Genomic DNA, 115,343 nt, shown 5'->3' with positions numbered 1-115,343 from the left:
GGAACAGCTGCAAGGCAACGACAAGGTTCACCTGCTGGCCGCTTACGTCTACAGCCTCTCTCACGGTGAGAAAGCGCCGGTGGCAGACGCCCAGTAAGGCAAACGCTCGATGCAACAAAAAAGGCCCCGCCAGTGATCTGGCGGGGCCTTTTTCATGGGCGACTGGCGAAAATTGATTTCACCGGCACTTTCGCTACAGGCTTGCGGTTTTGCCACTGGTTGTTTTCGACCAGATCGACCTGCAGTTGCTTGCGATCCGCGGAAAAACTGGCAATCAGATAGGTCTCCTGGGAAGCGCTGCCACTGAGGAAAACGGGCACGTTCCCCCTATAGGACATGGAACCGCCGTTTTCATGAAGATGACCGGCGAATATGGCCGTCACCTCATATTTTGCGATCATGTCCCTGAAACGACTTTCCTGACTCCAGTCACCCTGCCAGTCATAGGGTTTATGCATGTTGATAATGATCGCATAACCTTGGACCCGGGCGGTTCGCAAATCATTTTCAAGCCAATCCAGTGCAGCGGTAATATTAAAAGTCGTAGGATTCAGGGGATGGGAAATTTTGGTTGCATAAGTCGGCTCATTATTAAGCTGGACCAGATGAACCTCCCCTATGTTTTTGGAATAGGCAAGACTACCCGAATACGTCTTATCGAACAAAAAACCCGTAACCTTCAAATCGAAGTTATCTACCTTGTCGGCATGATGCTCTTGATATTCGACAATACTGCCCGCCGCACAACTATTAGTAAAACAATCATCGACATTGTTCTGATAGTCATGATTACCCAAGCCGTACAGATAGTCTTTATTAAAGTATTTCTGCAGCGTCGAACGGATATACGAGCGCTGCCAGCCATGACCAAACGCCGTCATGTCACCGTTGATCATCAACGGCACTTGCGACTGACCGCCCATTTTGCTTCTGAAATCCGCAATACTCGCGAACTGGGTCTCCACCAGCCATTTGGCACGCTGTTCAAACTCTTTGTCGGATTCATATTCCTCACTGTCCGTTTTATCCGTCCACGGATACTGCGGATCAGACGCGAACACCATATGAATAGGTGTACCTTCATTTGAATGTGCGATAGATGCCAGCGACAGGATCCACATGCATGCGAATAACTTCGCACCTTTTACAATGTTCATAGAATTCCATTTCCGTAATATTAGATAGACACGCCGTTATTGAATAACTGCATACCAGAACAACTTATTCCAGAAAATAGAAAACCGCAAACATCAAACAGTGGGCAATTCAGTTAATATATTTCCGACTTACTTATAACAACTGACGGCGTTGCTTTCGCCAGGAGCGTAGGCCCCCCCGTACAGGGAAACGTAATGCGCGCCTGGCTGAAGCGCCACCGCGTCCTACCGCCTTCGATGCCAGGATTTTGCCGGTCGATGCCACCGTAGCGCTCGAATGAGCTCACCGCCCCCTCAAAACCGTCCATAATTCACAAGTCAATTGATTCAAGTCATTACACTGTCAGTTGATTTCCACCAACGTGACCAAAGGTCGCACCCTTGAGTTAGAGCTACAGGCGTATCATTGCGCCACTGCAACACCTCTTTTTGACCGCGGTCGGCACGTACTGACCGAGGCATTTTTCCACTGCCGTGGGATGCAATGATGAGCAATCAGATTCCGGTACACGACGTCACTCCACCTGCCAAGAACGCGAACAACAGCGTCGACCTCTACGCCTCTCGAGAAAAGATCTACACCCGCGCCTTCACCGGCCTGTTCCGCAACCTGCGGATGACGGGTGGTGCCGCACTGTTTCTGCTGTATTTCGGCACGGTGTGGCTGAGTTGGGGCGGTCATCAGGCCGTCTGGTGGAACCTGCCGGAGCGTAAGTTCTTCATTTTTGGCGCGACCTTCTGGCCCCAGGACTTCATCCTGCTCTCGGGCATTCTGATCATCAGCGCCTTCGGCCTGTTCTTCATTACCGTGTATGCCGGTCGGGTCTGGTGCGGCTACACCTGCCCGCAAAGCGTCTGGACCTGGATCTTCATGTGGTGCGAAAAGGTCACCGAAGGCGACCGCAACCAGCGCATCAAGCTCGACAAGGCGCCGATGAGCGCCAACAAATTCCTGCGCAAATTCAGCAAGCACACGATGTGGCTGCTGATCGGCTTCGTGACCGGCATGACCTTCGTCGGCTACTTCTCGCCGATTCGTGAACTGGTGATCGACTTCTTCACCGGTGAAGCCGATGGCTGGTCGTATTTCTGGGTCGGTTTCTTCACCCTCGCCACCTACGGCAACGCCGGCTGGCTACGCGAACAGGTGTGCATTTACATGTGTCCGTACGCCCGCTTCCAGAGCGTGATGTTCGACAAGGACACGCTGATCGTCTCCTACGACCCGCGCCGTGGCGAAAGCCGTGGCCCGCGCAAGAAAGGCATCGACTACAAGGCTCAGGGCCTGGGCGATTGCATCGACTGCACCATGTGCGTCCAGGTCTGCCCCACCGGCATCGACATCCGCGACGGCCTGCAAATCGAATGCATCGGCTGTGCGGCCTGCATCGACGCCTGCGACAGCATCATGGACAAGATGGATTACCCACGCGGCCTGATCAGCTACACCACTGAGCACAACCTGTCGGGGCAAAAAACCCATAAACTGCGCCCTCGCCTGATCGGCTACGCCCTGGTGTTGCTGACCATGATCGCGTTGCTGGTGACCGCGTTCTTCATGCGCTCGCTGGTCGGTTTCGATGTCAGCAAAGACCGCGTGCTGTACCGTGAGAACGCCGAAGGCCGGATCGAAAACGTCTACAGCCTGAAGATCATGAACAAGGACCAGCGCGACCACACCTACGTGCTCGAAGCCACCGGCCTGCCGGACCTCAAGCTGCAAGGCAAGCGCGAGATCAAAGTCGCCGCCGGGGAAATTTTCAGCCAGCCGGTCGAGTTGTCCAGCTCGCCGGAGCAACTGCCGTCGAGCACCAACGAGGTGAAATTCATCCTCAAGGATGCCGATGACGCCAGCGTCCACGTTGAAGCCAAGAGCCGATTCATCGGCCCACAAATTCGTTGAGAGAAGTGATCATGCCCGCAGCAACTGCCGCAAGTCCTTGGTACAAGCACCTTTGGCCGTGGATCATCATCGCCATCCTGGCCTGCTCGGTGACCTTGACCCTGTCGATGGTGACCATCGCGGTGAACAACCCGGACAACCTGGTCAACGACAACTATTACGAGGCCGGCAAAGGCATCAACCGCTCCCTGGACCGTGAACTGCTGGCCCAGACCCTGCAACTGCGAGCCAGCGTGCACCTGGATGAGCTGACCGGCGAAGTCGACCTGCGCCTGAGCGGCAACAGCCAACCGAAAACCCTTGAGCTGAATCTGATTTCGCCGACCCAGCCGGAGAAGGATCGCAAGATCACCCTGGCCCGCAGTGAAACTGAACAGGGCCGCTACATTGGCCAGTTGAGCGACAAGGTTGAAGGCCGGCGTTTCGTTGAGTTGTTGGGTATGCAGGATGACAAGACCTGGCGCATGTTCGAAGAAGAACAGGTCAGCCATGCCAAGGATCTGCTGCTCGGTGATGAGCCGTTGCAAGGTGCCGAAGACCTGAAGAAATAGTCACAACGATCTCCTGTGGCGAGCGGGCTTGCCCGCGTTCGGTTGCGCAGCAGCCGCAAGTTGTCTACTCGATCTATCGAGAAGTTCGCGCTGACTGTCTTTGGGACCGCTGCGCGGTCCAACGGGGCAAGCCCCCTCGCCACAGAGGCCTTTGGGCCTGCCACAATGGTTTTCATGGCAACAAACATGACCAGTCCAACCCCCTGCTACCACTGCGCCCTGCCCGTCCCTGCCGGTAGCCGCTTCACCGCCGCTGTCCTCGGGGATACCCGCGAATTCTGCTGCCCGGGTTGCCAGGCGGTGGCCGAGGCCATCGTGGCCGGTGGGCTGGAAAGTTATTACCAGCATCGCAGCGAAGCCTCGGCCAACCCCGAAGCCTTGCCGGTGCAGTTGGTCGACGAGTTGGCGCTGTATGATCGCGCCGACGTGCAGCAACCCTTTGTCCGTCACGAAGGCGAACTCGCCGAAACCACTCTGTTGATGGAAGGCATCAGCTGCGCCGCCTGCGGCTGGCTGATCGAAAAGCATCTTCGCAGCCTGCCGGCGGTGGCCGAAGCACGCCTGAACCTGTCCAACCATCGCCTGCACGTGCGCTGGGCCGACGCGCAATTGCCGTTAAGCCAGGTGCTCAGCGAATTGCGCCACATCGGTTACGCCGCTCACCCTTATCAGGCCGACCGTGCCAGCGAACAACTGGCCAGCGAAAACCGTCTGGCCCTGCGCCAACTCGGGGTCGCCGGGTTGCTGTGGTTCCAGGCGATGATGGCGACCATGGCCACCTGGCCGGAATTCAACATTGACCTCAGCCCCGAACTGCACACCATCCTGCGTTGGGTCGCGTTGTTTCTCACCACGCCGATCGTGTTCTACAGCTGTGCGCCGTTCTTCAAAGGGGCGATGCGCGATCTGCGCACCCGGCACCTGACGATGGACGTCTCGGTGTCGCTCGCAATTGGCAGTGCCTATATCGCCGGGATCTGGACCTCGATCACCGGGGTCGGCGAGCTGTATTTCGATGCGGTGGGAATGTTTGCGCTGTTCCTGCTGGCTGGGCGCTACCTGGAACGCCGCGCCCGGGAACGAACCGCCGCCGCGACCGCACAACTGGTCAATCTGTTGCCCGCCTCCTGCCTGCGGCTGAGTGCCGACGGCCAGAGCGAGCGGATTCTGCTCAGCGAGCTGCGCGTGGGCGATCAGGTGCTGGTGCACCCCGGCGCGATCCTGCCGGCCGACGGCAAGATCCTCGACGGTCAGTCGAGCATTGACGAATCCCTGCTCACCGGCGAATACCTGCCGCAACCACGAACCCTGGGCGACGCCGTCACCGCTGGCACCTTGAACGTCGAGGGTGCGTTGACCGTGGAGGTCCTGGCGCTGGGTCAGGACACGCGCCTGTCGGCCATCGTCCGCCTGCTGGATCGCGCCCAGGCCGAAAAGCCACGGCTGGCGGAAATCGCCGACCGCGCCGCGCAATGGTTCTTGCTGCTGACGCTTATCGCAGTGGCCGCCATCGGCCTGCTCTGGTGGGAGCTGGATTCATCGCGAGCGTTCTGGATTGTCCTGGCGATGCTGGTTGCGACCTGCCCGTGCGCCTTGTCCCTGGCCACGCCGACCGCTCTCACCGCCGCCACCGGCACGCTGCACAAACTGGGGCTTTTGCTGACGCGCGGCCATGTACTGGAAGGCCTGAACCAGATCGACACGGTGATTTTCGACAAAACCGGCACCCTCACCGAAGGTCGGCTGGCCTTGCGTTCGATCCGGCCGCTTGGGGCACTGGCGAGCGATCAATGCCTGAGCCTCGCCGCCGCCCTGGAAAACCGTTCCGAACACCCGATCGCCCGGGCTTTTGGCCGCGCGCCGCTGGCCGCCGAAGAGGTCCACAGCACGCCGGGCCTGGGCCTTGAAGGCTTGGTCGGCGCGCAACGCCTGCGCATTGGCCAACCGGGTTTTGTCTGCGAGCTCAGCGGTGCTCAAGTGCCGATGATGCCCGATGAACCTGGCCAATGGCTGCTGCTCGGCGACAGCCAGGGACCACTGGCGTGGTTCGTCCTCGACGACCGTTTGCGCGCCGACGCCCCCGCTCTGCTGGCGGCCTGCAAGGCTCGCGGCTGGCGCACCTTGCTGCTGTCCGGCGACAGCTCGCCGATGGTCGCCAGCGTCGCCGCCGAACTGGGCATCGACGAGGCCCGTGGCGGTTTGCGTCCGGACGATAAATTGCAGGTGCTGAAACAACTGCACCAGGAAGGCCGCAAGGTGTTGATGCTCGGTGACGGGGTCAACGACGTGCCGGTGCTGGCCGCCGCCGACATCAGCGTGGCGATGGGCTCGGCCACCGATCTGGCAAAAACCAGTGCCGACGCGGTGTTGCTGTCGAACCGCCTCGACGCGCTGGTGCAAGCCTTCAGCCTGGCCCGTCGCACCCGTCGGGTCATCATCGAGAACTTGCTGTGGGCAGCGCTGTACAATGGCCTCATGTTGCCATTCGCCGCCCTCGGCTGGATCACTCCGGTGTGGGCCGCGGTCGGCATGTCCATCAGTTCGTTGACCGTGGTGTTGAATGCTTTGCGCCTGACTCGCCTGCCGAGCGCGCCAGCCACCAGCGCCACGCCAGAAACCCGCCCGCTGCCGGCCTGAGCCGCGCGGGCATGGAGTCCAGATGCCAGCTCTCTACGTGATGATCCCGGCCGCGCTGCTGATCGTGGCCATCGCTATCTACATCTTCTTCTGGGCGGTCGACAGCGGTCAGTACGACGACCTCGACGGCCCGGCCCACAGCATCCTGTTCGACGACCAGGACCCGAAGCACACGGCAGCGGTCGACGAGGCCAGCGGCCATCCGGCCAAACCCGACGACAAGGCGCCACCCCATGCTTGAGTTGGCGCCACTGCTGGTCTCTGCGCTGATCCTCGGCCTGCTCGGTGGCGGTCATTGCCTGGGCATGTGCGGCGGTTTGATGGGCGCATTGACCCTGGCGATCCCCAAGGAACAGCGCAGCCGACGCTTGCGCTTGTTGCTGGCCTACAACCTGGGGCGGATTCTCAGCTACGCCGCGGCCGGCCTGCTGATCGGCCTGGCTGGCTGGGCCGTGGCCAATAGCCCGGCGGCGATGTTCATGCGCATCCTCGCCGGATTGTTGCTGATCGCCATGGGGCTGTACCTGGCCGGTTGGTGGAGCGGCTTGACCCGCATCGAAAGCCTCGGTCGCGGCCTGTGGCGGCATATCCAGCCGGTGGCCAACACACTGTTGCCAGTGTCGAACCTGCCCCGCGCCTTGCTGCTCGGCGCGCTGTGGGGCTGGCTGCCGTGCGGGCTGGTTTACAGCACATTGCTGTGGTCGGCGAGTCAGGGGAATGCGCTGGACAGTGCGCTGCTGATGCTGGCGTTCGGGTTGGGCACCTGGCCGGTGCTGCTCGCCACAGGCCTGGCCGCCGAGCGGGTCACGGCGTTGTTGCGTAAACGCAGCGTGCGCATGACCGGCGGCTTGTTGGTGATGGTGTTCGGCATCTGGACCTTGCCGGGGCCGCATCAGCATTGGCTCATGGGGCATTAGCCCCCTCGCCACAAAAACTATCGCTATCGCCAATCACCGTTGATGCAAATCAAGATGCCGCAACGCCGCACCCCCTAGACTCGCCGACACTGCCAGCCTATCCGGGGGAATGCCCGCATGCTCGACGCCATTCGTTGGGACACAGATCTGATCCGCCGTTACGACCTGGCGGGGCCGCGCTACACCTCGTATCCGACGGCCGTGCAATTCGACAGCCAGGTCGGCACCTTCGACCTGTTTCATGCCCTGCGCGACAGCCGCAAGGCGCTGCGGCCGTTATCCCTGTATGTGCACGTGCCGTTCTGCGCGAACATCTGCTACTACTGCGCCTGCAACAAAGTCATCACCAAGGACCGAGGCCGCGCCCTGCCCTATTTGCAGCGCCTGGAACAGGAAATCCAGCTGATCGCCTGCCACCTCGACCCCATGCAAAAAGTCGAGCAACTGCATTTCGGCGGCGGCACACCGACCTTTCTCAGCCACGATGAACTGCGTCAGCTGATGGCCCGGCTGCGCAAGCATTTCAATCTGCTGGACGACGATTCCGGCGACTACGGCATCGAGATCGACCCGCGCGAGGCCGACTGGTCGACCATGGGCCTGCTCCGGGAACTGGGCTTCAACCGGGTCAGCATCGGCCTGCAAGACCTTGACCCGGCGGTACAGCGGGCGGTCAATCGCCTGCAAAGCCTGGAAGAAACCCGCGCGGTGATCGACGCCGCCCGGACTCTGCAATATCGCTCGATCAACATCGATCTGATCTACGGCCTGCCCAAGCAGACGCCCGAGAACTTCGCCCGCACCGTCGACGAAGTCATCAACCTGCAACCGGACCGGCTCTCGGTGTTCAACTACGCCCATCTGCCAGAGCGCTTCATGCCGCAACGGCGGATCAACAGCAACGATCTACCGGAACCGGCGCAGAAGCTGGAAATGCTCCAGCGCACCATCGAACAACTGACGGCCGCCGGTTACCGCTACATCGGCATGGACCACTTCGCCCTGCCCGATGATGAACTGGCGATTGCCCAGGAAGAGTCGACCTTGCAACGCAACTTCCAGGGCTACACCACCCACGGTCATTGCGATCTGATCGGTCTGGGGGTATCGGCCATCAGCCAGATCGGCGACCTGTACTGCCAGAACAGCAGCGACCTGACCCAGTACCAGAAAGCTTTGGCGTCCGCACAACTGGCCACCGCCCGTGGCCTGCTGTGCAATGCCGACGATCGCTTGCGCAGGGCGGTGATTCAGCAACTGATTTGCCATTTCAACCTGGAATTCGCGGAAATCGAGCAGGCCTTCAACATCGATTTTCGCGGTTACTTCGGCGAGCTCTGGCCACAGCTGCAGGACATGGCCAAGGACGGGTTGATCGAGCTCGACAATGAACGGATCACCGTACTCCCCGCAGGCCGACTGCTGGTGCGCTCGGTGTGCATGGTGTTCGATGCATACTTGGAACACACCAATCGCCAGCGCTTTTCACGAGTGATCTAATGCCTTGCGGTTAAATTGTCGCAGGCTGGCCCGAATGTCCTCCCGTGGGGTACCCTTACGGCTTATGTGTGTTTTTTCCCACAAGGATTAAAGAAATGTCCGAGCCAGTAAAACTGCGCGCTCATAACCAGGCCCATTGCAAGGATTGCAGCCTGGCCCCTCTCTGCCTGCCACTTTCTCTGAATCTGGAAGACATGGATGCGCTGGACGATATCGTCAAACGTGGTCGCCCGCTGAAAAAAGGCGAATTCCTGTTTCGCCAGGGCGACACGTTCGATTCCGTTTATGCAGTACGCTCCGGCGCCCTGAAGACCTTCAGCCTGAGCGATGGCGGCGAAGAACAACTCACCGGTTTCCATTTGCCGAGTGAATTGGTCGGCCTGTCGGGCATGGACACCGAAAAGCATCCGGTCTCGGCGCAAGCCCTGGAAACCACTTCGGTGTGCGAGATCCCGTTCGAGCGCCTCGACGAACTGGCCCTGCAACTGCCACAACTGCGCCGTCAGTTGATGCGCGTGATGAGCCGCGAGATTCGTGACGATCAGCAAATGATGTTGCTGCTGTCGAAGAAAACCGCCGACGAGCGCATCGCCACCTTCCTGGTCAACCTGTCGGCCCGTTTCCGCGCCCGGGGCTTCTCGGCCAATCAGTTCCGGTTGAGCATGTCGCGCAACGAAATCGGCAATTACCTGGGCCTGGCGGTGGAAACCGTGTCTCGGGTGTTCACCCGCTTCCAGCAAAACGAACTGATCGCCGCCGAAGGCAAGGAAGTGCACATCCTTGACCCGATCCAGCTCTGCGCCCTGGCCGGTGGCTCGATCGAAGGCTGATCCTCGCGACGGCGGCTGAGCGAAACGGTTCAGCCGCCGTTATACTGCGACGTTTGCAGCCCGCCAGGACACTTCGACGATGGTCATCGACTCCTTCGACATCAAATCCCTGATCCGCCCCGTGATCGACTTTCCCAAGCCGGGCGTGATCTTTCGCGACATCACCCCGCTGTTCCAGTCGCCCACGGCCCTGCGCCTGGTGATGGACAGCTTCGCCCATCGCTACGTCGAGGCCGACTTCACCCACATCGGCGCCATGGACGCGCGCGGGTTCCTGATCGGTTCGATATTGGCGTATCAGCTGAACAAGCCATTGGTGTTGTTCCGCAAGCAGGGCAAATTGCCTGCCGACGTGCTGGCCGAAGGTTACGCGACCGAATACGGCGAAGCCTTCCTCGAAGTCCACGCCGACAGCCTGTGCGAGGGGGATTCGGTGGTGCTGTTCGATGACCTGATCGCCACCGGCGGCACGCTGATTGCGGCGGCCAACCTGGTTCGGCGCATGGGCGCGCGGGTGCATGAAGCGGCGGCGATCATTGACTTGCCGGAGCTGGGTGGTTCGCAACGGCTGGAAGACATGGGGATTGCGACTTTCTGTCTGACGCAGTTTGCGTTGAGCGATAAGTAAGCGGCGTCTGGAAGGACGCCTTCGCGAGCCGCCAAGTTTTCAAAAGAAGATTTGCAGATCTTTTGATTTTGATACGGTTACAGCGAAATCGGCTTACGCCCGGCAAACGAATGCGCCAATGTCCCGCCATCCACCAGTTCCAGCTCGCCACCCAACGGCACGCCGTGGGCAATGCGCGAGGCGATCAGGCCCTTGTTGCTGAGCAACTGGGCGATGTAATGCGCCGTGGCCTCGCCTTCCACCGTCGGGTTGGTGGCGAGGATGACTTCGGTAAACGTGCCCGCCTCTTCGATCCGCGCCATCAGTTGTGGAATGCCGATGGCTTCCGGCCCCAACCCGTCCAGAGGCGACAGGTGGCCCTTGAGCACAAAGTAGCGACCGCGGAAACCGGTCTGCTCCACGGCGTAAACGTCCATCGGACCTTCCACCACACACAGCAAGGTGTCGTCGCGGCGTGAATCGGCGCATTGCGGGCACAGATCGTCTTCGGTCAGCGTGCGGCACAAACGGCAGTGGCCCACCCCTTCCATAGCCTGGCTCAGCGCCTGGGCCAGTCGCGAACCGCCGCTGCGATCGCGCTCAAGCAGTTGCAACGCCATGCGCTGGGCAGTTTTCTGACCCACACCCGGCAAAATTCGCAGGGCATCGATCAGTTGGCGAATCAAAGGGCTGAAGCTCATGGGGAAAAAGTCCGACATAACAACGAGACGCGGTTTATACCCGCGCCTCTGTTTAGCGTCAAATAGCAGCGCCAATTACTCAGTCGGCGCCACCCGCACCACCAGTTTGCCAAAGTTGCGTCCTTCCAGCAGGCCAATAAATGCCTCGGGCGCGTTCTCCAGGCCGTCGACCACGTCTTCACGGAATTTCACCTTGCCGTCACGCACCCAAGGCGCCATGGCGCTGATGAACTCTGGCTGACGGTCGCCGTAGTCGTCGAACACAATAAACCCCTGAATCCGCACGCGCTTGGTCAGCAGCGTGCGCTGCAATTGTGGCAAGCGATCCGGCCCGCTCGGGGCTTCATGGGCATTGTAGGAAGCGATCAGACCACAAAGAGGAATCCGCGCCTTGGGGTTGAGCAGCGGCAACACCGCATCGAACACCTTGCCACCGACGTTTTCAAAGTAGATGTCGACGCCTTTGAAGCAGGCCAGCGCCAACTCGTCGGCGAAGTCCGGGCGCTTGTGGTCGATGCAGGCATCGAAGCCCAACTCCTCGACCACGTAGCGACATTTTTCCGCACCACCGGCCACGCCGACCACCCGCAGGCCTTTGAGCTTCGCCACCTGGCCGACCACCGAACCCACCGCGCCGGACGCGGCCGCCACTACCAGGGTTTCGCCCTCTTTGGGTTGGCCGATGTCCATCAGCCCCATGTAGGCGGTCATGCCGGGCATGCCCAGCACCCCCAGCGCCATCGATGGACTTGGCAGCCCGGACGGGACCGGAATGATGTTGCGCCCGTCGCTGATGCTGTGGCTCTGCCATCCCGTGGCGCCGACCACCAGATCGCCCTCCTGGAATTTCGGATTCAGCGAACGCTCGACACGACTGACAGCCCCACCGGTCATTACCTCGCCGATTTCTACCGGTGCCGCGTAGGACGGCGCGTCGCTCATACGACCGCGCATGTAGGGATCCAGCGACAGATACAGCGTCTTGAGCAGCACCTGACCGTCGGCCAGATCCGGCAACGCTACCCGTTCCAGGCGGAAATTCTCCGGTGTCGGCGCGCCCACCGGGCGAGACACCAGGACGATTCGTTGGTTGAGGGTCAATGCTTGTGGCATGTGAGCGTCTCCTTGATCGATGAATTTCGGCGGTATAAGTAGCAGACCGTTGTGGGGATGGCGCGTTCGATGTTTCTACTTTTCACTGTGGCGAAGGAGCTTGCTCCCGCTGGGGCGCGTAGCGGCCCCCCTCTCTACCTGAAAAGAGGGGGACTGCTGCGCAGTCCAACGGGAGCAAGCTCCCTCGCCACAGGGATGGGCAAAAACCAGCCAGAAACAAAAATGCCAGGCGCGATGCCTGGCATTTTTTAACCCATCCGACGCGCGCTGGCGAATCAGAATGGCAATTTCATACCCGGTGGCAGTTGCATGCCAGCGGTCATGCTGCCCATTTTTTCCTGGCTGTTGGCTTCGATCTTGCGCACAGCATCGTTGACGGCGGCGGCGAATACAGCCTCCAGCATCTCTTTGTCGTCTTCGCTCAGGCCTTCGACCAGGCTTGGGTCGATGGTCACGCGCTTGACGTCGTGACGACCGGTCATTACCACGGTGACCATATCGCCACCGGCTTTACCGGTGACTTCGGCATTGGCCAGCTCTTCCTGCATCTTGGCCATTTTTTCCTGCATCTGCTGCGCCTGCTTCATCAGGCCGGCCATGCCACCTTTCATCATGGGAATCACCTCAAAAGTACTTGGATAAAAACAGCGCCCGGCGAGTGCGGCCAAGCGCCTTCAGTTATTAGCCCTGACTGACCAGGGCTTCGACAGGTTCAATAGTATCGTGACGGACCACCGCCCCGAACTGCTGCATCATTTGCTGGATGAACGGATCGCCATGGATCGACTCCTCGGCCTCGCGCTGACGGTCGGCACGACGCCGGGACGCTGCCTGGGCCGGGGTTTCCTGCTCAGGCTTGATCAGCTCGATGCTCAGGGTCAGCGTACGCCCGTGGTGCTGGTTCAGCGCATCGTTGAGGCGACGTTGTTGCGTCGCGTTGAACAGGGCGCTGTGAGCCGGGTCCAGATGCAACAGCCAATTGTCGCCATCGACGGCGATCAGCGTGCAGTTGGCGGCGATGCTGCCGGTCATGCCGGACACCGGCAATTTCGGGAACAACTCCAGCCATTGCAGGGCCAGGCCGGTGGCCGGCATCGCGGCCGGTTCAGGCTCGGGCTGCGCCGCAGGTTCGGCGGTATGCTCACTGGCCAGATCGTCGAGGTAGCTGTAGGCCGAATCCATGTCCGGCTCGATGTAATCCTCGTCCAGCGGCGGCTCGTCATCCAGGTCGATGCCTGGCGTGGCGGCATCGACTTCGGCCACGGACGGTTCCGGAATCGGCGCAGCGGCCCACTCAGGCGCATCCGGCACCACGCTGTCCGGCGTCGGCATGGGCATCGGTGGTAATTCGGGTTGTTCGCCGGCCGTCTCCAGCATTGGCTCGACGGCGGGCTGCTGGACAACCTCGGGCTCTACCGGATCGTTCCAGGGCAGATCGACGACTTCTTCGACCGCTACAGGCTCGACCACAGGCTCGGGCTCAGGCACCGCCACCAGCGCAACAGGTTCAGGCGCAACGGCCGGGACAGGCGCGGGTGCTGGTGCAACCACGGGCGCCACTGGAACCGGTACCACGGCCGCAGCGACTACCGGCGCAACAATCGGCGCGGCAGCCACTGAGTTTGCGGAATCAACTGTGGCCTGGCTGATCCCCACTGGCTTTAGCGGTTGCCTCGGAGCGTCCTCGGTGTCTGCTGGCCTGAATGCGAGCATTCGCAGCAGGACCATTTCGAAGCCGCCGCGCGGATCCGGTGCCAGCGGCAAATCCCGGCGACCAATCAGGCCCATCTGGTAATAGAACTGTACATCTTCGGCCGGCAGCGCCTGGGCCAGTGCCAATACACGATCACGGTCGCCATGGCCATTGTCGACACCTTCAGGCAGGGCCTGGGCGATGGCAACACGGTGCAACACGTTGAGAATTTCCGAGAGCACGCCGTTCCAGTCCGGGCCTTGCTCGGCCAGATGGCGCACGGCTTCGAGCAATGCCTTGGCGTCGCCTTCGATCAGCGCATGCAGGACGTCGTAGACCTGGCCGTGATCGAGGGTGCCGAGCATCGCCCGCACGTCGGCGGCCAGAACCTTGCCTTCACCGAAGGCGATGGCCTGGTCGGTCAGGCTCATGGCATCGCGCATCGAACCGTCGGCGGCGCGGCCCAGCAGCCACAGCGCATCGTCTTCGAACGGCACGTTCTCGACGCTCAGCACATGGCTCAGATGCTCGACCACCCGCTCAGGGGTCATGTTCTTCAGGGAGAACTGCAGGCACCGCGAGAGAATCGTTGCAGGAAGTTTCTGCGGATCGGTGGTAGCCAGGATGAACTTGACGTAGGGCGGCGGCTCTTCGAGGGTTTTCAACAGCGCATTGAAGGAATGGCTGGAAAGCATGTGCACTTCGTCGATCAGGTAGACCTTGAAGCGCCCGCGGCTCGGCGCGTACTGCACGTTGTCGAGCAGTTCGCGGGTGTCTTCGACCTTGGTCCGGCTCGCGGCGTCGATCTCGATCAGGTCGACGAAGCGGCCTTCATCGATTTCGCGGCACACCGAGCACTCGCCACAAGGCGTCGAAGTGATACCTGTTTCACAATTCAGGCATTTGGCGATGATCCGCGCGATGGTGGTCTTGCCGACCCCGCGGGTACCGGTAAACAGGTAGGCGTGGTGCAGCCGCTGGCTGTCCAAGGCATTGATCAGAGCCTTGAGCACATGGGTCTGGCCGACCATTTCGCGGAACGAGCGCGGACGCCATTTACGTGCAAGAACCTGATAACTCATCGAAAACCGTCGCAGCGAAGGAAGCAGAAGCGGCTAATGCTAGCGGAGCAAGGCCAAAATTGCATCCGGTGCGCTCGTCTATTCTGGCTAAGCTGCACTTTGAGGAGCTTTTATCAGCTCAGGCTTGAGCCGTACCGGAGCATTTATGCACTTTGCCTTGGGGGCACTGCTATTCGTCAGCCTGAGCGTCGCGGCCGCCGAAGCGCCGTTGCGCTTTGTCGTGCCGGACAGCTGGGCCATGCCCTTGGTGCAAATCGAGCGCGACCGGCCGACCCAGGGCATTCTGCACGACATCATGCTTAGCCTGGCGACTCAGGTCGGCGCGCCGGCGCAATTTCACGTGTTGCCTCGGCCGCGAGTACAGAACGCCATGGAACACGGCGAAGCCGATGTGCGCTGTTTCGTCTCACAAGACTGGTTGTCGACCCCGTCCGGCGACTATATCTGGAGCGTTCCGCTGCTGGTTCAGCGCGACATGCTGATTGGCCGGCAAGGCCCACCCGACTCTGTCAATCCAGCGGACCTGCCACGACAGTCGATCGGCACCGTGCTCGGCTATAGCTACCCGACCCTGCAACCGCTGTTCGACGCCGACCGGCTGCACCGCGAGGACGCACGCAATCAGGAACAGGTGCTGGAAAAGCTGCTGGCTGGACGCTATCGCTACGCGGTGAGCAACCAATGGACCCTGGACTGGTTCAACCAGCGCCTGCTGCCCGACCAGCAACTGAAAAGTGTCGCGCTGGTGCAGGAACAGCCTATCAGTTGTTACGTGCGCAATGACCCCAAAGTGCCGGTACAACGCATTTTGCGTACGTTGCAGCAAATGAAAACGTCGGGGGAGATCAATGACATCATCCGGCTCTATACCGGCAACCAGACCCCGTAGCAGCTGCCGAAGGCTGCCATATAGAGCGAGTCAGGCTATTTGATCGAGTGCCTGCCATTGCGACGGGGCGACAAACCCCGCCACCCAGGCCGGCACCTCGGAGGGTGGCATCGGACGGGCGATGAAATAGCCTTGAGCGACTTCGCACCCCAGCCGCAACAACAACTCACCGTGCTCAAGGCTTTCCAGCCCCTCGGCAATCACCTGCCGACCGAATGCGCGGGCCAGGCCAATCACCGCCGTGGTCAGGGCCAGGTCATCCCGATCATTCAGAATGTCACGCACAAATGACTTGTCGATCTTGATAGTCTGGGTGCGTAAACGCTTGAGATAACTCAGGGACGAATAACCGGTGCCGAAATCACCCAGGGAAAACTGCACCCCCAACGCCTGACAGGCCTGCAAACAGGCGCTGACATGCTGGATATTCTCGATCGCCACCGACTCGACGATTTCCAGGTCGAGCATCCGCGGGGCAACCTGAGCATGCCGAGCGAGTACCTGTCTGAGCCGGTCGACGAAATCCGCGCGCTGAAAATGTCGCGCCGCGATGTTGATACTGATCGGCCAGCCCTGCCCCGCTTGCTGCCAGCGGTGCAACTGCGCCAGCACCTGGTCCATCACCCATTCGCCAATATCGATGATCAGGTCGGTATCCTCTACCAGCGGCAAAAACTCCCGGGGCGGCACCATGCCGTTTTGCGGGTGCTGCCAACGCAACAAGGCCTCGAAACCGACGACCTCGCCACGACGCATGTTCACCTTGGGCTGAAAGTGCAGGCGAAATTCACCGGCGACCAGCGCCTGACGCACCCGCTCGACGGTCTGGTGCGTAGCCTTGACCTCTTGATCCCGGGACACATCGAACAGATGAAAGCGGTTTCGCCCGCGCTGCTTGGCCACATACATTGCCTGGTCGGCGTGGCGCAGCAGGGTTTCGGCATCTTCGTTGTCGTGGGGAAACAGGGTGACGCCGATACTGGCAAACACATTGATGTCCTTGCCGTGCAATGTGTAAGGCGCCGAGATCGCCCCCAGCACGCGACTCAACGCCGCGCGCAATTCCGGCAGATCACGCACGTAACGCAACACCAGCACGAACTCGTCACCGGCCAATCGTGCCACCACATCTTCGCCACGCACAATGTCACGCAGACGCTTGGCCACTTCCACCAGCAACATATCGCCACTGGCGTGACCGTAGCCGTCGTTGACCGCTTTGAACCCGTCGAGGTCAAGCATGCACACTGCCAGCGGAATGTTTTCCTGCCGGGAAAACTCCAGCGCCTGATCCAGCAGATCCGACAGGAACGCGCGATTGGGCAGCCCGGTCAGCACGTCATGCCCGACCCGCCATTGCAGGGATTGCAGCAATTGGCGTTTTTCGCTGATGTCGAAACGAATCGACAGGTATCGGTCAACGAGCCCGGTGGTGTCGTCGAGCACCGGCACCATTGTGCTGTCGACCCAATACAACCTGCCATCCTTGGCGCGATTACAGATTTCGCCCTTCCAGACATTGCCCAGAGCAATGGTGCGCCACATGGCAGCGAAGAAATCGGCGGAATGCAGGCCGGAGTTCAGCAGGCGATGGTTTTGCCCCAGCAATTCCTCGCGGCTGTAGCCGGACACGACGCAGAATTGATCGTTGACGTAAGTAATCCGGCCGTTGAGATCAGTCTCGGAAAAAATTGCGGCGGCATCCACGGCCCTGCGGTATTTCTCATCCATGAGTGAGGCTCACTGTCGCTAGCGGAGGTACCGCTCGACCAGTGCAGGATGCCCGGAAGAGATGTTTTGAGACGTACAGCGCAGAGACACGTTATCACTCCATGAACAGCATTTGATGGCCCCTGGACCGCCGAAGATCAACTAGTCTCGGGCAAGGTAGCAACACCGACTCTGGTAACATTTCGCGAGGGTTTCAGACCGCCAACGACTTCTCTGCACACCCGGCAAGGGAAGACAATGCTGGCTGTTTCATATCGCCTAAACTTCAGACAGCAGATCACCGAAACCCCCTCCGAAGCGGCGATTCTACGAAATGCATCACATTTTGCAAAGCAAGGTGATGGATCATGCAGTTGCCTAATGCAAAAATCTATCGTTAAGTTCTTGATTCTAAATGGGAATTGAGCGATGCAAATTTCAAGTTTGGGTCCAGCCATCCGACGCTACCGCAAGGTCGCAGGGCTTACTCAGGCTGAACTCGGCGAAAAAACCGGTTTTGACCCCAAAACCATCAGCCGCTTCGAAACTGGCACCTATACCCCCAGCGTGGAAGCATTGTTCCTGCTTGCCGACGTGCTGGGTGTGAAGCTGAAAGCCTTTTTCGCAGATCTAGGCGACGAGGATGAACAGCGAGCGTACCTGTTCAACGTCATACACAAAGCCACCCCGAAGGATCTGGGAAAGCTGATCGCAGCGGTTGACCAGGCCTTGTCCAAGCCTTGATGCTAACAAATAAAAAAGGAGGCCGACCTGTCGAACGCGACAGATCGGCCTCCTTTTATATATCCCGCTGTTTCATTCGGAAACGACGAAAAGCCGCCCTGGATGAACTCCATGGCAGGTAAAGAAAAACAGTATTTTTAGATAGAAAACACGAGAGAGGGTTCGTGTTGCGTTATGGAGGCAACCCCACCAGCCACACCCCGGCACACAATGTTCCCGCTGTGGCTGCTTCCTTCCGGATCTGACCAGGTTCACGGGTAATCGTTGCGGGGGGACCGATGGGGTCACCATAACGACGCTCACCTGACGGCGAGCCGCGCCATTGTACCTATCTGAGACGAAGTTACAACCGTTCGGGCGGATTAAAAAACATGAGCTGCTTCAAGGACATGCGCCGGCCTTCAAAAGATCGCGACCAGGCCGCGGTCTTTTGATCCTATTGCACCAACACTTCATCCGCCCGGCCGCCCTCTTGCTGGATCACCAGGTGAATGAAGTGCAGCCTGGCGATCACCGCCGGCGGCAAGACGAACGGATAGAAGTCCGGCTGGCCCATACTGCGTGACAACTCGTTGAGCATGCCGGCCAGTTCGATCCGCGCGTTGACGAACGACAGGAACGCCGGCCCGCCGGGATGTTGCGGGTCGAACAGCGTACTGGGTGGAAACGGCTGATAGTCGAACTCCATTTCCTGGGCACTCATGCCAAAACCCAGGGCGGTGTCCACCGCATCCATCATGTGCAGGTAGTGAGCCCAGGTTTCCGCCCAGTCTTCCCAAGGGTGCATGGTGGCGTAGGCGCTGACGTAATGTTGCTGCCAGTCGAGCGGCGCACCTTGTTGATAATGCTGCTCAAGAGCCTCGGCGTAGCTGGCACGCTCGTCGCCGAACAGGCCGCGGAACGGTTCCAGCCAGGCACTGTTGGCGATCAGTCGGTCCCAGTAGTAATGCCCTGTCTCGTGCCGAAAGTGACCGAGCAGCGTGCGATAGGGTTCGTGCATCTGCACGCGAACCTGCTCGCGGTGGGCGTCGTCGGCTTCTTTGATATCGAGGGTGATCAGGCCGTTGGCGTGCCCGGTGGTCGGCGGCTTGCCTTCGAGGTCGATACCGATGAAATCGAAGGCCAGACCAGCCCCTTCGTCCACCGTTTTGGGAATGACCTGCAAGCCCAGGCTGAGCAACTGCGCCACCAGACGACGCTTGGCGGTTTCCACTTTGCGCCAGCGTTCGTGATTCTCGGGAATCGACAGGTCGGGGATGGTGCGATTCAGGCTACAGGCGATGCACAACCCATCGTGATGATTGGCCGGCAATAACCAGTTGCACGCAGCCGGGGAATCGAGATTGGCGCAACGGCGGAAAATACCGGCGTCAGGGTCGGCATCGAGCAACCAGGTATCCGCTTGCGGGCCGGGTTGCAGCGATGACAAGCGACTTTGCTGCGGCTGATAGCCCAGTGCCGCCGAACAGGCCAGGCACTGGCTGTTGCGAAAGAACAGCGACTGCCCGCAGCGACAATGCCAGACCTTGCTGTTGCGCGAACGCTCACCCATGAAGGGCGCGGCGATGCGTGAACTGAGCTGTTCGAAGAAGCGGTACATGGCGATCTCTCTTTGGGGACTGCCAAGACTAGATCATTGCTCAGACATGATCGTTCCCACGCTCTGCGTGGGAATGCCGCCCCGGACGCTCCGCGTCCGCTGTGACGCAGAGCGTCACGGGATGCGTTACCACGCAGAGCGTGGGAACGATCAGTTAAACCGAAATATTGTGCTTGCCAAGAAACTCGACAAACGCCTCTTCATCCAACACTTTCAACCCCAGCTCATTGGCCTTGGCCAGCTTCGAACCTGCGCCCGGCCCGGCGACCACGCAATGGGTCTTGGCCGACACCGAACCGGCCACCTTGGCCCCGAGGCTTTCAAGTTTGTCCTTGGCAACGTCGCGACTCATCAGTTCCAGCGAACCGGTCAGCACCCAGGTCTGCCCAGCCAGCGGCAATCCTTCGACGACTTTTTTCTCGCTCTGCCAATGCATGCCGAAATCGCGCAGCTGCTTTTCAGCGGACTCGGCGAGCTGACGGTTTTCTGCGACCGCAAAAAACTCACGCACCGAGGTCGCCTGCTTCTCCGGCAACGCCTGGCGCATGTCCAGCCAGTCAGCATTCATCACCGTTTCAAGCGAGCCGAATTTGTCGGCAAGCTTCTGCGCCCCACCCGGCCCGACCGAAGGAATGTTCAGCTTGTCGAGAAAACCGCCAAGCGTGGTGCTTGCAGCGAATTCAGCCCCCAACGCCCCCTGATCCTGAATCTGTAGGCCGTGCTTCAACAGATTGGCAATCACCTGCTGGTTATGCGCGTCTTCAAAGAAGCTGTGAATCTCGTGAGCCACTTCCAGCCCGACATCCGGCAGGTACGTGAGCACTTGCGGCAACGCCTGCTGAACACGCTCCAGCGAGCCGAGAGACCGTGCAAGCACCTTGGCCGTCTCTTCGCCGACATCAGGGATACCCAAGGCATAGATGAACCGCGCCAGGCTCGGGCGCTTGCTGTCTTCGATGGCGCCGAGCAGGTTCTTGCTCGACAGCTCGGCAAAGCCTTCGAGGTCGACGATTTGTTCGAAGGTCAATGCGTACAAATCGGCTGGCGAATTCACCAGACCTTCGTCCACCAGTTGCTCGACACTCTTCTCGCCCAGCCCTTCGATGTCCATGGCGCGGCGTGAAACGAAGTGAATGATCGCCTGCTTGAGTTGCGCACCGCAGGCCAGACGGCCGACGCAGCGATACACCGCACCTTCGCTGACAGTCTCGCGACCCTTGCTGCGCTTGACCAGTTGCGTACGCTCGACATGCGAACCGCAGACCGGGCAATGCTCGGGAATCTGTACCGGCCGTGCATCCTCAGGACGACGCTCGATGACCACTTGCACCACTTGCGGAATCACGTCACCGGCGCGACGGATGATCACGGTGTCGCCGATCATCAGCCCCAATCGCGCAACTTCATCCATGTTGTGCAGCGTCGCATTGGCCACGGTAACACCGGCGACCTTGACCGGTTTCAAGCGTGCCACCGGCGTCACGGCACCGGTGCGACCGACCTGAAACTCCACATCGAGCAACTCGGTGAGCTCTTCCATCGCCGGGAATTTATGCGCGATGGCCCAACGCGGTTCGCGGGCACGGAAACCCAACTCGCGCTGGGAGGCAATGCTGTTGACCTTGAACACCACGCCGTCGATTTCATAGGGCAGCGCATTGCGGCGTTCGCCGATGTCGCGGTAGTAATCCAGGCACTCATCGATGCCACGAGCCGATTTCAATTCATGACTGATCGGCATACCCCAGGCTTTGAGTTGCTGCAGATTGCCAATGTGCGTGTCGGCGATATCGGCGGAAACCTGGCCGATGCCGTAGCAGCAGAATTCCAGCGGACGGTTGGCGGTGATCTTTGAATCCAGCTGCCGCAAGCTACCTGCCGCCGCGTTCCGCGGGTTGGCGAAGGTCTTGCCGCCCATTTCCAGTTGCGTGGCGTTGAGCCGCTCGAAACCGGCCTTGGACATGAACACTTCGCCGCGCACTTCCAGGGTCGCCGGCCAGCCGCTGCCATGCAGCTTGAGCGGGATATTGCGCACGGTGCGCACGTTGACGCTGATGTCTTCGCCCGTGGTGCCATCGCCGCGAGTGGCGCCGCGCACCAGCATGCCGTCCTGATACAGCAGGCTGACCGCCAGGCCATCGAGCTTGGGTTCGCAGCTGTACTCCACCGCTGCGCCGCCACCGAACAGGTCGCCGACCGGCAAGTCCAGACCTTCCGTCACCCGGCGATCGAATTCGCGCATGTCGGTTTCTTCGAAGGCGTTGCCAAGGCTGAGCATCGGCACTTCATGACGCACCTGAGTGAACGCCGACAGCGCCGCACTGCCGACGCGCTGGGTCGGCGAGTCGCTGGTGATCAGTTCGGGATGGGCCGCTTCGAGCGCCTTGAGTTCATGGAACAAGCGATCGTATTCGGCGTCCGGAATGCTCGGCTCATCCAGCACATGGTAGCGATAGTTGTGCTGATCGAGCTCGGCGCGCAGCTCTAGAATGCGGGTTTCGGCGGCAGTCATGGGTGTTCTCTCATAAAGCAAAAGAGCAGCCGAGGCTGCTCAATCTCATTTCATCAAGATCAAGGGATCGCAGCCTCGTTTCACTCGACAGCTCCTACAGAAAATCGCGAACCCTGTAGGAGCTGTCGAGTGAAACGAGGCTGCGATCCTTTGACCTCAGCGCTTCTGGGTCAATGCGCGGCGTTCGAACTCAACGATGCGCTGACGGTAGTGCTCAATCGTCTGGGCGGTCAGCACGCTGCGCTGGTCGTCCTTCAGTTCGCCGTTCAGCTCCTGGGACAGCTTGCGTGCCGCCGCCACCATCACGTCGAAGGCTTGCTTCGGATGACGCGGGCCTGGCAGACCGAGGAAGAAGCTCACCGCCGGGGTGCTGAAGTGGTCGATATCATCCAGATCGAAAACGCCCGGCTTGACCGCGTTGGCCATCGAGAACAGCACTTCGCCGTTACCGGCCATGCTTTCGTGGCGGTGGAAAATGTCCATCTCGCCGAAACGCAGACCGCTTTCCAGAATGTTCTGCAACAGCGCCGGGCCCTTGAAGCCGGCCGGGTCGCGGCAGATCACACTGATCACCAGCACTTCTTCGGCTTGTGGCTGATCTTTTTCAGGTGAGCTGGCGGACTTGCGGTCATCCGGGAAATCGTTGTCACGGCTGCTGAAGCTCGGGCCACCGTCCAGGTCCAGGCTGAGGTTCATATCGCCTTGCGACGGCTCGCCATGGCCACGCTTGCCGCGCTTGGAACCCGATTCGCGCGGTTCACGGGCAGGCATGCTCACCGACGGCAAGTCGTGCTCGTCCAGTTGCGGTTCTTTCTGGGTGTCCAGCACGCGGGGCGGGCCCAACAGCTCGGCGCTGGTGTCCTCGTCCGGCAGGTTGGACAGACTTCGGTCAAGACGGAATTTCAGTTTTCCCTTGCCGCCGCGCATGCGACGCCAGCCATCGAAAAGAATACCGGCAATGACAATAATGCCGATGACGATCAGCCACTCGCGCAGACCGATTTCCATGTAATCCCGTGCCTCTATAAAAAATGCTGAAAAATAAGGGGTTTACATTGTGTAAACCGCTTTAAAACGTGGCGCCAACTCTATGTTCTGACAGGCGTTTTGCCCACGTATACGAAAAATTGACATTAAACTAGCACGACCAAAGATAACTTTACACCGTCTGTCACAATGGCTTGCGCGAATATGTCGATTGGCCAGCAAGTCAAGCCAGGTAAAAAAGCCCTACAGCTTAAAATTACCTGTCCTACATGCAATGACTCAGGCGTCCACCATGGCCATCGCCTCCTCCACATCCACTGCCACCAGACGCGAGCAACCCGGTTCATGCATCGTCACCCCCATCAATTGATCGGCCATTTCCATGGCGATCTTGTTGTGGGTGATATAGATGAACTGCACCGTCTGCGACATCTCTTTGACCAGCCGTGCGTAGCGTCCAACGTTAGCGTCATCCAATGGCGCGTCAACTTCATCGAGCATGCAGAACGGCGCCGGATTCAACTTGAAGATGGCAAATACCAGGGCCAATGCGGTCAGGGCTTTTTCGCCACCGGAGAGCAAATGGATGGTGCTGTTCTTCTTTCCTGGCGGCCGCGCCATGATCGTTACCCCTGTATCGAGTAGATCTTCGCCCGTCAGTTCCAAATAGGCGCTGCCTCCACCGAAAACTTTTGGGAAAAGGGCCTGTAAACCGCCATTGATCTGATCAAAGGTATCTTTGAAGCGGTTTCGGGTTTCCTTGTCGATCTTGCGAATCACGTTCTCGAGAGTGTCCAGTGCTTCCACCAGATCGTCGTTCTGGGCATCCAGATAACGTTTACGCTCGGATTGTTGCTGGTATTCGTCGATGGCCGCGAGGTTGATCGCGCCGAGGCGCTGAATCCGCGCGGCAATACGCTCGAGTTCTTCTTCGGCGTCTTTCTCGCTGGCCCCGGCCACCAGTGTGGCGAGCACGCCATTGAGATCGTAGCCATCTTCGAGCAATTGATCCTGCAAGGTCTTGCGCCGCACCGTCAACGCTTGCCATTCCATGCGTTGCTGTTCAAGCTGGCTGCGAATCAACTGGGATTGCTGCTCGGCCTGAGTCCGGCGCTTTTCAGCATCGCGCAGTTCACGGTCGGCGTCTTCCATGGCGATTTGCGCGGTCTTGAGCTCTTCGTCGACGGTCATGCGTTTGTCGAGCAACTCTTCGAGCTTCAGCCGCAGCTCTTCCAGCGGTGCCTCGCCCTCTTCCAGATTGAGGCTCAGCTGTTCGCGCTTCTCGGTCAGGCGCTCTGCCTGCATTTCCAGCCGCTCAAGGGCCTGACGGGTGGAATCGTGTTGCGCCTTCAACGACCCCAGGCGCACCGCCAATTGATGCGCATGGTCCTTGTGCTGCCGGGCTTCCTGGCGCACCCGGTCGAGGCGTTCGCGCAGGCTGTCGCGCTGGGCCAGCAGCAACTCGCGCTGCTCGGTATCCACCGCCATGCTGTCGAGGGCTTCCTGCAATTGCAGGCGCGCTTCGCCGATGTTTTCGTGTTCCAGGGCGCGCTGCTCGCCGAGCTCGGTGAGTTCTTCATCGAGACGGCTGCGGCGCAGGGTCAACTGTTCGACCTTGGCTTTACCAGCCGACAACTGGGCTTTCAATTCGCCCTGCTGACGCGCTTCGTCTTGCAGCAGACGGCGCAAATGTTCGCGGCCGTTTTCCTGCTGACGCTGTTGCGCCCTGAGATTCTGAAGTTGGGTTTCCAGAGTTTCAACCGTGGCTTCGCGTTCTTCACGCTCCAGGCCCAGCCGTTGGATTTCCTGGCCACGGGCGAGTACGCCGCTTTCTGCCTCGCTAGCCCGACGTACGCGTAAAAAGTGCCTGCCAACCCAGTAGCCGTCGCGGCTGATCAGGCTTTGGCCGGCAGCCAATTGCCCGCGCAAGGCCAAGGCCTGTTCAAGGCTGTCGACCGGTTTGACCTGCCCCAGCCAAGGCGACAGGTCGATCTGCGCCTCGACCTTGTCGAGCAAACTGCCGGGCATGCGCACGCCATCGCTGGCCGGGCTGAGCAGGCGCAGATCGCCTTGGGCGAACCCGGCCAGATCGAAATCACCGAAGTCGTCCACCAGCACCGCTTGCAGGTCGGCGCCGAGCACGGTTTCCACCGCCAGCTCCCAACCCGCTTCAACTTTCAGGCCTTCGGCCAAACGCGGACGATCCGCCAGATGCTGTTCACGTAGCCATTCGGCGGTGCCGGTGCCCGGATCGAGCGCAGCTTGCTGCAAGGCTTCCAGCGATGCCAGCCGACCGTTGAGCCGCTGCAAATCACCTTGGGCCTGCTGCTGTGCCGACAACGCTTGCTGCAACTCCTGACGCAGTTGCTCAAGACGTTCGACTTGCGCCTCTTCACTGGCCTGCAAGTCTTCCAGCGTCGCCTCGGACGCGGCCAACTGCTCGCTGAGTTCCATGATCGCCGCGTCTTCCGGGTCTGCCGAAAGCAACGCGCGCTCTTCTGCCAGACGCTTCTGACGATCGGCCAATCGCTCCATGCTGGTTTCCAGCTGCTGGATCCGCGACTGCTGAACTTCAGCCTGGCGACGGGGCTCGGCGGCGGTGAGGTTGAAGGTGTCCCACTGCTCCTGCCAGCCATGCATGGTGGTTTCGGATTCTTCCAGTGCGGCGGCGGCCTCTTCGGCGGCGGCGCTGGTGACTTCCTGTTCCGGCGTGAGCATGTCCAGCTCTTCGCCCAAAGTCAGCAGTAAGGTGCGGTCATGGCCCAAGTGCGATTCGGTTTCCAGCCGCGCGCGCTCGGCTTCTTTCAGATCGTCCTGCAATTGACGCAAGCGCTGCTGACCGTGCTGGATGCTCTGCTCGACCCGAGCGATGTCGCCGCCGACCGAATAGAAGCGCCCCTGCACCAGATTGAAGCGCTCGGACAGGTCGTGATGCCCGTCACGCAGGCGTTCGATGGCTGCGTCGGCATTGCGCTGCTCGGCCACCAGGGCTTCGAAGGTGATTTCCTGGGTGCCGATGATCGCTTCGCGCTGGCCAACCTGCTCGTTCAGCGCCTGCCAGCGCAGGGCCGACAACTGGGCCTTGAGCTGACGCTCTTCGCCCTTGTATTCCTGATACTTCTTGGCGGCCTCGGCCTGGCGGTGCAAGCGTTCAAGCTGACGCTCGAGCTCTTCGCGCAGGTCGGTCAGGCGGGCCAGGTTTTCGTGGGTGCGGCGGATGCGGTTTTCGGTTTCGCGTCGACGCTCCTTGTACTTGGAGATGCCCGCCGCTTCTTCGATAAAGTTGCGCAGGTCTTCCGGCTTGGCTTCGATCAGCTTGGAGATCATCCCCTGCTCGATGATCGAATAGCTGCGCGGGCCGAGACCGGTGCCGAGGAAAATGTCAGTGATGTCACGACGACGGCATTTGGCGCCGTTGAGGAAATAACTGTTCTGGCTGTCGCGGGTCACTTTGCGGCGGATGGAAATTTCCGCGTAGGCGGCGTATTCGCCGATCAAGGTGCCATCGGAGTTATCGAACACCAGCTCGATGCTCGCCTGGCTCACCGGTTTACGGCTGGTGGAGCCGTTGAAGATGACGTCGGTCATCGACTCGCCGCGCAAGTTCTTGGCCGAGCTCTCGCCCATCACCCAACGCACGGCGTCGATGATGTTCGACTTGCCACAGCCATTGGGACCGACCACCGCCGCCATGTTACTGGGGAAGTTCACCGTGGTCGGGTCGACGAAGGATTTGAACCCCGCCAGTTTAATGCACTTGAGCCGCACGCTTAAGCGACCGTCAAGGCAGAAACCACCAGATCGCAACTGCGCTGGGCATACGCCGTCAGCACCACGCGGATCTGCGCAAAGTCACGGGCCAGCACGGCGGCCAGCAGGCGTTCGAACAGTTCCAGGAACTCGCTCATCGAGGCCTTGCGCTGCTCCAACGCCAGGAAATACGCACGGCTCATGGCCGGCTGCAGATTCTCGACGGTTTCTTGCAAGTACGGGTTGTTGGCGAACGGATACGCGGCACGCATCACGCTGAAGCTGTCGTCGACGAACGTGCGGATATCCTGCCGTTCGTAGCTGGCGGTCAGGCGCTGCTGGATCTGCAGGAATGGCGCCATGTCGGCCTGGACTTGCCAACCGCTGGCCACGGCATTGCCGAGCAATATGTACAACTCGCTCATCAGCGTGCACAGGCTCTGCACCTTGTGCGCCGTCAGTTCAGTCACGTGGGCGCCACGTCGCGGTAAAATCGCGATCAAGTGGCGGCGCTCGAGGATCAGCAAGGCCTCACGGACTGAACCGCGGCTGACATTGAGGGCCAGCGTGACCTTCTGCTCCTGGATGCGCTCCCCCGGCTTCATTTCGCCGCGAATGATACGTTCGGCGAGGTGGTGAGCGATTTGCTCGGCGAGGCTGTCCGGCGCCTTGAACGTCATGGTTGTCCTTCAAACTCTTCGATCTGCACAAGCGGCGCAGTGTAGCGCAATTGAGGGGTCATGGCGGAGTGCCCACCCAGCGGTTTTTGGCACGATTCAAGCAAAAAGCAGGCTATCCCGTGAGGGTCAATAATGAAGGAACGAGTCGTTGATCGACAAAATGCCATTTCCTGACCTTTAAGTCAGAAAATCATTGACCGGAAAGTCAGACCTGATAAATTCGGCTCATGTCGGTTAACAACAATAATGAGTTTGCGAGGCCATCCGTGATCCAGTTTTTACTCAACCAGGAACTCCGTAGCGAGCACGCCCTGGACCCGAACCTGACTGTGCTCAATTACTTGCGCGAACATGTGGGCAAACCCGGCACCAAAGAAGGCTGCGCCAGCGGTGACTGTGGCGCGTGCACTGTGGTGGTCGGCGAGCTGCAGACGGATGACGATGGCCGCGAACACATTCGCTATCGCAGCCTCAACTCGTGCCTGACCTTTGTTTCGTCGCTGCACGGCAAGCAACTGATCAGCGTCGAAGACCTCAAGCACCAAGGCCAACTGCACAGCGTGCAAAAAGCCATGGTCGAGTGCCACGGCTCGCAGTGCGGCTTCTGCACCCCGGGCTTTGTCATGTCGTTGTTCGCCCTGCAAAAGAACAGCGATCAACCGGACTCCCACAAGGCCCATGAAGCGCTGGCCGGCAACCTCTGCCGCTGCACCGGTTATCGGCCGATCCTGGCCGCCGCCGAGCAATCCTGCTGCAACAAGCAACCGGACCAGTTCGATGCTCGCGAAGCGCAAACCATCGCTCGCCTGAAAGCCATCGCCCCCACCGACATCGGTGAACTCAATAGTGGCGACAAACGCTGCCTGGTGCCGTTGACCGTGGCCGATCTGGCCGACCTCTACGACGCTTATCCACAGGCCCGCCTGCTGGCCGGCGGTACCGACCTGGCGCTGGAAGTCACGCAATTCCACCGCACCTTGCCGGTGATGATCTACGTCGGCAACGTCGCCGAAATGAAGCGCATCGAGCGCTTCGACGATCGCCTGGAAATCGGCGCCGCCACCGCCCTCTCCGACTGTTACGACGCTTTGAAGGCCGAGTACCCGGACTTCGGCGAATTGCTGCAGCGCTTCGCTTCGTTGCAGATTCGCAACCAGGGCACCCTCGGCGGCAATATCGGCAACGCCTCGCCGATCGGTGACTCGCCACCGCTGCTGATCGCCCTTGGCGCGCAGATCGTGCTGTGCAAAGGCGAGACTCGCCGCACCCTGGCCCTGGAAGATTACTTCATCGATTACCGGGTCACCGCGCGCCAGGAAAGCGAGTTCATCGAGAAGATCATCGTGCCCCGCGCCAGCGCTGAACAACTGTTCCGCGCCTACAAGGTGTCAAAGCGTCTGGACGACGACATTTCCGCAGTCTGCGCAGCATTCAACCTGCGCATCGACAATGGCGTAGTCGCCGACGCCCGCATTGCTTTCGGCGGCATGGCGGCCATCCCGAAACGTGCGAAAAACTGCGAAGCCGCGCTGGTTGGCGCACCGTTCAACAACGCCACCATTGAACGCGCCTGCGCCGCACTGGCCGAAGATTTCACACCGCTCTCGGACTTCCGCGCCAGCAAGGAATACCGCCTGCTCAGCGCGCAGAACCTGCTGCGCAAATACTTCATCGAACTGCAAACACCGCACATCGAGACTCGGGTGACCGCTTATGTCTAATCATCACGCCGTAGAGAAGACCCAAGCCGAACTGGCTGAATTGTTCGCCAAGGACCTGACCACCGGCGTCGGCCGCAGCGTCAAGCACGACAGCGCCGCCAAGCATGTGTCCGGTGAAGCGCAGTACATCGACGATCGGCTGGAATTCCCCAATCAGCTGCACGTTTATGCACGGCTGTCGGACCGCGCCCACGCGAAAATCATCAGCATCGACACCCAGCCCTGCTACGCCTTTGAAGGCGTGCGCATCGCCATCACCCACGAAGACGTGCCAGGCCTGAAAGACATCGGCCCGCTGTTGCCGGGCGATCCGCTGCTGGCCATCGATGATGTGCAGTTCGTCGGCCAACCGGTTCTCGCCGTCGCCGCGAAAGACCTGGAAACCGCGCGCAAAGCCGCGATGGCAGCGATCATCGTATACGAAGACCTCGAACCGGTTCTGGACGTGGTCGAAGCCCTGCGCAAACGCCATTTCGTGCTCGACAGCCATACCCACCAGCGCGGCGATTCGGCCAATGCCTTGGCCACTGCCGAGCATCGCATCCAGGGCACGCTGCACATCGGCGGCCAGGAACACTTTTATCTGGAAACCCAGATCTCTTCGGTGATGCCGACTGAAGACGGCGGGATGATCGTTTACTGCTCGACCCAGAACCCCACCGAAGTGCAGAAACTGGTGGCGGAAGTGCTGGACGTGTCGATGAACAAAATCGTCGTCGACATGCGCCGCATGGGCGGTGGTTTCGGCGGCAAGGAAACCCAGGCGGCAAGCCCGGCGTGCCTGTGCGCGGTGATCGCGCACCTGACCGGTCAACCCACCAAAATGCGCCTGCCGCGTGTCGAAGACATGCTGATGACCGGCAAGCGTCACCCGTTCTACGTCGAGTACGACGTGGGCTTCGACAGCACCGGCCGCCTGCACGGTATCGCCCTGGAGCTGGCCGGTAACTGCGGTTGCTCGCCGGATTTGTCGGCCTCGATTGTCGACCGTGCGATGTTCCATGCCGACAACTCGTACTACCTGGGCGATGCGACCATCAATGGTCACCGCTGCAAGACCAACACCGCATCGAACACCGCTTACCGTGGCTTTGGTGGCCCGCAAGGCATGGTTGCGATCGAAGAAGTGATGGACGCCATCGCCCGCCATCTGGGCCTCGATCCGCTGGCGGTGCGCAAGGCCAACTACTACGGCAAGACCGAGCGCAACGTCACCCATTACTACCAGACCGTCGAGCACAACATGCTCGAGGAAATGACCGCCGAACTGGAAGCCAGCAGCCAGTACGCCGAGCGCCGCGAAGCGATTCGTCGTTACAACGCCAACAGCCCGATCCTGAAAAAAGGCCTGGCGCTGACCTCGGTGAAATTCGGTATTTCCTTCACCGCCAGCTTCCTCAACCAGGCCGGTGCGTTGGTGCATGTCTACACCGACGGCAGCATCCACCTGAACCACGGCGGCACCGAGATGGGCCAAGGCCTCAACACCAAGGTTGCACAAGTGGTGGCTGAAGTATTCCAGGTGGAAATGGACCGGGTGCAGATCACCGCGACCAACACCGACAAAGTGCCGAACACCTCGCCGACCGCCGCTTCCAGCGGCGCCGACCTCAACGGTAAAGCCGCACAGAATGCCGCGGAAATCATCAAGAAACGCCTGGTGGAATTTGCCGCGCGACAATACAAGGTCAGCGAAGAAGACGTGGAATTCCACAACGGTCATGTGCGGGTTCGCGATCACATCCTGACGTTCGAAGCGCTGATCCAGCAGGCGTATTTCGCCCAGGTGTCGTTGTCGAGCACTGGCTTCTACAAGACTCCGAAAATCTACTACGACCGCAGTCAGGCTCGCGGTCGGCCATTCTACTACTACGCCTTCGGCGCGGCCTGCGCCGAGGTGATCGTCGACACCCTGACTGGCGAGTACAAGATGCTGCGTACCGACATCCTCCACGACGTCGGCGCCTCGCTGAACCCGGCCATCGACATCGGTCAGGTCGAGGGCGGCTTCATCCAGGGCATGGGCTGGCTGACCATGGAAGAACTGGTGTGGAACGACAAAGGCAAACTGATGACCAACGGCCCGGCCAGCTACAAGATCCCGGCCGTGGCGGACATGCCGTTGGACCTGCGGGTGAAACTGGTGGAAAACCGCAAGAACCCGGAAGACACGGTGTTCCATTCCAAGGCTGTGGGTGAGCCGCCGTTCATGCTTGGCATCGCCGTCTGGTGCGCGATCAAGGACGCCGTGGCGAGTTTGGGCGACTACCGGCATCAACCGAAAATCGACGCGCCGGCGACGCCAGAGCGGGTGTTGTGGGGCTGTGAGCAGATGCGTCAGTTGAAGGCGGTGAAGGCCGTCGAAACTGAGTCGGAAGTAGTGGTTTGATCGTTCCCACGCTCTGCGTGGGAATACAGCCCGCGACGCTCTGCGTCGCATTGTGAACAGCGGACGCGGAGCGTCCAGAGATGCATTCCCACGCCGAGCGTGGGAACGATCTTGAGAGGTGAACATGTATAACTGGATCGACGCCCTCGCCGACCTGCAAAACCGGGGTGAACCCTGTGTGTTGGTGACCATCATCGAAGAGCTCGGCTCGACGCCGCGCAATGCCGGCTCGAAGATGGTCATCAGCGCCACGCAAACATTCGACACCATTGGTGGCGGGCATCTGGAATACAAGGCCATGCAGATCGGCCGCGAGATGCTTGCCAGCGGCCGGCAAGACACCCATCTGGAGCGCTTCAGCCTCGGCGCCAGCCTGGGCCAGTGCTGCGGCGGCGTGACCGTGCTGCTGTTCGAACCGATGGGCCAGGTGCAAGCGCAGATTGCTGTATTCGGCGCCGGACACGTCGGTCGGGCGCTGGTGCCGCTGCTCGCCAGCCTGCCCTGCCGGGTGCGCTGGATCGATTCGCGGGAAGCCGAATTCCCCGAACAGATCCCCCACGGTGTGCGCAAAATCGTCACCGAAGAACCGCTGGATGAAGTCGATGACCTGCCCGCTGGCAGCTACTGCATTGTCATGACTCACAACCACCAGCTCGACCTCGAACTCACCGCCGCGATCCTCAAGCGCAATGACTTCGCCTACTTCGGCCTGATCGGTTCGAAGACCAAACGGGTGAAGTTCGAACACCGCCTGCGTGATCGTGGTTTCGACAGCGCCGTGCTGCAACGCATGCGCTGCCCGATGGGGCTGGGCGAAGTCAAAGGCAAGTTACCTGTGGAAATCGCCATCTCCATCGCCGGCGAAATCATCGCCACCTATAACGCGAATTTCGGCCAGCACACCGCCAGCGCCGGATCATCGATCGCCAAACTGCTGCCTGCTTCACGCCGCAGCCAAGCTTTGAACCAAAATTGAGAACCCCATGCCTCTAACTCGCAAAGCCTACCGCGCCGCCATTCTGCACAGCATCGCCGACCCTGCCGAAGTGGGTATCGAAGCCTCGTATGAGTATTTCGAAGACGGCCTGCTGGTGGTCGAGAACGGCCAGATCAACGCCATCGGCCACGCCAGCGAATTGCTGCCAACGCTGCCGGCCGACATCGAGATCACCCATTATCAGGACGCACTGATCACCCCCGGCTTCATCGATACCCACATTCACCTGCCGCAAACCGGCATGGTCGGCGCCTACGGCGAGCAACTGCTGGACTGGCTGAACACCTACACTTTCCCGTGCGAAAGCCAGTTCGCCGACAAGGCTCACGCTGACGAAGTGGCGGATATTTTCATCAAGGAACTGCTGCGCAACGGCACCACCACCGCCCTGGTCTTCGGCAGCGTGCATCCGCAATCGGTGAACTCGTTTTTCGAGGCTGCCGAGCAACTGGATCTGCGGATGATCGCCGGCAAGGTGATGATGGATCGCAACGCGCCGGACTACCTGACTGACACTGCCGAATCGAGCTACGTCGAAAGCAAGGCGCTGATCGAACGCTGGCACGGCAAGGGCCGCCTGCATTACGCCGTCACCCCGCGCTTCGCCCCGACCAGCACCCCGGAGCAACTGACCCTCGCCGGCCAGTTGCTCAGCGAATACCCGGATCTGTACATGCAGACCCACATCAGCGAAAATCTCAAGGAAGTCGAGTGGGTCAAGGAACTGTTCCCGGAGCGCAAGGGCTACCTGGACGTCTACGATCACTACCAACTGCTCGGCGAGCGCTCGGTGTTCGCCCACGGCGTGCACCTGTGCGACGACGAATGCGCGCGCCTGGCGCAGACCGGATCGGCGATTGCGTTCTGCCCGACCTCGAACTTCTTCCTCGGCAGCGGCTTGTTCAACCTGCCGATGGCCGAGAAGCACAAACTGAATGTCGGACTGGGCACAGACGTCGGCGGCGGCACCAGTTTCTCGCTGCTGCAAACCCTGAACGAAGCGTACAAGGTCATGCAGCTGCAAGGCGCACGGCTGAGCCCGTTCAAGTCGCTTTACCTCGCCACCCTCGGCGGTGCCCGCGCGCTGCGCCTGGAAGACAAGATCGGCACCCTGCAACCGGGCACCGACGCGGACTTCCTGGTGCTGGACTACAACGCGACGCCGCTGCTGAGCTATCGCCTGAAGCAGGCCAATAACATAGCCGAGACGTTGTTTGTGTTGATGACGCTGGGGGATGATCGGACTGTGCTGCAGACGTACGCGGCGGGGAATCTGGTGCATCAGCGTTAAGGTTTTTCGGGCATAAAAAATCCCCCGCATTCATTGATTGCGGGGGATTTTTTTGTCGCCTGTCAGACCGCTATCGCGACTCGGCCCGATTTATAGCTTGGCAGTCGAGCGCCCCGGTTTCTTGGTCTGCAACAGATGCGAGAACACCGCATGCAAATCATCCGACGCACTTTCTTCGTCGAGGTTGAGTTTGCTGTCGATGTGGTCCATGTGATGCATCATCAAATCCACCGCCAGCGTCGCGTCCCGCGCTTCGATGGCGTCGATCAGCTGGGTGTGTTCATCGTAGGAACAGTGGGAACGGTTGCCGCTCTCATACTGGGCGATGATCAGCGATGTCTGGGACACCAGGCTGCGCTGGAAGCTGATCAGCGGCGCGTTCTTCGCCGCCTCGGCCAGTTTCAAGTGAAACTCGCCCGACAGACGAATACCGGCACCGCGATCGCCACGGGAGAAGCTGTCGCGCTCGTCGTTGACCATCTGCCGCAAGTCGGCAATCTGCTCGGCAGTGGCGTGCTGCACCGCCAATTCAGTGATCGCCCGCTCCACCAGACGCCGCGCCATGAACACCTGACGGGCCTCTTCAACACTCGGGCTGGCGACGACAGCGCCGCGATTCGGACGCAGCAACACCACGCCTTCATGGGCCAGACGCGACAGCGCGCGGCGAATGATGGTGCGGCTGACCCCGAAAATTTCCCCCAGCGCTTCTTCGCTCAACTTGGTGCCGGGCGCCAGACGCTGTTCGAGGATGGCCTCGAAGATATGCGCGTAGACAATATCGTCCTGGGTACCGCTGCGGCCGGCTTTGCCTGCTCGCGGTTGTTTCTTGAGGGGTTGCAACTGTTCGTTCATGGGCACTCGAGTCGGGAGAACTGCGGCGAATTGACCGTGACTGTAATACGGCACAGTGGGTCACTGGCAAGTATCGCGTAAAAAACACTGCAATTGTACACAATGGCGGGTGGCAACACGACTGTACGGCTGTTTGTCGCCTTTGCTGTATCGCAACGCCCGGTTACGTTTCAGTTTAGGCTTGAACGCGCAAACCTGTGGGCGGGAACTGAAGTGAAGAGACCATTGTGGCGAGGGAGCTTGCTCCCGCTCGGCGGCGAAGCCGTCGTTGATGCTGCTAACGCGCTTCATCTATCTGAGCGCATTGGATTGTTTGGGGGGCCGCTTCGCAGCCCAGCGGGAGCAAGCTCCCTCGCCACAAAAGCTCCCCGGAGTTGATTATTTCTATAAAACAAGGAACACCGCTGTCATGACCGACGCCACGCACACGCAGCTTCGTCCCCTGACCGACACGTCGCCCTCGGCCATCGTCGCCGGGTTCGTCGCCATGATGACCGGTTACACCAGTTCGCTGGTGCTGATGTTCCAGGCAGGCCAAGCGGCGGGCCTGAGCAGCGGGCAGATTTCGTCGTGGATCTGGGCGATCTCCATCGGCATGGCGGTGTGCTCGATCGGCCTGTCCTTGCGCTATCGCACCCCGATTACCATTGCCTGGTCGACCCCCGGCGCGGCGTTGCTGATCACCAGCCTGGGCGGTGTCAGCTACGGCGAGGCCATCGGCGCCTACATTACTTGCGCAGTGTTGGTGACCGTGTGCGGCCTGACGGGCAGTTTCGAACGGCTGGTGAAAAAGATTCCGGCCTCGTTGGCGGCGGCGTTGCTGGCGGGGATTCTGTTCAAGATCGGCAGCGAGATTTTCGTCGCCGCCCAGCACCGCACCGCGCTGGTCCTGGGGATGTTCTTCACGTATCTGCTGGTCAAGCGCCTGTCGCCACGCTACGCCGTGCTTGCGGCACTGTTGATCGGCACCGCGCTGGCCGGTTTCATGGGGTTGCTGGATTTCAGTGGCTTTCACCTGGAAGTCGCGACGCCGGTCTGGACCACGCCGCATTTCTCCCTGGCCGCGACCATCAGCATCGGCATCCCGCTGTTCGTGGTGGCGATGACCTCGCAGAACATGCCGGGCATCGCCGTTTTGCGCGCCGACGGCTACAACGTCCCGGCCTCGCCGCTGATCACCACCACTGGGATTGCCTCGCTGCTGTTGGCACCGTTCGGCTCCCACGGCATCAACCTGGCCGCCATCAGCGCAGCGATCTGCACCGGGCCGCACGCCCATGAGGATCGCAACAAGCGCTACACGGCAGCGGTCTGGTGCGGGATTTTCTACGGGATTGCCGGAGTGTTCGGCGCGACACTGGCGGCGTTGTTTGCCGCGTTGCCTAAAGAACTGGTGCTGTCGATTGCCGCGCTGGCGCTGTTCGGCTCAATCATCAACGGGCTGAGCATTGCCATGGCGCAAGTGCAGGAACGGGAAGCGGCGCTGATTACCTTTATGGTGACGGCATCGGGGCTGACGCTGTTTTCCATCGGTTCGGCGTTCTGGGGGATTGTCGCGGGGGTGTTGACGCTGGTGATTCTGAATTGGCGCAAGGCCTGAAAAAAACGGCGACCCTTGGGTCGCCGTTTTTTGAACATCAGGCTACCGGATTGATCGGCTTTTCCGGGTACCAGACGTCGATCAGCGGGCTGACTTCAGCGCTGGTCAATTCACTACGGCCCTTGAGCCAGGCTTCAACAGCGGCACGCTGTGCTTCGGTCACCGAGCCACGCTTCTGCAGGCAAACCAGACCGAAGTCATCGCCGCCCACATAACCCAGACCGTTGGCTTCCATGGCTTCTTTCAGGAACGCGTCGAGGAAAGCATCAATGGCTTCATCAGCCAAATCTTCTTTGAAATCCAGGTTCAGTTCGAAACCCAGCTCTTGAAATTCATCGACGCACAGTTTTTTGCGCAGACGCTGGGAACGGTTAGTCGCCATTGGAACAATCCTCATAAGTAATAACGGGCGGCACTTTAGCAGTTTAAGGCGCCGATTACCCGCCTCAGAACGGCGCGACGTCTACCGTCGGTAAAAAAATAGCGGATTAGTCGACCAAGGTGCGGCACAAGCCCTTGCACCTTGGGGCATAATGCCGACACTTTCATGACCGCTGAGGGAATTTATCACCATGCCCTCGTCTTTTTTCCCCTCGGCTGTAGGGTTTTATTTCAGATGATCAAATCTTTGCGTCCATTGCTGCTGGCCAGCCTTCTTCTGCCCCTGGCCCTCCCCGTTTCCGCCGCACCGATCAACACCGCCCTGTCGCCCAACGTTGAAAAGGCCCTCAAGGCCAGCAAATTGCCGGACAGTGCCTTGTCGCTGGTGATGATCCCGCTTAATGGCCCGGGCACCCCAACCGTTTATAACGCTGACGTTTCGGTCAACCCGGCCTCGACCATGAAACTGGTCACCACCTATGCGGCGCTGGAAATGCTTGGCCCGAACCATCAGTGGAAAACCGAGTTCTACACCGACGGCACCCTCAGCGGTGGCATCCTCAACGGTAACCTCTACCTCAAGGGTGGCGGCGATCCGAAGCTGAACATGGAAAAACTCTGGCTGCTGATGCGCGACTTGCGCGCCAATGGCGTGACCCAGGTCACCGGTGACCTGGTGCTGGACCGCGGCTTCTTCGTGCAGCCGCAACTGCCCGAGTTCAACGACGACGGCAATGACGAGAACAAACCGTTCCTGGTCAAGCCCGACGCACTGCTGGTCAACCTCAAGGCCCTGCGTTTCGTGGCCCGCAACGATTCGGGCAAGGTCCTGGTGTCGGTCGAGCCGCCGATTGCCAGCATCCGCATCGACAATCAGGTCAAGGCGCTCAACTCCAAGCAATGCACCGGGGGCGTGCGCTACAACCCGGTGACCCAGGCTGATGGCAGCGTCACCGTGACCGTCGGCGGCCAGCTGGGCGAAGGTTGCAGCTCCCAGACCTACTTGTCGCTACTCGACCACGCGACCTACACCGCCGGCGCCGTGCGCGCGATCTGGAAGGAACTGGGCGGCAGCATCCAGGGCCAGGATCGTCTGGCACCGACGCCGAGCAGCGCCAAGGTGCTGGCCCGGGCCTACTCGCCAGACCTGGCGGAAATCATTCGCGACATCAACAAATACAGTAACAACACTATGGCTCAGCAGTTGTTCCTGAGCCTGGGCCAGAAGTTCCGCACCGACGCCGACAGTGATGACGCCAAAGCGGCCCAGCGCGTGGTGCGTCAGTGGCTGGCGCAGAAAGGCATCACCGCACCGCACCTGGTGATGGAGAACGGCTCCGGCCTGTCCCGCGCCGAACGGGTAAGCGCGCGTGAAATGGCCGCGATGCTGCAAGCCGCCTGGCGCAGCCCGTACGCCGCCGAGTTCATCAGCTCGATGCCGATTGCCGGCACCGACGGCACCATGCGCAAACGCCTGAAGCGCACGGCCATGACCGGTGAAGCCCACGTCAAGACCGGCACCCTGAACACTGTGCGTGCCATCTCCGGCTTCAGCCGCGATGTCAATGGCAATACCTGGGCGGTGGTGGCGATCCTTAACGACAAGGCTCCGTTTGGCGCGTCTTCGGTGCTGGATCAGGTGCTGCTGGACCTGTATCGCCAGCCGAAGCTGCCGACCACGGCATCGGTGTTGTAACCGGATCCATAGAACACCTCAGATCCAATGTTGGAGATTCTATGTTGCAGGGCAACCCTGCAACATAGAATCTCCAACAGGGTCTGTATGCAGACCTAGCTCATCTGCCCCTCAACCCGATCCCTTCCCGCCTGCTTCGCCGCGTAAACCCCCGAATCCGCCCGCAACAGCAACGCATCCGCGCCTTCCCCGGCCCGCCAGCTGGCAATCCCGAAACTTGCGGTAACGATACCCACCTCGTCGATCGGCGAACTGCGCAACCCTTGCCACAGTTCCAAGGCCAGCACATGAGCCTGCTCGCCGTCGATGTCCGGACAGAGCACCATGAACTCTTCGCCCCCCAGGCGACAGAACACATCGGTGCGCCGCAGACGACGGCCAATACGCTCACACACCGCCTGCAATACCCGATCGCCCACGGCATGGCCGTGCTGGTCATTGATGCGTTTGAAGTGGTCGATGTCGAGCATGATCACCGACAACTCGCCACCGCCGCGCTCGACCCGGGCCATTTCGGTGGTCAGGCGCTCCTGGAAGTAGCGGCGGTTATAGATCCCGGTCAATGAGTCGGTCACCGACAGTGCGCGCAACTCCTCTTCCACCCGCTTGAGGTCGGAAATGTCCGAAATGTAGCCATGCCACAGCACACCGCCACCGGGCAGTTCCTCCGGCGTTGCTTCGCCGCGGACCCAGCGCAGGCCACGCTCGGGCAATTGCACGCGATACTCTTCGCGCCAGGGGCTGAGGTTGTCCGCCGACACCTGGATCGACGCGCGGACCCGGCGCGAGTCCTGAGGATGAATCCGCGAGAACACCGCTTCGGCATTGCTCAGCAGTACCTCCAATTCGAGTTCGTAGATCTCGCGCATCCCGTCGCTGGCGTAGATAATGCTGAAGCGCCCATCGAACTCCATCTTGAACTGGTAAATCCCGCCGGGCACATGGGCACTGAGCTTCTTCAACAACAGGTCCCGCGCCGCCAGAGCCTCGTGGACGCGCTTGCGCTCGGTGATGTCGATGCAAATCGCCAAGTACCCGACCCACAAGCCTTGTTCGTCGAGGACCGGAGTCGCCAGCATGTTCACCGTCAAATGGCTGCCGTCGCGGCGCACCAGCGTCCACTCCCGGGCTTCATGACCGCCCTCTTCCCCGCCTTCGACCAACATGGCCTGACAGGTCGGAATCGGCTTGCCATAGCGCGCGCTCAGCTCCGCCGACCGCGCCTCGAGCTCCCGGGGCAGGTGCAGGTTTTCCAGGGTCATGTGGCCCACGGCCTGCGCACTGGAGTAACCGAGCATGTGCTCGGCACCGGCATTGAAAGTGCTGACGATCCCCCGCAGGTCGGTGGCGATGATCGCCACCTGAGTCGCAGCATCCAGCACGCCGCGCAATTGGCCATGCGTGCCGCGCAGCTCTTGCTCACGGGCGTGCAGTTCCTCGGTCCGTTGCTCGACCATTTTCAGCGCCCGTTGCCGCTGGCTGACCAACACATAGAGAAACACACTGAGCAACAAGCTGAGTAAACCACCCAGCACCACCTGGCTGGTCACTGAGGAATGGTTGGCTTGCAGGAACGCTGCACTGGGGCGCATATCCACTTGATAATCGTGGTCGGCCAGGCGCAGCAAGCGCGTAGAGGACAAGTCACTGGCCCCCGCCGGGTTGGTCGACTCGTACAGCACCTCGTGTTGGTCATCGGTGGACAAGTCGAGGATGCGCACCGAGAGAGAATCATGATTCTCTTCCGGCAGCCCGTCCGCCAGCAGCTGGCGCATGCTGATCACCGCCATCACATACCCGGCGGGCGTGGTGCCCGGCAGCTGCTGACGGCTGACCGGTGCCACCAGCAACACACCCCGTGAATAGGCAGGCTCAATGCCTACCAGATGCAATGGTTGCGAGACAACCATGCGGCCAGTTCGATCGGCACGCTCCAGGGTCGAACGGCGCAGGGGCTGGGCCAGCAGGTCGTAACCCAGCGGCGTGGGCAGTCGGCTCTGGGTTTGGGTATAGAGCACCGGCACGTACTCGTCCCGTTCCGCGGCCGGTTGCAACTGGCCGTCGGCGGTGAGTTCGCGAAAGGTGAAATTGCTCAAGCCTTCGTCATGCACGAAGCGTTCAAGCAAGGGGCGTTCGGCGCGGGAAACCCGTGGTGCCCAGGAATAGGCTTGAGTGCGCCGCAAAAGAGGTTTGGCGTAACCGTCGAATTCCTCGCGGGACACCGACTCGGAATTGGCGAAGAACCGGCGCAGGCCATCAAGGCGCTGCTCCTGATCTTCGAAACGTTCTACGATACGGCTGTAGCGTTCACTGGCGAGCAGTTGGAAACGTTGCCGCATTTGCTGATGAAACTGATTGAGCGTGGCCCAGGCCAGCAACCCCGTAAGAATCCCGCCGACGAGCAATACCAGCAGCGCGACCAGCCAGGCCGAGACATCTTCGCTGATAAAACCCAGGATCTTGGGGCGCACGGCGTGTAACGACATAAACGCAACTCATAACGCCAGGTGCCGGAAAGCCCATTGGCCATGAGTTGAGTTATAGCTATTAGCCACTAATTTGACCAGCACTGAAAGAACCAAAGAGCCTTTAAAAATCAAGGCTCTGTGGATCCAATCAGGCTCAAGTGTCAGCGAGCAGTGATCTTCCAGGCACGGTGGATCTTGCCATTACGGGCGAAATCCGGATCGATGGTCTGGGCCGTGATTTCTTCAACGGCATAACGCTCGGTGAGGTTTTCCTCGAGCTGGAACTTGCGGAAGTTGTTGGAGAAGTACAACACCCCACCCGGTGCCAGTCGCGCCATGGCCAGATCGATCAACTGCACCTGGTCACGCTGCACGTCGAAGATCCCTTCCATGCGCTTGGAGTTGGAGAAGGTCGGCGGGTCGATGAAGATCAGGTCGTATTCGTCACGGCAGGCGTCGAGCCAGGCCATCACGTCGCCCTGCTCCAGACGGTTCTTGTCGGAGAAACCGTTCAGCGACAGATTGCGCCGCGCCCAGTCCAGGTAGGTTTTCGACAGATCGACGCTGGTGGTGCTGCGCGCACCGCCCTTGGCCGCATGCACGCTGGCGGTCGCGGTGTAGCAATACAGGTTGAGGAAGCGTTTGCCGGCCGCCTCTTTCTGAATCCGCATGCGCATCGGCCGGTGATCGAGGAACAACCCGGTGTCGAGGTAGTCGGTGAGGTTCACCAGCAGCTTCACGCCGCCTTCGTTGACCTCGTTGAACTTGCCCTGGGCGCTCTGGCGTTCGTACTGCTTGGTGCCGCTCTGACGTTCGCGACGCTTGACCACCACGCGGCTCTTGTCGATGTTCAACGCCTGCGGGATTGCCGCGAGGGCATCGAACATCCGCGCCGAGGCTTTTTCCGGATCGATGGATTTCGGCGCGGCGTATTCCTGAACGTGGACCCAGTCGTGATACAGGTCGATGGCCATGGAATATTCCGGCATGTCGGCATCGTAGACGCGGTAGCAGTCGATGCCTTCACGCTTGACCCACTTGCCCAGCGCCTTGACGTTCTTTTGCAGACGGTTGGCAAACATCTGCCCACCTTCGCTCAGGCGCGGCTGCTCGATCACCGGGGCGGGTGCCGGAGCCGGTTTGATCGGATTGCCGTTCTTGTTGTACTTGCGCTCTTGCGGCTCACTCGGTGCTTCATCGTAGGCCGCCTGTTCACGCTCGGCCTGACGCTGTTCCGGGGTGCGACGCTCGCCGGTGACGAACTGGTCTGGCGTGACCTTGATCAGCAGCAATTTGCACGGCAACGCGCCGTTCCAGAACGAATACTGTTTGTGGCTGCGGATGCCCATGCGCTTGCCCAGGTCCGGAGCGCCGGTGAACACCGCCGCCTCCCAGTTCAAGCACGCCTGACGCAGACGCTCGCCGAGGTTCTGGTAGAGGTAGAGCAGGCTCGCCTCATCGCCCAGACGCTCGCCGTACGGAGGGTTGCAGATCACCAGGCCTTTCTGGTTCTGGTCCGGGCGCGGCTCGAACGTTGCCACTTCGCCCTGGTAAATCTTGATCCACTCGCTCAGGCCGGCACGTTCGACGTTGTTGCGGCCCGGTTGAATCAGGCGTGGGTCGGCTTCGTAACCGCGAATCCACAGCGGTGGCTTGGCCAGGCCGGCCGCAGCGCGTTCAGTGGCTTCTTCGTGGAGTTTTTTCCACAGCGCCGGCACGTGACCGAGCCAGGCGGTGAAGCCCCACTGCTCGCGGCGCAGGTTCGGCGCCATATCGGCGGCGATCATGGCGGCTTCCACCAGGAACGTGCCGACACCGCACATCGGGTCAGCCAGCGCGCCACCATCGGCGGCAATGCGCGGCCAGCCGGAACGGATCAGAATCGCTGCCGCGAGGTTTTCCTTCAGCGGCGCCGCGCCTTGCTGCAAGCGATAACCGCGCTGGTGCAGGCTGTGCCCGGACAGGTCGAGGGACAGGATGGCTTCGCCACGGTCCAGACGCAGGTGAACGCGCAGGTCGGGGTTGAGCTTGTCGATGGACGGGCGATCGCCTTGCGGGGTGCGCAGTTTGTCGACGATGGCATCCTTGACCTTCAAGGCGCCAAAGTGCGTGTTGTCGATGCCAGAGCCGTGACCGCTGAATTCGACGGCCAGGGTGCCGTCGTTGAGCATGTGGTCTTGCCAATCGATATCCAGCACGCCGTGATAGAGATCTTCGGCGTCCTTCATCGGGAAGCGCTTGAGCACCAACAGCACCCGGTTCGCCAGACGCGACCAAAGGCACAGGCGATAAGCGGTTTCCATGGTGGCCATGCCGCGCACAGCCGAGGTGTGCTCGCGTGCTTCCTCAAGGCCAAGCCCGACGGCTTCCTCGATGAGCAGACCTTCAAGGCCTTTGGGGCAAGTGAGGAAGAGTTCGAAACGATCGGACATGGTAATTCCAGAGCCTTTAGCTAAGTGAACCGGCAACGCGTTGCCGATCCGGTTTTCAATCAGGCGTTTTTCTAACAGAACGCCCGCGTGGCACGAAGGTGTGCCGTCCCACCCTGACTGCTCGGGTTAAAAGAGCTTAGATGCCAGGGCAGATAAAAAAGTTGATGAAACAAAATGTCATAAGTCGACCCTTCGTCGAATAATACCCAAGAGCAACGGGTGTCATTCTCGTTAAGGCGCAACCCCCAGCATCCCAGCGAAGGGCCGATCATACCGGGCTTTGGCCAATCAACACGGCACAAATATCGTGTTACTTATGGCCATACCATCTTTATGGTTACGTTCTTATGACAAAACGGTCATTCCCTCGATGTGACGCATTGGTTAGAACTCCACTCAGGTTGACGTCGCAACGGCGTCAACACCTTGGCTCGCGACGCCGGCAGCGAGCCACCAACGGCAGAATTTTTCTGCCTGACCTCGATTGAGGTCGACGCGATACATACAGTCAACAAGTGAGGGAAACACCCTATGAGAAGACTTAAGCGTGATCCGTTGGAAAGAGCATTTTTGCGCGGATATCAATATGGCGTTGGTGGTAAATCCCGTGAGCTTTGCCCTTTTACTCTACCGTCGGTACGCCAAGCCTGGATCAATGGCTGGCGAGAAGGACGCGGCGACAATTGGGACGGTATGACCGGCACTGCGGGAATCCACAGACTCAACGAACTTCACGCCGTCGGCTAATACAGGGCACACACTCCGACACGACAATCTGATTACGCTACGACTTAACCACGCACGTCCTATCCGGACGGCGGGCTTCGGCCCAGGGGCTCCTTCGGGGAGCCCTTTTTTATGCCTGCAAAGAACTACGGTGGTGAAGTCGTTTCTGTGGCGAGGGAGCTTGCTCCCGCTGGGCTGCGATGCGGCCCCAAAACCAATCAACCCGGAGTGTCAGGTAAAACGCGGTTGCAGGATTTACGACTGCTTCGCAGCCGAGCGGGAGCAAGCTCCCTCGCCACAAAAGCCCCCACCATCAGGGCCCAAATCAGGCTTCAGCGCAGCGCGGCGATGGCATCTACCGATTCACGAATCAGTGCCGGGCCTTTATAGATAAAGCCCGAATAGATCTGCACCAGGCTCGCACCCGCGGCGATTTTCTCAGCCGCGTGCTTGCCTTCGGTGATACCGCCCACGGCGATGATCGGCAAGCGACCGGCCAGTTCCGCCGCCAGCACCTTCACGGTGTGGGTGCTCTTGTCGCGAACCGGTGCGCCGGACAACCCGCCCGCCTCGTCACCGTGCTCCAGGCCTTCGACGCCGACGCGGCTCAGGGTGGTGTTGGTGGCGATCACCGCATCCATCCCGGTTTCGATCAACGCCTGGGCGACTTGAGCGGTTTCTTCATCGCTCATGTCCGGTGCGATCTTGATCGCCAAAGGCACATGTTTGCCGTGGCGCAGGGCCAATTCCGCCCGGCGCGTGGCCAGGTCGGCAAGCAATTGCTTGAGCGAATCGCCGAATTGCAGGCTGCGCAGGCCCGGTGTGTTCGGCGAACTGACATTGACCGTCACGTAGCTGGCGTGTGCATAGACCTTGTCCAGGCAGATCAGGTAGTCGTCAACCGCACGTTCAACCGGCGTATCAAAGTTCTTGCCGATATTGATGCCCAGCACGCCCTTGTACTTGGCCGCCGCCACGCGAGCGAGCAAGTGATCGACGCCGAGGTTGTTGAAACCCATGCGGTTGATGATCGCCTCGGCTTGCGGCAAGCGGAAAATCCGTGGTTTCGGATTACCCGGTTGCGGACGCGGGGTAATGGTACCGATTTCGACGAAACCGAAACCCAGTTGGGCAAACCCGTCGATCGCCGCGCCGTTCTTGTCCAGACCGGCCGCCAGACCCACCGGGTTCGGGAATTCCAGGCCCATGACCGTCACCGGCATTTTCGCCGGTGCCTTGCACAGTAAGCCGTTGAGGCCCAAACGCCCGCCCGCGCCGATCAGGTCCAGGGACAGATCGTGGGAGGTTTCCGGGGAAAGTTTGAACAGCAGCTGACGGGCCAGGGTGTACATGGGCAGGCTTGACTCGGGTGGCGATGAGAGGCGGCGATTATAGCCGCGCATCGAGTCCACAGGCGAGGCGCACGACAAAATCAGCCAGCGATGGCATATGCCTTGCACCAACATGATCATCAGCACTCATGCCAACGACGGAATGAGTGGAAGGACAATGGCGTCGTCACCGGCTCTGCTCGCGCAGAGGCCATGGGACGACGTTTTTTTTGGAAGGTGCAAATCGATGAATGAACCATCAGCCGGCCCACTGGCCTGGGTCAACGGCAGCGATGCCCCGGAAAAAACCGAAATAAACCTTGGCTTCATGGCTCTGAGCGACTGCGCCTCAGTGGTGGTCGCCGCCACCCAGGGCTTCGCCCAGCCTTACGGTCTGACCCTGAACCTCAAGCGCCAGTCGTCCTGGGCCAACCTGCGGGACAAACTGGTCAGCGGCGAACTCGACGCCGCCCACAGCCTGTACGGCCTGATTTACGCCGTGCACCTGGGCATCGGCGGCGTAGCCTCCACCGACATGGCCGTGCTCATGGGCCTGAACCAGAACGGCCAGAGCATCAACCTCTCCCACGGCTTGCAGGCCCTGGGCGTGACCAGTCCTGAAGCACTGGACCATCACGTGCACCAAAGTCGCCCAAAACTGACCTTCGCCCAGACATTTCCCACAGGCACCCACGCCATGTGGCTGTATTACTGGCTGGCGAGCCAGGGCATTCATCCGTTGCAGGATGTCGACAGCGTGGTGGTGCCGCCGCCACAAATGGTCGCGCACCTGCAAGCCGGGCGCATCGACGGGTTCTGCGTCGGCGAACCGTGGGCTGCCAGTGCGGTGCGACAGAATCTCGGTTTCACCATGGCCACCACTCAGACCATCTGGCCCGACCACCCGGAAAAAGTCCTCGGCTGCACCCGCGCCTTCGTCGATCAATACCCCAATACCGCCCGGGCCCTGGTGATGGCGATCCTCGAGGCCAGCCGCTTCATTGAAGCCAGCCGCGAAAATCGCCGCAGCACCGCACAACTGTTGAGCGCACCCGAATACCTGGATGCCCCGCTCGATTGCATCGAACCGCGCTTGCTCGGTGACTATACCGACGGCCTGGGCAATCACTGGCAAGACCCACACGCGATGCGTTTCCACAGTGGCGGCGAGGTCAATCTGCCGTATTTGTCCGACGGCATGTGGTTCATGACCCAGTTCCGTCGCTGGGGCTTATTGCGTGACGACCCGGATTACCTCGGCGTAGCCCGTGAGGTTCAGCAACTAGACTTATACCGAGAGGCCGCCACCGCTGTCGGCGTGCCCGCCCAGGTTCAGGAAATGCGCAGCAGTCAACTGATCGACGGCAAAGTCTGGGACGGTTCGGACCCGGCCGGCTATGCCCGCAGCTTCACGCTGCACGCCATGAGCGACAGCGCCCCCCTTCTCGCCAGCCGCTGACAGGAGCCTGCGAATATGTTGCGTATCCTGCTGATCAATGACACCGCGAAAAAAGTCGGGCGTCTGAAAGCGGCCCTGACCGAAGCCGGGTTCGAAGTCATCGACGAGTCCGGCCTGACCATTGACCTGCCCGCGCGCGTCGAAACGGTGCGTCCGGACGTGATTCTGATCGATACCGAGTCACCGAGCCGCGATGTGATGGAACAAGTGGTGCTGGTTACTCGCGACCAACCACGGCCAATCGTGATGTTCACCGACGAGCACGATCCCGGCGTGATGCGCCAGGCGATCAAGTCCGGCGTCAGTGCCTACATCGTCGAAGGCATTCACGCACAACGCTTGCAGCCGATTCTCGACGTGGCCATGGCTCGCTTTGAAAGCGATCAGGCCCTGCGCGCGCAACTGCACGCCCGCGACCAGCAACTGGCCGAGCGCAAGCGCATCGAGCTGGCCAAGGGGCTGCTGATGAAGATGAAGGACTGCAATGAAGAAGAGGCCTACACCCTGATGCGCCGCCAGGCCATGAGCCGCCAGCAGAAGCTGATACAGGTGGCGGAGCAAATCATTGCCATGAGTGAGTTGCTTGGCTGAAGGACGCTATCGCGGGCAAGCCTCGATCTCACGTGTTGGCACAGATCTCGCTAAGTAATCCCTGCAAGGTAACCAACGGCGGTTGCCCCACCTACGACAAAGACGTCGCTCACCTCATTCGCCCCCTTTTGCGAATCAGGTAGCGGCGTTTTTCCGTTTTGGCCCCAGAGACCGGGGCTGGTGGTGCGGCCGTTGCGGCGCCCCACCTGCAAGCTCATGACTCCTTCTTGATACGCCTGACAGCTGAGGTGCGCGATGAATTCAAGCTTCTGGAAATCCGGCCATACCCCGACACTGTTCGCAGCCTTCCTCTATTTCGATCTGAGCTTCATGGTCTGGTACCTGCTCGGCCCCCTGGCGGTGCAGATCGCCGCTGACCTGCACCTGACCACCCAACAGCGCGGGCTGGTGGTGGCCACGCCGATTCTGGCCGGTGCCGTACTGCGCTTTGCGATGGGCCTGCTGGCTGATCGCCTGTCGCCAAAAACCGCCGGGATCATCGGCCAGATAATCGTCATCAGCGCCCTGCTCGTTGCCTGGAAAGTCGGCATCCACAGTTACGAGCAGGCGCTGTTGCTGGGCCTGTTCCTCGGCATGGCCGGTGCGTCCTTCGCCGTCGCCCTGCCGCTGGCCTCGCAATGGTATCCGCCGCAGCACCAAGGCAAAGCCATGGGCATCGCCGGTGCCGGTAACTCGGGCACCGTGCTGGCCGCCCTGATCGCCCCGGTGCTGGCTGCCGCGTATGGCTGGAGCAACGTGTTCGGCTTCGCCCTGATCCCGTTGATCCTGACCCTGATCGTCTTCGCCTGGCTGGCCAAGAACGCCCCTGAGCGGCCGAAAGCCAAGTCCATGGCCGACTACCTCAAGGCCCTGGGTGACCGCGACAGCTGGTGGTTCATGTTTTTCTACAGCGTGACCTTCGGCGGCTTCATCGGCCTGGCCAGCGCCCTGCCCGGCTACTTCAATGACCAATACGGCCTGAGCCCGGTCACTGCCGGTTACTACACCGCTGCTTGCGTGTTCGGTGGCAGCCTGATGCGTCCGCTGGGCGGCGCGCTGGCGGATCGCTTCGGCGGGATTCGCACCCTGTTGGCGATGTACACCGTGGCAGCGATCTGCATTGCGACCGTGGGTTTCAATCTGCCGAGTTCCTACGCAGCGTTGGCCCTTTTCGTCTGCACTATGCTCGGTTTAGGTGCAGGTAACGGTGCCGTATTCCAGTTGGTCCCACAGCGTTTTCGTCGGGAGATCGGTGTGATGACCGGTTTGATCGGCATGGCCGGCGGCATCGGTGGCTTCGCACTGGCGGCCGGCATGGGCGCGATCAAGCAAAGTACCGGCAGCTATCAAATGGCCTTGTGGTTGTTCGCCAGCCTCGGCGTACTCGCCTGGTTCGGTCTGCACGGGGTGAAACGTCGCTGGAGAACCACTTGGGGTTCGGCAGCCGTCACCGCTGCTCGGGTGTGAGGATTGAATGAGCCTGCAACTGAGTTTTGCCGAAGCCAGCGCCATAGGGCCTCGCGAGGAGAACCAGGACGCTCTGCGCCTGGTCACTCCGGCCCCGGCACTGGCGGCGAGCAAGGGTTACCTGTTCGCCATCGCCGACGGCGTCAGCCAATGCGCCGATGGCGGTCTCGCGGCCCGTTCGACCTTGCAGGCGTTGGCGCTGGATTATTACGCCACACCGGAAACCTGGGGTGTCGCCCAGGCACTCGATCGCCTGCTGCTGGCGCAAAACCGCTGGCTGCAGGCCAACGGCGGCGGGCAACCGCTGCTGACCACGGTCAGTGCCCTGGTGATGCGCGGCAGGCGTTTCACCCTGGCGCATGTCGGCGATTGCCGGGTTTACCGCTGGCACGCCGACACCTTGCAACGGGTGAGCGAGGATCACGTCTGGGACCAGCCGGGCATGCAGCATGTGCTCAAGCGGGCCCTGGGGCTGGATCAACATCTGGTGCTGGACTTTCTGGATGGCGAACTGCGCCTGAACGAGAGTTTCGTGCTGCTCAGCGACGGCATCTGGGCCGTGCTGGGCGATACCGCCATCGCGGCGATTCTGCGCGATCAACCTGACCTCAACAGTGCCGCGCAGACCCTGGTCAGCGCCGCGCACCTGGCCGGCAGCCAGGACAATGCCAGCGCCCTGCTGGTGCGGGTCGATGCCCTTGGCGAAACCAGCATTGGCGATGCACTGATTCACCTGCAGCAATGGCCTCTGCCGCCTGCACTGAAACCGGGCCAGACCTTCGAAGGCTGGCAGGTCGAAGGGATCCTCGGCCAGAGCCAGCAATCGCTGCTCTACCGGGTGCGCGATGCACAACAACAGCGCTGGCTGCTGAAAACCTTGCCCGGCGCTCTGCGTGACGATCACCAGGCCGGGCAGGCATTGTTGTCGGAGGAATGGTTTCTCAAGCGTGTAGCCGGTCGGCATTTCCCTGAAGTCCATGCCGCCAGTCAGCGTCAGCATTTGTATTACGTGATGCGTGAGTATTCCGGATCGACCCTGGCTGAGTTGCATGAGCGCGTCACAACGCTGCCACTGGCGCAATGGCAGGACTTGGCCGAACGCTTGCTGCGGGCTGTCGGCATCCTGCATCGACGGCAGATTCTGCATCGCGATATCAAACCGGAGAATCTGCTGCTGGGGGACGACGGCGAGTTGCGCCTGCTGGATTTCGGCCTCGCCTACTGTCCGGGGCTGTCCGAAGATCAAGCCTTCGCCCTGCCTGGAACGCCCAGCTATATCGCGCCAGAAGCGTTCCGCGGCGACCTGCCGACACCACAACAGGATCTGTATGCCGTCGGCGTGACCCTGTACTACCTGCTCACCGGGCATTATCCCTACGGCGAAATCGAAGCGTTCCAGCGCCCACGGTTTGGCGTGCCTGTCAGCGCCAGTCGCTACCGGCCCGACCTGCCGGAATGGATCGCGCAAAGTCTGGAGCGCGCGGTGGCGGTAGCCCCGGATCAGCGCTTTGAAACGGCCGAAGAATGGTTGTTGCTGCTGGAACAGGGAGAACGACGCAGTTTGAGCGTGCGACCCAGACCGTTGCTGGAGCGCGAGCCGTTGAAGGTTTGGCGGACGTTGGCACTGGTGTCGTTGCTGGTGAATCTGGTGCTGCTGTTTTTGTTGTTTCACGGTTAAAAGATCAAAAGATAGCAGCCTGCGGCAGCTCCTTCGGGAGCCCACGATCTCCTGCGGGAGCTGCCGTAGGCTGCGATCTTTTGATTTTTCTGCTTCAAAACCGGGCATCGCGCCTTGAACCGGTGCACGCAAACACCCTCCTCCCATGACCAGAGCCCATAAATCCGGCCCTTGCGAGACTTGGCACAACCACTGCATTACCTTTCCCAACAGACATAAAGCCCGGCCTTCAACGTAGAAGGCTGCGCTGCCCGAGAGAACGGGACAAGGACAAAGGCGTCCTCGCTAGTTAGCTAGCGGGACGCCTTTTTTTGTTTGCGCAAAATTTTGTCGAGCAAGGCCTGAATGCCCTGATGAGGCAGGCCCGAGCTCCCCGGAGAACCTGATGAAAAAACTAAAACTGGTGATGATCGGCAACGGCATGGCCGGGGTTCGTACCCTGGAAGAACTGCTCAAGCTGAGTAATGAGCTGTACGACATCACGGTCTTCGGCGCCGAACCGCATACCAACTACAACCGCATCCTGCTGTCCCCCGTACTGGCTGGCGAACAGACATTCGAAGAGATCGTGCTCAACGATCTGGACTGGTACCTGGAAAACAACATCAAGCTGCTGCTCAACCGCAAAGTGGTTGAGATCGACCGGGTCAAACGCCGGGTCATCGCCGAAGACGGTACCGAGGCTGAATACGACCGCCTGCTGATTGCCACCGGCTCGACCCCGTTCATCCTGCCGATCCCCGGCAATACCTTGCAGGGCGTGATCGGCTACCGCGACATTGCCGACACCCAAGTGATGATCGACACCGCCAAGACCCACAAGCACGCCGTGGTCATCGGTGGCGGCCTGCTGGGCCTTGAAGCCGCCAACGGCCTGATGCTGCGGGGCATGCACGTCACCGTGGTGCACATCGGCGAATGGCTGCTGGAGCGCCAACTGGACAAAACCAGCGGCCAACTCCTGCAAACCGCCCTGGAAGCCCGTGGCCTGCATTTCCGCCTGTGCGAACAGACCCAGGCCCTGCACGACGCCGGCAATGGCCGGGTCGGCTCAGTGCAGTTCAAGAACGGCGACATCATCCCCGCCGACCTGGTGGTGATGGCCGCCGGCATTCGCCCCAACACCGAACTGGCGGAAAAAGCCGGCATCCCTTGCAGCCGCGGGATTCTGGTCAACGACACAATGCAAACCTACGACCCTCGGGTGTACGCCATCGGTGAATGCGCCAGCCACCGCGGCACCGCCTACGGCCTGGTCGCACCGCTGTTCGAACAAGCCAAGGTGTGCGCCAACCACCTCGCCCAACTGGGCTTCGCCACTTACAAGGGCTCGGTGACGTCGACCAAATTGAAAGTCACCGGCATCGACCTGTTCTCCGCCGGCGACTTCATGGGCGGCGAAGGCACCGAGACCATCACCCTCTCCGACCCGATCGGCGGGGTGTACAAAAAACTGGTGATCAAGGATGACGTGCTGGTCGGCGCCTGCCTGTACGGCGATACGGCAGACGGCGGCTGGTATTTCCGGCAGATCCGTGAGAACCATGCCATCGGCGAGATCCGCGATCACCTGATGTTTGGCGAAAATGCTTTAGGCGATGTAGGACACCAAGGCCAGGACAAAGCCATGAGCATGGCCGACACCGCCGAAGTCTGCGGCTGTAACGGCGTGTGCAAAGGCACCATCGTCAAAGCCATTCAGGAACACGGGCTGTTCAGCGTCGACGACGTGAAGAAACACACCAAGGCCGCCAGCTCCTGCGGCTCTTGTGCCGGCCTCGTCGAACAGATCCTGATCAACACCGTGGGCGGTGCGGCAGACGTCAAACCGAAAAGCGAAAAAGCCATCTGCGGGTGCAGCGACCTCAACCACGGGCAAATCCGCCAGGCCATCCGCGACCAGCATCTGCTGACCATCGCCGGCACCATGAGCTACCTGAACTGGCGCACGCCGAACGGCTGCGCCACCTGCCGCCCGGCGCTCAACTACTACCTGATTTCCACCTGGCCCGGCGAAGCCAAGGACGATCCGCAATCGCGCCTGATCAACGAACGCGCCCACGCCAACATTCAGAAAGACGGCACTTACTCTGTCGTCCCGCGGATGTGGGGCGGTGTGACCAATCCTTCAGAACTGCGGCGCATCGCCGACGTGGCCGACAAGTACAACGTGCCGATGGTCAAGGTCACCGGCGGCCAACGCATCGACTTGCTGGGGATCAAAAAGCAAGACTTGCCGGGCGTCTGGAAAGACCTGGACATGCCGTCCGGCCACGCCTATGGCAAATCCATCCGCACCGTGAAAACCTGTGTCGGCAGTGAGTTCTGCCGCTTCGGCACCCAGAATTCCACGCAACTGGGCATCGAGCTCGAACATGACCTGTTCAACATGTGGTCACCACACAAAGTAAAACTGGCTGTCTCCGGTTGCCCACGCAACTGCTCGGAAGCGGGGATCAAGGACGTCGGAATTATCGGCGTGGATTCCGGCTGGGAGATGTACATCGGTGGCAACGGCGGGATCAAGACCGAAGTCGCTGAATTCTTCGTCAAGTTGAAAACCGCTGAAGAGGTGCGCGAATACAACGGCGCTTTCCTGCAGCTGTACCGTGAAGAAGCCTTCTACCTCGAGCGCACCGTGCATTACCTGCAACGGGTCGGCATGGAACACATCAAGAAAGCCGTGCTGGAAGACCCGGTACGGCGCAAGGCACTCAACGAACGCCTGCAATTCTCCCTGTCGTTCGAACAGGACCCGTGGAAGGAACGCCTCGAGCAACCACTGCTGAAAAAAGAATTCGAGGTCATTCCCGTGAAGAACCTGGAGGTGTCGGTATGAACTGGCTGGATATCTGCGCACTGGAAGAGATCAACACCCTGGGCTCGCGGATCGTCGCCGGCCCGAAAGGCGACATCGCGATTTTTCGTACGAGCGACGATGAGGTTTTCGCCCTCGACGACCGCTGCCCGCATAAGGGCGGGCCGCTGTCCCAGGGTTTGATCTACGGCAAACGGGTCGCCTGCCCGCTGCACAACTGGCAGATCGACCTGGAAACCGGCGAAGCCCAGGCTCCCGATATCGGCTGTGCCCACCATCATTCGGCACGGGTCGAAAATGGCCGGGTGCTGCTGGCTCTGCGGGAAGCAAGCTGATGGACCGCCAAATCACCGCCTCCACCTGCTGCTACTGCGGGGTCGGCTGCGGCGTGCTGATCGAGCACGACGGCGAGCGCATTCTCGGCGTCAGCGGCGATCCGGCGCACCCGGCCAACTTCGGCAAATTGTGCAGTAAAGGTTCGACCTTGCATCTGACCGGCGACCTGACGGCGCGGGCCTTGTACCCGCAACTGCGCCTGGGCAAAGGACTGGCTCGCAGCCGCACAGATTGGGACAGCGCCCTCGATCACGCCGCCAGTGTCTTCGCCAAGACCATCGCCGAACACGGCCCGGACAGCGTCGCGTTCTATATCTCCGGGCAATTGCTGACCGAGGATTACTACGCCTTCAACAAACTGGCGCGGGCGCTGGTGGGCACCAACAACATCGACAGCAATTCACGGCTGTGCATGTCTTCAGCGGTGGTCGGCTACAAGCGCAGCCTCGGCGCCGATGCTCCGCCCTGCAACTACGAAGACCTGGAATTGAGCGACTGCGTGATGATCGTCGGCAGCAACATGGCCTACGCCCACCCGATCCTGTTTCGTCGCCTGGAAGAAGCCAAATCCCGCCACCCGCAAATGAAAGTCATCGTCATCGACCCACGGCGCACCGACACCTGCGATCTGGCTGACCTGCACCTGGCGATTCTGCCCGGTACCGATGTCGCGTTGTTCCATGGGATTTTGCACTTGCTGCTGTGGGAAGACTGGATCGACCGCGACTTCATCAAGGCCCACACCGAAGGCTTGGCCGAGCTGAAAAACCTGGTACGCGACTACACCCCGGCAATGGTTTCGCAACTCTGTGGCATCAGCGTCGAGCAACTGTACCAATGCGCGGAATGGGTCGGCACGTCACCGAGCTTTCTGTCGCTGTGGTGCATGGGGCTGAATCAGTCCACCGCCGGCAGCGCGAAGAACAGCGCGCTGATCAACCTGCACTTGGCTACCGGGCAAATCGGCCGGCCCGGTGCAGGACCTTTCTCGCTGACCGGTCAGCCCAATGCCATGGGCGGCCGGGAAACCGGCAGTTTGTCAAACCTGCTGCCGGGTCATCGCGAAGCGGCCAATGCCGAACACCGGGCGCAAGTGGCCGCCTACTGGGGCGTCGATCAACTGCCCGAAAACACCGGGCTCACGGCCATCGAACTGTTCGAGCAGATGCGCAGCGGCAAGATCAAAGCCCTGTGGATCGCCTGCACCAACCCTGCCCAGTCGCTGCCGGACCAGACCACTGTGCGCGAGGCACTGCAAGCCTGCCCGTTCGTGGTGTTGCAGGAAGCCTTCCACACCACCGAAACCGCCGCATTCGCCGACCTGTTGCTGCCCGCCGCCAGTTGGGGTGAAAAGGACGGCACGGTTACCAACTCCGAGCGACGCATTTCCCACGTCCGCCGAGCCATCGGCGCCCCCGGTGAAGCACGGCCCGATTGGGCGATCACTGTGGATTTCGCACAGCGCCTGGAAAAACACCTGCGTCCCGGAGCCTCCAGCCTGTTTGCCTTTGAAACCCCGGCACAGGTCTTCGACGAATACAAACAACTGACTCGCGGCCGCGACCTCGACCTGTCCGGGATCAGTCATGAGTTGATCGACCGGCTCGGACCGCAGCAATGGCCCTTCCCCGCCGGAGCCCGCGAAGGCACCGCGCGATTGTACCTTGACGGGGTATTCCCGACCGCCAGCGGGCGTGCGCAGTTCGTGACCGACCCCTATCGCGCCGCCAAGGAACAACGCGATGCGCGTTTCCCGCTGACCTTGATCACCGGCCGCCTGCGCGATCAATGGCACGGCATGAGCCGCACCGGCACCGCCGCGCAGCTGTTCGGCCATGTCAGCGAAGCCGTGTTGAGCCTGCACCCGGATGAACTGCGTCGGCATCGCCTGCAACCTGGCGACCTGATCAATCTGAAAAGTCGCCGGGGCGCGGTGATCCTGCCGGTCAGCAGCGACGACAGCGTACGTCCGGGCCAGGCTTTCCTGCCGATGCATTGGGGCGACCGCTTTCTCAAGGGCGGTGTGAATACCCTCACCCTTCCCGCCTTCGATCCGTTGTCGAAGCAACCGGAACTCAAACACAGCGGTGTGCGACTCGAGCCTGTGCACTTGCCCTGGCAGCTTTTCGCCCTGATCGAAGGCGATGTTCAACAGCACCTGGAGACGCTGCGACCACTCTGCGAGGCGTTTTCCTACGCCAGCCTCAGCTTGGCCGGCCGTGAGCGTCCCGCGCTGCTGATACGCGCCGCCAGCGCCACCGCGCCAGAGCCGCAGTTGTTGCGCGATATCGATCAATGCCTGGGGCTCAACGACGGCCCGGTATTGGCTTATGACGATCCCCGGCGTTCGATCGGTAAACGGGTGCGTATCGAGAACGGCCGGATCACCGCGATTCGCCTGGCCGGTGAAACACTCGCCCAACATTGGCTGCAAAGCCTGTGGCTCGAAGGTCGCGCCGACGAACAACTGCGCCGTTGGCTGCTGGCACCGTTGAGTGCGCCACCAGGCAACGCTGGCGCCCCTGCATCCGGCAGCAAAACCCTGTGCAACTGCATGAACGTCAGCCAGAACGCAATCTGTGCCGGAATCAGCCGTGGCCTGGACTTGCAAGGTTTGAAACAAGAATTGGGCTGCGGCACGCAATGCGGCTCCTGCGTCCCGGAAATCAAGCGTTTACTGGCCGCCACTGCGCAGCCAGTCGCCGTCACCTCGTGAGGAAAACACTATGAGCGCAAAAGTCTGGCTGGTGGGTGCGGGTCCCGGCGATCCGGAATTGCTGACCCTCAAGGCGGTTCGTGCGTTGCGCGAAGCGGACGTGGTGTTGATCGACGATCTGGTCAATCCTGCGGTACTGGAGCATTGCCCGAATGCGCGAATTATTCCCGTGGGCAAGCGCGGCGGCTGTCGCTCCACGCCTCAAGCCTTCATTCATCGCCTGATGCTGCGTTATACCCGCCACGGCAAATGCGTGGTGCGGCTCAAGGGTGGCGATCCGTGCATCTTCGGACGCGGCGGTGAAGAGGCGCAGTGGTTACGTGAACGAGGGGTCGAGGTTGAATTGGTCAATGGCATCACCGCTGGCCTTGCCGGCGCGACCCAATGTGATATTCCACTGACGCTTCGGGGTGTCGCCCGTGGCGTGACACTGGTCACGGCGCACACTCAGGATGACAGTAGCCTGAACTGGCAGGCCCTGGCTCAAGGCGGCACCACGTTGGTGGTCTATATGGGTGTCGCAAAACTGAGCGAGATTCGTGAGCAACTGCTGGCCGGTGGAATGGCCGCCGATACGCCCGTGGCGATGATCGAAAACGCTTCGCTGCCGCACCAACGGGAATGCCGGAGCGACCTGACAGCAATGGAAGAGGATGCCCTCAGCTTTCAGTTGAAGAGCCCGGCGATCCTGGTGATCGGCGCCGTGGCAGCCTGCGCAACTTCATCGATGTGGGAGCGCGACTTGCCCGCGATGGTGGCCGATCAATCAGCCTGAACCCTACCTATTACTCCCTCTTCACCAAATCGCAGACAAAGAAAAGCCCGGCCTAAGCCGGGCTTTTCTTGAGCTGCGAGCTAATTACTTAGCTTGAGCTTCAACCTTCGCTTCTACGCGACGGTTTACAGCGCGACCAGCTTCAGTGGCGTTGTCAGCAACTGGGCGGGATTCGCCGTAGCCAACAGACTGAACGCGGGACGGCGAAACACCGTACTGGTTGGTCAGAACTTGCTTAACGGCGTTTGCACGACGCTCGGACAGTTTCTGGTTGTAAGCGTCAGGACCGACGGAGTCAGTGTGACCTTCAACAACAGTAGTGGTGGATGGGTACTGCTTCATGAAGTCAGCCAGGTTTTTGATGTCGCCGTAGCTGTTAGGCTTGACTACCGACTTGTTGAAGTCGAATTTCACGTCCAGCTCAACACGAACAACTTCAGCAACTGCTGGGCAGCCATCAGCGTCAACAGTTACGTTGGCTGGGGTGTCTGGGCACTTGTCAACGTTGTCGCAAACGCCATCGTTGTCGCTGTCGGAGCAAACTTCAGCCGGTGCTGGAACTGGAGCAGCAGCAGGCTTGGAGCCGCCACCGAAGTTCACACCGATACCGACGCTAGGAGCCCACTCGGTGTCGCCCTGGTCGATGTTGTACTGAGCTTCAACGCCAGCACGGGCGTAGAAGTTTTCAGTGAAGTACAGCTTGGCACCGCCGCCAACGTTGGCGAAAGTGGAGCGGTTACGACCCGAACCGTTCTGGCCAATGCTCTGGTCCGAGAAACCGGCAGAAACGTATGGACGGATCATGTCGCCTGGGTTGTTGAAGTGGTACAGAGCGTCCAGAGCGGTATCAGCGCCCTTTACGTTGCGACCATCATCTGCACGTACGTTGTGTACTTCGTCGTAGGCCAGACGCAGTTCTACGTCGTCGGTCAGGAAGTAACCAACCGAGCCGCCGAACAGGTTGCCGTTGTTCTTGAAGTTACGATCGCTGTCGTACTGTTCTTTCTTGGCGAAGCCTTCGATTTCAACTGCGCCTTGGCCTTGTGCCAGCGCGCCGAACGAAGTAGCGGCAATAAGAGAACCAATGGCCAAGCCCAAGGTGTTTTTCAGTTTCATCCGTTAAATCCCCATCTGGTGATTGTGAAGCAGTCCCGCAAACCGGGGGACAACTCGGCGGCAAGTCTATCAGAACTTGCCTACACGTAAGAGATATTTGCGCCAAACTAAGTTTCGGCAATGCCTGCAAATTTCTCACGCAATTTGTCTAGAGCGCGTTTGTACCGCATTTTTGTTGCACTCAAGCCCATGTGCATGATGTCTGCGATCTCCTGAAACTCCAGCTCTGCGACAAAACGTAGCACCAGAATTTCACGATCAATCGGGTTCACATACACCAGCCAGCGATCAAGTCCGCCCTTCTCCTCGGGTTTCGGCGCCTTTTCTTCAGACGCTTCCTCGAGGGGGTCCAGACTCAAAGCGTCCATCAAGCGACGCTTACGCCGTTCCTTCCGATACTGCGTGATGCACTCGTTGTACGTGATGCTGTAGAGCCACGTCTTGAACTTCGATTTCCCCTCGAAGTTCTTCAGGCCGTACAGCACCTTCAACATCACTTCCTGACAGACATCGTCTGCATCACGATCGTTCCCCAGGTACCGTGCACAAACGTTAAATAATGTTCGCTGGTAACGCCGCATCAGTTCTTCATAGGCGCGCGTTACGTGAAACAGCTCGGTATGCGAGCGCGCGACCAACTCCTCATCAGAGAGCTCGCGGGGGTCGTAGCGCGTGGAGAGCGATTGAGCTTTATTCAAAACAAGTCGGGCCGACAGTCAGGTCAATGTCCGCCGCAACCCCTCAGGGCATTTTGCGGCGGCATACATTAGCAGGATTTGCCGGGTTAGCGGCTACTCACATGCTGCTCCAGGAGAATCCGATTCGAGAGAGAGACTAGCTCACCCTCGTCGGTCAGCACCGTGGTTTTCACCGTGCCGATCTCTTCGATCTGCCCTTCGACCTCGCCAACACGCACTTGTTGCCCAACCTGATACAACTCTCGCACATAGATTCCCGCAAGAATCTGACCGGCAATTTCCCGGCTTCCCAACCCCATGGCCAGCGCAACCGCCAGACCAACGGTAATCAAGACGATCACAATCACGTGGTTGAGCAGGTCTGTCTTGACCTCCAACTGGCTGATCGCAACCGAAATACTGATGATGATCACCAGGCCCTGGGCAATCCGCCCCAGTCCTGCTGCGTAATCCAGCCCTACGCCTTCTGCCGCGCCACGCACCAGCCCATTGGCCAGTTGCGCCAGCAAGACACCCACCAGCAGCACCAGCGCCGCGCCGAATACTTTCGGAACATACAGCGCCAGCATGTCCAGCGTAGCCGAAACTCGTTCAAGTCCAAGGGATTCTGCGGCAGAAACGAGAAAAATCAACAGGACGAACCAGTAAACAATTTTGCCGATCAGCGTCGAAATAGGCACCTGGAGGCCGGCGCGGGACAGCAATTTGGTCAGTCCGGTGCCACCCATCAGGCGATCAAGGCCCAATTTGGCGAGCAATTTTGAGAGCAGCGTGTCCAGCAGTTTGGCCACGACAAAACCCAGCAGCAGTACAACCAGTGCGCCAAACAGGTTCGGAATGAAGTTCGCAACTTTGGTCCACAACGCAGTCATTGCAGTGACGAGGCTCTGAGTCCAGAGATCAAGTTCCATATTCAATCAGCCTTATCAGCAGTGCGGGCGGTAGGTTTACGCAGACGAGAAACCGGCGCTACATGGGCCGATCCGTTATTCAGGGCGATCATCAGCGCGGGCAGCCAACGGCCCAGAAGGCTGAACAGATCGCCGGCACCGACCTGGCGGTTGGCGGTTTTCAGTACACGCCCCAGACAGGCATCGTCGTCACGGCTGGACGGCGATGCTTTGAGCATGTCACGCAAAGACTGTTCAAACGGATCGTGCATACGCACCTCTCGTGATGTCTGTCAAAGACGCGGTTAGATTTGGTCGGGTCACATGGCTCATCGTCAGACCCAGCGCAAACGTCGGAATAACCACCACTGCCCCAGCGCCACCAAGACCATCAACAGGCAGGCGATCAGGAAGCCGTAGGGGTTGGCAGAGAACGGAATACCGCCGACGTTGATGCCCAAAAGACCGGTCAGAAAACTCATCGGCAAAAAGATTCCGGTGATGATCCCGAATCGATACATCGTGCGGTTCATGCGCACGCTCAAACGCCGGTCTTCAGCCTCCAGGACCAGCCCCACACGCTCCCGGGTCAACTCCAGCTCCTCGAGATACCGGGTCAGGCTGTTGTTCAATTCGTTCCAGTAATCGCCATCGTCTTCGCAGAACCACGGCAGTTTTATCCGCGTCAGCTGACCGAAAATATCCCGCTGCGGCGCCAGAAAACGCTTCAGTCCAGCGGCTCTGCGGCGGATCTGCAAAACAGCCCCATGCTCAGGTGTATACCGTTCGTCGGCATCCAGCTTTTCTTCTTCCTCATCGACAACTTCCGAGAGGTCGCCGACCAGATCCTGCACTTTATGGGTAAGGTATTGCGCCATATACAGGATCAGCTCGGAAGCGCTTCTCGGCCCTTTGCCGTCGGCCAGTTGCACCAACAACTCTTCGGTGGCACGCAACGGCCGCAAACGCAGGGAAATCACCCGTTGGGCCGAACCGAAGATCCGCACCGAGACCATGTCTTCCGGCTCCGCGCCCGGATTCAGGTTGACCCCACGCAAAAACAGCAGCAGTTCAGAGTCCGGCAGCGGCAAAAGACGCGGTCGGGTGTTCTCTTCCAGCAACAAATCGCAACTAAATTCACTCAGCCCGCTGGATTTTCGCAGCCAGGTCTGGGTTTGCGGGTGGCTGCGATCCCAGTGCAGCCACAGGCTTTCGTGGGCCTGCAACTGCAAGTCATCGAGTTCAGTCCGGGCTATCGAACGCGCACCGCCTTTACCGTCCAGCACCAGGGCATGCACCAGCCCCCACTGCGCGTTTTCTTCCTCGAACATCCTCACCCCTATTCTTGAAACAAAAAGCCAGCAGCGCTTATTCAGGCATTTTCAGCGGGCTTGGCGAGACGATCACCCCGTTGTTGTCCGCATAAACGTAGTGGCCCGGGTGAAAGGTCACGCCCGCGAAGGTCACGGCAACGTTGAGATCGCCAACACCGCGCCTGTCGGTTTTCATCGGGTGACTGGCCAGGGCCTGAACCCCCAGATCAGTTTGCGCGATGACGTCGACGTCGCGGATGCAACCGTAGATCACCAGCCCTTCCCAACCGTTGTTCGCGGCTTTCTCGGCCAGCATGTCGCCCAACAGCGCGCGGCGCAGGGAACCGCCACCGTCGACCACCAGCACCTTGCCGTTGCCCTTGAGCTCGACTTGCTCCTTGACCCGCGAGTTGTCTTCGAAACATTTGATGGTCACGATTTCGCCGCCGAAAGAATCACGGCCGCCGAAATTGCTGAACATCGGTTCCAGCACCTGCACCAGCTCCGGATAGGCGTCGCACAGGTCAGGCGTGAGGTAATGGTTCATCGAGAAACTCCTGTAACAAGGAAGACAATCGAGTATGCAGCATACTCGGGCCAAGGCTGGACGGTTGCAAATCGCTCCGTTCGCACGAACACAGCGACCGCATCAATCACTCAAAGTGACCAGAACCACTCAATGCGTCACATATTAGCCGCAAGCCGACCAGAGAGAAATGCCCTTGTTAGAGCATCAGGCTCAAATCGCTGTGGCCAAATCCGGCTTTTCACCCAGTAAAGGCGTCTGTTGATCCGCCAACCAGCGAGCCACCAACGGCCAGACTTCAGCCTGCGCAGCCTTGCTGACCAGCATTTCCACGTGACCGAAATTATCGCCAAAGCCTTGCTCGCGGCCAAGGGTGATGAACTGCTTGTGCTCGGAGCCGACTTGATCGAACAGCTTATGGCAGGCCCAGGTCGGGTCCTGATGATCGCCCGCGGCGCTCACGGCCAACACCGGCAATTGCACCTCGGCCAACCCCGCCCACCAGTCCTTGTCGGCATCGCCGAAACGGCCGAACAGCCCGTACCAACGCATGCTTTCCAGGGCCAGGCCTATCGGCTCGTCCTCCGGGCCGCGCTTGAGCCGAGAGCCCGACAGTTGGGCAAAACGCTTGAGAATGAAGCGCCCGCTCCACTCCACCGGTGGAAACTTCAACGGCCAGTAAGTACGGCTGACTTGCGTGCCGAAAAACGCCGCGGAAGCCACGGCGGGCTCGCCCAGGTACTGGCCGCCCAACGCCGCGGCGAGGGTAATGCCGCCCAGCGAATGGCCGATCCAGTGCGGGATCTGGCCGCTTTGCTCGCGCACGAACGCGCCAATGGCCGGCAAATCGTAACGCGCATAGTCGGCGACGCTGTTCTGGCGATAGTTCTGGTTGCGCTGAGACAGGCCGTGACCGCGCATTTCCGGAATCCACACATCGAATCCCAGACGCGTCAGGTAAGCGCCCAGGCCCAAACCTTTGGGAGAAAACCAGAACCGCCGATTGGAAAAGCTGCCGTGCAGCAGAATCACCGGCACGCCACGCACCGCCGGCTCATCGGCCAGGCCCAGGCGTGTCACAGCCAGCTCAACGGTGCCGTCGGGGCTGTTGCCGGGTTTCAAACGATAGACGTCTTCGCTCAGATCGCCGCGCCGCTCGGCGCTGATCAGGGCGACAGGAAATAGGTTGCTGCTACTTTGCATATGCTCTTGCACAAAAAAGGGCGGCATCCAGAGGAGCCCGCCCTACTTGAATCTCTGAAAGGGCCGATCACAGATCGGCCCTTTCACTCACACCATCAGGCCGAAGCCTGACCTTCAGCCAGGAAGAACCAGGTTTCCAGTACGGAATCGGGGTTCAGCGAAACGCTTTCGATGCCCTGCTCCATCAGCCACTTGGCCAGGTCCGGGTGGTCCGAAGGGCCCTGACCGCAGATGCCGATGTACTTGCCGGCCTTGTTGCACGCGGCAATGGCGTTGCCCAGCAGTTTCTTGACCGCAGGATTTCGCTCGTCAAACAGGTGCGCGATGATCCCGGAGTCACGGTCCAGGCCCAGGGTGAGCTGGGTCAGGTCGTTGGAGCCGATGGAGAAACCGTCGAAGAACTCGAGGAACTCTTCAGCCAGGATCGCGTTGGACGGCAGCTCGCACATCATGATCACGCGCAGACCGTTGTCGCCACGGGCCAGACCGTTTTCAGCCAGCAGATCGACCACCTGGCTCGCTTCGCCCAGGGTACGGACGAACGGCACCATGATTTCAACGTTGGTCAGGCCCATCTCGTTACGCACGCGCTTGAGGGCGCGGCATTCGAGCTCGAAGCAGTCACGGAACGATTCGCTGATGTAACGCGAAGCGCCACGGAAACCCAGCATCGGGTTTTCTTCTTCCGGCTCGTAGAGTTTGCCGCCGATCAGGTTCGCGTATTCGTTGGACTTGAAGTCCGACAGACGCACGATGACCTTTTTCGGCCAGAACGCTGCCGCCAGGGTGCTGATACCTTCGACCAGTTTGTCGACATAGAAGCCAACCGGGTCGTTGTAACCGGCAATGCGCTTGTCGACGCTGTCCTTGATTTCCTGCGGCAGGCCGCCGTAGTTCAACAGCGCCTTGGGGTGCACGCCGATCATGCGGTTGATGATGAATTCCAGACGGGCCAGGCCCACACCGGCGTTCGGCAGTTGCGCGAAGTCGAAGGCGCGGTCCGGGTTGCCGACGTTCATCATGATCTTGAACGGCAGCTCCGGCATGGCATCCACGGAGTTTTTCTTGATGTCGAAGCCCAGTTCGCCTTCGAAGATGTAACCGGTGTCGCCTTCAGCGCAGGAAACGGTCACGCCCTGGCCGTCTTTCAACAGCTGGGTAGCATTGCCGCAACCGACCACGGCCGGGATGCCCAGCTCGCGAGCGATGATCGCCGCGTGGCAGGTACGGCCGCCACGGTTGGTGACGATGGCGCTGGCGCGCTTCATGACCGGTTCCCAGTCCGGGTCGGTCATATCGGAAACCAGAACGTCGCCCGGCTGGACTTTGTCCATCTCGGACACGTCCTTGATGATCCGCACCTTGCCGGCGCCGATGCGCTGGCCGATGGCACGACCTTCCACCAGCACGGTGCCGGTTTCTTTCAACAGGTAACGTTCCATGACGTTGGCCTGGGTGCGGCTCTTCACGGTTTCCGGACGGGCCTGCACGATGTAGAGCTTGCCGTCGTCGCCGTCTTTGGCCCATTCGATGTCCATCGGGCACTTGTAGTGCTTCTCGATGATCATCGCCTGCTTGGCCAGTTCGCTGACTTCGGCGTCGGTCAGGCAGAAACGAGCGCGATCAGCCTTGTCCACGTCGACGGTCTTGACCGATTTACCAGCCTTGGCTTCGTCACCGTAGATCATCTTGATGGCTTTGCTGCCCAGGTTGCGACGCAGGATGGCCGGGCGACCGGCTTCCAGCGTGCCTTTGTGGACGTAGAACTCATCCGGGTTCACCGCGCCTTGTACGACGGTTTCACCCAAGCCGTAGGCGCCGGTGATGAACACCACATCACGGAAGCCCGATTCGGTATCGAGGGTGAACATCACCCCGGCGGTGCCGGTTTCGGAGCGGACCATGCGCTGCACGCCAGCCGACAAGGCCACCAGCTTGTGGTCGAAGCCCTGGTGGACGCGGTAGGAAATGGCGCGGTCGTTGAACAGGGAGGCGAACACCTCTTTGGCGGCGCGAATGACGTTTTCGACACCACGGATGTTCAGGAAGGTTTCCTGCTGACCGGCGAAGGAAGCGTCCGGCAGGTCTTCGGCGGTAGCGGAAGAGCGCACGGCCACGGCCATGTCAGGGTTGCCGGCCGACAGCGTGGCGAACGCGGTGCGGATCTCGGCGTTGAGCTTCTCGGGGAACTCGGCTTCCATGATCCATTGACGGATCTGGGCGCCGGTCTTGGCCAAGGCGTTTACATCATCGACGTCCAGGGCGTCGAGGGCGGCATGGATCTGATCGTTCAGGCCGCTCAGTTCCAGAAAATCACGATAAGCCTGAGCTGTCGTGGCAAAGCCACCTGGCACCGATACACCGGCGCCTGCAAGGTTACTGATCATCTCGCCCAGGGATGCGTTCTTGCCCCCCACATGCTCTACATCATGGACGCCGAGCTTATCGAGGGAAACTACGTACTCTACCAAGGTGATCTCTCCACTAACTGTGTTGGAAAAGCTCAGAAGCCGGCGACTCGGGGGAGCCTTTGCCGGCTGTATGGCCTGGACCTGGAAAATAAGTGAGAATGCGGGCCATCGGTGGCCGACAAATCGCGCCTACTATATCCAAGAATCGTCACTAGCTTAAGGCCCAAGGTGCAAATGAAACGATCTGCTTTCTTTATCTCCGATGGCACCGGCATTACCGCCGAAACCCTCGGCCAAAGCCTGCTGGCGCAGTTCGAAAACATTACCTTCAGCAAAATCATACGACCGTACATCGACGACGCTGATAAAGCGCGGGCCATGGTACAACAAATCAACAAAGCCGCCGAAAACGATGGTTTTCGTCCGATTATTTTCGACACCATTGTCAATCAGGACATTCGTGAGATTCTCGCAACGTCGAATGGTTTCATGATCGACATTTTCTCGACCTTCCTGGCGCCCCTTGAACAGGAGCTGACCGAGCATTCTTCCTACACCGTCGGCAAATCCCACTCCATCGGCCATAACTCCAATTACATGGAGCGTATCGAGGCGGTGAACTTCGCCCTCGACAATGACGATGGCGCCCGCACGCACTATTACGACAAAGCTGACCTGATACTAGTAGGCGTGTCGCGATGCGGCAAAACGCCGACGTGTTTGTACATGGCCATGCAATTCGGCATCCGCGCAGCCAACTATCCGCTGACCGAAGACGACATGGAGCGCCTGCAACTGCCGACCGCCCTGCGCGCCCATCATCACAAGCTGTTCGGCCTGACCATCGACCCGGACCGCCTCACCGCGATCCGCAACGAACGCAAGCCCAACAGCCGCTATTCGAGCTACGCGCAGTGCGAATTCGAAGTGCGCGAGGTGGAGAATCTGTTCCGACGCGAGAACATTCCCCACATCAATTCCACGCATTTCTCCGTGGAAGAGATCTCGGCGAAGATTCTGGTGGAGAAAGGTGTGGAACGGCGGTTCAAGTAGATAGTCGGCGGCAGTTATGCCGCCTTCGCGGCCAGCTAGATCACAAACAAATCCACAAACCGGTTCACCGGCGTCGCTTCAAGCGCTGCCGGGTCCTTGCACAGCGCAAGGATCTCGGCGCTTCGCTGAGCCGTGAAGCGCGTCGTCAGGTTGACCTTGAACTTGTCTTCCAGCAACAGAATGCCATCAGCACGGCGCCGGCGATGACCGATCGGGTACTCCACCATCACGTTATCGGTGCTGGAACCGTCCTTGAAGAACACCTGTACCGCGTTGGCGATGGAGCGTTTGTCCGCCTCCAGGTATTCGCGGGTGAAACGCGGGTCTTCGACAATGACCATTTTGTCGCGCAGCACATCGATAATCGGGTGCGCGGCGTGGAAGTCGTCTTCGTACTGCTCGGCCACCAGATTGCCGAATACCAGAGGTACGGCGGTCATGTACTGGAGGCAGTGATCGCGGTCCGCAGCGTTGGCCAGCGGGCCGACCTTGGAGATGATGCGGATCGCTGATTCGTGGGTGGTGATAACGATCCTGTCGATTTCATGCAGGCGATTCCTGACCAATGGATGCAGGGTGACGGCAGCCTCGCAGGCCGTTTGCGCGTGGAACTCGGCGGGGAAGCTGATCTTGAACAGCACGTTTTCCATCACATAGCTGCCGAACGGCCGGGAAAAACTGAAAGCGCGCTTGCCTTCAGGCTTGAGCCCCAGGTCGTTGTTGGTGTGGCTGAACAGTACATCGTAGAAACCCCATTGCTTGGCGGTCAGTACGCCGGGGATGCCCATCTCACCACGCATCGCAATGTCCGCCAGACGCACGCCCCGACTGGTCGCGTCTCCGGCCGCCCAGGATTTACGCGATCCGGCGTTCGGCGCATGCCGGTAAGTGCGCAGCGCCTGGCCGTCGGCAAAGGCATGGGACAACGCCGACAGCAGCTGCTCGCGATTGGCGCCCATGAGTTTGGCAGTGACGGCGGTCGAGGCGACTTTCACCAGAATCACGTGATCAAGACCGACGCGGTTGAACGAATTCTCCAGGGCGATCACGCCCTGAATCTCGTGCGCCATGATCATGGCTTCCAGCACAGCGCGAATGGTCAACGGGGCGTCGCCATTGGCCAGGCGCTTTTGCGACAGGTGGTCGGCCACCGCGAGAATACCGCCGAGGTTATCGGACGGATGGCCCCATTCGGCGGCGAGCCAGGTGTCGTTGTAATCGAGCCAGCGGACGATGCAACCGATGTCCCAAGCGGCCTTGACCGGGTCGAGACGATAGCTGGTGCCGGGCACGCGGGCGCCGCAGGGGACGACAGTGCCTTCGACGATAGGACCCAGGTGTTTGGTGCATTCGGGAAAACGCAGCGCCAGCAAGCCGCAGCCGAGGGTGTCCATCAGGCAATTGCGGGCAGTATCAAGCGCCTCGGGCGACTGGATGTTGAAATTGAGGACGTAGTCGGCGATGTCCTGCAGAACCGTGTCGTAGTCGGGGCGGGTGTTCAGGTCGACGTTGGCGCTCATGTTCGATTCACTCTTGAAGTGGTTCGTTGATGGGACCTCGGTTCAGGGTAGTCTCAGTCGGTACAACACTCTTGTTTTGGAAATGCATCACCTATGGGAGCGGCGCTCCCACAGGGATTTGTGTATGCCTGGATTGAGGTTAGAAACAATCCCCCGGCACCCGGACATAACCTTCCATCAACACCCGCGCACTGCGGCTCATGATGGCTTTTTTCACCGTCCACTCACCGTTGACCTTTGCGGCCTCGGCGCCCACGCGCAAGGTGCCGGACGGATGGCCGAAGCGCACGGCGTTGCGTTCGATACCGCCCGCTGCCAGGTTGACCAAGGTGCCGGAAATCGCCGCCGCCGTGCCGATCGCCACCGCTGCCGTGCCCATCATGGCGTGGTGCAGCTTGCCCATGGACAACGCGCGCACCAGCAGGTCGATGTCGGCGGCTGCGATTTTCTTGCCGCTGGACGCAATGTAATCCGCAGGTGGGGCGACGAACGCGACCTTCGGCGTGTGCTGGCGCTTGGCGGCTTCATCCAGGTGCTCAATCAGCCCCATGCGCAGCGCACCGTAAGCGCGGATGGTTTCGAACATTGCCAAAGCCTCCAGGTCACTGTTGATCGCGCCCTGCAACTCGGTGCCGGTGTAGCCGATGTCTTCGGCGTTGATGAATATGGTCGGGATGCCAGCGTTGATCAGGGTAGCCTTGAGCGTGCCGACACCCGGCACTTCAAGGTCGTCCACCAGATTGCCGGTGGGGAACATCGAGCCACCGCCCCCCTCTTCTTCCGCCGCCGGATCCATGAATTCGAGCTGCACTTCGGCGGCCGGAAAGGTCACGCCGTCGAGTTCGAAATCACCGGTTTCCTGCACCTCGCCATTGGTGATCGGCACATGGGCGATGATGGTCTTGCCGATGTTGGCCTGCCACACGCGCACCACCGCCACACCGTTGTGCGGAATGCGGCTGGCATCCACCAGGCCATTGCTGATGGCGAACGAACCCACCGCCGCCGACAGGTTGCCGCAGTTGCCGCTCCAGTCGACGAAAGGTTTGTCGATGGCGACCTGACCGAACAGGTAATCGACGTCGTGATCGGCCTTGATGCTTTTCGACAGGATCACGGTTTTGCTGGTGCTGGACGTCGCGCCGCCCATGCCGTCGATTTGCTTCTCGTACGGATCGGGGCTGCCGATCACGCGCAGCAACAAGGCATCGCGGGCGGTGCCTGGCATCTGCGCCGCTTCGGGCAAATCCTTGAGGCTGAAGAACACGCCTTTGCTGGTGCCGCCGCGCATGTAGGTGGCAGGGATTTTTATCTGAGATGCGTGAGCCATATTGATCCTGTATGGCCAGCGCGGGACTTGAAATCCCGCGCGGCTCGTCGTGTTAAACGGCAACCGCCGACTCTTCGAGGAAGTCCTGAGCGAAACGCTGCAACACGCCGCCGGCCTCGTAGATCGACACTTCTTCGGCGGTGTCGAGGCGGCAGGTCACCGGCACTTCGACGCGTTCACCGTTCTTGCGGTTGATCACCAGCGTCAGCGTCGCGCGCGGGGTGCGATCGCCGATCACGTCATAGGTTTCGCTGCCATCTATCCCTAAGGTTTTACGATTGGTGCCCGGCAGGAACTCCAGCGGCAACACGCCCATGCCCACCAGGTTGGTGCGGTGAATGCGCTCGAAACCTTCGGCGGCAATCGCTTCCACCCCCGCCAGACGCACGCCTTTGGCCGCCCAGTCCCGGGACGAACCCTGGCCATAGTCGGCGCCGGCAATGATGATCAGCGGCTGCTTGCGCTCCATGTAGGTTTCGATGGCTTCCCACATGCGCATCACTTTGCCTTCCGGCTCCACGCGGGCAAGAGAACCCTGCTTGACCTTGCCGTTTTCCTGCACCATTTCATTGAACAGTTTCGGGTTGGCGAAGGTTGCGCGCTGCGCGGTCAAGTGGTCGCCGCGGTGCGTGGCGTAGGAGTTGAAGTCCTCTTCCGGCAGGCCCATTTTCGCCAGGTACTCACCCGCTGCGCTGTCGAGCATGATCGCGTTCGAAGGCGACAGGTGATCGGTGGTGATGTTGTCCGGCAGCACCGCCAGCGGGCGCATGCCCTTGAGCGGACGCGCGCCGGCCAGCGCGCCTTCCCAGTACGGCGGACGACGGATGTAGGTGCTCATCTCGCGCCAGTCGTACAGCGGCGTGACTTTCGGGCCAGTGTCTTCGTGGATGGCGAACATCGGAATGTACACTTGGCGGAACTGCTCCGGCTTGACCGAGGCCTTGACCACCGCGTCGATTTCTTCGTCGCTCGGCCAGATGTCTTTCAGCCGAATTTCCTTGCCATCGACCACGCCCAGTACATCTTTTTCGATGTCGAAACGGATGGTGCCGGCGATGGCATAAGCCACCACCAATGGCGGCGATGCGAGGAACGCCTGCTTGGCGTACGGGTGAATCCGCCCGTCGAAGTTGCGGTTGCCAGAGAGTACGGCGGTGGCATACAGGTCGCGGTCGATGATCTCTTGCTGGATCACCGGATCCAGCGCGCCGGACATGCCATTGCAGGTGGTGCAGGCGAAGGCCACGACGCCGAAACCGAGTTGCTCCAGCTCTTTGGTCAGGCCGGCTTCATCCAGATACAGCGCCACGGTTTTCGAACCGGGTGCCAGGGACGACTTGACCCATGGCTTGCGGGTCAGCCCAAGCTGGTTGGCATTGCGCGCCAGCAGGCCGGCGGCAATGACGTTGCGCGGGTTACTGGTGTTGGTGCAACTGGTGATGGCGGCGATGATCACCGCGCCGTCCGGCATCTGGCCGGGCACGTCTTCCCACTGGCCGGAGATGCCTTTGGCGGCCAGATCCGAGGTCGCGACACGCGCATGCGGATTGCTCGGGCCGGCCATGTTGCGCACCACCGAGGACAGGTCGAAGCTCAACCCGCGCTCGTATTGCGCGCCTTTGAGGCTATCGGCCCACAGGCCGGTCTGTTTGGCGTAGCTCTCGACCAGTTGCACTTGCTCGTCTTCACGGCCGGTGAGTTTCAGGTAGTCGATGGTCTGCTGGTCGATGTAGAACATTGCAGCAGTGGCGCCGTATTCCGGGGCCATGTTGGAGATGGTCGCGCGGTCGCCGAGGGTGAGGTTTGACGCGCCTTCACCAAAGAACTCCAGCCATGCGCCAACGACTTTTTGTTTGCGCAGGTATTCGGTCAGCGCCAGCACCATGTCGGTGGCGGTGATGCCCGGTTGCAGCTTGCCGGTAAGCTCGACGCCAACGCTTTCCGGCAAACGCATCCACGACGCGCGGCCGAGCATCACGCTTTCCGCTTCCAGACCGCCGACGCCGATGGCGATCACACCCAGTGCATCGACATGTGGGGTATGACTGTCGGTGCCGACGCAGGTATCAGGGAAAGCCACGCCGTCGCGCACCTGGATCACCGGCGACATTTTCTCCAGGTTGATCTGGTGCATGATCCCGTTGCCCGGCGGGATCACGTCGACGTTCTTGAAGGCTTTCTTGGTCCAGTTGATGAAGTGGAAACGATCTTCGTTGCGACGGTCTTCGATGGCGCGGTTCTTTTCGAAGGCCTCGGGATCGAAGCCGCCACGCTCGACGGCCAGGGAATGGTCGACGATCAATTGCGTCGGCACCACCGGGTTCACTTGCGCCGGGTCGCCGCCTTGCAGGGCAATGGCATCGCGCAAGCCGGCAAGGTCCACCAGGGCGGTCTGGCCGAGAATGTCGTGGCACACCACGCGGGCCGGAAACCATGGGAAGTCGAGGTCGCGTTTGCGCTCGATCAGTTGTTTCAGGGAATCGGTGAGCGTGGCCGGGTCACAGCGACGCACGAGGTTTTCCGCCAGCACGCGGGAGGTGTACGGCAGGGTGTCGTAGGCGCCTGGCGCAATGGCATCGACCGCCGCACGGACGTCGAAATAATCCAGAGAGCTGCCGGGCAGCGGTTTGCGGAATTCAGTATTCATCGTCAGGACTCGGTCACGGTAATTTCAATAGGTGGGCGCCTGGCACCGGGCCGAACCCCGACCTGCAGGGTTCCCGGTTTCGTCAGTAACCAGTACCGGCGCCCTCCCCGGTCAGCGTTGTTCGATTGGCACGAACTTGCGCTGTTCGACGCCGACGTACTCGGCGCTCGGGCGGATGATGCGGTTGTTGGCACGTTGCTCGAACACGTGGGCCGCCCAGCCGGTCAGGCGCGAGCAGACGAAGATCGGTGTGAATAACTTGGTCGGGATGCCCATGAAGTGGTACGTCGAGGCGTGGTAGAAGTCAGCGTTCGGGAACAGTTTCTTCTGTTCCCACATGGTTGCGTCGATGGCTTCTGAAACCGGGAACAACACCGTGTCGCCCACTTCGTCGGCGAGTTTTTTCGACCAGCCCTTGATCACCTCATTGCGCGGATCGTTGTCCTTATAGATCGCGTGGCCGAAGCCCATGATCTTGTCCTTGCGTGCCAGCATGCCGAGGGTGCCCTCGACCGCCTCTTCCGGCGAGCTGAAGCGCTCGATCATTTCCATCGCCGCTTCGTTGGCCCCGCCGTGCAGCGGGCCGCGCAGGGAACCGATGGCAGCTGTGATGCAGGAATACAGATCCGACAGCGTCGAGGCACACACCCGGGCGGTGAAGGTCGAGGCGTTGAATTCGTGTTCCGCGTAGAGGATCAGCGAAACGTTCATCACCTTGACGTGCAATTCGCTCGGTTTCTTGTCATGCAACAGGTGCAGGAAATGGCCGCCGATGCAGGCTTCGTCGGTCACGCAGTTGATGCGCTTGCCGTCGTGGCTGAAGCGATACCAGTAGCACATGATCGCCGGGAACGCGGCCAGCAGGCGGTCGGTTTTGTCGTGCTGCTCGGAGAAGTCTTTCTCCGGCTCGATGTTGCCCAGGAACGAGCAACCGGTGCGCATCACATCCATTGGATGGGCGTCGGCGGGGATGCGCTCCAGCACTTCTTTCAGCGCTTGCGGCAGGTCGCGCAGCTTGCTTAGTTTCTCGGTATAGCCGGCCAGTTGTAACTGGGTCGGCAGTTCGCCGTACAGCAGCAGGTAAGCCACTTCTTCGAACTGTGCGTCAGCCGCCAATTCGCGCACGTCGTAACCGCGATAGGTCAGGCCGGCACCCGACTGGCCCACGGTGGACAGTGCGGTTTGCCCGGCAACCTGGCCACGGAGCCCGGCGCCACTGAGTACTTTTGCTTCGGCCATTGCTGTCTCCAATCTTGAATTTGTTAGGGAATCGGCAAGTTGTGGGGGATTGCGCCTTACTTCTTCGCCGCAAACAACGCATCGAGCTTCTGCTCGAACGTGTGGTAATCGATGCGATCGTAAAGCTCCATGCGCGTCTGCATGGTGTCGATGACGTTCTGTTGCGTGCCGTCGCGGCGGATCGCGGTGTAGACGTTTTCGGCAGCCTTGTTCATCGCGCGGAACGCCGACAGCGGGTACAACACCAGCGACACATCGGCACCGGCGAGCTGCTCGGTGGTGTACAGCGGTGTCGCGCCGAACTCGGTGATGTTGGCCAGGATCGGCGCTTTCACGCGGCTGGCGAACAGTTTGTACATCTCAAGTTCAGTGATGGCCTCCGGAAAGATCATGTCGGCGCCTGCCTCGATGCACGCGGCGGCGCGATCCAGTGCAGACTCCAGACCTTCCACCGCCAGGGCATCGGTGCGGGCCATGATCACGAAGCTGTCGTCGGTGCGCGCATCAACAGCGGCTTTGATGCGGTCGACCATTTCCTGCTGCGAGACGATCTCTTTATTAGGACGATGACCGCAACGCTTGGCGCCGACCTGGTCTTCGATGTGAATTGCCGCCGCGCCGAACTTGATCATCGACTTGACGGTACGGGCGACATTGAACGCCGAGGAACCGAAACCGGTGTCCACGTCCACCAGCAGCGGCAGGTCGCAAACGTCGGTGATGCGGCGCACGTCGGTCAGCACGTCATCCAGGCCGGTAATGCCCAGGTCAGGCACGCCGAGGGAGCCGGCAGCCACCCCGCCCCCCGACAGGTAGATAGCCTTGAAACCGGCGCGCTTGGCCAACAGCGCGTGGTTGGCGTTGATCGTGCCGACCACTTGCAGCGGATGCTCGCTGGCGACCGCATCGCGGAAACGCTGGCCTGGAGTGCTCTTGTTGGAACTCATGACTCACCTCGTTCAGTGGCTGTCGGGTTAGCGCCGTCCTGGTAGTGACGGGCGATATTGCGTTTGGAGGCGCCGATGTGACGGCGCATCAACAACTCGGCCAGTTCACCGTCACGGTCGGCGATGGCATCGAGAATTCGGTGGTGCTCGGCAAACGCCTGGCGTGGCCGATTGGGCGTGGTGGAAAACTGGATGCGGTACATGCGCACCAGTTGATAGAGCTCGCCGCAGAGCATCTGGGTCAGGGTGCGGTTGCCGCTGCCCTGGATGATCCGGTAATGAAAGTCGAAATCGCCTTCCTGCTGGTAATAGCCGACGCCCGCCTGAAACGCCGCATCACGCTCGTGGGTTTCCAACACCCGGCGCAGTTCGTCGATTTCTTCAACGGTCATGCGTTCAGCCGCCAGACGGCACGCCATGCCTTCCAGGGATTCGCGGATTTCGTAGAGTTCCAGCAATTCGGCGTGACTCAACGACACCACCCGCGCCCCGACGTGCGGCACGCGAACCAGCAGGCGCTGGCCTTCCAGTCGGTGGATCGCCTCACGCAACGGCCCGCGGCTGATGCCGTAGGTGCGCGCCAGCTCCGGCTCGGAGATCTTGCTGCCCGGGGCGATCTCACCCTTGACGATGGCCGCCTGAATGCGTCGGAAGACGTTTTCGGAAAGTGTTTCCGAGTCGTCCTGAACCGTGACCGGGGGATCGAGTTGATCCAGCATATTGTCGACACCTTTAAAAGCAATGCCGCAAAAACTAGCGAATAAGGCCAGTTACGTCAAAGGATAAATAGACATTGTCGACAATCGTCTAATAACCGCTTGCACCATAAAGAAGCAGCACCCCCGGTTACAGCCGTCCGCCAGCGCTGGCGCCATAAAACCACCGTGCTAGAATGCCGCCCGCATTTGCTTGTCATCTGCATTGCCTGTCATAAAAAAAGGATAGGCATACGAGGGAGCTTGTGCAGCAATGCCAGGGCCTTGAATTGAAGAACGGACCGCTGCGCATCAGGATTTATGAGACTCAAGCTCTTCACCACATTTCTTTGTCTTCTTGGCCTGTCAGGTTTTGCCGCGGCAGGGGAAAAGACTGTGTACGGCCTCAATGAGTACGCGTCGCTGGATGGCATCAACCTGGAAGTTGCCGCCAAACTCGACACCGGGGCGAAAACCGCCTCGCTGAGCGCCCGCGACATCAAACGTTTCAAACGCAATGGCGAATCCTGGGTGCGCTTCTATCTGGCCATCGACGCCGCACATTCGCACCCGATTGAACGACCGCTGGCCCGTGTCAGCAAGATCAAGCGCCGGGCCGGTGACTACGACCCGGAAGAAGGCAAGAAGTACACCGCCCGTCCGGTCATCGAGCTGGATATCTGCATGGGGTCGGCTTTACGCAGTATTGAAGTGAACCTGACCGACCGCAGCGCCTTCCAATACCCGCTCTTGATCGGCTCCGAGGCACTCAAGCGTTTCGATGCGCTGGTCGATCCAAGTCTTAAATACGCTGCTGGCAAACCTGCCTGCGCCACCGACGCACATACCGCAGAGTAATTCCAATGCGCTCTCTTACCCTCCATCTGAAATTGCTGATCGCCATCCTGGTGGTGCTGGGCATTTCAGTTACGGCCTATCAGATTTTCGTGCTCGGTATTCCGGTGACTGAAGATGCCACCGATGACTTGTGGAACATCGACGCCAAGGTCGAGTTCGTCGCCAACGCCAAAGACCCGATCAAGATCCAGATGTTCGTGCCGCCGCTGAGCCGCGACTACGTGAGCCTTAACGAGAGTTTCATTTCCAATAACTACGGTGTGGCAGTGAACCGTGTCGACGGCAACCGCAAGGTCACCTGGTCGGCACGTCGGGCCAAGGGCAACCAGACCCTTTATTACCGCCTGGTGCTGACCAAGCGCTACACCGGCGAAAAATCCAAGGTCAAAGGGGCGACCTTCCGCGACAGCATCGCCGTCGAAGGCCCGGAAAAAATCGCCGCCGAAGCCTTGCTCGCGCCGATCCGCCAGCATTCGGCCGACGTCGAAACTTTCATTGGCGAAGCCATCAAACGTGTCAACAACCTCAACGACGACAACGTGAAACTGCTGCTGGCCGGCGATACGTCCACCGCGAACAAAGCCAAAATCGTCGAGCTGGTTCTGTCCATCGCCCACGTGCCGGTGGAAAAGGTCCACACCATCCGCCTGGTGGCCGATCAGCCGCAAACGCCTGAACTCTGGTTGCGCAGTTTCAACGGCACCGACTGGCTGTACTTCAACCCGGAAACCGGCGAACAGGGCCTGCCCACCGACCGCTTGCTGTGGTGGACCGGCGATGAAAACCTGATCACCGTCGATGGCGGCAAGAAAGCCAACGTCACCTTCAGTCTGAACAACAGCGAAATGAACGCCATTCGCCTGGCCAAGCTGACCGACGAGAACTCCGACGCCAATTTCCTCGACTACTCGCTGTACGGCCTGCCGCTGCAAACCCAGCAGACCTTCATGATCATGGTGATGATCCCGATCGGCGTGCTGGTGATCCTGATCCTGCGCAACCTGATCGGCATCCAGACACTCGGCACCTTTACCCCGGTGCTGATCGCCCTGGCCTTCCGGGAAACCCAGCTCGGCTTCGGCATCGTGCTGTTTACCATCATCACGGCGCTGGGGCTGTCGCTGCGTTCCTACCTTGAGCACTTGAAACTGCAAATGCTGCCGAGATTGTCGGTGGTGCTGACCTTCGTGGTGGTGCTGATCGCGGCGATCAGCCTGTTCAGCCACAAACTCGGCCTGGAGCGCGGGTTGTCGGTGGCGCTGTTCCCGATGGTGATTCTGACCATGACCATCGAACGCCTGTCGATCACCTGGGAAGAGCGCGGTGGCGGCCATGCCATGAAAGTGGCGATCGGCACGCTGTTCGCCGCCTCCCTGGCGCACCTGATCATGAGCGTGCCGGAGCTGGTGTACTTCGTGTTCACCTTCCCGGCGGTCCTGCTGATTCTGGTGGCTTTCATGCTGGCCATGGGTCGCTATCGCGGTTACCGCCTGACCGAACTGGTGCGTTTCAAGGCTTTCCTGAAGGAGGCTGACGCCTGATGTTCGGTCTCTGGAAGACCTGGAAAGCCCTGGAGGCCCGGGGCATCATGGGGATCAATCGGCGCAACGCCGACTACGTGCTCAAGTACAACAAGCGCAGCCTGTACCCGATCGTCGATGACAAGATCATCACCAAGGAACGCGCCATCGCCGCCGGCATCCACGTGCCGGAGCTGTACGGCGTGATCTCCACCGAGAAGGAAATCGATAACCTCAAGGAGATCATCGGCGGGCGCACCGACTTCGTGATCAAACCGGCCCAGGGCGCCGGCGGCGACGGCATCATTGTGGTTGCCGACCGGTTCGAGGGGCGCTATCGCACAGTGTCCGGCAAGATCATTGACCATGAGGAACTCGAGCACCATATCTCGAGCATCCTCACCGGTCTGTATTCCCTGGGCGGGCACCGCGACCGTGCGCTGATCGAATACCGCGTGACTCCGGACCAGATCTTCAAAAGCATCAGCTATGAAGGTGTGCCGGATATCCGCATCATCGTGCTGATGGGTTATCCGGTGATGGCCATGCTGCGCCTGCCGACCCGCCAGTCCGGCGGCAAGGCCAACCTGCACCAGGGCGCCATCGGCGTCGGTGTCGACCTGGCCACTGGCCTGACATTGCGCGGCACCTGGCTGAACAACATCATCAACAAACACCCGGACACCACCAACGCGGTAGACGGCGTGCAACTGCCCTACTGGGACGGTTTCATGAAACTGGCCGCCGGCTGTTACGAGTTGTGCGGGCTGGGCTACATCGGCGTCGACATGGTGCTTGACCAGGAGAAAGGGCCGCTGATTCTTGAGCTCAATGCCCGGCCTGGGTTGAACATTCAGATCGCCAACGATTGCGGCCTGACGTCCCGTACCCACGCGGTCGAGGCGCGACTCGAAGAGCTGAAGGCGCGCGGGATCACCGAAACGGCGCAGGAACGTGTGGCGTTCGTTCAGGAACTGTTTGGGCATATTCCGACGATTGAGGGCTGACCCCTCTGGCTCTTTGTGGCGAGGGAGCTTGCTCCCGCTTGACTGCGCAGCAGTCATAAAACGGCATCCTCGGTTTCTCTGAAAACCGAGGGGCTGATTTCTTTGGGCCTGCTTCGCAGTCCGCCGGGAGCAAGCTCCCTCGCCACAGGCAAACTTCCCTCGCCGCAGATGTATCTCTTGCCGACATCCCCTCTAGGAGCAAATCCTGCAGAGGACTACAATCGCTCCCCCGCCTCGTTGGCTGATCTGCCCCGCCCATGTTGACCTGTTCTGTACACCCGCTGCCCTATCGCGCCAACCCTGCCGAGTACTTCGCGGCGATTCGTCATGCCCCCGGTGCCGTGCTGCTCGACAGCGGCCGGCCGAGTGCCGAACGTGGGCGTTTTGACCTGCTCAGCGCCTGGCCGCTGGAGCAACTGGCCGTGTTGCCGGATGAAAGCGGCAGCCATTTCCTGCAACGCCTTCGCAAGAACCTTACACGGCTCGGTGAAGCAACCGTCCTTGACGACTTGCCCTTCGCCGGCGGCCTGATCGGCTACCTGAGCTACGACTTCGGCCGGCATCTGGAAAACCTGCCGAGCCAGGCGCGGGACGATCTGCAATTGCCCGACGCACGCTTCGGGCTGTATGACTGGGCACTGATCAGCGATCACCATCTGGCTACCAGTCAACTGGTGTTCCACCCGACGCTGATCGACAGCGAACGACAACGGCTGATCGAACTGTTCACTCAGCCCACCACCGAGAATATCCAGCCATTCAAACTGGACGGCCCGATGAGTGCTGACCTGAGCGCCGACGACTATCGGCAAGCCTTCGAACGCATTCAGCAGTACATCCAGGCTGGCGACTGCTATCAGGTCAACTTCGCCCAGCGCTTTCGCGCCCAATGCCAAGGCGATCCGTGGGCGGCCTATTGCGCGCTGCGGGCGGCTTGCCCGACACCGTTTTCCGGCTTCCAGAGCCTGCCCGACGGCGACGCGGTGCTAAGCCTGTCGCCGGAGCGCTTTGTCAAAGTCAGCGAGCGCCACGTCGAAACCCGCCCGATCAAAGGCACCCGCCCCCGCGGGCTGACCGCTGCCGAAGATGCGGCGAACGCCGCCGAACTGCTGGCCAGCCCCAAGGACCGCGCGGAAAACCTGATGATCGTCGACTTGCTGCGCAACGATCTGGGTCGTACCTGCCGCATCGGTTCGGTACGGGTGCCGGAGCTGTTCAGCCTGGAAAGCTATCCGAACGTGCATCACCTGGTGAGCAGCGTTACCGGCGAACTGGCGGATGACAAGGACGCGCTGGATTTGATCGCCGGCAGCTTCCCCGGCGGCTCGATTACCGGCGCGCCAAAAATTCGCGCCATGCAGATCATCGATGAACTGGAACCGACCCGTCGCGGGTTGTATTGCGGTTCATTGCTGTATCTGGACGTGCGCGGGGAGATGGACAGCTCCATCGCCATTCGCAGTTTGTTGGTCAAGGATGGGCAGGTGTGCTGCTGGGGCGGCGGGGGGATCGTCGCGGATTCGGATTGGCAGGCGGAGTATCAGGAATCGATTACCAAGGTGAAGGTGCTGCTCGAAACGTTGCAGAACCTCTGATATCGCACTTTTATGTGGCGAGGGAGCTTGCTCCCGCTGGGCCGGGCTGGCGCTCCAGTGCGAAGCGCCCCCCAAACCAGACACCGCATATCGACAGATATAACGCATGCGACTGCTGCGCAGCCGAGCAGGAGCAAGCTCCCTCGCCACAGATCGGGTTTACAGGCTCAGATTACGGTTCGAAGCCTTGATAAATTCCTGCTTCAACTCGGCAAAGCTGTGCACCGCCGGGAACTGCGGGAACTCGCGAATCACATTGTCCGGCGCATGGAACAGAATCCCGGCATCCGCCTCGCCCAGCATCGTCGTGTCGTTGTAGGAATCCCCCGCCGCGATCACTCGGTAATAGAGGCTCTTGAACGCCAAAACCGACTGACGCTTGGGATCTTTCTGACGCAGCTGATAGCCCGTGACCCGACCGGCATCGTCAGTAATCAGACGATGGCAAAGTAACGTAGGGAAGCCCAATTGACGCATCAGCGGTTGGGAAAATTCGTAAAAGGTGTCCGACAGAATCACCACCTGAAAGCGCTCACGCAGCCAGTCGACAAATTCACTGGCGCCTTCCAGAGGCTTGAGCGTAGCGATCACTTCCTGAATGTCGGAGAGCTTCAGGCCATGCTCGTCGAGAATCCGCAGGCGCTGCTTCATCAACACGTCGTAGTCGGGAATGTCCCGAGTGGTGGCCCGGAGGGACTCGATCCCGGTTTTTTCGGCAAAGGCGATCCAGATTTCCGGGACCAGCACACCTTCAAGATCCAGACAGGCAATTTCCACAAGACACTCCCATTAGTATTATTTATGAGTCGAGCGAGCAAAAGGACTGCCGAACTCTAGCGACTCGCCCCCCTCCGTGCAACGCAGAGGACGCGCCAGCCACCGCAGGATTTTGTTACCATCGACGCATATAGAGCGCCCAGCGCCACCGACCTGTAGGAAGCCGCCCTGATGAGCCCATCGTTCGATGTCGTGGAACTCGCCACGACCTATGCCAACAAATCCGCCCAGGACATCCTGAAACTCGCGTTCGCCGAGTTCGGCGATGACCTGTGGATATCTTTCAGCGGCGCCGAGGATGTGGTGCTGGTGGACATGGCCTGGAAGCTGAACAAGAACGTCAAAGTGTTCAGCCTCGACACCGGCCGCTTGCATCCCGAGACCTACCGCTTCATCGAGCAGGTGCGCGAGCACTACAAGATCGATATCGAAGTGGTGTCGCCGGACTACAGCAAGCTCGAACCTTTCGTGAAGGAAAAAGGCCTGTTCAGTTTCTACAAGGATGGCCATGGCGAGTGCTGCGGCATTCGCAAGATCGAGCCGCTGCGTCGCAAACTGTCTGGCGTGACCGCCTGGGCCACCGGCCAGCGTCGGGACCAGAGCCCGGGCACCCGCAGCGCCGTCGCGGTACTGGAAATCGACACCGCGTTTTCCACCCCGGAACGTACCCTGTACAAGTTCAACCCGTTGGCACAGATGACCAGCGAAGAGATCTGGGGTTACATCCGCATGCTGGAGCTGCCGTACAACAGCCTGCATGAACGCGGATTCATCAGCATTGGTTGCGAGCCTTGCACCCGTCCGGTGCTGCCGAACCAGCATGAGCGCGAAGGTCGTTGGTGGTGGGAAGAAGCCACGCAGAAAGAATGCGGGCTGCATGCCGGGAACATCATCAGCAAGTCCAAAGCTTAAAAGATCGCAGCCCGTAGCAGCTCCTGCAGGAGCTGGCGAAGCCTGTGATGGTTTTACTTTAAAAAAGTGTACACAGAAATGTCACCATAAGTGCCATATCTGTGTGCACTTTTAGTTTCAGTGCCCCAGAAAGTTACATTCCCCTGTCCTGACTTCCTCAGTCGAACACTCCGACAAAACCCTGCCCAAAATAAATACCTGTTCAATCGGTCAATTTATATCGTCTTTTTTTCAACTACTTATCTTCAATCAATAACAAAACGAAATTAGCCTTAAATTTTATAGATCACCGACTGGCACACATTTGGCTTAAGTGAACACATGTTTTGTATACAATAAATACAAAAACATACACACACTTTAGATCCGCAAGCCTGAAGCGCCCTATCCCGTACAGGCTGCAGATGCCCCGTAACCAATGATGCTCTCCCACCCGCGACGAAGATTTGTCGAGCCCACGCTCATGCACAGTCATCGCGGCAACGAGCTTCAGGAGCCTGCCGGAATGCGTACTAGCCTCCCCAATAACAATATTGCGCTGGATCTGCCCTCTCCTCTTTCTACCTCCGTGATTCACGACCAAACGTTTCAACCACCCGTCGTGCTCAGCCCCCGCCTGCATAACAAGGACCTCGCGCCGACCAAGGCCGAAGGTCGGCGCTGGGGCCGTTACAGCATCTTTGCCCTGTGGACAAACGATGTGCACAACATTGCCAACTACTCCTTTGCCATTGGCTTGTATGCACTGGGCCTGAGCGGCTGGCAGATTCTACTGTCCTTGGGAATCGGTGCTGCGCTGGTGTATTGCTTCATGAACCTTTCCGGTTACATGGGCCAGAAAACCGGGGTGCCGTTTCCGGTGATCAGCCGGATCAGTTTCGGCATCCATGGGGCGCAGATTCCTGCATTGATTCGCGCCGTTATCGCCATTGCCTGGTTCGGAATTCAGACGTACCTGGCGTCAGTGGTCTTTCGCGTATTGCTGACGGCGGTGCATCCCGGACTCGCCGATTACGACCACAATTCGATACTCGGACTGTCGAGCCTGGGCTGGGTGTGTTTCGTGGCGATCTGGTTCGTGCAGTTGGCGATTCTGGCCTATGGCATGGAAATGGTGCGACGCTACGAGGCGTTTGCCGGCCCGGTGATTTTGTTGACCGTCGCCGCCCTCGCCGGCTGGATGTACTTCCAGGCCAACGCCACCATCGCCTGGTCGATTCGTGAACCGCTGAGTGGCGGTGAGATGTGGCGCAATATCTTTGCCGGCGGCGCCTTGTGGCTGTCGATCTACGGCACGCTAATCCTCAATTTCTGCGACTTCGCCCGCTCTTCTCCCTGCCGCAAGACCATCCGGGTCGGAAATTTCTGGGGCCTGCCCGTCAACATTCTGGTATTCGCCGGGATCACCGTCCTGCTGTGCGGTGCGCAATTTCAGATCAACGGCCGGATCATCGAAAGCCCGACCGAGATTATCGCGTCGATTCCCAATACCTTCTTTCTGGTACTCGGTTGCCTGGCGTTCCTGATTGTCACCGTGGCAGTGAACATCATGGCCAACTTCGTCGCCCCGGCCTTTGTCCTGAGCAATCTGGCGCCCAAATACCTGACCTTCCGCCGCGCCGGGCTGATCAGCGCGACCATCGCGGTGCTGATCCTGCCGTGGAACCTCTACAACAGCCCGCTGGTGATCGTGTACTTCCTGTCTGGCCTCGGCGCCCTGCTCGGCCCGTTGTACGGGGTGATCATGGTCGACTACTGGCAGGTACGAAAAGGCCGGATCAACGTGCCGCAGTTGTACAGCGAAGATCCCGATGGCGATTATTACTACAGCCGTGGGGTTAATTTGCGCGCCGTAGCGGCGTTCATTCCGGCAGCCTTGATCGCCATTGTCCTGGCCCTGGTGCCAGGTTTCGACAGTGTCTCGCCATTCTCCTGGCTGATTGGCGCCGGGATTGCAGGGATGCTCTACCTGATCATCGCCAAACGGCAGCCTTACTACGCCGATGTCAGCGGTGAAGCCATCGCGGTCGATAATGTCAGCCATTAATCCTCTTGGCGGCCCGGTGACATCGGGCCGCAAACCACTCGCTATAAGGACCTCCCATGCGAATTCTCGTGGTCAACGTCAACACCACCGAATCCATTACCCAGGCCATCGCCCGTCAAGCACAGTCCGTGGCCGCGCCCGGCACGGAAATCATTGGCCTGACCCCGCATTTCGGCGCCGACTCCATTGAAGGCAATTTCGAAAGCTACCTGGCCGCCATCGCCGTGATGGACCGGGTCATGTCCTACGATCAGCCCTTCGATGCGGTAATCCAGGCCGGCTACGGCGAGCACGGCCGCGAAGGTTTGCAGGAGTTGCTCAACGTGCCGGTGGTGGACATCACCGATGCCGGCGCCAGCACCGCGATGTTCCTCGGCCATGCCTATTCGGTGGTCACCACCCTCGACCGCACCGTGCCGCTGATCGAGGATCGCCTCAAACTCTCCGGGCTCTGGGATCGTTGTGCGTCGGTGCGGGCCAGTGGGTTGGCGGTGCTGGAGCTGGAGTCCGATCCAGAGCGCGCGCTGGAGGCGATCGTCCGCCAGGCGGAACTGGCGGTGAGCGAGGACAAGGCCGAGGTGATTTGCCTGGGCTGTGGCGGCATGGCCGGGCTGGATGAACAGATTCGTCAGCGCACCGGCGTACCGGTGGTGGATGGCGTGACGGCGGCGGTGACCATTGCCGAATCACTGGTGCGGTTGGGGTTGTCGACGTCGAAAGTACGGACGTATGCGACGCCGCGGCCGAAGAACATTATGGGTTGGCCGGGACGGTTTGGGCGGTAGACCGCGAAGGCCTCACCTCGGTCCCAAGCCGGGCTCAAACTGCACTGAACCGCTGCCCCAACCCCTGCTCGGCAAACTGTTCAATGATGAAGTCGACAAACGCCCGGGTCTTGCCCGGCAGCAGTTTGTGCTCGGCGTAATAGATGGAGATATTGCCATCGTCGACGTACCAGTCGGGCAACACCCGCTGCAAGGTCCCGGTGTCCAGATAGCCCACGGCGAACGGCAGGCTCACCAATGCAATGCCCAAATCCTGGGTCGCCGCCGCGCAGGCCGCTTCCGAATCGCTCATGGTCATTCGCGCCTTGAGCGTCAGCGGGCTGTATTGCCGGTTGCGACAGGTCAACTGCCAGGAACGCACGCGCCCCGTCTGCGGCGACCGTATCAGGATGCCATCGTGGTGCTGGAGGTCGTCGGGCTCGATGATCGCTTCGTGCCCCGCCAAGTACCCGGCTGAAGCCACCAACACTCGATGGGCGGGCGTCAGCTTGCGCGCCACCACGCCCTGGGGCAGTTCGAATCCACCGCCAATCGCCGCATCGAACCCCTGGCCGATCAGGTCGACCTGACGGTTGTCGAAATGCCAGTCAGGGTTGATCGCCGGAAAGCGCCGCAAAAACTCTCCGAGCAACGGCACGATGTACAAGCGCCCGAACACCGTGCCCATGCTGACCTTCAGCGTTCCCGCCGGACGTCCTTCGGCGCTGGCCAGGTTGGCCACGGCATTCTGGATCGTGTGCAAGCTGGCGCTGACTTCGCCGAGAAACAGCTGACCGGCCTCGGTCAGCGTCAGGCTACGCGTGCTGCGCTGGAACAGCCGCACACCAAGTCGCGCCTCCAGCTTGGCGACGCTCTTGCCCACCGCAGCAGGCGTCAGGCTCAAGCGTCGCGCAGCCTCGGCGAAGCTGCCGACCTCAGCGCTGCGCACGAAGCATTCGATACTGCTGAAGGTTTCCATAAGCGCCACTATAAACTTCTGGTTTACACAGACTATAGCAATCACGGTCTACCCGCCGGGTAATGCGAAGCCGATACTCGACTCCGACAACAAGGCAGCCTGCCTTGAACTTCTGGAGATCGACATGACCACTCAACACCTCAGCGGTAAAGTAGCTCTGATTCAAGGCGGTTCACGCGGTATCGGTGCTGCCATCGTCAAACGCCTGGCCGCAGAAGGCGCAGCCGTCGCCTTCACCTATGTCAGCTCTACCGCCAAAGCCGAAGACCTGCAAAACAGCATCATCTCCGCCGGCGGCAAAGCCCTGGCCATCAAGGCCGACAGCGCCGATGCCGTTGCTATTCGCAATGCCGTCAACGCCACCGTCGAGACCTTCGGCCGCCTGGACATCCTGGTCAACAACGCAGGCGTTCTGGCCGTCGCACCGCTGGAGGACTTCAAACTCGAAGACTTCGACCAGACCCTGGCCATCAACGTACGAAGTGTGTTCATCGCCACCCAGGAAGCCGCCCGCCACATGACCGAAGGCGGTCGCATCATCAACATCGGCAGCACCAATGCCGAGCGCATGCCTTTCGCCGGCGGTGGCCCGTACGCCATGAGCAAATCGGCGCTGGTCGGCCTGACCAAAGGCCTGGCTCGCGACCTCGGCCCACGGGGCATCACCATCAACAACGTGCAACCAGGCCCGGTCGACACTGACATGAACCCCGCCAGCGGCGACTTCGCTGATAGCCTGATCCCGCTGATGGCTGTGGGTCGTTACGGCAACGTGGAAGAAATCGCTAGCTTCGTCGCTTATCTCGCAGGCCCCGAAGCTGGCTACATCACCGGTGCCAGCCTGACCATCGATGGTGGTTTCGGCGCCTGATACACCGCTCGACTGAAACAAAAACGCCGGCAATCAATTGCCGGCGTTCTTTTGTGTCAGGGATTATCGAATGGTCAGTTCCATTCAAGCGCCGGCAAGCCACATGTACCGGGTTTGAACGCCTTCAACGTACGAAGAATGCCATCGGCGTGTGCGTACTTTTCGTCGGCCATCGCCGCATCCGGGACCGCAATCGCCGTCATTCCTGCCGCTTTGGCTGCAGTGACGCCGAACGGCGAATCCTCGAATACCAGGCAATCCCGGGGCGCAACCCCAAGACGTCGCGCCGCCGTCAGGAAAATATCCGGCGCCGGTTTCGCCGCCCCAACTTCCGGGTCGTCAGCGGTGACAATGAAGTCAAACAGCGCGAACCAGTCGCGGTGCAAAGTGGTTTTCTGACCAAACGACTGACGCGAAGAGCTGGTGCCCACCGCGATAGGAATGTTGTTGGCTTTCAAGTGCCGAACCAGTTCCTCTGCTCCGGGCATCGCCAGCGCCGTCGGAAAACGCTCGCGCATCAAGGGCTCGCGGATCACCAGAAACTCTTCGGCGGTGATCGGCAAGTCCAGCGCCTCGACCACATAGCGCGCCAGATCACCCGCGCCACGGCCGATGATGTTCTGTTTGACGCTCCAGTCGAAGGTCCGCCCATAGCGCTCGGCAATGATGGACGTGACCTCGGTGTAAATGCCCTCGGTGTCCAGCAGCAAACCGTCCATATCGAAAATCACGGCCTTGATCGGACCGAACTCATCCAAGGGTGCACTCATCGCATCTGATCCGTTTTCTCATGACATCCCAGGACGGCTCAGGTACGGCCGGATCCGTGATGGATTAAAGGGTTCAGCAGCATAGCGAGCGCAATTGGTCGAGGGCAACGGGCAATGCCTGGCGGATACAAAATCCTCTGCCGAGGGCGCCGTGATGATTTAGCGATTTCCCCTACACCAAACACCTCCTTTCCCGACTTCTTTCCTTTTTGATCCCCCGCAAAGTCTCTCGCTCCACATTGATCAGCGCGAGGGATTGCGAATGTTCGAACCTGACAAGGTCCTGGCCTTGAACAACGCCATCGGTCTGCTGGTGGTCGCCGCCATGAACCCCAAACAGCCGGACATCAAAGCGCTGCTCGGTGATTTCCGACTCTGCCTCAACGACTACGAAGCCTGGGCGGAAAACTTCTGGACCGGTGGCGCGCTGAACGTCGAGCAAGTGTTCAAGGTCGGCAACGAAGTCCGGCTCAGCGCACCGAAGGACTCCACCGCGCCTGTCAGTTCAACACTCGCCATGTGCCCGGCCAGCGGTCCGTTGACCCTGGTGCATATGTTTGAAGCCGCGCGTTTCGTGCCGATCGGCGATACGCCGGTGATGCTCGAACCGGTTATCTCCCAGCACAACGGTGAGCTGACGTTCGGTGAGCCCGTCCACGCAACCATCGGCCCCAGCGGCATTCTCGAAATCCCCGAATGCTGGCGCGGCAATCGCTATCGCATCACCTTCTTTCCCAATGTCACCACTGAACACGTCAAAGCGCTCTACGCCTCCTATCAGGGCGTGATCGGCGAGCTGGAAAGCTGGTTGCGCAACGAATGGAGGAGCGAATTCGAGCCTTTATGGGCAGCTTTTTCCAAAGCTGGTTTCACTCAACGCTACGGCCTGCTGCAACAGGCTGACTGGCACAGTTTCGAGCGTTCGCTGCACGGCTTGTGGGATGACGTGAAGCAGGTCTACGCACTGGTGGCGGACCTGCAAGGTAGCAGCGAAAAACTCCTTGAGTACCTGACACAAGGCGAGCTTGAGACGCTGCTGAACGCTTCGGCTGAAACCATTGCCAATGTGTTGCTGATGTTGAGCGATGAGCCGTTGATGTTCATCCATCTCGCCGCCTTCACCAGTTGGCTGAGGATGTTGCCGCCGCAGTACATCGCCGAAGTCGTGGCACAAGTTCGTACGGAAATATTAATCAGCTTCCTGCTGGTGCGTCTCACAGGTCCTACGGGCCTGAAGCTCGGCATGAGCGCCAAAGTGCTGGACAAGATCAAGTCCCATCGGGCTCGACAATGGTTGGCGACTGCCAGTTTGCGACTGGCCGAACTGACGGCCAAATCCGACCTGACAGCCCACGCTGGCGTCCTCAAACCGCTTGTGGTCAGTGCGCGCAATGCACCGCTGAAACCTGCACCGACGATTCCACTGCAGATCAGCGCCGGCAACTCACCGGTTGTGCAGGTGAACAATCCACTCGCCATTGCCCGCGACAAGTCAGCTGCCAAGACCCGGCTAGGCCGCCACGAACCCCACGACGATGCACCGAATCAAGCGAAAAATCCCAATGGCGACAGCACCGATTGCGCGGCACTGACCTGCACCAACGGCTGTCCTGTGTCGATGGTCAGCGGCGAAGAACTGCTGACCCTCACCGACGGTGCGCTGGACGGGCTGCTGCCGTTTGCCTTCACCCGGTTGTACCGCACCAGCGCGGTGGAGATCGATTGCGGGCTGGGCTGGGGCTGGAGCCATTCGCTGGCGCAGCGGTTGGAGCTGGGCGTTGAACAGGTCGTCTGGATCGACCATGAAAACCGTCGCACCACGTTCCCGCTGCCGAGCAACGAACGCCCGGCGATCCACAACAGCCTGTCGCGCGCGGCGATTTACCTCGGTGATAACCCCGAGGAACTGATCCTCGCGCTGGCCGGCGAGACGAGTCGGTTCTACCACTTTCACAACGGTCGACTAACGGCGATCAGTGACGCCTACAACAACCGCCTGCGCATCACCCGCGACCGACAGGAGCGTATTCAACGCCTCGACAACGGTGCCGGTCGTTCGCTGCTGTTGTGCTACGAGCGCAGGCACCTCATCGCCGTCGAATACCAGTCGTTTCACCCCAGCGATGACTTGGGTGAAGCCTGGCGTACTGAGCAAACACTGGCTTTCTACCGCTATGACGCCCGCCAGCGCTTGATCGAAGCGATCAATGCTGCTGGGGAAAGCGAGCGTTACGACTACGACGACCAGCACGTAATTTTGCAGCGACAACTGGCCGGTGGCGCGAGTTTCTTCTGGGAGTGGGAACGGTCTGGCAAGTCGGCGCGCTGCGTGCGGCATTGGGCGTCGTTTGCGCAGATGGACACGCGCTATGTCTGGGATGACCAGGGCAGTGTCACCGTCCGGAACATCGACGGCAGCGAAGAGGTTTACGTCCACGACGACCGGGCGCGGCTGGTGCGCCGGGTCGGGCTGGATGGCGGTGAGCAGCTCAAAAGCTACGACGACAGCGGGCGGTTGATTGCCGAGCAGGATCCGTTGGGGGCCGTCACCGAATACCGTTACGACGACGTCAGACGGCTGGTGACACTGATTCCACCGCAGGACGAACCGACGGCCTACGAGTATCGCAACGGTTTCCTGCATGCGCGCTATCGCGGTCAGGCGGTGTGGAAATACCAGCGCAATGCCCAGGGCGATGTCACCGAGGCGACCGATCCCGACGGTCAGGTCACCCATTACCACTACGACCCTCAGGGCCGGTTGCTGTCGGTCCGCTACCCGGACACCAGTCGCCATGTCTTTGTCTGGAATGCCTTGGGCCAGTTGCTCGAAGAGACCTTGCCGGACGGTGGGCAGCGGCGCTTTTCCTACGATGCGCTGGGACGGCAGACGACTCATCAGGACGAACACGGTGCGCTCACCCAGTACCAATGGGACGCCATTGGCCGACTGGTCCAGACAACATTCCCTACCGGTGCCACCCGCGGGTTCAGCTACAACGCCTACGGCAAGATCACCGCCGAACGCGATGAACTGGGCCGCATCACCCGCTATGAATACGTCGACGACCTGCACCTGGTCAGCCGCCGGATCAATCCCGACGGCACCCAGCTCAAGTACCGCTATGACAATGCGCAGCTGCTGCTCACGGAAATCGAGAACGAATCCGGCGAACACTATCGGCTGGACTACACGCCCAGCGGCCTGATCCGACAGGAAACCGGCTTCGACGGCCGTCGTACCGCGTACGCCTACGATCTCAATGGTCATCTACAGGAGAAAACCGAGTTCGGTGATGACGGCTCGCAGCTGATCACGGGCTATCAACGGGACTGGGCCGGGCGCTTGCTGGTCAAGACCTTGCCCGACGGCATCCAGGTCGAATATCGCTACGACTTGTTGGGCCGGCTGACCCGCGTCGACGACGGCCACGATCATCCGCTGGAATTCGAATACGACCGGCAGGACCGCCTGATCACCGAGCACCAAGGCTGGGGCACGCTGCGTTATGCCTACGATGCCTGCGGCCAGCTCAACCGCCTGCGCCTGCCGGACGGCAGCAAACTCGATTACCACCATGCCAAGGGCGGTGCGCTGACGGCCATCGACCTCAACGGCGCACGACTGACCTCGCATACGTTCCTCGCCGGTCGCGAACAAAACCGTCAACAAGGCCTGCTGCTCAGTGAATATGCCTACGACGAACAGGGCCGTCTGAAGGCCCACGCTGTCGGCCAGCACCAACATCCGCTCTACCGCCGCGACTATGCCTACAGCCTCAATGGCAACCTCGACAGCATCGCCGACACCCGCCATGGCCAGCGCAGCTATCAGTACGACCCGCTCAATCGACTGATCCGCGTGCGCCACTCCCGCGACCAACAGCCGGAAAGCTACGCCCACGACCCGGCCGGCAACCTGCTGATGCAGGACCGCCCCGGCCCGACGTCCGTCAAAGGCAATCGCCTGTTGATGCAGGGCGATCGCCACTTCGACTACGACACCTTCGGCAACCTGATCCGCGAGCGCCGTGGCACCGGGCAGAAACTGGTCACCGAATACCGGTACGACTGCCAGCATCGGCTGGTCGGCGTCACTACGCCGGACGGTCGTTGTTCAAGTTATCGCTACGACGCCTTCGGCCGCCGCATCGCCAAAACCGTCGACGGCAAAACCATCGAGTTTTTCTGGCAAGGCGACCACCTCGTCGCCGAACACAGCCAGGACCACCATCGCAGCTACGTCTACGAACCCGGCACCTTCCGCCCGCTGGCCATGCTCGACGGCAAAGGCCCGCGTAAGGCTTGTCCCTTCTACTACCAGCTCGACCACCTCGGCACCCCGCAAGAACTCACGGACTACAGTGGCGACATCATCTGGGCCGCCCGATACACCGCCTATGGCCGCCTCACCCGCCTCAACCGCGACACCCACCAGGTCTTCGATCAACCGCTGCGCTTTCAAGGGCAGTATTACGACGCGGAAACCGGCCTGCATTACAACCGGCATCGCTACTACAATCCGGATATCGGCCGGTACCTGACGCCGGACCCGAGCAAGTTGGCGGGCGGATTAAACGGCTATCAGTACACGCGCAATCCAGCGGGTTGGGTTGATCCGTTGGGGTTGAGTGAGTGCCCTGGGGGGGATGGGTGTAAGAAGCCGTCGTATGGGGATGAGGATCCGGCGGGTAAGACGGGGGTTGATGAGGGGGATGCTCAACTTCCCTTATATACGGAGGAAAAATATTTATATCGTGGAGATAGCCGCCATCCAGATGAAATTTTTTACCAGGGTTTTAAAACCAAGGGTGACAGCAATGATTTGCTACTTCACTCACTTGACAGTAATAAACCACCGAGCAATTTTGTTAGCACTTCTCCAAAAAGAGATGTAGGAATTGATTTCGCAACAAAGTTCAATATGAGAAATGGTTTTTTGTACACTATACGAATGATTCCAGGTAGAGATCTAGTCAAGGAACTTGGAAAAAAATACAAATTTAGTAATGAAAGGGAGGTAGCAATCCAAGGTGGAGTCAAAAGAGAAGATATTCTCGGCGTTACGCCTATTGGTGCTGATGGTCGCCCCACTAGTTACACCACCTTAAATCCGAACAGGAAATAGAAAGTGGACAGCGTAGAAATTGTGATAATCAAACACGGTATACGCCAGATCGCGAAGCTTTTCTGCGACTCGGAAGCACTGACTATTAATTTTGTGACGGAGGATGGATATAGCAAAACTTATGCAGGGGGAGATTTTTACGAGTGCCTTGGCAATATCAGAAAAGAGCACTGCGATGTAGTTTTCCTGTGCAAAGGAGCAAAAATAAACGTACACCCTTCCAGCATGTCCTCACAGATGTCGCTTGGAGTAAAAGCATATGAACTTACACTAGGCAAATATGCAACAAGGAATGACCTGGTAAATATTTTTGACTACGAAGAAAATAATCTTACCAACGATCCAGAGGTTCAGCGAGACTTCTTTATGCGCTGGTTTGAATCAGATATTGAAGAGGAGTAGCGGTTGAAAAAAGAGGCCAAGAGACTTTTAACTCCTGTACAAACACCAAACCCAGTTCGATGCTGGGCTCAGTGCAATGGTAAAGAATCTGACTTCAGCCACCCGAATTACCGGTTTTATCTGCACCGCCCTCAGAACCACCTGATCCTCCAGACCCACTTCCAGAACCACTCCCCATCGAACTTCCACCACTCACCGACCCGCTGCCCTTCCCCGGGTCGATGCTCCTCCCGTTGGCATCACCACCACTCCCACCACCAAGGGTGTCCGGTGGCAGCGCCTTCCCATCCGAGGTACCCGCATTCATTTCCGAGTAGGGCGGCATCCCCCCCTTATCGACCGGCGCATCGCGACCGGTAGATTCAGCAAACGCCGTCAATGAACTGATCGACAAAAAGCCGACCATCGTAAGCGCCATCCATTTTGATCTGATCATGGTGCATCTCCTTTTAAGAGTGCTTTACCTGATCTCTGGCGGTGATCGCTTTTAAAAGGTGTCGCTCAATCGACAATCTGCGATGCACCACCTCACAGGTTTCAGCTCGGTTCGCCCGAGGCGTCATCGCCGGCGATGTCCGGGTCTTCCGGGTCGGCTTCCACATTACCGCGCCTCACATCATCGGCGGGCACCTGTTCCACAGCGGTGTCGTCATCGTCGGGCGGGCGCTGGTCGCGGCGCAGCGAATTGGTGGGCGAAGGCAGCGGATATTCGGGGGTATCGTCGATATCGGAGTCTTTCGGATCAGCGTTCATAACGCACCTCTCAATGGACCTGAAAAGCAGATCCTTGCCTTTCGAGGCCAACACGACAGACACGGTTCGATCAGAGGGATTAATCGGTCGGGCCGACCGCTAAATCACTCGTCGTCTTCCTCGTCATACTCATCATTCTCCAGGTTGCCCACATCGCCTGCGTCATCGGCATCGTTGAGCGGTACCGTGGCGTCGTCCATCAGAGACCCCGGATCTTCGTTGCCAGGATCGTTGATCGGGCCTTCTTCTTCCTTGTCTTCGGTTTCCGGACTCATGGGCATGCCTCACAACGTTCAGAGTTATATAAAGTTCGAGAGGTCCTACGGCAAATCGTTCCAGCGTCCTATCGATAGAAACGAAAAACCCGGCACTCGGCCGGGTTTTACTTTAACTCGATATCGAGTTAGTGATTCTTGTACTTATTTTTATGCTTGTGTTTGTAGTAGCCGCCACCGGAATGCGAACTGCCGCGGTCATCACCCATGTTGCTGCCCACCGCGCCACCGGCTGCGCCGCCCAGGCCTGCGCCAATGGCCGAACCCGTGGAGCCACCCAGGCTGTTGCCGATCACCGAACCACCCGCCGCGCCGAGACCACCGCCGACGGCCGCTTCTGTGCGACTGCCCTTGCGCGCACCGACCGCACTGCCTGCCGCACCGCCGACGCCAGCGCCCACCGCGGCCCCGGTGCTGCCGCCCAACTGCCCGCCGACTACGTTGCCCAACACACCGCCAAGACCACCGCCGACTGCGGCGTCACCGTTGCCGGCGGCCATTGCGCCTTGAGCGATTAAAAGTCCTAAAACCACCGTGGACAAAGTCATACGCATGATATGAACCTCTAATTTCCGCATTGGGGGAAGAACATGCCGCGGATAGGCATCAGCCTGCATCTGAGTCTGTTGTACAGCAAACCAATACCGACTGTATGAGATTTGAGCCACAGGTCGGAGAAATGTTCCCAAACGAAAAAGCCCGGCATGTAAGCCGGGCTTTTTCAGCGGATCATTCAGGATCAGTGACCCTTTTTGGACAGGTTGCTGCCTACGCCGCCGCCCAATGCGCCACCCAGGCCTGCGCCAATGGTGGAGCCGTTCTTGCCGCCCAGGCTGTTACCGATTATCGAACCGCCCGCCGCGCCAACACCGCCGCCGATGGCCGCTTTGGTGCGGCTGCCTTTACGTGCGGCAACAGCGCTGCCGGCTGCACCCGCTACGCCAGCACCAATCGCTGCGCCAGTGCTGCCGCCCATTTTTTGGCCAACCACGTTACCCAACGCACCACCCAGACCACCACCGAGCGCGGCCGTGCCGTCGCCGGCAGCCATCGCACCTTGAGCAACCAAAAGGCCCAGAACCAGAGCAGGCAGTGTCAAACGCATAACAAGAACCTCAAAAAAAGGGGAACCGAAAGGCCGGAGATTGAATGCTTTAGCGGAGGGAAAGTCCAGACACAAAACCAGAACAACCTCGCCAATGGCGACGGTTGGACAGCGTTTATGCAAAAGGTTTTATGACAGGCAAAAAAAAGCCCGCTGGGGAGACGGGCCAGGGTACTGCTTTCTAACGGATGAGCTGAGCCTACGGAGGCCGGTGTGAAAAGTTTGTGAAAAAAATACCAGTGCTCGCAAAGTTGTAGGACATTTCTCGGCATTGCCACCGAGCCACGTTTCCCGCCCTTCAGAAACAAGAAACCCCGCTCAATGGCGGGGTTCGTGCTGTTATCGGTTTACTTCCTGGAGGGCGCCCCCAGCTTGGGCATAAATTTCGATTTCGGCCCTCGGGTCCGAGGCACTGCAGATTTGATTTTGTTGATTTTGATACGGTCTTCGCCGAAGCTCGGCACATAGTCCGTCTGACCACACTGCACGCAATCATTGATTGGAAACTCTGCACCGTCGTCTTCGATATACGGCTCAGCCATATCTTCGCTCCTCTCAAAACGGGTCGATACCGGCAAGCCCTTTTTGCCTGAAAAATATCGACCACCCTGGTTTTTGAGACTAGCCGGTCATTCCCAGACTTGTGATTCAGATCGTTACATGCCCGACGAATGGCCAGTACCGAGCAACCTACCTCAGCTTGACCGCCGTCCCGGTCACAAACACCACCACCATCCCACCTTTGCCGGCAGGCATGCTGATCTCATAATCGAGCCCCACCACCGCATCCGCCTGAAGCACCCGCGCCCGCTCCTTGATCTCCTCGGTCGCCTGAACCCGCGCCTCCTTCAATGCCCGCTCCAACGTCTGAGAACGCCCACCGAAAAAATCCCGCATCCCGGCGAACATGTCGCGAATCACGTTAACGCCCTGCACCGACTCGGCGCTGACGATGTCCAGGTAAGCGGTGATTTGCCGACCTTCGATGGTGTGGGTTGTGGTGGTGATCATGGGATGTCCTTGTTCAGAGCTGTCATCAATGAAGTGAAACGACGGTAACTGACACGATGGCTGAATTCCGCTCGAGGAGTTTGCAGTCTAATGCATGAAATCCAGACGCCAGAAACCACAAAACCCCTGACTTCTCTCGAAATCAGGGGTTTTGTGTATATCGAATTTGGCGGTGAAGGAGAGATTCGAACTCTCGATACAGTTTCCTGTATACACACTTTCCAGGCGTGCTCCTTAAGCCACTCGGACACTTCACCGTATCTCGTCAAACTTATTCAGTCTGTCGAGGCGCGCTAATGTAGTCGAAAGCTTTTCTGATGGCAAACATTTTTTTCAGAATTTTCATGCGCTTAACGCGATTAGCGCTTTGGGGACGTTCAAGGGCATGGCAAACCTGCCAATCTCCGGCTTCGCCTCCCCTTCTATATAGAAGGGGAGGCGCGATGGGCGGGGCGGACAATGCCTGGAGGGCTGGAAAAGGGTGACTGGCGGGTCAGTCACGGCGCTTTACCTGGCCTACAGCGGTGGGTAACGTCTGCCCTACTTTATTAGAAGGATTGGCGTCATGAGTGAGTTGATTTCCTACCATCTCGAAGACGGTATCGCGACCCTGACCTTGAGCAATGGCAAGGTCAATGCTATCTCTCCGGACGTGATTGTCGCGTTTAACGCTGCGCTGGATCGGGCGGTAGCGGATCGGGCGGTGGTGATCATTACCGGTCAGCCGGGGATTTTGTCGGGTGGTTATGATTTGAAGGTGATGACGGCCGGCCCTAACGAGGCCATGGCGCTGGTGGCTGCGGGTTCGACCCTGGCTCGTCGCCTGCTGTCGCATCCGTTCCCGGTGGTCGTGGCGTGTCCTGGGCATGCGGTGGCCAAGGGTGCGTTTCTTCTGTTGTCGGCTGACTACCGCATCGGTGTCGATGGCCCGTTCAGCATTGGCCTGAACGAAGTGCAGATCGGCATGACCATGCACCATGCCGGTATCGAACTGGCCCGTGATCGTCTGCGCAAGTCGGCGTTTCATCGCGCGGTGATCAACGCCGAGATGTTCAACCCGCAGAGTGCCGTGGATGCCGGTTTCCTCGATAAGGTGGTGTCGGCCGAAGAGCTGCAAGGCGCGGCGCTGGCGGCGGCTCGTCAGTTGAAGAAGCTCAACATGATCGCCCACAAGAACACCAAGTTGAAAACGCGCAAGGCGCTGCTGGAGACGCTGGACAACGCGATCATCCTGGATCAGGAGCACATGGGCTAAGCCCGAACGCGTTGCACCGAAAAGCCCGACCGTCGTGTCGGGCTTTTTCTTGGGTGTCTGGTTTAAAACCTTACAACCGCTCTAGGCCGCATCTGACCCACAAGTCGGAAACATGCACTAAAAAATCGGCTATCTCCCACTTTTATAGCGGCAATTGCCGAAAACAGTGCACATCCGTACACTGCGCCACCTTTTGTCCCGGTGGGCCTTTAAATGCTGTTTGTGTTTCGTATGTTATTGATGGGCCTGCACTTTATTCTGGCCGGTGCGCTTGGAGTGATTCTCGGGCTGTGCCGTCCGTTCAATCCGGACAACAGCCGTTTGTGCGCCCGTCTGTATGCGTGGCCGGCAATGTGTATTTTGCGTTTACGGATCAAGGCCGATGTCGGGCCGCTGATGGATAAACCCGACAGCTGTGTGATCATCGCCAACCACCAGTCCAACTACGATCTGTTTGTGTTCGGCAACGTGGTGCCCCGCCGCACCGTGTGCATCGGCAAGAAGAGCCTGAAGTGGGTGCCGCTGTTCGGGCAGTTGTTCTGGCTGGCGGGCAATGTGTTGATCGATCGCGGCAATGCGCACAAGGCACGCCAGTCGATGCTGACCACCACGCACACCTTGCAAAATGAAGACACCTCGATCTGGGTCTTCCCCGAGGGAACCCGCAACTTGGGCGAAGAGCTGCTGCCGTTCAAGAAAGGCGCGTTCCAGATGGCGATTGCCGCCGGCGTGCCAATCGTGCCGGTGTGTGTCAGCAGTTACGTCAAACACATGCGATTGAACCGCTGGCGCAGTGGGAAGATTCTGATCCGTTCGTTACCGGCAATTCCTACGGCTGGATTGAGTCTGGATGACATGCCGATGTTGATCGCCCAGTGCCGCGAACAGATGCGTGAGTGCATCGACTCGATGGATCGGCAACTGCAAGCCGCCTGAATGAAACCCGCCCTGTGCGGGTTTTCTTTTGCCTGCGAACTCTACCGATTTTGCTGACTCTCAAGCAGTAGACAAGGTTAAGCTGAAACCTGCCTGGCACCGCCAGTCTTTACCAATAGAAAGCGACCGATAAGAAGTGTGAATCATCATGGGTAGAGTCGTTGCTGCTGCGGTTTACAGCGCTGGTAAGAAAGTCACCAATATCACGCTTGACGAAGGTGCGGCCTGGGCTGCCAAGCCTGGCCACTTTGTGTGGATCGGCCTCGAAGAGCCCAATGCGCAGGAGCTGTTCAACCTGCAACGCCAGTTCAACCTGCACGAATTGGCCATCGAAGACGCCCTGGAAAAACACAGTCGACCGAAGCTGGAAACGTTCGGCGATGCGCTGTTCATCGTCACGTATTCACCGATCCGCCATGAAGGCAAATTGCAGTTCATCGAGACGCATATCTTCGCCGGCAAGGGTTACATCATTACCGCGCGCAATGGTCACTCGGCGTCCTACGCCCATGTCCGACAACGCTGTGAGGCACGTCCGCTGTTGCTGGAGCATGGGGAAGATTTCGTACTCTATGCCATCCTCGATTTCGTGATCGAAAACTACCAGCCGATGGGCGAAGCGATTCATGCCGAGATCGATGAGCTGGAAAGCAATGTCCTCTGCGGTTCGCTGAACGAGCGCGATATCCAGAAACTCCACGGCCTGCGTCGTGATGTATTGCGCTTGCGCCGGTTTGCGGCGCCGATGGTGGAGATCGGTGAGGAACTGCAAAAGCTGAGTTTTCCATTTATCGACAAAAACATGCGCCCGTATTTCCGCGATGTGCAGATTCATGTCACGCGGCAGATGGAAGACCTGACGACCCTGGCGGACATTGCCAGCCAGACCATCGAGGTCGGGGTGTTGCTGGAGGCGTCGCGCCAGAGCGTGGTGCAGCGCAAATTTGCGGCGTGGGCGGCGATTCTGGCGTTTCCGACGGCGATAGCGGGGATTTACGGGATGAACTTCCAGGACATGCCAGAGTTGACTTGGCATTACGGGTATTTCGCGGTGCTGGGGTTTATCACCGTTGGATGCGTCGGTTTGTGGGCGAGCTTCAAAAAGTCTGGGTGGTTGTAGTCGGAACCGAGGCGTCTGCAAAATTCGCGGACAGCCTCGCTCCTACAGGGTTATCCGGAGCGAGGCTTGTCCACGAAGCTTTTAAGGCTTAACCGAGTCAGTCTCCGGCTTGTGCGCCACAAACCGCATCATCCACTCTGCAACGGTAGTGCCGTGATGCTCGTGTTCAAGACTCGCCATACCTTGCGAATAAATCTGCTCGCCCAACGCCTCCTGGCGGATATCCAGCAGCGCCCGTGAGTAATCGTGAATGAACTCCGGATGCCCCTGGAAGCACAGCACCTGATCGTTGATGTGGTACGCGGCGAACGGACAGAAGTCGCTCGAGGCAATCACTGTAGCGTTTTCCGGCAGCGCGGTGACCTGATCCTGGTGACTGATCAGCAACGTCAGCTCTTCCCTCACCGGGCTCATCCACGGCGCCTTGGCCGCGAGTTTGTATTTGTGGGTGCCGACGCCCCAGCCCTGGGTCGCCCGCTCGCTCTTGCCGCCCAACAGCAGCGCCAACAGTTGATGACCGAAGCACACGCCCAACAGTTTGTCGCCACGTTCGTAGCGCTTGAGCAGATACGTCTTGAGGGTTTGAATCCACGGGTCGGTGCCGAAGGAATCGGCCTTGCTGCCGGTGACCAGATACGCATCGAAGGTCTGATCATCGCTGGGATATTCGCCCTGCATCACGTTGTACACGCTGAATTCGGCCGCGATGGGTTGCTGCGAAAACAGACGCTGGAACATCTGCCCGTAACCCTGATATTGATCGACCAGTTCCGGACGCAGGATGTCGGTTTCCAGAATGCAGATGCGTAACGACATAAAAAATACCTGACACATGGTGGGAATAATGCACACCCCAGAGCCTGCCTTGAAACACGGTGGCAAGGCAAGCCCCGGAAGGCGTCATCGGTCCCTTGGAACGTCCCCTTAGAACAGCGCGTCCTTGGCGGCTTTCTCCAGCAACAGCGCAGGCGGCGTGAAGCGTTCGCCATATTGCTCGGCCAGGTACTGGGCGCGGGCGACGAAGTCTTTCACGCCGTACTGGTTGATGAATTGCAGCGCACCGCCGGTCCAGGCCGCGAAGCCGATGCCGAAGATCGAGCCGACGTTGGCATCCGCCGTCGAGGTCAGCACGCCCTCCTCCACACACCGCACGGTTTCGATGGCTTGGATGAACAGCAGTCGATCACGCACATCCTTCGGCGAAATCTGCCCGTCAGCTTTCTCGAAACGGGTTTTCAGCTCCGGCCACAAATGTTTCTGCCCGGCGGCCGGGTAATCGTAGAAACCACCTCCAGCGGCCTTGCCCGGACGCTTGAATTCCTTGAGCAACAAGTCAATCACGGCAAACGCCGGGTGCTCAATCAGCGGTTTCCCTTCCGCTTGCAGGTCTTTGGCGGTTTGCTGGCGGATATGGCTCATGAGGCTGAGGGAAACTTCGTCGGAAATCGCCAGCGGCCCGACGGGCATGCCGGCCTTGCGCGCTTCGGTCTCGATCATCGGCGCGCTCACCCCTTCGCCGAGCATGGCGATGCCTTCGTTGGTGAAAGTGCCGAACACACGCGACGTGAAAAAGCCACGACTGTCGTTCACCACAATCGGAGTTTTCTTGATTTGCAGGACGAAATCGAAACCGCGAGCCAGGGTTTCGTCGCTGGTATGGACGCCTTTGATGATTTCCACCAACGGCATTTTCTCCACGGGACTGAAGAAATGCAGGCCGATGAATTTGCTCTGGTCTGGCACGGCGGTGGCCAGGCCACTGATCGGCAACGTCGAGGTATTGGAGGCGATCACTGCGTCCGGGCCGACGACGGTTTGCGCTGCCGATGAGACCCTGGCTTTAAGCTCGCGATCTTCAAACACCGCTTCGATAATCAAATCACAACCGGCCAGATCCGCATCGTCTTGAGTGGTATCGATTCGCGTCAGAATCGCCTCGCGCTGCTCCCGGCTCAACTGACCCCGAGCAACCTTCTTGTCCAGCAGCGCCGCCGAGTGGGCCTTGCCCTTCTCTGCCGCGGCGAGGTTGATGTCTTTGAGCACCACATCGATACCGGCCGAGGCGCTGACAAACGCGATGCCCGCGCCCATCATCCCGGCGCCGAGCACGCCGACTTTCTTCGTCACGTAAGGCGCTATGCCCTGAGGTCGCGAACCGCCGGCATTGATCTCATTGAGCTGGAACCAAAAGGTGCCGATGAGGTTTTTCGACACCTGGCCCGTAGTCAGTTCGGTGAAATAGCGGGTTTCGATCAGGTGCGCGGTGTCGAAATCCACCTGAGCGCCCTCCACCGCGGCGCAGAGGATTTTCTCCGGCGCGGGCAGGCACCCCTGGGTTTTACTACGCAGGATCGACGGCGTGATGGCCAGCATCTGCATGACTTTCGGATCCGACGGCGTACCGCCAGGGATCTGATAACCCTTCACATCCCAACGCTGCACAGCAACCGGACGAGCAGCAATCCACGCCCGCGCCTTGGCCATCAGCTCATCGTGATCGACAGCCAACTCATCGATCAACCTCGCTTGCAGCGCCTGTTGCGGGCGGATTTTCTTGCCTTCCAGCAGATACGGCAGAGCTTTTTCGATGCCCAGCATGCGCACCATGCGCACCACCCCGCCGCCGCCCGGCAACAGGCCGAGGGTGACTTCCGGCAGGCCAAGCAGCACCGACGGGTTGTCGAGCGCTACACGGTGATGGCACGCCAGGCAGATTTCCCAACCGCCGCCGAGCGCCGCGCCGTTAATGGCGGCGACCACCGGTTTACCGAGGGTTTCCAGGGTGCGCAACTGGCCCTTGAGGGTCAGCACCATGTCGTAAAAGGCTTGGGCTTCGGGCTTGCCGACCGTGATCAGTTCATTGAGGTCGCCACCGGCGAAGAAGGTTTTCTTGGCCGAGGTGATGATCACGCCGGCAATCGCATCCTTGTCGGCGACCAGGCGCTCGACACAGGTGGCCATGGCCTCGCGGTAGACCGCGTTCATGGTGTTGGCGCTCTGGCCCGGCATGTCGATGGTCAGGACGACGATCCGGTCCTGGCCCTTTTCGTAACGAATGGCTTGGGTCATGGCAATTTTCCTTGAGTCGGATTTTCTTAAACGCAGGCTCAGAGGCGTTCGATGATGGTGGCAATGCCCATGCCGCCGCCGACACACAATGTCGCCAGGCCATAGCGCAGGCGCCGGGTTTCCAGTTCATCGAGCAGCGTGCCGAGAATCGCGCAACCGGTGGCGCCGAGCGGGTGGCCCATGGCGATGGAGCCGCCGTTGACGTTGACCTTGTCCGGGTCGATGGCCATGTCCTTGATGAACTTCAACACGACCGAGGCGAACGCTTCATTGACCTCGAAAAGGTCGATGTCTTCGACCCGCAGCCCGGCCTTGGCCAGTGCCTTGCGGGTGGCCGGCGCCGGGCCGGTGAGCATGATAGTCGGGTCGGTGCTGGTGACCGCCGTGGCGACGACCCGCGCCCGTGGCTGCAAGCCCAGCGCCCGGCCCTTCGCTTCGGAGCCGATCAGCATCAGCGCCGCGCCATCGACGATCCCGGAGCTGTTGCCCGGCGTGTGAACGTGGTTGATCCGCTCGACCTGGCTGTACACCCGCAATGCCGTGGCGTCGAAGCCCATTTGCCCGATCATTTCGAAACTCGGCTTGAGCTTGCCCAGGCCTTCCATCGTCGAATCGGCGCGAATGAACTCATCGTGATCAAGCAGGATGATGCCGTTCTGGTCCTGCACCGACACCAACGACTTGTTGAAGGAACCATTCGCCCGCGCCCGCGCCGCTTTCTGCTGGGAGTGCAACGCGAAGGCATCGACGTCCTGACGACTGAAACCTTCGATTGTCGCGATCAGGTCAGCACCCACGCCCTGGGGTGTGAAATGGCTGTGCAAGTTGGTTTCCGGGTCCAGCGCCCAGGCCCCGCCGTCGCTGCCCATGGCCACGCGGGACATCGACTCGACGCCACCGACCACCACCAGATCTTCGAAGCCGGAACGCACTTTCATCGCGCCCAGGTTCACTGCTTCCAGCCCCGACGCGCAGAAGCGATTGAGTTGCACACCCGCCACGCTGACGTCCCAATCGGCCACTTGTGTGGCGGTCTTGGCAATGTCGGCGCCCTGATCACCGATAGGCGTCACGCAGCCAAGCACCACGTCGTCGACCTGACTGGTGTCCAGGGAGGTGCGCTGCTGCAACGCCGTCAGCAGCCCGGCCACCAGGTTCACTGGCTTGACGCTGTGCAAGGCGCCATTGGCCTTGCCTTTGCCACGGGGCGTGCGTAACGCGTCAAATATCAAAGCTTGGGTCATGGCGTTCTCGAACCTGAGGGTGATCTCTATACCCTCACCTTATGCCGAGCAGCCGTGGATTCAATGACCCCAGCGCTCATTGGCGTTGACGGTCACGCTCAGACGAACGGTAGTCAGCTATCGGATTAATCGATTCGTGTCACCAAGCTGTCTAGCCAACGGGCGCCCAAGAAGATGGCCATAGGCCTCATGTCTTTTTGGCAGTGGTCAGCGCTAAGTCCATACGAAATGGATCTAAGCCAAGCGTGACGCGGGCCCTAATGTAAACCTGTACGAAGTTGTCGTCGGGTTTTGCCGAGGCTCTCGTCCTACAGGAAGTGCAGCGCTCTGCCGTCATGGAGATATGCAGGCAGGCAACCAGGAAATAACAAAAAAGGCGGTCAAGCCATGTTCAAACATTCGAAAGTACGTCAAGCCGGGCTCATTCTATTTGCTACTACGCTGTTGTTGATTTTGCCGAACCTGACCAAGGTGCTTGGCTGATCGAGCAGCGGGGGTTTTCATTTCGCCTGATAAAAATGTGACTGGCTCGCTATCCGGGCCGGCGTGGCTGTGCCAACCTTTGCGGCACTTCCACGACATGGACGACGATCACTTGAAAGCGCTCATTTTGTTTGGGGCCTTGCTGCTCAGCACGCCTCTGTCTGCCGCGCAGCTGAATCTTGAGTTGGGCGCGAGCCCTCGCACCTGGCAGACCGAGGAATTGCTCAAGCATCCTCAGGCTCAGACCATCACGATCACTAACGACGTTTCCTACAAACGGGACATGAGCTATCGCGCCGTGCCGTTGGCAGCGTTGTTGACGGGCATCAAGCCTGACGACCACTTGCAAGCCGTGGCCCTGGACGGTTTTGCCGCCGAACTGGCCGCCGCGCCGTTGCTCAATACCCAGGGCGCGCAGGCCTGGCTGGCGATTGAAGACCCGGCCAAGCCGTGGCCGCCGCTGTCCGAGGGCAAGCCCAGTGCCGGGCCGTTCTATCTGGTCTGGACCGATCCACAGGCGGGCAATATCAGTCCCGAGCAATGGCCGTTCGAAGTGGCGAGCATCAAGCGCATGGCCCCGGTGGCTGAGCGCTTCCCTGCCCTGTTACCCGATCCTGCGCTGAAGGCGGACCATCCGGTGAACAAGGGCTTTGCGCTGTTTCAGAAGAACTGCCTGGCCTGTCATCGACTCAATGGCGCGGGGGACGCGCAGTTCGGGCCGGACCTGAATATTCCGTTCAACCCGACCGAGTATTTCGGCGCGGACTTCCTCAAGCGTTACATCCGTGACCCGCAGAGCTTGCGCCAGTGGCCGCAGGCGAAGATGCCCGGGTTCTCGCCGACGGTGTTGCCGGAGGGAGACCTAGAGTTGTTGGTGGGGTATTTGAAACACATGGCGGGACGCAAGGTGTCTACGGCCAAGTAAACATCCACCTGTGGCGAGGGAGCTCGCTCCCGCTGGGGCGCGAAGCGGCCCTCAAATCAGGCGACGCGATCCGTCAGGCAAACCGCATTCGCCGGGTTTGCGACTGCTGCGCAGCCGAGCGGGAGCAAGCTCCCTCGCCACAATGAATGACTGCTACTGCTGTTGGACGGAGATCACCGGCGCAGGCGTCGGCGCGACCAACACCTTGGCATGCATCTGCTCATACCCACCGCCACGGCGCATACCGCGCACCGGGCAGGCGTCGAGGTAGTCCAAGCCCACGGCCAGTTTCAAGTGACGTTCAGGCCGGGCCAGTTCGTTGGTTACATCGAAGCTATACCAGGCGTCATCCAGCCAGGCTTCCGCCCAGGCGTGACTGGCCAGGTGTTCACTGTTCTCGCTGTACAAATACCCCGACACATAACGCGAGGGGATGCCCAGGCTGCGGGCGCAGGCGAGAAACGCATGGGTATGGTCCTGGCAGACCCCGGAACGCCCGGCGAAAGCTTGCGCGGCGCTGGTCTCCACTTCAGTGGCACCTGGCGTGTAGGTCATGTGCTGGTTCAGGCCATGCATCAAATCGATCAGCGCCGTGCGATCCCGCCGTTGCTTGCACGCCTTCTCGGCAAACGCGCGCAGGGCTTCGTCGGCTTCGGTCAGCCGGGTGAAACGCAGGAACGGCAGCGCCGACTGACTCTCGTGCTCGGCTTCGCGCAGCTCGTCGATGTCGACCTGGCCACGGGCGCCGATGATGATCGCTTCATGCGGCTCATCCAGGGTCAACACATGCAGGATGTTGCCGAACGGATCGAGTTGCGCGCGCACCGGGCGCGGCAGGTCGAGTTGCCAGCTCAGCACGTGCTGGCGCTCGCTGTCGTGGGGTGTCAGTCGCAGGTACTGGATGCTCGCCCGCACCTGATCTTCGTAGTGATAGGCGGTCTCGTGGCTAATGGAAAGTCTCATGCAGCCTCCAGATAGGAACTGTGTATGGCATTGCCCAACTGGCGCACCAGCGGGATGAACTCGGTCAGCCAGGTGTGCAGGCCTTCGTCGAGGATTTCGTTGATACCGGTGTAGCGCAGGCGCGCGTCCATTTCCGCCGCCAGGCGTTGTGCGGGACGGCCGTTGGCCCCCGGTAGTTGAGCGAGAATCTGATCGACCTCTTCGGTGCAGGCTCGCAGGGATCGCGGCACATCGGCGCGCAGCAATAACAGCTCGGCCACATGCCGGGCGCCGGGGGCGTCGCGGTAGATTTCGGTGTAGGCCTCGAACGATGACAAGGCCCGCAACAAGGCGCTCCATTGGTAGTAGGCGTGGGCCGTACCGTCACTGACTGCTTCGGCTTGATCGCCGGCCATTTCGTAACGGGCATCAAGCAGGCGCAAGGTGTTGTCGGCCCTTTCGATAAAGGTGCCCAGACGAATGAAGCGGAACGCGTCGTTACGCATGATCGTGCCGTAGCAAGCGCCGCGGAACAGGTGGGAACGTTCCTTGATCCACTCACAGAAACGGCTCATGCCGTAGCGACTCAAGCCCTGCTCGGCGATCCCGCGAATTTCCAGCCAGGTGGCGTTGATGTTTTCCCACATGTCGGCGGTGATTCGCCCACGCACCGCATGGGCGCTGGCTCGCGCGGCACCGAGGCAGCTGTAGATGCTCGCCGGGTTGGCCGCGTCCAAGGCGAAAAAATGCAGCAGCCGTTCGGCATGCAGATCGCCGTGGCGCGCCAGGTAATCGTCCAGGGTGCCGGTGATCAGCAACGGCATGGCCAGTTCGTGCAAGCCGTCGCCACGACCGTCCTGGGGCATCAGCGACAGCGAATAACTGATGTCGAGCATCCGTGCGAGGTTTTCCGCCCGCTCCAGGTAACGCGACATCCAGTACAGATCCGAGGCAGTTCTACTTAACATGGCAGGCTTCCTTCAATCCTCGACCACCCAGGTGTCCTTGGTTCCGCCGCCCTGGGACGAGTTCACCACCAGGGAACCTTCACGCAAGGCGACTCGGGTCAAACCGCCGGGCACAACCCGGGTTTCGCGGCCAGACAATACAAACGGACGCAGGTCGATGTGGCGCGGTGCGATGCCGTTTTCGACAAAGGTCGGACAGGTCGACAACGACAACGTCGGTTGCGCGATGTACGCGTGGGGCTTGGCTTTGATCCGTTCACGGAAAGACTCGATCTCCGCTGCCGTCGCCGCCGGCCCCACCAGCATTCCGTAACCGCCGGAGCCTTGGGTTTCCTTGACCACCAGCTCCGGAAGGTTGGCCAGCACGTGGGACAGTTCAGAAGGATTACGACACTGCCACGTCGGCACGTTCTTCAGGATCGGCTCTTCATCGAGGTAGAAACGAATCATGTCCGTGACGAAGGGATACACCGACTTGTCGTCCGCGACCCCGGTGCCGATGGCATTCGCCAGCACCACATTGCCGGAGCGGTAGGACGACAGCAGCCCTGGAACGCCAAGCATCGAATCGGGGTTGAACGCCAGCGGATCGAGGAAAGCATCGTCGAGGCGACGGTAGATCACGTCGACCGCTTTCGGCCCGTCCGTGGTGCGCATGAACACCTTGTCGTCGCGCACGAACAGGTCGGCGCCTTCCACCAGTTCAACGCCCATTTCCCGAGCGAGGAACGCATGCTCGAAAAACGCACTGTTGAAACGCCCCGGCGTCAGCACCACCACGCTCGGGTTGTCGATCGGGCTGGAGCTTTTCAGAGTGTCGAGCAGCAGGTTCGGGTAGTGGTCGATCGGTGCGATGCGCTGGGCCGCGAACAACTCGGGGAACAGGCGCATCATCATCTTGCGGTCTTCGAGCATGTAGCTCACGCCGCTGGGGGTACGCAGGTTGTCTTCGAGCACGTAGTAGGTGCCGTCGCCATCGCGCACCAGGTCGACACCGGAAATGTGCGAATAGATATCGCGGTGCAGATCCAGCCCTTGCATCGCCAACTGGTATTGCTCGTTGGCCAGCACTTGTTCGGCCGGGATGATGCCGGCCTTGATGATGCGCTGCTCGTGATAGAGGTCGGCAAGGAACATGTTCAATGCCTTGACCCGCTGAATGCAGCCGCGTTCGACGACCCGCCATTCACTGGCGGGGATGCTGCGGGGAATGGTGTCGAAGGGAATCAGGCGCTCTGTCCCCTGCTCATCACCATAGAGCGTGAAGGTAATCCCGGCACGATGAAATAACAGATCGGCCTCGCGTCGCCGTTGTGCCAAAAGCTCGTCAGGCGTTTCGGCCAGCCAACGGGCAAACTCCCGATAATGCGGACGGACCTGGCCGCCGGCATCGTACATCTCATCAAAAAAGGTGCGGATCATGCCGTACTCCTTGTCACACGGACATCCAGGCCTTCGCAAGGCCCGTGCCATAGGCAGAAACGCTTTGATATCAATCAGTTGGATAATGTCGCTGCGCGCCCCGCACCAATCCTGTGCGGTAATTGCCCCACCCTGATCGCCCCCGCTTCATGGCGAAGCAATGCTGTCGCCTATCAGCAGCATAGTCAGAGTTGATTTCACTGCTCGGGAGGGAGATGCGGATAATCCGTACATTCGCTGGAAAACTGATCGCTCTTCCCTTTAGCCGCCTGTTCAGGTGGCTTTTTTTTGTCCGTTTGAAATGTGGCGAAATAAAAAGATTGAAACAAAAACGGCCAACCCAAAGGTCAGCCGTTACTAAGTGTCACTGTTCATAAGCTTATGCGAGTAGCCCTCGTATCTCCTGTTTGACGCCCCATCCCTCGATGATGCCACCCAGAGGCTCGACCACCGCCTCGAAGTCCTGCTCGAAGTCGCCGATCCCGTCGTAGGTGGCGTACATCACTTTGCTCAGTTCCAGCGACCACGCGCCGTCGTCACGCGCGCTGATCTGGGCATTCAAGGATTCACCACAAAAATGACCTGCCGCCCTGCGTGCCCGCTCCTCGTCCGGGAAAATGGCGTAGAACTCGATGGGATGGAATCGTGAAAAATCGAAACCGCCTTCTTTCATGCGGCGCAGCACGCTGCTGCTGATGTCTTCTTGATAGGCTGTGCTCATGAAACGTCCCCCTCAGACTGATGGATAGACTTTCCGTATTCCCTGCACTTTCGATGCGGCAACAGAGGTTGCCGCCGGGAAACAAGCATGTAGCTGACAAGACCAGACCTTAGCGAGTCACTCGCTGATCTCGGTTGCAGAGTAGCCTCAAGACAGAGCCGCTGCCAAGGCCTGGTGGTGAATGTGACAGGAGGTGTATCAAATCGGAGTAATACTGAGGATTTCAATGCTGTGCTGGGATTTCAGACTTTTGACGGTCGGATCATCGGTACGACCCTCCAGATCATTGAGGTCCAGTTTCGCAGCCACCGGCAGTCGCCGGTCGCGAATGAGTTGGGCGGCTTGCTCGTTGCTCGGGCACTCCTCGCACTCGAAGAGTTCGTCGACTGATTCACCGTGTTCATCCACGAAAGTGATTTTCCACTTTTGCATCGGTGCCTCCTCGGTAAAACCCATGGATGGGCTTACATCTATCTCGACTCGTGCATTGGCCGATCGTTCCAAGGGATCCCAAAAGCGAGACATGAAAAAAGGCCGTCACCCGCGTGTTCACACACCGGCGACGGCCTTTCTTATCGACGAAGCATCAGTCGTTGCTAGGTTTGTTCACCGCTTGCAGCACGTACTGCGGCAACGCGAAGGCACCAATATGGATTTCCGGGTTGTAGTAGCGGGTGATGATGCCGCTGCCGGCGAAGCGCTGTTGCAGGATTTCGCGGGACAATTTGCGATAAGCGGTATCGGTCGCGCCCCAGGCGAAGGTCATTGCGCCGCCGATGTAGGTCGGCACGGCCGCCTGATAGAAGTGCCAGTCCGGGAACAGGCTGCGCAGGCGACCGGCGGTGGTTTTGACTTCTTCGATTTGCATGAACGGGGTGCCGTTCTGGGTCACCAGAATGCCGCCTTCGTTCAGGCAGCGGTGGCAAGCCTGGTAGAAGTTTTCGGAGAACAGCACTTCGCCCGGACCGATCGGGTCGGTGGAGTCGGAAATGATCACGTCGAACTTTTCGGTGGTGGTGGCGACGAAACGCATGCCGTCGTCGATCACCAGGTTCAGGCGTGGATCATCGAACGCACCCTTGGAGTGGTTCGGCAGGAATTCCTTGCACATGTCGACCACGGTGCCGTCGATTTCGACCATGGTGATGTGTTCGACGCTGCGGTGCTTGGCCACTTCACGCAGCATGCCGCCGTCGCCACCACCGATGATCAGCACGCGCTTGGCGGTGCCATGGGCGAGGATCGGCACGTGGGTGAGCATTTCGTGGTAGATGAATTCGTCGGCTTCGGTGGTCTGGATTACGCCATCCAGCGCCATAACCCGGCCCATGCGCGGGTTTTCGAAGATCACCAGGTGCTGGTGTTCGGTGCGCACTTCGTGCAGCAGTTTTTCCATGCGAAAACGCTGGCCATAGCCTTCGTAGAGGGTTTCCAGGTACTCGCTGGTTGGGGTATTGCTCATGGGAAGTGCTCCGATGAATGCGGGTGGCAACGGACGGTTACCCGCCCATGATGGCCAATCGATCGCCTCGATTGACCGGGAAAGGCGCGCATTCTACGTCGCGGAACATGACAGGTCGAACCTCACGTGATGACTCGACCCAATCCCTGTGAGAGCAGGCTGCCCGCGACAGGATCACCGCGGTGTAGGTGACAGACCTTAGCGCCTGTGTCGTGGGCAAGCCACGCTCCCACAAGTCCGGTGTTGCTTGTGCAAAACCGGTCAGATCCGCACATCGCCTCTTGGCCCGGCGATGGCCCAGATGATCAGGCCCAGCACCGGCAGCAGCAGGATCAACAGCACCCAAAGGACTTTCATCCCGGTTTCGGCGCCACTTTTAAGCACGTTGATGATGGCCCAGATATCCAGGGCAAAAATAATCAGGCCGATCAGGGTGTTGAACGTGGAACCCATGGTGTCGCTCCAAAAAAATGGTAGGCACTCTTAGGATAGTCGGGCCTGGCGAGGGTTCCGTTTTATTACCGTTGTAGACGGCCTCAGACGTGGATGGCCACTTTCAGGGCTTCCAGGGAGGGCGCGGCGGCGATGCCGACTTCGGCGCACAACTCCAGCACCCGTGGCACGTCGTTGCCAAAGACCAGCACCACTTGCAGTTCGTCGTCGAGCAACTGGCTGAAATTCATCAAGGTGTAGCCACCGTTTTCCTTGTTCAGGCTGCTCATCTGCACCTGAATGCGATTGAGTGCCGTCAGGGCTTCGGCTTTGGCCAGTTGCTTGGGCTTGATGTTGAACTCAACGCCGGGGCCGAACGAGGCGACGATCTGCGCGAACAGGTCCATGTAGGTGTCGGCCTGGAACAACACGGTTTCCGGCAGACTGCCGACGACAACCCACTCGCCCAACGGGATCGGAAAGGTGTCGTCGTAGTTGATATCTGGATTGGCCGCCAGAAAAGCCTCGGGATCGGCGTAGGCCTGAGCCGCTTCGTCAGCGATTTTCAGGATTTCGTCCTCGCCCATGCACCCGGAGCTGATTTTGCTGATGAGTTCGACGAGTGCGGCTTTCATGAGGTGGATCCTGTAGCAAGGGAATTTTGAGGGCGCGAAGGATAACGCATTCGGAAACGGTTGCGGGACCTGGCAGGAACCTGTGGCGAGGGGGCTTGCCCCCGTTCGGCTGCGAAGCAGTCGTAAATCCGGTGAATGTGGTCTATCTGAATGACCGCGATCGCTGATTTTGGGGCTGCTTCGCAGCCCAGCGGGAGCAAGCTCCCTCGCCACAAAAGCCCGAATCAGGCCAGGAGTTTTTGCAGCTGAGCCGTGGTATCCGCCGCGCCCATGGTCTTGGCCGCGTCCAGCGCAGACACGCCATTGGCGTCCTTGGCTTTCGGATCGGCGCCTTTGCTGATCAGGTAGTCGATGATTTCGACGCGGTTGAACATCGCCGCCATCATCAACGCAGTGCGTCCGTCGAAGGACGAACCTTCCACTTCAGCGCCACCCTCGACCAACGCCTTGACCACTGCCAGATCACCCTTGAATGCCGCGCCGGCAATCGGGCTCTGGCCGTTGTCGTTGCGAATCTCGGGATCGGCCTTGTGTTCGAGCAAAACTTTTACGGTGTCGACATGGCCGTGGTACGCGGCGAGCATCAGTAAAGTGTCGCCCTTGTGGTTGCGCAGGTTCGGCGGCAGGCCCTTGGTCAGCAGCGCAGCCATCATGGCCGCATCGCCCTCGCGCGCTTTGTTGAACACCTGTTCGGCAAATTCAGCAGCCTCTTCGGGGGTCATCTGGCGGCTTTTGTCTGACATTGGGGACTCCACATTCGGTCAATCGGAAAGCCGATAGTTTCCCGAGCAGCCCGGAACCTGTCACTTGTTTTTTCTCATGGACGGTCATAGCGATATTCAATAGCGACCCTTTCAATAGCGATGCCTGCCTCCGTAAATATCCGCCAGCACCTGCTCGGTGACTCGCACGTAGGTTTCGGTGCCCGGCAGCCAGGCATAAATCGGGTCATCGCCGGTTTTGCTCGGGTCGAAGGCTTCGTCCTTGAGCCGGGTCTTCTGGTACTTGAAGGTCCCGGTGGTTTCCATTTTCACTTTCACCCGCAGGAACAGTGGCACCGCATAGGCCGGCATTTGTTGCCTGGCGAATGCCAGCAACTCACTGAAATCCAGGGTCGCCAGGGATTCGGCCGGGGTGATGGCCGCCATCCCCGCCCGCCCGTTGGTGTTGTGGATTTCCACGCCATAGGCCACGGCTTCGGCGATGTGCGGGTGTTGCAACAGGATGTTCTCGACCTCGGTAGTGGAGACGTTTTCGCCCTTCCAGCGGTAGGTGTCGCCCAGGCGATCGACAAATTGCGCATGACCGAAACCGATGTTGCGCAGCAGGTCACCGGTATTGAAGTAGCGGTCGCCCTTCACGAACACATCGTGGAGCACCACTTTTGCGGTCTTCTGTGGATCGGTGTAGCCGTCCAGAGGCGCCTTGTCGTCGATCCTCGCCAACAACAGCCCCTGCTCGCCCTTGGCCACTTTGCGCATGAACCCCTTGGCATCCCGCGTGGGGGCACCGCTGTCGTGGTCGTACGCCACCAGCTCCCAGGACATCAGGGAAAAGCCAATGGTGTTGTCGAAGTTGAGGATGTTGGTGAAACCAATATTGCCGTCGCTGGCGGCGTACAGCTCGCAGATGTGGTCGACGGCAAATCGCGTCTTGAACTCGTTCCACGCGCCGGGGCGCAGACCATTGCCGATCATCTTCCTCACGCTGTGCCGACTGTCGTCGACGCTGCGCGGTTGATCCACCAGGTAGCGACACAATTCGCCAACGTACCCGAGGGTGGTCGCCCGGTATTTGCGCACGTCGCTCCAGAACTGGCTGGCGCTGAACTTGCGGCGGATGGCAAACCCCGACGCCCCGCTGATCGCCGAGCCCCAGCACACGCAAAGCCCGGTGGCGTGGTACAGCGGCAAGGTGCAATAGACGACGTCCTGCGGCTGCATGTCCAGGGCGATCAGCCCGAAGCTGGCGGAGCTGCGCATCCAGCGGCCGTGTTTGAACACCCCGGCCTTGGGCAACCCGGTAGTGCCCGAGGTGTAGATATAGAAACAAGGGTCATCGAAAAAAACCTGCCGGCTGCTGACGGGATTGTCACTGGGCGCGTCGCAGCTGGCCGCCATCAGGTTAATGAAGCCATCGGGCGTTTTGCCCGGATCACGGTCAGTATCTTGATCGGCGACAAACCAGGTGCGCGCCACATCGATGGCCACCCGCTCGCGGACCGCATTGAAGGCCGGAACCAGCTCTTCTCCGACCACAATCCCTACAGGCGCCACCAGATTCAGGCTATGAACCAGGGTATCGCGGGTCTGGGAGGTATTCAGCAAGGCGCTGATCGCACCGACCTTGGCCACCGCCAATATCGTCACCAGCAGTTCCACACGGTTCTCGATAAACACCGCGACCACATCGCCCTTGCCGATGCCTTGGGCAATCAGGTGATGGGCGATGCGGTTGGCCCACTGATTGGCCTGTGCATAAGTGAGCATCACGTCGCCCTGCAGCAATGCCGGGCCATCGGGATTGCGCAACGTCGCCTGCTCGAAGCTCCAGCCGAGACCACACGGTTGGGTCGGGTCCTTGACGTTGGCGACTTTCATGCCCTTCACCACGCGGGGGATGGCTTTGGCAATGGAAGGCAGCTTGCGGAGCATCATGCCCCAGGTAATCGTGTCGTGCAGCGTGCGGCTCATGGTTGCTCCCGTTCGATCTTTTTATTGTCGGGTGGCGTTGATTGAGGCCGAAAATACGTCAGGGCTTCTTGAGCTGTACACGCGGTTTTTGCAATGTTTTGTATCCGCGACCGATGCCTTCGCAAAGCGGAACTCCGCCGTTGCGATTGGTTCCATCCAGTTGTCGACGATCTCGCAAAATGCAGGATGCACGATGGCCATTCATGCAAATTGCACGAAAGCCAAAAAATCGTAAAAATATAACTTACTGATTTATATGAAATTTTAAAAATATGGGTGCTGGCACAATCACTGCAACTACCCCTCCATGTTGCCCTTCAAGCACAAAATGGAGCTGATAGACATGAGCCTGATCCAGGAAAAATTTTCGTCGCTGTTCTCCAACTTCGAAGTGACCACCCAGCCCCGGCCGGATGGCGGCATTCTGCTGACCCTGCGCAGCCACGACGGTAAAGTCTTCAAACGTTCGATTTCCTACCAGCAATTGCATGCCGGCGATCAGCTGTCATGGGTCATCAGCGCGATTCGCCGTGACGTCGCCGAACAGGCCAGCGAACTGCCGCAGATTTCCATGCTGCAAAGCCAGCAACGGTTCGCGCTGCCGACCTATCACTCGGCATAAACCGTCACAGCGCTATAAACGATCAGGCCGTGAGAGCTTTCGCTTCACGGCCTGAGTTGTTTCTACGGCTGATGTTTAAAAGGCAGACGGACTGATCCGCGCAAAACTGTCCACCGTCACATGCCCTGCCAATTCCCCGCCTTCACGGGCCAGGCCACAGGTGGCCATACCGGCCGTGCGCGCCGCGTCGAGTTCCTGAACGATGTCGGACAAAAACAGAATCTGCGAAGCCTCGACACCAATCGCCTGGGTGATGCGCTCATAGGACTGCGCTTCGCGCTTGGGCCCTGAAGTGGTGTCGAAATAGCCACTGAACAGTGGCGACAGATCCCCCGCCTCCGAACAACCGAAAATCAGTTTTTGCGCCTGAATCGATCCCGAGGAATACACAAACAGTTGATAGCCTTCCTGATGCCAGCGTTTCAGCGCTTCAACGGCGTCCGGGTAAACGTGGCCTTTCAACTGCCCGGCCAGATACCCCTGCTCCCAGACCATGCCTTGCAACGCCTTGAGCGGCGTGGCCTTGCGGTCTTCGGCGATCCAGCCCAAGAGGATTTCGATAACCCGCTCGACGTCGGCTTGCGGTTCACCGCTGTCACGCCGAACAGCGGCGAGCTGTTCGGCGACGTCAACACGTTCGGCATTTTCGCGAACGAAGTCCGGCAGGTGTTTGGCCGCGTACGGGAACAACACGTCGAACACAAAACTCACCGCGCTGGTGGTGCCTTCGATATCGGTGAGAATCGCTTTGATCGGCATCGG

General features: G+C 59.9%; 96 protein-coding genes, 1 tRNA gene, 1 other RNA gene and 1 pseudogene (1 of these 99 running past the window's edge). 42 read left to right on the top strand and 57 right to left on the bottom strand.

What is annotated here, in order from left to right; translation table 11 throughout:
• Positions 1–97: the 3' end of a cytochrome-c oxidase, cbb3-type subunit III gene (ccoP, locus tag F475_RS21520; protein WP_018925300.1), read on the top strand. The gene continues 887 nt to the left of window position 1, outside the view; only the last 97 of its 984 coding nucleotides appear in the window; its start codon lies beyond the left edge, outside the window; its stop codon occupies positions 95–97.
• 55 nt (positions 98–152) lie between these two features.
• Here the strand turns inward: ccoP and F475_RS21515 are convergent, their stop codons facing one another.
• Positions 153–1,157, bottom strand: a complete 1,005-nt coding sequence (locus F475_RS21515; protein WP_111454684.1) for a metallophosphoesterase — start codon at positions 1,155–1,157, stop codon at positions 153–155.
• 487 nt (positions 1,158–1,644) lie between these two features.
• Here F475_RS21515 and ccoG point away from each other — a divergent pair, with 487 nt between their 5' ends.
• The 8 genes from ccoG to F475_RS21475 all read left to right on the top strand — a co-directional run bounded on the left by ccoG (position 1,645) and on the right by F475_RS21475 (position 10,123).
• Positions 1,645–3,060 (top strand): cytochrome c oxidase accessory protein CcoG, encoded by a 1,416-nt coding sequence (gene ccoG / locus F475_RS21510; protein ID WP_007933370.1) that lies wholly within the window; start codon positions 1,645–1,647, stop codon positions 3,058–3,060.
• A gap of 11 nt (positions 3,061–3,071) precedes the next feature.
• Positions 3,072–3,611 carry a FixH family protein gene (locus F475_RS21505; RefSeq protein WP_111454683.1) on the top strand — a complete coding sequence of 180 codons (540 nt, stop codon included), beginning with the start codon at positions 3,072–3,074 and terminating at the stop codon, positions 3,609–3,611.
• A 186-nt stretch (positions 3,612–3,797) separates the two neighbouring features.
• On the top strand, positions 3,798–6,248 hold the full coding sequence (locus F475_RS21500; protein WP_018925297.1) for a heavy metal translocating P-type ATPase: 2,451 nt from the start codon (positions 3,798–3,800) through the stop codon (positions 6,246–6,248).
• 22 nt (positions 6,249–6,270) lie between these two features.
• Entirely contained in the window at positions 6,271–6,489 is a 219-nt protein-coding gene (gene ccoS / locus F475_RS21495) for a cbb3-type cytochrome oxidase assembly protein CcoS (RefSeq protein ID WP_007933363.1), read from the top strand.
• Complete coding sequence (locus tag F475_RS21490; RefSeq protein WP_018925296.1) at positions 6,482–7,165, top strand: sulfite exporter TauE/SafE family protein; 684 nt, start codon at positions 6,482–6,484, stop codon at positions 7,163–7,165. The genes ccoS and F475_RS21490 overlap by 8 nt, the downstream gene beginning before the upstream one ends.
• A gap of 117 nt (positions 7,166–7,282) precedes the next feature.
• Entirely contained in the window at positions 7,283–8,665 is a 1,383-nt protein-coding gene (hemN, locus tag F475_RS21485) for an oxygen-independent coproporphyrinogen III oxidase (RefSeq protein ID WP_111454682.1), read from the top strand.
• A gap of 95 nt (positions 8,666–8,760) precedes the next feature.
• The gene (gene fnr / locus F475_RS21480; protein ID WP_018925294.1) at positions 8,761–9,495 is read left to right on the top strand and encodes a fumarate/nitrate reduction transcriptional regulator Fnr; all 735 of its coding nucleotides are present in this window, start codon (positions 8,761–8,763) and stop codon (positions 9,493–9,495) included.
• A 79-nt stretch (positions 9,496–9,574) separates the two neighbouring features.
• On the top strand, positions 9,575–10,123 hold the full coding sequence (locus F475_RS21475; RefSeq protein ID WP_086945126.1) for an adenine phosphoribosyltransferase: 549 nt from the start codon (positions 9,575–9,577) through the stop codon (positions 10,121–10,123).
• A 77-nt stretch (positions 10,124–10,200) separates the two neighbouring features.
• Here the strand turns inward: F475_RS21475 and recR are convergent, their stop codons facing one another.
• The 5 genes and pseudogenes from recR to dnaX all read right to left on the bottom strand — a co-directional run bounded on the left by recR (position 10,201) and on the right by dnaX (position 14,691).
• Positions 10,201–10,803 (bottom strand): recombination mediator RecR, encoded by a 603-nt coding sequence (gene recR, locus F475_RS21470; protein ID WP_064619124.1) that lies wholly within the window; start codon positions 10,801–10,803, stop codon positions 10,201–10,203.
• Positions 10,804–10,878: 75 nt separating this feature from the next.
• Positions 10,879–11,877, bottom strand: coding sequence for an NADP-dependent oxidoreductase (locus F475_RS21465; protein ID WP_363319508.1), 999 nt, complete (start codon positions 11,875–11,877; stop codon positions 10,879–10,881).
• Positions 11,852–11,905, bottom strand: a pseudogene (locus tag F475_RS31170) (hypothetical protein); the annotation flags it as partial. The pseudogene F475_RS31170 and the gene F475_RS21465, both read right to left, overlap by 26 nt.
• 286 nt (positions 11,906–12,191) lie before the next feature.
• Positions 12,192–12,530 carry a YbaB/EbfC family nucleoid-associated protein gene (locus F475_RS21455; RefSeq protein WP_018925290.1) on the bottom strand — a complete coding sequence of 113 codons (339 nt, stop codon included), beginning with the start codon at positions 12,528–12,530 and terminating at the stop codon, positions 12,192–12,194.
• Positions 12,531–12,597: 67 nt separating this feature from the next.
• Positions 12,598–14,691: a DNA polymerase III subunit gamma/tau gene (gene dnaX, locus F475_RS21450; RefSeq protein WP_086945128.1), complete on the bottom strand. Its 2,094-nt coding sequence runs from the start codon at positions 14,689–14,691 to the stop codon at positions 12,598–12,600.
• Positions 14,692–14,836: 145 nt separating this feature from the next.
• Between dnaX and F475_RS21445 the strand changes: the two genes are divergently transcribed.
• A complete protein-coding gene (locus tag F475_RS21445; RefSeq protein WP_111454680.1) occupies positions 14,837–15,580 on the top strand; it encodes an ABC transporter substrate-binding protein in 744 nt (247 codons plus the stop codon).
• Between the two features lie 30 nt (positions 15,581–15,610).
• Here F475_RS21445 and F475_RS21440 read toward each other — a convergent pair whose 3' ends face one another.
• Complete coding sequence (locus tag F475_RS21440; protein WP_111454679.1) at positions 15,611–17,311, bottom strand: bifunctional diguanylate cyclase/phosphodiesterase; 1,701 nt, start codon at positions 17,309–17,311, stop codon at positions 15,611–15,613.
• 408 nt (positions 17,312–17,719) lie between these two features.
• On the opposite strand from F475_RS21440, the gene F475_RS21435 reads away from it, so the two are divergent.
• A complete protein-coding gene (locus F475_RS21435) occupies positions 17,720–18,034 on the top strand; it encodes a helix-turn-helix domain-containing protein (protein ID WP_018925286.1) in 315 nt (104 codons plus the stop codon).
• Positions 18,035–18,218: 184 nt separating this feature from the next.
• Here F475_RS21435 and ffs read toward each other — a convergent pair.
• The 6 genes from ffs to F475_RS21405 all read right to left on the bottom strand — a co-directional run bounded on the left by ffs (position 18,219) and on the right by F475_RS21405 (position 27,563).
• An RNA gene (ffs, locus tag F475_RS21430) (signal recognition particle sRNA small type) lies at positions 18,219–18,315 on the bottom strand.
• Between the two features lie 155 nt (positions 18,316–18,470).
• On the bottom strand, positions 18,471–19,634 hold the full coding sequence (locus F475_RS21425; protein WP_111454678.1) for a putative zinc-binding metallopeptidase: 1,164 nt from the start codon (positions 19,632–19,634) through the stop codon (positions 18,471–18,473).
• Positions 19,635–19,788: 154 nt separating this feature from the next.
• Positions 19,789–22,146 carry an NAD-dependent DNA ligase LigA gene (ligA, locus tag F475_RS21420; RefSeq protein ID WP_111454677.1) on the bottom strand — a complete coding sequence of 786 codons (2,358 nt, stop codon included), beginning with the start codon at positions 22,144–22,146 and terminating at the stop codon, positions 19,789–19,791.
• 156 nt (positions 22,147–22,302) lie between these two features.
• Entirely contained in the window at positions 22,303–23,154 is an 852-nt protein-coding gene (gene zipA, locus F475_RS21415) for a cell division protein ZipA (protein WP_018925283.1), read from the bottom strand.
• Positions 23,155–23,412: 258 nt separating this feature from the next.
• On the bottom strand, positions 23,413–26,901 hold the full coding sequence (smc, locus tag F475_RS21410; protein WP_064619151.1) for a chromosome segregation protein SMC: 3,489 nt from the start codon (positions 26,899–26,901) through the stop codon (positions 23,413–23,415).
• A gap of 2 nt (positions 26,902–26,903) precedes the next feature.
• Entirely contained in the window at positions 26,904–27,563 is a 660-nt protein-coding gene (locus F475_RS21405; RefSeq protein WP_064619154.1) for a GntR family transcriptional regulator, read from the bottom strand.
• A 266-nt stretch (positions 27,564–27,829) separates the two neighbouring features.
• On the opposite strand from F475_RS21405, the gene xdhA reads away from it, so the two are divergent.
• From xdhA to guaD, 4 genes are all read left to right on the top strand, one after another.
• Complete coding sequence (xdhA, locus tag F475_RS21400) at positions 27,830–29,284, top strand: xanthine dehydrogenase small subunit (RefSeq protein WP_111454676.1); 1,455 nt, start codon at positions 27,830–27,832, stop codon at positions 29,282–29,284.
• Positions 29,277–31,673, top strand: coding sequence for a xanthine dehydrogenase molybdopterin binding subunit (gene xdhB, locus F475_RS21395; protein ID WP_111454675.1), 2,397 nt, complete (start codon positions 29,277–29,279; stop codon positions 31,671–31,673). Before xdhA ends, xdhB begins: the two co-directional genes overlap by 8 nt.
• Positions 31,674–31,797: 124 nt before the next feature.
• Complete coding sequence (gene xdhC, locus F475_RS21390; protein ID WP_111454674.1) at positions 31,798–32,649, top strand: xanthine dehydrogenase accessory protein XdhC; 852 nt, start codon at positions 31,798–31,800, stop codon at positions 32,647–32,649.
• Positions 32,650–32,656: 7 nt separating this feature from the next.
• A complete protein-coding gene (gene guaD, locus F475_RS21385; RefSeq protein ID WP_111454673.1) occupies positions 32,657–33,961 on the top strand; it encodes a guanine deaminase in 1,305 nt (434 codons plus the stop codon).
• Between the two features lie 90 nt (positions 33,962–34,051).
• On the opposite strand, the gene F475_RS21380 is transcribed toward guaD, so the two are convergent.
• Positions 34,052–34,816 (bottom strand): GntR family transcriptional regulator, encoded by a 765-nt coding sequence (locus tag F475_RS21380; RefSeq protein WP_007941070.1) that lies wholly within the window; start codon positions 34,814–34,816, stop codon positions 34,052–34,054.
• Positions 34,817–35,225: 409 nt separating this feature from the next.
• On the opposite strand from F475_RS21380, the gene F475_RS21375 reads away from it, so the two are divergent.
• Positions 35,226–36,416, top strand: coding sequence for a benzoate/H(+) symporter BenE family transporter (locus F475_RS21375; RefSeq protein WP_111454672.1), 1,191 nt, complete (start codon positions 35,226–35,228; stop codon positions 36,414–36,416).
• A gap of 37 nt (positions 36,417–36,453) precedes the next feature.
• On the opposite strand, the gene F475_RS21370 is transcribed toward F475_RS21375, so the two are convergent.
• Positions 36,454–36,798, bottom strand: a complete 345-nt coding sequence (locus tag F475_RS21370) for a YggL family protein (RefSeq protein ID WP_018925275.1) — start codon at positions 36,796–36,798, stop codon at positions 36,454–36,456.
• A gap of 234 nt (positions 36,799–37,032) precedes the next feature.
• On the opposite strand from F475_RS21370, the gene dacB reads away from it, so the two are divergent.
• Positions 37,033–38,493 (top strand): D-alanyl-D-alanine carboxypeptidase/D-alanyl-D-alanine-endopeptidase, encoded by a 1,461-nt coding sequence (gene dacB, locus F475_RS21365; RefSeq protein ID WP_018925274.1) that lies wholly within the window; start codon positions 37,033–37,035, stop codon positions 38,491–38,493.
• A 95-nt stretch (positions 38,494–38,588) separates the two neighbouring features.
• Here the strand turns inward: dacB and F475_RS21360 are convergent, their stop codons facing one another.
• Together F475_RS21360 and rlmKL are read right to left on the bottom strand one after the other, a co-directional pair.
• The gene (locus tag F475_RS21360; protein ID WP_111454671.1) at positions 38,589–40,979 is read right to left on the bottom strand and encodes a diguanylate cyclase; all 2,391 of its coding nucleotides are present in this window, start codon (positions 40,977–40,979) and stop codon (positions 38,589–38,591) included.
• A gap of 143 nt (positions 40,980–41,122) precedes the next feature.
• Entirely contained in the window at positions 41,123–43,393 is a 2,271-nt protein-coding gene (gene rlmKL, locus F475_RS21355; protein ID WP_018925272.1) for a bifunctional 23S rRNA (guanine(2069)-N(7))-methyltransferase RlmK/23S rRNA (guanine(2445)-N(2))-methyltransferase RlmL, read from the bottom strand.
• A gap of 531 nt (positions 43,394–43,924) precedes the next feature.
• Here rlmKL and rmf point away from each other — a divergent pair.
• Complete coding sequence (rmf, locus tag F475_RS21350) at positions 43,925–44,140, top strand: ribosome modulation factor (protein ID WP_003223300.1); 216 nt, start codon at positions 43,925–43,927, stop codon at positions 44,138–44,140.
• A 311-nt stretch (positions 44,141–44,451) separates the two neighbouring features.
• Here rmf and F475_RS21345 read toward each other — a convergent pair whose 3' ends face one another.
• Positions 44,452–45,471 (bottom strand): quinone-dependent dihydroorotate dehydrogenase, encoded by a 1,020-nt coding sequence (locus F475_RS21345; RefSeq protein ID WP_026286344.1) that lies wholly within the window; start codon positions 45,469–45,471, stop codon positions 44,452–44,454.
• 226 nt (positions 45,472–45,697) lie between these two features.
• Between F475_RS21345 and F475_RS21340 the strand changes: the two genes are divergently transcribed.
• The 8 genes from F475_RS21340 (at position 45,698) to cobA (ending at position 57,290) form a co-directional block, all read left to right on the top strand.
• Entirely contained in the window at positions 45,698–46,909 is a 1,212-nt protein-coding gene (locus F475_RS21340) for a CmpA/NrtA family ABC transporter substrate-binding protein (protein ID WP_111454670.1), read from the top strand.
• A gap of 15 nt (positions 46,910–46,924) precedes the next feature.
• Positions 46,925–47,500, top strand: coding sequence for an ANTAR domain-containing response regulator (locus F475_RS21335; RefSeq protein ID WP_018925269.1), 576 nt, complete (start codon positions 46,925–46,927; stop codon positions 47,498–47,500).
• 255 nt (positions 47,501–47,755) lie between these two features.
• Positions 47,756–48,967, top strand: a complete 1,212-nt coding sequence (locus F475_RS21330; RefSeq protein WP_018925267.1) for a NarK/NasA family nitrate transporter — start codon at positions 47,756–47,758, stop codon at positions 48,965–48,967.
• 7 nt (positions 48,968–48,974) lie between these two features.
• Positions 48,975–50,645, top strand: coding sequence for a bifunctional protein-serine/threonine kinase/phosphatase (locus F475_RS21325; RefSeq protein ID WP_064619175.1), 1,671 nt, complete (start codon positions 48,975–48,977; stop codon positions 50,643–50,645).
• Between the two features lie 385 nt (positions 50,646–51,030).
• On the top strand, positions 51,031–53,484 hold the full coding sequence (nirB, locus tag F475_RS21320) for a nitrite reductase large subunit NirB (RefSeq protein WP_007940642.1): 2,454 nt from the start codon (positions 51,031–51,033) through the stop codon (positions 53,482–53,484).
• Positions 53,481–53,798 carry a nitrite reductase small subunit NirD gene (nirD, locus tag F475_RS21315; RefSeq protein WP_018925265.1) on the top strand — a complete coding sequence of 106 codons (318 nt, stop codon included), beginning with the start codon at positions 53,481–53,483 and terminating at the stop codon, positions 53,796–53,798. Before nirB ends, nirD begins: the two co-directional genes overlap by 4 nt.
• Positions 53,798–56,515: a nitrate reductase gene (locus F475_RS21310; protein WP_111454669.1), complete on the top strand. Its 2,718-nt coding sequence runs from the start codon at positions 53,798–53,800 to the stop codon at positions 56,513–56,515. The genes nirD and F475_RS21310 overlap by 1 nt, the downstream gene beginning before the upstream one ends.
• Positions 56,516–56,525: 10 nt before the next feature.
• Positions 56,526–57,290, top strand: a complete 765-nt coding sequence (gene cobA / locus F475_RS21305) for a uroporphyrinogen-III C-methyltransferase (protein WP_018925263.1) — start codon at positions 56,526–56,528, stop codon at positions 57,288–57,290.
• 84 nt (positions 57,291–57,374) lie between these two features.
• Here the strand turns inward: cobA and F475_RS21300 are convergent, their stop codons facing one another.
• The 8 genes from F475_RS21300 to ppsA all read right to left on the bottom strand — a co-directional run bounded on the left by F475_RS21300 (position 57,375) and on the right by ppsA (position 65,507).
• The gene (locus F475_RS21300) at positions 57,375–58,406 is read right to left on the bottom strand and encodes an OmpA family protein (protein ID WP_018925262.1); all 1,032 of its coding nucleotides are present in this window, start codon (positions 58,404–58,406) and stop codon (positions 57,375–57,377) included.
• A gap of 107 nt (positions 58,407–58,513) precedes the next feature.
• The gene (sigX, locus tag F475_RS21295) at positions 58,514–59,104 is read right to left on the bottom strand and encodes an RNA polymerase sigma factor SigX (RefSeq protein WP_017337463.1); all 591 of its coding nucleotides are present in this window, start codon (positions 59,102–59,104) and stop codon (positions 58,514–58,516) included.
• An 86-nt stretch (positions 59,105–59,190) separates the two neighbouring features.
• Entirely contained in the window at positions 59,191–60,015 is an 825-nt protein-coding gene (locus F475_RS21290) for a mechanosensitive ion channel domain-containing protein (RefSeq protein WP_007940637.1), read from the bottom strand.
• Positions 60,016–60,017: 2 nt separating this feature from the next.
• On the bottom strand, positions 60,018–60,266 hold the full coding sequence (locus F475_RS21285; RefSeq protein ID WP_007940635.1) for a hypothetical protein: 249 nt from the start codon (positions 60,264–60,266) through the stop codon (positions 60,018–60,020).
• Between the two features lie 63 nt (positions 60,267–60,329).
• Positions 60,330–61,325 carry a zinc transporter ZntB gene (locus F475_RS21280; protein WP_018925260.1) on the bottom strand — a complete coding sequence of 332 codons (996 nt, stop codon included), beginning with the start codon at positions 61,323–61,325 and terminating at the stop codon, positions 60,330–60,332.
• Positions 61,326–61,362: 37 nt separating this feature from the next.
• The gene (gene rraA / locus F475_RS21275; RefSeq protein WP_019579751.1) at positions 61,363–61,854 is read right to left on the bottom strand and encodes a ribonuclease E activity regulator RraA; all 492 of its coding nucleotides are present in this window, start codon (positions 61,852–61,854) and stop codon (positions 61,363–61,365) included.
• Positions 61,855–62,046: 192 nt separating this feature from the next.
• A complete protein-coding gene (locus tag F475_RS21270; protein WP_018925258.1) occupies positions 62,047–63,036 on the bottom strand; it encodes an alpha/beta fold hydrolase in 990 nt (329 codons plus the stop codon).
• A 95-nt stretch (positions 63,037–63,131) separates the two neighbouring features.
• Positions 63,132–65,507, bottom strand: a complete 2,376-nt coding sequence (ppsA, locus tag F475_RS21265) for a phosphoenolpyruvate synthase (RefSeq protein WP_111454668.1) — start codon at positions 65,505–65,507, stop codon at positions 63,132–63,134.
• A gap of 174 nt (positions 65,508–65,681) precedes the next feature.
• Here ppsA and F475_RS21260 point away from each other — a divergent pair, with 174 nt between their 5' ends.
• Positions 65,682–66,500 carry a pyruvate, water dikinase regulatory protein gene (locus F475_RS21260; RefSeq protein ID WP_018925255.1) on the top strand — a complete coding sequence of 273 codons (819 nt, stop codon included), beginning with the start codon at positions 65,682–65,684 and terminating at the stop codon, positions 66,498–66,500.
• Between the two features lie 35 nt (positions 66,501–66,535).
• Here F475_RS21260 and prpD read toward each other — a convergent pair whose 3' ends face one another.
• The 6 genes from prpD to F475_RS21230 form a co-directional block, all read right to left on the bottom strand.
• Positions 66,536–68,020, bottom strand: a complete 1,485-nt coding sequence (prpD, locus tag F475_RS21255; protein ID WP_111454667.1) for a 2-methylcitrate dehydratase — start codon at positions 68,018–68,020, stop codon at positions 66,536–66,538.
• Between the two features lie 139 nt (positions 68,021–68,159).
• Positions 68,160–69,350: a 2-methylaconitate cis-trans isomerase PrpF gene (gene prpF / locus F475_RS21250; RefSeq protein ID WP_086945773.1), complete on the bottom strand. Its 1,191-nt coding sequence runs from the start codon at positions 69,348–69,350 to the stop codon at positions 68,160–68,162.
• 52 nt (positions 69,351–69,402) lie between these two features.
• Positions 69,403–71,997 carry a Fe/S-dependent 2-methylisocitrate dehydratase AcnD gene (gene acnD / locus F475_RS21245; protein WP_111454666.1) on the bottom strand — a complete coding sequence of 865 codons (2,595 nt, stop codon included), beginning with the start codon at positions 71,995–71,997 and terminating at the stop codon, positions 69,403–69,405.
• A gap of 111 nt (positions 71,998–72,108) precedes the next feature.
• On the bottom strand, positions 72,109–73,236 hold the full coding sequence (gene prpC / locus F475_RS21240) for a 2-methylcitrate synthase (RefSeq protein WP_018925251.1): 1,128 nt from the start codon (positions 73,234–73,236) through the stop codon (positions 72,109–72,111).
• 56 nt (positions 73,237–73,292) lie between these two features.
• Positions 73,293–74,183 carry a methylisocitrate lyase gene (gene prpB, locus F475_RS21235; protein ID WP_018925250.1) on the bottom strand — a complete coding sequence of 297 codons (891 nt, stop codon included), beginning with the start codon at positions 74,181–74,183 and terminating at the stop codon, positions 73,293–73,295.
• Entirely contained in the window at positions 74,180–74,902 is a 723-nt protein-coding gene (locus tag F475_RS21230; protein ID WP_007902102.1) for a GntR family transcriptional regulator, read from the bottom strand. The genes prpB and F475_RS21230 overlap by 4 nt, the downstream gene beginning before the upstream one ends.
• A 297-nt stretch (positions 74,903–75,199) precedes the next feature.
• On the opposite strand from F475_RS21230, the gene F475_RS21225 reads away from it, so the two are divergent.
• The 4 genes from F475_RS21225 (at position 75,200) to pabB (ending at position 79,858) form a co-directional block, all read left to right on the top strand.
• Positions 75,200–75,736: an ATP-dependent zinc protease gene (locus F475_RS21225; protein WP_019579744.1), complete on the top strand. Its 537-nt coding sequence runs from the start codon at positions 75,200–75,202 to the stop codon at positions 75,734–75,736.
• Between the two features lie 5 nt (positions 75,737–75,741).
• On the top strand, positions 75,742–77,277 hold the full coding sequence (locus tag F475_RS21220) for an inactive transglutaminase family protein (protein ID WP_018925249.1): 1,536 nt from the start codon (positions 75,742–75,744) through the stop codon (positions 77,275–77,277).
• A complete protein-coding gene (locus tag F475_RS21215; RefSeq protein WP_018925248.1) occupies positions 77,277–78,263 on the top strand; it encodes an alpha-L-glutamate ligase-like protein in 987 nt (328 codons plus the stop codon). Before F475_RS21220 ends, F475_RS21215 begins: the two co-directional genes overlap by 1 nt.
• 257 nt (positions 78,264–78,520) lie before the next feature.
• Positions 78,521–79,858 carry an aminodeoxychorismate synthase component I gene (gene pabB, locus F475_RS21210; protein WP_111454665.1) on the top strand — a complete coding sequence of 446 codons (1,338 nt, stop codon included), beginning with the start codon at positions 78,521–78,523 and terminating at the stop codon, positions 79,856–79,858.
• 159 nt (positions 79,859–80,017) lie between these two features.
• On the opposite strand, the gene thrH is transcribed toward pabB, so the two are convergent.
• Complete coding sequence (gene thrH / locus F475_RS21205; RefSeq protein WP_007942165.1) at positions 80,018–80,635, bottom strand: bifunctional phosphoserine phosphatase/homoserine phosphotransferase ThrH; 618 nt, start codon at positions 80,633–80,635, stop codon at positions 80,018–80,020.
• A gap of 171 nt (positions 80,636–80,806) precedes the next feature.
• Here thrH and F475_RS21200 point away from each other — a divergent pair, with 171 nt between their 5' ends.
• The 3 genes from F475_RS21200 to F475_RS21190 all read left to right on the top strand — a co-directional run bounded on the left by F475_RS21200 (position 80,807) and on the right by F475_RS21190 (position 84,379).
• Complete coding sequence (locus F475_RS21200; RefSeq protein WP_007942164.1) at positions 80,807–81,547, top strand: phosphoadenylyl-sulfate reductase; 741 nt, start codon at positions 80,807–80,809, stop codon at positions 81,545–81,547.
• A 505-nt stretch (positions 81,548–82,052) separates the two neighbouring features.
• Positions 82,053–83,594 carry an NCS1 family nucleobase:cation symporter-1 gene (locus tag F475_RS21195; protein WP_019648251.1) on the top strand — a complete coding sequence of 514 codons (1,542 nt, stop codon included), beginning with the start codon at positions 82,053–82,055 and terminating at the stop codon, positions 83,592–83,594.
• 56 nt (positions 83,595–83,650) lie between these two features.
• Complete coding sequence (locus F475_RS21190; protein WP_111454664.1) at positions 83,651–84,379, top strand: aspartate/glutamate racemase family protein; 729 nt, start codon at positions 83,651–83,653, stop codon at positions 84,377–84,379.
• Between the two features lie 34 nt (positions 84,380–84,413).
• On the opposite strand, the gene F475_RS21185 is transcribed toward F475_RS21190, so the two are convergent.
• A complete protein-coding gene (locus tag F475_RS21185) occupies positions 84,414–85,337 on the bottom strand; it encodes a LysR family transcriptional regulator (protein WP_111454663.1) in 924 nt (307 codons plus the stop codon).
• A gap of 124 nt (positions 85,338–85,461) precedes the next feature.
• On the opposite strand from F475_RS21185, the gene F475_RS21180 reads away from it, so the two are divergent.
• Complete coding sequence (locus tag F475_RS21180; RefSeq protein WP_111454662.1) at positions 85,462–86,208, top strand: 3-oxoacyl-ACP reductase family protein; 747 nt, start codon at positions 85,462–85,464, stop codon at positions 86,206–86,208.
• Between the two features lie 74 nt (positions 86,209–86,282).
• On the opposite strand, the gene F475_RS21175 is transcribed toward F475_RS21180, so the two are convergent.
• The gene (locus F475_RS21175; RefSeq protein ID WP_111454661.1) at positions 86,283–86,978 is read right to left on the bottom strand and encodes an HAD-IA family hydrolase; all 696 of its coding nucleotides are present in this window, start codon (positions 86,976–86,978) and stop codon (positions 86,283–86,285) included.
• Between the two features lie 262 nt (positions 86,979–87,240).
• On the opposite strand from F475_RS21175, the gene F475_RS31165 reads away from it, so the two are divergent.
• Together F475_RS31165 and F475_RS21165 are read left to right on the top strand one after the other, a co-directional pair.
• On the top strand, positions 87,241–92,106 hold the full coding sequence (locus F475_RS31165; RefSeq protein WP_111454660.1) for an RHS repeat-associated core domain-containing protein: 4,866 nt from the start codon (positions 87,241–87,243) through the stop codon (positions 92,104–92,106).
• A 3-nt stretch (positions 92,107–92,109) separates the two neighbouring features.
• Complete coding sequence (locus F475_RS21165) at positions 92,110–92,508, top strand: hypothetical protein (RefSeq protein WP_111454659.1); 399 nt, start codon at positions 92,110–92,112, stop codon at positions 92,506–92,508.
• Between the two features lie 94 nt (positions 92,509–92,602).
• On the opposite strand, the gene F475_RS30260 is transcribed toward F475_RS21165, so the two are convergent.
• From F475_RS30260 to F475_RS21135, 8 genes are all read right to left on the bottom strand, one after another.
• Positions 92,603–92,944 carry a hypothetical protein gene (locus F475_RS30260; protein WP_146602948.1) on the bottom strand — a complete coding sequence of 114 codons (342 nt, stop codon included), beginning with the start codon at positions 92,942–92,944 and terminating at the stop codon, positions 92,603–92,605.
• Between the two features lie 101 nt (positions 92,945–93,045).
• Positions 93,046–93,261 (bottom strand): hypothetical protein, encoded by a 216-nt coding sequence (locus F475_RS21160; RefSeq protein ID WP_018925239.1) that lies wholly within the window; start codon positions 93,259–93,261, stop codon positions 93,046–93,048.
• A gap of 104 nt (positions 93,262–93,365) precedes the next feature.
• A complete protein-coding gene (locus tag F475_RS30515; protein WP_018925238.1) occupies positions 93,366–93,536 on the bottom strand; it encodes a hypothetical protein in 171 nt (56 codons plus the stop codon).
• A gap of 128 nt (positions 93,537–93,664) precedes the next feature.
• Entirely contained in the window at positions 93,665–94,090 is a 426-nt protein-coding gene (locus F475_RS21155; protein ID WP_111454658.1) for a glycine zipper domain-containing protein, read from the bottom strand.
• Positions 94,091–94,275: 185 nt separating this feature from the next.
• Positions 94,276–94,641: a glycine zipper domain-containing protein gene (locus F475_RS21150; protein ID WP_105339641.1), complete on the bottom strand. Its 366-nt coding sequence runs from the start codon at positions 94,639–94,641 to the stop codon at positions 94,276–94,278.
• Positions 94,642–94,988: 347 nt separating this feature from the next.
• Positions 94,989–95,183, bottom strand: coding sequence for a hypothetical protein (locus tag F475_RS30800; protein ID WP_007940781.1), 195 nt, complete (start codon positions 95,181–95,183; stop codon positions 94,989–94,991).
• 148 nt (positions 95,184–95,331) lie between these two features.
• Positions 95,332–95,652, bottom strand: a complete 321-nt coding sequence (locus F475_RS21140) for a YbjQ family protein (RefSeq protein WP_018925235.1) — start codon at positions 95,650–95,652, stop codon at positions 95,332–95,334.
• Positions 95,653–95,819: 167 nt separating this feature from the next.
• Positions 95,820–95,909: transfer RNA gene (locus F475_RS21135), tRNA-Ser, on the bottom strand.
• Between the two features lie 308 nt (positions 95,910–96,217).
• Between F475_RS21135 and F475_RS21130 the strand changes: the two genes are divergently transcribed.
• From F475_RS21130 to F475_RS21120, 3 genes are all read left to right on the top strand, one after another.
• Positions 96,218–96,907: a crotonase/enoyl-CoA hydratase family protein gene (locus F475_RS21130; RefSeq protein ID WP_018925220.1), complete on the top strand. Its 690-nt coding sequence runs from the start codon at positions 96,218–96,220 to the stop codon at positions 96,905–96,907.
• A 213-nt stretch (positions 96,908–97,120) separates the two neighbouring features.
• Positions 97,121–97,843: a 1-acyl-sn-glycerol-3-phosphate acyltransferase gene (locus F475_RS21125; protein WP_111454657.1), complete on the top strand. Its 723-nt coding sequence runs from the start codon at positions 97,121–97,123 to the stop codon at positions 97,841–97,843.
• Between the two features lie 148 nt (positions 97,844–97,991).
• Positions 97,992–98,963 (top strand): magnesium and cobalt transport protein CorA, encoded by a 972-nt coding sequence (locus F475_RS21120; protein WP_019579723.1) that lies wholly within the window; start codon positions 97,992–97,994, stop codon positions 98,961–98,963.
• An 81-nt stretch (positions 98,964–99,044) separates the two neighbouring features.
• On the opposite strand, the gene F475_RS21115 is transcribed toward F475_RS21120, so the two are convergent.
• The 3 genes from F475_RS21115 to F475_RS21105 all read right to left on the bottom strand — a co-directional run bounded on the left by F475_RS21115 (position 99,045) and on the right by F475_RS21105 (position 103,276).
• Positions 99,045–99,779 carry an amidotransferase gene (locus F475_RS21115; protein ID WP_111454656.1) on the bottom strand — a complete coding sequence of 245 codons (735 nt, stop codon included), beginning with the start codon at positions 99,777–99,779 and terminating at the stop codon, positions 99,045–99,047.
• Positions 99,780–99,887: 108 nt separating this feature from the next.
• The gene (locus F475_RS21110) at positions 99,888–102,032 is read right to left on the bottom strand and encodes a 3-hydroxyacyl-CoA dehydrogenase NAD-binding domain-containing protein (RefSeq protein WP_111454655.1); all 2,145 of its coding nucleotides are present in this window, start codon (positions 102,030–102,032) and stop codon (positions 99,888–99,890) included.
• A gap of 38 nt (positions 102,033–102,070) precedes the next feature.
• Entirely contained in the window at positions 102,071–103,276 is a 1,206-nt protein-coding gene (locus tag F475_RS21105) for an acetyl-CoA C-acetyltransferase (protein ID WP_111454654.1), read from the bottom strand.
• 580 nt (positions 103,277–103,856) lie between these two features.
• On the opposite strand from F475_RS21105, the gene F475_RS21100 reads away from it, so the two are divergent.
• A complete protein-coding gene (locus tag F475_RS21100) occupies positions 103,857–104,684 on the top strand; it encodes a cytochrome c (protein ID WP_111454653.1) in 828 nt (275 codons plus the stop codon).
• 153 nt (positions 104,685–104,837) lie between these two features.
• Here F475_RS21100 and F475_RS21095 read toward each other — a convergent pair whose 3' ends face one another.
• The 10 genes from F475_RS21095 to F475_RS21045 all read right to left on the bottom strand — a co-directional run bounded on the left by F475_RS21095 (position 104,838) and on the right by F475_RS21045 (position 113,959).
• The gene (locus F475_RS21095) at positions 104,838–105,647 is read right to left on the bottom strand and encodes a transglutaminase family protein (RefSeq protein WP_018925213.1); all 810 of its coding nucleotides are present in this window, start codon (positions 105,645–105,647) and stop codon (positions 104,838–104,840) included.
• Complete coding sequence (locus tag F475_RS21090) at positions 105,644–106,594, bottom strand: alpha-E domain-containing protein (RefSeq protein ID WP_026286340.1); 951 nt, start codon at positions 106,592–106,594, stop codon at positions 105,644–105,646. The genes F475_RS21095 and F475_RS21090 overlap by 4 nt, the downstream gene beginning before the upstream one ends.
• 12 nt (positions 106,595–106,606) lie before the next feature.
• A complete protein-coding gene (locus F475_RS21085) occupies positions 106,607–108,016 on the bottom strand; it encodes a circularly permuted type 2 ATP-grasp protein (RefSeq protein ID WP_018925211.1) in 1,410 nt (469 codons plus the stop codon).
• A gap of 379 nt (positions 108,017–108,395) precedes the next feature.
• Positions 108,396–108,737, bottom strand: a complete 342-nt coding sequence (locus tag F475_RS21080) for a ribonuclease E inhibitor RraB (RefSeq protein WP_018925210.1) — start codon at positions 108,735–108,737, stop codon at positions 108,396–108,398.
• A 198-nt stretch (positions 108,738–108,935) separates the two neighbouring features.
• The gene (locus F475_RS21075; RefSeq protein WP_018925209.1) at positions 108,936–109,169 is read right to left on the bottom strand and encodes a hypothetical protein; all 234 of its coding nucleotides are present in this window, start codon (positions 109,167–109,169) and stop codon (positions 108,936–108,938) included.
• 154 nt (positions 109,170–109,323) lie between these two features.
• Positions 109,324–110,199: a polyamine aminopropyltransferase gene (gene speE / locus F475_RS21070; RefSeq protein ID WP_019579716.1), complete on the bottom strand. Its 876-nt coding sequence runs from the start codon at positions 110,197–110,199 to the stop codon at positions 109,324–109,326.
• Between the two features lie 261 nt (positions 110,200–110,460).
• Positions 110,461–110,652 (bottom strand): PLDc N-terminal domain-containing protein, encoded by a 192-nt coding sequence (locus F475_RS21065; protein WP_007940802.1) that lies wholly within the window; start codon positions 110,650–110,652, stop codon positions 110,461–110,463.
• A gap of 83 nt (positions 110,653–110,735) precedes the next feature.
• Positions 110,736–111,266, bottom strand: coding sequence for a hypothetical protein (locus tag F475_RS21060; protein WP_111454652.1), 531 nt, complete (start codon positions 111,264–111,266; stop codon positions 110,736–110,738).
• Between the two features lie 224 nt (positions 111,267–111,490).
• Positions 111,491–112,009: an ankyrin repeat domain-containing protein gene (locus tag F475_RS21050; protein ID WP_019648228.1), complete on the bottom strand. Its 519-nt coding sequence runs from the start codon at positions 112,007–112,009 to the stop codon at positions 111,491–111,493.
• A 111-nt stretch (positions 112,010–112,120) separates the two neighbouring features.
• On the bottom strand, positions 112,121–113,959 hold the full coding sequence (locus F475_RS21045) for a long-chain-acyl-CoA synthetase (RefSeq protein ID WP_111454651.1): 1,839 nt from the start codon (positions 113,957–113,959) through the stop codon (positions 112,121–112,123).
• A gap of 343 nt (positions 113,960–114,302) precedes the next feature.
• On the opposite strand from F475_RS21045, the gene F475_RS21040 reads away from it, so the two are divergent.
• Complete coding sequence (locus F475_RS21040) at positions 114,303–114,581, top strand: DUF3509 domain-containing protein (protein ID WP_018925205.1); 279 nt, start codon at positions 114,303–114,305, stop codon at positions 114,579–114,581.
• A gap of 75 nt (positions 114,582–114,656) precedes the next feature.
• Here F475_RS21040 and mtnC read toward each other — a convergent pair whose 3' ends face one another.
• The gene (gene mtnC / locus F475_RS21035; RefSeq protein WP_111454650.1) at positions 114,657–115,340 is read right to left on the bottom strand and encodes an acireductone synthase; all 684 of its coding nucleotides are present in this window, start codon (positions 115,338–115,340) and stop codon (positions 114,657–114,659) included.
• Positions 115,341–115,343: the final 3 nt, after the last annotated feature.

The sequence above is a fragment of the Pseudomonas sp. URMO17WK12:I6 genome (genome assembly GCF_003253625.1).
Lineage (GTDB): Bacteria > Pseudomonadota > Gammaproteobacteria > Pseudomonadales > Pseudomonadaceae > Aquipseudomonas.
The sequence above is the reverse complement of the archived record's forward strand: the minus strand, read 5'-3'. Positions and strand labels throughout refer to the sequence as shown.

What these genes read in the sequence shown, in the direction of transcription:
- F475_RS21300 (WP_018925262.1), bottom strand. Translation starts at nt 58,406, where the DNA reads ATGAAACTGAAAAACACCTTGGGCTTGGCCATTGGTTCTCTTATTGCC.
- rlmKL (WP_018925272.1), bottom strand. Translation starts at nt 43,393, where the DNA reads ATGTCCGATCGTTTCGAACTCTTCCTCACTTGCCCCAAAGGCCTTGAA.
- F475_RS21285 (WP_007940635.1), bottom strand. Translation starts at nt 60,266, where the DNA reads ATGCACGATCCGTTTGAACAGTCTTTGCGTGACATGCTCAAAGCATCG.
- F475_RS21060 (WP_111454652.1), bottom strand. Translation starts at nt 111,266, where the DNA reads ATGAAAGCCGCACTCGTCGAACTCATCAGCAAAATCAGCTCCGGGTGC.
- F475_RS21155 (WP_111454658.1), bottom strand. Translation starts at nt 94,090, where the DNA reads ATGCGTATGACTTTGTCCACGGTGGTTTTAGGACTTTTAATCGCTCAA.
- F475_RS21425 (WP_111454678.1), bottom strand. Translation starts at nt 19,634, where the DNA reads ATGTACCGCTTCTTCGAACAGCTCAGTTCACGCATCGCCGCGCCCTTC.
- F475_RS21175 (WP_111454661.1), bottom strand. Translation starts at nt 86,978, where the DNA reads ATGAGTGCACCCTTGGATGAGTTCGGTCCGATCAAGGCCGTGATTTTC.
- F475_RS21080 (WP_018925210.1), bottom strand. Translation starts at nt 108,737, where the DNA reads ATGAGCACAGCCTATCAAGAAGACATCAGCAGCAGCGTGCTGCGCCGC.
- nirD (WP_018925265.1), top strand. Translation starts at nt 53,481, where the DNA reads ATGAACTGGCTGGATATCTGCGCACTGGAAGAGATCAACACCCTGGGC.
- F475_RS21500 (WP_018925297.1), top strand. Translation starts at nt 3,798, where the DNA reads ATGACCAGTCCAACCCCCTGCTACCACTGCGCCCTGCCCGTCCCTGCC.
- F475_RS21360 (WP_111454671.1), bottom strand. Translation starts at nt 40,979, where the DNA reads ATGTCGTTACACGCCGTGCGCCCCAAGATCCTGGGTTTTATCAGCGAA.
- F475_RS21095 (WP_018925213.1), bottom strand. Translation starts at nt 105,647, where the DNA reads ATGAGACTTTCCATTAGCCACGAGACCGCCTATCACTACGAAGATCAG.
- rmf (WP_003223300.1), top strand. Translation starts at nt 43,925, where the DNA reads ATGAGAAGACTTAAGCGTGATCCGTTGGAAAGAGCATTTTTGCGCGGA.
- F475_RS21160 (WP_018925239.1), bottom strand. Translation starts at nt 93,261, where the DNA reads ATGAACGCTGATCCGAAAGACTCCGATATCGACGATACCCCCGAATAT.
- dnaX (WP_086945128.1), bottom strand. Translation starts at nt 14,691, where the DNA reads ATGAGTTATCAGGTTCTTGCACGTAAATGGCGTCCGCGCTCGTTCCGC.
- xdhB (WP_111454675.1), top strand. Translation starts at nt 29,277, where the DNA reads ATGTCTAATCATCACGCCGTAGAGAAGACCCAAGCCGAACTGGCTGAA.
- F475_RS21325 (WP_064619175.1), top strand. Translation starts at nt 48,975, where the DNA reads ATGAGCCTGCAACTGAGTTTTGCCGAAGCCAGCGCCATAGGGCCTCGC.
- dacB (WP_018925274.1), top strand. Translation starts at nt 37,033, where the DNA reads ATGATCAAATCTTTGCGTCCATTGCTGCTGGCCAGCCTTCTTCTGCCC.
- recR (WP_064619124.1), bottom strand. Translation starts at nt 10,803, where the DNA reads ATGAGCTTCAGCCCTTTGATTCGCCAACTGATCGATGCCCTGCGAATT.
- nirB (WP_007940642.1), top strand. Translation starts at nt 51,031, where the DNA reads ATGAAAAAACTAAAACTGGTGATGATCGGCAACGGCATGGCCGGGGTT.
- F475_RS21115 (WP_111454656.1), bottom strand. Translation starts at nt 99,779, where the DNA reads ATGTCGTTACGCATCTGCATTCTGGAAACCGACATCCTGCGTCCGGAA.
- prpF (WP_086945773.1), bottom strand. Translation starts at nt 69,350, where the DNA reads ATGGCTCACGCATCTCAGATAAAAATCCCTGCCACCTACATGCGCGGC.
- F475_RS21220 (WP_018925249.1), top strand. Translation starts at nt 75,742, where the DNA reads ATGCGCTCTCTTACCCTCCATCTGAAATTGCTGATCGCCATCCTGGTG.
- F475_RS21045 (WP_111454651.1), bottom strand. Translation starts at nt 113,959, where the DNA reads ATGAGCCGCACGCTGCACGACACGATTACCTGGGGCATGATGCTCCGC.
- F475_RS21405 (WP_064619154.1), bottom strand. Translation starts at nt 27,563, where the DNA reads ATGACGTTCAAGGCGCCGGACAGCCTCGCCGAGCAAATCGCTCACCAC.
- F475_RS21100 (WP_111454653.1), top strand. Translation starts at nt 103,857, where the DNA reads ATGGACGACGATCACTTGAAAGCGCTCATTTTGTTTGGGGCCTTGCTG.
- F475_RS21330 (WP_018925267.1), top strand. Translation starts at nt 47,756, where the DNA reads ATGAATTCAAGCTTCTGGAAATCCGGCCATACCCCGACACTGTTCGCA.
- F475_RS21515 (WP_111454684.1), bottom strand. Translation starts at nt 1,157, where the DNA reads ATGAACATTGTAAAAGGTGCGAAGTTATTCGCATGCATGTGGATCCTG.
- F475_RS21490 (WP_018925296.1), top strand. Translation starts at nt 6,482, where the DNA reads ATGCTTGAGTTGGCGCCACTGCTGGTCTCTGCGCTGATCCTCGGCCTG.
- F475_RS21290 (WP_007940637.1), bottom strand. Translation starts at nt 60,015, where the DNA reads ATGGAACTTGATCTCTGGACTCAGAGCCTCGTCACTGCAATGACTGCG.
- ccoS (WP_007933363.1), top strand. Translation starts at nt 6,271, where the DNA reads ATGCCAGCTCTCTACGTGATGATCCCGGCCGCGCTGCTGATCGTGGCC.
- speE (WP_019579716.1), bottom strand. Translation starts at nt 110,199, where the DNA reads ATGAGCAATACCCCAACCAGCGAGTACCTGGAAACCCTCTACGAAGGC.
- F475_RS21440 (WP_111454679.1), bottom strand. Translation starts at nt 17,311, where the DNA reads ATGGATGAGAAATACCGCAGGGCCGTGGATGCCGCCGCAATTTTTTCC.
- F475_RS21125 (WP_111454657.1), top strand. Translation starts at nt 97,121, where the DNA reads ATGCTGTTTGTGTTTCGTATGTTATTGATGGGCCTGCACTTTATTCTG.
- F475_RS21180 (WP_111454662.1), top strand. Translation starts at nt 85,462, where the DNA reads ATGACCACTCAACACCTCAGCGGTAAAGTAGCTCTGATTCAAGGCGGT.
- F475_RS21435 (WP_018925286.1), top strand. Translation starts at nt 17,720, where the DNA reads ATGCAAATTTCAAGTTTGGGTCCAGCCATCCGACGCTACCGCAAGGTC.
- F475_RS21050 (WP_019648228.1), bottom strand. Translation starts at nt 112,009, where the DNA reads ATGTCAGACAAAAGCCGCCAGATGACCCCCGAAGAGGCTGCTGAATTT.
- prpD (WP_111454667.1), bottom strand. Translation starts at nt 68,020, where the DNA reads ATGAGCGCCAACGTCGACCTGAACACCCGCCCCGACTACGACACGGTT.
- F475_RS21260 (WP_018925255.1), top strand. Translation starts at nt 65,682, where the DNA reads ATGAAACGATCTGCTTTCTTTATCTCCGATGGCACCGGCATTACCGCC.
- guaD (WP_111454673.1), top strand. Translation starts at nt 32,657, where the DNA reads ATGCCTCTAACTCGCAAAGCCTACCGCGCCGCCATTCTGCACAGCATC.
- hemN (WP_111454682.1), top strand. Translation starts at nt 7,283, where the DNA reads ATGCTCGACGCCATTCGTTGGGACACAGATCTGATCCGCCGTTACGAC.
- F475_RS21505 (WP_111454683.1), top strand. Translation starts at nt 3,072, where the DNA reads ATGCCCGCAGCAACTGCCGCAAGTCCTTGGTACAAGCACCTTTGGCCG.
- F475_RS21195 (WP_019648251.1), top strand. Translation starts at nt 82,053, where the DNA reads ATGCGTACTAGCCTCCCCAATAACAATATTGCGCTGGATCTGCCCTCT.
- F475_RS21345 (WP_026286344.1), bottom strand. Translation starts at nt 45,471, where the DNA reads ATGTACACCCTGGCCCGTCAGCTGCTGTTCAAACTTTCCCCGGAAACC.
- F475_RS30260 (WP_146602948.1), bottom strand. Translation starts at nt 92,944, where the DNA reads ATGATCAGATCAAAATGGATGGCGCTTACGATGGTCGGCTTTTTGTCG.
- F475_RS30800 (WP_007940781.1), bottom strand. Translation starts at nt 95,183, where the DNA reads ATGGCTGAGCCGTATATCGAAGACGACGGTGCAGAGTTTCCAATCAAT.
- F475_RS21340 (WP_111454670.1), top strand. Translation starts at nt 45,698, where the DNA reads ATGAATGAACCATCAGCCGGCCCACTGGCCTGGGTCAACGGCAGCGAT.
- F475_RS21200 (WP_007942164.1), top strand. Translation starts at nt 80,807, where the DNA reads ATGAGCCCATCGTTCGATGTCGTGGAACTCGCCACGACCTATGCCAAC.
- ligA (WP_111454677.1), bottom strand. Translation starts at nt 22,146, where the DNA reads ATGACTGCCGCCGAAACCCGCATTCTAGAGCTGCGCGCCGAGCTCGAT.
- F475_RS21105 (WP_111454654.1), bottom strand. Translation starts at nt 103,276, where the DNA reads ATGACCCAAGCTTTGATATTTGACGCGTTACGCACGCCCCGTGGCAAA.
- F475_RS21475 (WP_086945126.1), top strand. Translation starts at nt 9,575, where the DNA reads ATGGTCATCGACTCCTTCGACATCAAATCCCTGATCCGCCCCGTGATC.
- F475_RS21280 (WP_018925260.1), bottom strand. Translation starts at nt 61,325, where the DNA reads ATGTTCGAGGAAGAAAACGCGCAGTGGGGGCTGGTGCATGCCCTGGTG.
- F475_RS21215 (WP_018925248.1), top strand. Translation starts at nt 77,277, where the DNA reads ATGTTCGGTCTCTGGAAGACCTGGAAAGCCCTGGAGGCCCGGGGCATC.
- F475_RS21130 (WP_018925220.1), top strand. Translation starts at nt 96,218, where the DNA reads ATGAGTGAGTTGATTTCCTACCATCTCGAAGACGGTATCGCGACCCTG.
- pabB (WP_111454665.1), top strand. Translation starts at nt 78,521, where the DNA reads ATGTTGACCTGTTCTGTACACCCGCTGCCCTATCGCGCCAACCCTGCC.
- F475_RS21040 (WP_018925205.1), top strand. Translation starts at nt 114,303, where the DNA reads ATGAGCCTGATCCAGGAAAAATTTTCGTCGCTGTTCTCCAACTTCGAA.
- F475_RS21090 (WP_026286340.1), bottom strand. Translation starts at nt 106,594, where the DNA reads ATGTTAAGTAGAACTGCCTCGGATCTGTACTGGATGTCGCGTTACCTG.
- mtnC (WP_111454650.1), bottom strand. Translation starts at nt 115,340, where the DNA reads ATGCCGATCAAAGCGATTCTCACCGATATCGAAGGCACCACCAGCGCG.
- F475_RS21455 (WP_018925290.1), bottom strand. Translation starts at nt 12,530, where the DNA reads ATGATGAAAGGTGGCATGGCCGGCCTGATGAAGCAGGCGCAGCAGATG.
- F475_RS21065 (WP_007940802.1), bottom strand. Translation starts at nt 110,652, where the DNA reads ATGGGTTCCACGTTCAACACCCTGATCGGCCTGATTATTTTTGCCCTG.
- cobA (WP_018925263.1), top strand. Translation starts at nt 56,526, where the DNA reads ATGAGCGCAAAAGTCTGGCTGGTGGGTGCGGGTCCCGGCGATCCGGAA.
- F475_RS21075 (WP_018925209.1), bottom strand. Translation starts at nt 109,169, where the DNA reads ATGCAAAAGTGGAAAATCACTTTCGTGGATGAACACGGTGAATCAGTC.
- prpB (WP_018925250.1), bottom strand. Translation starts at nt 74,183, where the DNA reads ATGAGTTCCAACAAGAGCACTCCAGGCCAGCGTTTCCGCGATGCGGTC.
- F475_RS21230 (WP_007902102.1), bottom strand. Translation starts at nt 74,902, where the DNA reads ATGCTGGATCAACTCGATCCCCCGGTCACGGTTCAGGACGACTCGGAA.
- F475_RS21120 (WP_019579723.1), top strand. Translation starts at nt 97,992, where the DNA reads ATGGGTAGAGTCGTTGCTGCTGCGGTTTACAGCGCTGGTAAGAAAGTC.
- F475_RS31165 (WP_111454660.1), top strand. Translation starts at nt 87,241, where the DNA reads ATGTTCGAACCTGACAAGGTCCTGGCCTTGAACAACGCCATCGGTCTG.
- F475_RS21445 (WP_111454680.1), top strand. Translation starts at nt 14,837, where the DNA reads ATGCACTTTGCCTTGGGGGCACTGCTATTCGTCAGCCTGAGCGTCGCG.
- fnr (WP_018925294.1), top strand. Translation starts at nt 8,761, where the DNA reads ATGTCCGAGCCAGTAAAACTGCGCGCTCATAACCAGGCCCATTGCAAG.
- F475_RS21190 (WP_111454664.1), top strand. Translation starts at nt 83,651, where the DNA reads ATGCGAATTCTCGTGGTCAACGTCAACACCACCGAATCCATTACCCAG.
- acnD (WP_111454666.1), bottom strand. Translation starts at nt 71,997, where the DNA reads ATGAATACTGAATTCCGCAAACCGCTGCCCGGCAGCTCTCTGGATTAT.
- zipA (WP_018925283.1), bottom strand. Translation starts at nt 23,154, where the DNA reads ATGGAAATCGGTCTGCGCGAGTGGCTGATCGTCATCGGCATTATTGTC.
- F475_RS21270 (WP_018925258.1), bottom strand. Translation starts at nt 63,036, where the DNA reads ATGCAAAGTAGCAGCAACCTATTTCCTGTCGCCCTGATCAGCGCCGAG.
- F475_RS30515 (WP_018925238.1), bottom strand. Translation starts at nt 93,536, where the DNA reads ATGAGTCCGGAAACCGAAGACAAGGAAGAAGAAGGCCCGATCAACGAT.
- prpC (WP_018925251.1), bottom strand. Translation starts at nt 73,236, where the DNA reads ATGGCCGAAGCAAAAGTACTCAGTGGCGCCGGGCTCCGTGGCCAGGTT.
- F475_RS21185 (WP_111454663.1), bottom strand. Translation starts at nt 85,337, where the DNA reads ATGGAAACCTTCAGCAGTATCGAATGCTTCGTGCGCAGCGCTGAGGTC.
- F475_RS21310 (WP_111454669.1), top strand. Translation starts at nt 53,798, where the DNA reads ATGGACCGCCAAATCACCGCCTCCACCTGCTGCTACTGCGGGGTCGGC.
- F475_RS21150 (WP_105339641.1), bottom strand. Translation starts at nt 94,641, where the DNA reads ATGCGTTTGACACTGCCTGCTCTGGTTCTGGGCCTTTTGGTTGCTCAA.
- F475_RS21335 (WP_018925269.1), top strand. Translation starts at nt 46,925, where the DNA reads ATGTTGCGTATCCTGCTGATCAATGACACCGCGAAAAAAGTCGGGCGT.
- F475_RS21085 (WP_018925211.1), bottom strand. Translation starts at nt 108,016, where the DNA reads ATGATCCGCACCTTTTTTGATGAGATGTACGATGCCGGCGGCCAGGTC.
- F475_RS21110 (WP_111454655.1), bottom strand. Translation starts at nt 102,032, where the DNA reads ATGACCCAAGCCATTCGTTACGAAAAGGGCCAGGACCGGATCGTCGTC.
- ccoG (WP_007933370.1), top strand. Translation starts at nt 1,645, where the DNA reads ATGAGCAATCAGATTCCGGTACACGACGTCACTCCACCTGCCAAGAAC.
- xdhC (WP_111454674.1), top strand. Translation starts at nt 31,798, where the DNA reads ATGTATAACTGGATCGACGCCCTCGCCGACCTGCAAAACCGGGGTGAA.
- F475_RS21380 (WP_007941070.1), bottom strand. Translation starts at nt 34,816, where the DNA reads ATGAACGAACAGTTGCAACCCCTCAAGAAACAACCGCGAGCAGGCAAA.
- F475_RS21225 (WP_019579744.1), top strand. Translation starts at nt 75,200, where the DNA reads ATGAGACTCAAGCTCTTCACCACATTTCTTTGTCTTCTTGGCCTGTCA.
- F475_RS21375 (WP_111454672.1), top strand. Translation starts at nt 35,226, where the DNA reads ATGACCGACGCCACGCACACGCAGCTTCGTCCCCTGACCGACACGTCG.
- F475_RS21140 (WP_018925235.1), bottom strand. Translation starts at nt 95,652, where the DNA reads ATGATCACCACCACAACCCACACCATCGAAGGTCGGCAAATCACCGCT.
- F475_RS21370 (WP_018925275.1), bottom strand. Translation starts at nt 36,798, where the DNA reads ATGGCGACTAACCGTTCCCAGCGTCTGCGCAAAAAACTGTGCGTCGAT.
- rraA (WP_019579751.1), bottom strand. Translation starts at nt 61,854, where the DNA reads ATGAACCATTACCTCACGCCTGACCTGTGCGACGCCTATCCGGAGCTG.